Below are 114,640 nucleotides of genomic sequence, written 5' to 3'. Positions count from 1 at the left end.
GTCGCTGATGAACCTCAACGCGTGCGCCCTGCCGGACTCCGACATCCTGGCGATGTTCCCCGGTGTGGACGCCACCAGACCGGAGCACCAGTTCGGCGGCTGGGAATGCCGCTGGCACAGCACGACCTCCCGCAACAGCACCCTGACGATCCGGTTCGACCAGCACAAGCCGCTCACGGCGGCGGAAGGCGCGCTGCGGCCGTTCGCCGGTCACCCCGGCGCGGTGAGGGAGAACGCCACCGGCCCGAACACGTGCATGGCCAACGTCCAGTACCGCGAGTACACCGACAACAACGACCAGACAGCCACCGAGGCGCTGCACGTGATCGTGGGCAGCGACCAGTTCCCCAACACGCGGATGTGCCAGCTCGCCTCGGCCATCGCCGAGCCGCTCGCGGCCAAACTGCCTGGCTGACGAGCGGCCACCGGTGGGGAGGGCTCCCAGGGAAGGCGGCTAGCTTTCGGCGAGTCGGAAGGAACGAAACCATGACCGAGACGCTCTCGCCTGGGCACAGCAGCCTCGCCCTGGGTGTGCCGCCCGCCCAGCCCGGCACGATCTACGCACTGGCGATCGCGGGCGGCATCGTGTTCGGGCCGCGTGAGGGCCGCACGATCCTGTTCGGCCGCAACCGCCCCGAGGTGCACGTCTGCATCGGCGAGGACGACCGGCGGGTGAGCAGGCAGCACGGTCAGCTGACCCACCAGGCCAACCAGTGGTGGGTGAGCAACACCGGCAGGCTGCCGATCCGGCTGCCGAACTCGCGGCTGCTGTTCACCGACGAGGAGCCGATTCCGCTGGTCGCGGGCTACACGCCGTTGTTCGTACGCGGATCGAGCGGCCGTGAGCACCTGCTGGAGCTGTACGTGACCGGCTCCGACGCGCAGGCCCCGACGTCCCGGCACCTCGACCCGACGCACCCGCCGAAGAACTGGCGGCTGGACCCCAACGAACGGCTCGCTCTCGTCGTGCTCGGGCAGCGCTACCTGCTGCACGAGGCCCGGCCGCAGCCGCTGTCGTGGACGCAGGTGGCGAGGGAGCTCGACCAGCTGCAGCCGGACGCCGGGTGGACGGCCAAGAAGGTCGAGCACCTCGTGGTGAAGGTGCGGACCCGGCTGTCCAAGGACGGGGTCGCCGGGCTGACCCGCGAGGAGATCGCCGAGCCGGTCGGCAACTCGTTGAACCACAACCTGATCCAGGAGCTGCTGACCAGCACCACGCTGGTGCCGCCGGACCTGCGGCTGCTCAACCACCCCGACGACTGATCGCCTCCACCACGGCGGCCATGTCGGCCTTGCCGTGGCCGAGCGCGGAGGTCTCGGCGAACAGCTGCTCGCAGACGTCCATCAGCGGCGCCGGGATGCCCGCTGCCTTGGCCGCGTCGGTGATCAGGCGGGTGTTCATCCACACGTCGTCGATGGCCGCCTGCACCGAGTAGTCGCCCGCCAGCAGCTTCGGGGCCTTGACCCGCATGATCGGGCTGGACATCTGCCCGCCCGCGAGCACGTCGACGAACGTGCCGAGGTCGAGGCCGAGACCCCTGGCGAACTGGAAGGACTCGGCCAGCCCGGTCACCGTCGTGATCAGGAAGACGTTGACCGCCAGCTTCATCCGCAGCCCGTTGGGCACGGCGCCGCACACGACCGTGTCACGGCACATCGGCGCGATCACCTGGCGGACGACGTCGACCGCGTCGGCGTCACCGGCGAGCATCGCGACGAGCTCGCCGTTCTCCGCCGGGACACGGGAGCCGGACACCGGCGCTTCCACGTACCGCCCGCCTGCCGCGGTGATGTCGGCCTCGAGGCCTTGGGAGTACCCGGCTTCGGTCGTTCCCATGTGGACGATGACGCGCCCGGCGACCTTGCCCGCGAACTCCGGCGTGCCCCTGGTCAGCACGGCGTCGATCGCGGATCCGTTGGCCAGCATGAGGATGACCACGTCCGACCGGGCGAACACGGCCGCGGCGTCCGGCGCCACCTCGGCGCCGGGCAGCGCTACTGCCTTGTCCGGCGTGCGGTTCCAGACCAGCAGGCGGGTTCCGGCCTTCAGGAGGTTGCGCGCCATGGGGGTGCCCATGACGCCGACTCCGATGAATCCCACGGATGGTTGTGCCACCCGGCCAGTCTGGCACCGCGGCGATCCCGTTTTGGCCCCAGAACGAGGGGCCAATCTCAGTCCGCGATCGCCAGTTCGGGCGTCCGGGCAGGCTGCCTGTCCCGCTTGGACGCACGATTGGCCAGCAGCAGGCACAGCAACGCCGGTGCGGCCACGATCGCGGCGATCGGCGGCAGCGCACCGAGCCCGGCCGTGTTGATCACCACGCCGCCGAAGATGCCCGAAAGGCCGACGCCGAGGTAGATCCCGGACGCGTTGAGCGACAACAACAGCCCGCTGTTGGCCGGGGAGAGCTCGATCAGCCAGTTCTGGATCGGCGGGTTGAACGACCACGTGAACACGCCCCAGACGAACAGCACGATCCCGGCGGACACGGCTGACACCGCCGTGAGCGGCAGCGTCGCGAGGATCACGACGAACACGCTCATGATCACCAGCAGTGGTCGCCTGCTGCCGAACTTGTCCGTGAGGCGACCGCCCACGGTGTTGCCGATGGCGGCGCCGACGCCGTAGGTCACCAGCAGCACGCTGATCGTGGTGCCGTGCACGTCCGCGATCTCACCCAGCAGCGGCGCGATGTACGTGAACACGCTCATGGCGGCGAGGCAGCCGAGCACGGTGATGGCGAGTACGTACTGCACGCGCCTGTCCGCCGCGATGGTGAACCGGTCGCGGAACTTGACCGTCGGCGGTGCCGCGACGGTCGGGATGCCCACTCGTACGGCGACCGCACCCAGCAGCGACACGGCTGCCACCAACACGAAGACGCCCTGGTAGCCGAGGCTGCCGCCGAGGAGGTTGCCCGCGGGCACGCCGAGAACGAGGGAGAACGTGAGTCCGCCGAAGACGATCGCGACCGCTCGTCCCCGATGATCCGGCGGGTTGAGCGTGGTGGCGACGACAGTGGCGGACGGTGTGTAGATCGCGGCTCCGAGCGCGCTGATCACCCTGGCCACGAGCAGGAGTTCGTAGGTCGGCGCGATCGCGGCGAGGCCGTTGCCGACCGCGCTGACCAGCAGTGCGATGACCAGGAGGCGGCGGCGTTCCCAGCGTCCGGTGACGGCTGCCAGCAGTGGCGACGCGATCGCGTACGCGAGGGCGAACGCGGTGACGAGTTGCCCGGCCGTTGCGGGCGAGACGTCCAGATCCCGGCTGATCGCCGGGAGCACTCCCGTGACGATGTACCCGCTCGTGCCGACGGCGAACGCACCGGCGGCGAGCAGGTAGGTGCGTGGAGACAAGGGTCACTCCCCAGATGGACACTGATTCGATATCGATCGTACTACGAACATCATCGAACTACGATGGTTATCGAAATTCAACTACTATGGAGGTCATGACCGATTTGCCCCACCCAACGCGCGATGAAATCCGCATCGAAGTGGTGCTGCACGCACTCGCCGACCCGGTGCGGCTGCAGTTGGTCAGGGCACTCGCCGAGCTTCCCGACGGCGCGGAGGGCATCGCGTGCGGTGCGGTCGAGCTGCCGATCAGCAAGTCGACGCGGACCCACCACATCCGCACTCTGCGCGAGGCGGGCGTGGTGCGTGTGCGCCCCAAAGGCACCGTCCGGTTCACGACACTGCGGCGTGACGACCTCGACGCGCTGTACCCGGGCATGCTCGACGGGATCCTCGCCGCCAAGCACTAACGTGCACGTTCGTGATCGAACGTGTCTTCGCCGAGGAGTACGGGCGTGCGGTCGCCGTGCTCACGCGGGTCTTCGGTGACATCGACATCGCCGAGGAGGCCGTGCAGGACGCGTTCACCGAGGCGGTGAAGCGCTGGCCGGAAACGGGTGTGCCGCCGAGCCCGGCTGGGTGGATCATCACCACTGCCCGCAACCGGGCGATCGACCGGCTCCGCCGTGAGGACAAACGCGCGGACAAGCACGCACAGGCCGCGCTGCTGCACGCCGAAGACGAACCGCTGGACAACGGCCCGGTCCACGACGACCAGCTGCGGCTGATCTTCACGTGCTGTCACCCGGCGTTGGGCACGGCCGCGCAGGTGGCGTTGACGCTGCGCCTGCTCGGTGGCCTCACCACGGCGGAGATCGCGCGTGCGTTCCTGGTCGGCGAGCCGACGATGGCACAGCGGCTGGTGCGCGCGAAGGGCAAGATCCGTGCCGCGCGCATCCCCTACCGGGTGCCCTCCGGCGCTGACCTGCCCGAGCGGCTCAAACCTGTGCTCGCAGTGGTGTACCTGATCTTCAACGAGGGCTACGCGGCCAGCACGGGCGACCAGCTCGTCCGGGAAGACCTGTGCGCCAACGCGATCCGGCTCGGCCGACTGCTGGCCGAGCTGCTGCCCGGTGAACCGGAGGTGCTCGGGCTGCTCGGCCTGATGCTGCTGATCGAGGCTCGCAGGCCCGCCCGGACGGCACCGGACGGCGCGCTCGTCCGGCTGGCCGAGCAGGACCACGCCCGGTGGGACGCCCGGCTGCTGGCCGAAGGCCGCGAGATCGTCCGGGAGTGCCTGCGGCGCGGGCAACCCGGGCCGTACCAGATCCAGGCCGCGATCAACGCCGTGCACAGCGAGGACACCACCGACTGGCACCAGGTCGTCCACCTCTACGACCACCTGCTGCTGTTCACGCCGACGCCGGTCGTCGCGCTCAACCGGGCGGTCGCGGTGGCCGAAGTGGACGGTCCGGCCGCCGCGCTCGCCATCGTCGACGAACTCGACCTGTCCCGGCTGCACCTGTTCCACGCGATCAGGGCGGACCTGCTCGGCAGGCTCGGCCGCGCCGAGGAGGCGGCCGACGCCTACGACGCCGCCATCGACCGCACCGGCAACACAGCAGAACGAGATCATCTGCGACAGGCCAAGGCACACGTGTCGAAAAGGAATACCCTCGAATTCCCCTAGGCAGTTGACCGCTACTCAGGTGGACGCTTGTAGCGCGCACTCGGGTGCGGTTTACTGAGCCAATGGCCACGCTGGTGCGGGAAACAAGTTCCGCGCCGAATCGCGTGGGCACTGACGTTGGCGCCTTTTCTCTTGCGCGAGATCGGCGGTGTGCCGCATGTGCTGACACACCCTGATTTGGTCGAGCTTGTGCCGCCCGGGGGTCGGCAATTGTTGGGGCACAGTCATCGCGTCCGGGTTCAGGGGCGGACCATGACCACTTTTCGCGGGCAGTGATATGGCTTTCGGCTTGGAACTCGGATGCGAGGACGGACGACGTCGGACTCGGTCGCCGAAGCAGGGCGGCGACTCGGTGGGCTTCGGATCGTCCGGGCGGTCGCCGGTGCGAGGCCCGGCGAGGCATCCGCGTGCGCGGCGGCTCTTGCGGGTCGTCGCGCGCGTCCGCTTTGGTGCTGGTTTTATGGCTCTGCGGTCGGCCCTCGATGAACTGGTCGGGCGGCGTGTGGTCGAATAATCGTTTTCGGGGACCCGCACCTGGTTGGTACTCTTCCTGCCGAGCGCAGTCAGCCAGACTTTCAACGACTACCCACCGCCGGTTCGGTCGCCGCCAGGGCAGCGCGCCACGGCCTCTACTCTTGTTGGCCTACAACGCCTTGATCCCTCGATGCGACCTCGGTCAGTTCAGCGCCGCACGCCTCCTCCATGGCACGGCATCGTGTCATTCCTAGGTATGGAGATATTCCTAAGGAAACTCCGTCATACGGCTGAGTCATGGGCGTCCGTAGTGTCCTGATCATGGTGGCCTACGACGTGGTCGTGATCGGCGGCGGCTACTACGGCTGCTTCGTCGCCTATCAGGTTGCCGCGTGGTTCCCCACGTCTTCCGTGGCCGTTCTCGAACGCGCGGACGCGTTGTTCACCAGGGCGTCCGGTGCCAACCGAGGTCAACTGCACCAGGGCTACGCGTACAGCGCCGACCTCGAGTTGGCTGCCCAGTGTGCCCGGGGCAGCGCGGTGTTCGCCGAACAGTTTCCCGGTGCCGTCGGTGCCGGGACGTCGACCGTCTTCGGGGTGCACCGCGATTCCGAGATCTCCCCGGATGGCTACCGCGAGTTCTGCCGTGACCTCGGCCTGCCGCTGGCGCCGTGGCCGTCACGGGACTTCGGGCCGGACGTGGTCGCGTCGTTCCAGTCGGTCGAGCGGACCTTCGACAACGCGCGCCTGGCGGCGATCATGGTCGAGCGGTTGGCCGGTGTCGACGTCCGGCTCGGGCACGGGGTCAACCGTGTCGTGCCGCGGGACGACGGTTCGCATGACCTGGTCATGGCGGACGGAACCGTGATCACGGCCGGTGTCGTGTACAACGCGACGTTCGCGGACATCAACCCGCTGCACGACCGGTCGTGCTTTCCGCGTGTGCCGCTCCGGACCGAGGTTTTCCTGCACTTCCTGGTCGGTGTGCCGGACTCCTGCCACGACGCCGGGCTGGTGGTGATCCGCGGCCCGTTCGCCTCGCTGATGCCGTCCAACGCCGGGCATGTGCTGGCCGCGACCGGGCTGCGGACGATGGCGACGAGCGACACGGAGTCGTTGTCCGAGTACGTCGATCCGGGCCAGATCGACAAGACATATGCTGAAGCGGTCCGCGAGTGCTCCGGGTACCTCCCCGCGCTGCTCGATTCCGTCTATCAAGGACATTCGATCGGCACGCGGGTGGTGTTCACCGACACGCGCACCGGCGGGACCACCAGCCGGGCCATGCCGCTGACCGACTTCGCCGGGATCACCAACTACCACGTCGTGGTCGGCGGCAAGGTGCCGTGCCTGGTCGAGGTGCTGGAACCGGTGCTGGCCGTCGTCCGCCGATGAGGGTCGTGGTGCTGGGCGGCACCGGTTGGATCGGCCGCCACGCGTGCGCGGCCTTCCCCGACGCGGTGGCCGTGGCCCGCACCACCCGGCGGAGCCTCGACCTCCAGTCCGCGTCCGTCGCCGACATCGCCAAGGTGCTGCGCTGCGAGCAGGCCTCGGTCGTGGTCAACGCGACCGACTCACCCAGTTGGGACCGTGCGATCGCCGAGCACCGGACGATCAACGTCACCGCCGTCGGCCGGATCGTCGACGCGGTCGCGACGCTGCCGTGGCCCGTGCGGATCGTGCACATGGGCACGATCCACGAGTACGGGCCCGTCCCTCTGGGCACGGCCGTCGCCGAGACGCACCCGGCCGAGCCGGTCAGCGCCTACGCCCAGTCCAAGCTCCGCGGGTCGACGATGGTCATCGAGTCCGGCGGCGTGGTGCTCAGGCTGGTCAACGTCTGCGGCCCGCACCCGTCGCCGAACTCGTTGCCGGGCAAGCTGCTGCGTGGCGGCCCGCTGACCGTGACCGACGCCCGCCGCGACTTCGTCGACGTCCGGGACGTGGCCCGTGCGATCGTGGCCGCAGCCGGACTCGCCCCGGACGGCGCTGTCTTCAACATCGGCAGCGGCACGGCTGTGCCGGTCGCCGACGTGGTCCGGGTGTTCGCCGAGGTGTCGGGGCAGCGCATGGAGATCCACCGCGCATCAGCTGACAGCGCGGTCGACTCGTGGGCCTTGGCGGACATCGGCACCGCCCGGCGCGTGCTCGGCTGGCGGCCGGTGATCGGGTTGCGGGAATCGTTGTCCGACATGTGGTCGGCTAACCGAGCAACCTAGGTACCACGTCCAACGGTGTCGGCTGGCGTTCGATGTCCTCACGCAGTCGGACCGCGGCCTCCTGGTAACCGGGATCGGACAGCAGCTTCTCGACCGCGGCGGCGGTGTCGCGGCTGTCGGTGAGGTGGATCGCGGCACCCGTGCGGGCCAGCCGCCCGCCGAACTGGTCGTCGAGCGGCTCACGCGTGATCACCAGTTGGGGCACGCCCATCGCCGCGGCCGTCATCCCGGTCCCCTCACCACCGTGGTGCACGACGGCATCGCAGTACGGCAGCACAAGGTGCAGCGGGACCTGGTCGGCGGCAGTCAGCGTCAGCACGTCAGCTCCGGCCGTGGCAGCCGCCTCGACCGCCCGTCGATACGGATTGCCCGCCGCAGCCCAGGTCACGCACACGCGCGGGCGTTTGGCCGACAGGGGCGGCGCGGTGCCGGGACCGTTGTGCACGATCCACCGCATGTCGACGCATGGCCGTTCCGCGCCGATGAACATGCTGGGCGGCATGGTGTCCACACAGCTGGGTGGCGTGGTCGGTGTCCGCAGGCCGAACCGGTGGAACAGGGCGGCGTGTTCCGCGGGCGCGTAGTCCTCCACCCGGAAGACGTCCTGGGTGCCGTGCGTGTAGCGGACACACGGCACGCCGGTCAGCGTCGCGGCGATTCTCGCGCCGAGCGCCAGTGTGTCGTGCACGATCAGATCGGGCCGCCAGTGTTTGGTGAACGCGACCAGATCGCTGGCCATCGCGTCGGCCACCGCGACCGAGTAGCGGCCGAACCCGGCAAGGTAGCGGTTCTGGCCGGAGGTGAGCCGCTGCGGGTGCACCGGCCAGGCAGGCGGCCACGGCGGCTGGCCGTACGCGGTGCTCAGCAACTCCTCCCGTTCGGCCCGGGTCATCTTCAGTCCACTTCCGACGGTCACAGTGGACAGCCCGGTGTGCGCCATCGCCTCGGCCGACCGCATCGTCCCCGCCAGCCGCACATCGTGCCCGCTCACCCGGAACGCCCAGGCCAGCGGCACGAGCGGGAACAGGTGTGACTGGCCACCAGCGACCGCGACGAGCACCCGCATCCCCGGTCACCCGTTCGCCAGGTCGGCCGCGACCGCCGAGGCGACCACCGCGGGCACCGGCTGGCTCTCGATCTCCGCCCGGAGCCTGACCGCCTCCTCGCGGTACGCCACGTCCGACAACAGCCTGCGCACGGCGTCGGCGACCGTGGCCGCCGTGTCGTAGCGGACCGCGATCCCGACGCCGGTCGCGACAATCCGGCCACCGACCATGTCCGCCTCCGGGCTGGCGGGGATCACCAGCTGCGGCACGGCTGCCGCGGCCGCGGTCAGCGCGGTCCCGTCACCGCCCTGGTGGACGATCCCGTCGCAGTACGGCAGCACAAGGTGCAGCGGCGCGGCCGAGAGCGCCCGTACCGACTCCGGCAGCGCGCCCAGCTTGTCCACCTCGGCGGTCGGCGCCGCGATCAGGCAGTCCATGCCCTGTGCCGCGATGGCGTCGATCGCCACCCGGAACGGCCAGGTGCCAGCGATTGCGGCCAAGGCGTTCGTGTGACCCCATGTGACGCAGACGCGCGGCCGTTTGCGGCGCGTCGTCAGGCCCTGCGGAGTGCACCCTGGCCCGTTGTAAGGGATGTAGCGCATCTGCCGCAGCCGTTCCGGCACGACCAGTCGCATGCTCGGCGGCGTCGGGTCGACCGCCGCGTGCGCGTCGAGCATGACGGGAACGCCGAACCTCTCGAACAGCGCGCGGTACTCGGCCAGCGGATGCGGTCCTGGCTGGGCCAGTTCGAGCCGCTGAGCGGAATCAGGACCGGACAGGTGCCGGACGGCGGGAACACCGAGCACTTCGGCGACGACCCGGCCCGCGTAGCTGAACGAGTCGTACACGACCAGATCAGGCCGCCACCGCCGGGCGAACGCGACGAGTTCGTCGACCATCGCGGCGGCGGCCGCGACCAGGTAGCGACCGACGGACTCCAGGTACGCCCACTGCCGCGCGGTGAGCGAGCCGACGTGGGCGGTCCAGTCGGCGGGCCACGGCTGCTGGGTGAACATCGCTCCGGCCACTTCGTCGCGCACCATCGGCGTCACCGCCGGGCAGCCGCCGACCTGGGCGAACGGCAGGCCGGTGCAGGCCATCTCGGTCGCCCACAGCGGGGGGCCCGCCAGCCGCACGTCGTGCCCGGCCGTGCGGAACGCCCACGCGAGCGGCACCAGCGGATAAATGTGCGGCCGCGACCCGAAGACCGTGAACAGAATGCGCACACCGAAAACGCTACTCCCCGGTGCGGCATTTCATGAATTACCGAACTTACCTAGTTACTCAGGTGCCGCAATGACGGAATACCCTTGAAATTGCCCGCCGCTGTTCCAGCGCACCGGAAACCGGTGGCGAATTCGGGTGTCGCCGGGAAACAGCTTGCCCGGCGAGAGCACCGCTGTTGGGATGAGCGGATGGAACTGTCGATCCTGCTGGCGTTCGCGGTCGCGTCGACCTTGATCTGCCTCGCCCCCGGGCCGGACATGATGTTCGTCATCGCCAACGGGATCGCCCGCGGCCGCAAGGCCGGGGTGATCGCCGCGCTCGGGATGTCCACCGGCCTCGCGATCTTCATCAGTGATCACGGCATGCTGCCGTGGGCGCAGTTCCTGGTGCTAGGCGCGATCCTGATCCTCGTGGGACTGGTCGTCGACGCGACCGTCGGCTTCGTCTCCGGGGCCCTGTCGCAGTTCCTCCAGCGCCGCCCGGCGATCCGCCGCTGGATGGACCGGGTGTCCGCGGCGATCTTCGGCGCGCTGGCGGTTCGCCTGGTCGCCGATCCCCACTAGCCGCTCGCTGGCCCGCCACAGCCGCGCCGCGAGCTCCGGATTGGTCCCTTTGGGCGCGCGGCGCTTCATGCGGCTGTAGTACACGCCGTTGACCGATTGGGCGTCGTCGATGGTCGCGAGGTGCACCAACGGACGCGCGCCCTGCTCGGGCGTCAACGCGAGCCTGCCGAGCGGAGTCCGGAGCACCCACCGGGCGAACCCACTTTCGCGGAAGAAGTCCGAGGCCACCGGGCCGGGGTGGAACACGCTCGCGGTCACGTTCGTGCCGTCGACGCGACGCGCGAGTTCCTGCGTGAACAGGACATTGGCCAGCTTGCTCATTCCGTACGCGCGCTGGGCGCCGAACTTCCTGGTGTCGAAGCGGAGATCGTCCAGCGCGATCTCGCCGAAGGCGTGCGCCGCGCTGGCAGTGGTGATCACGCGTGCGTCCGGCGCGGCCTTCAACCGGTCCATCAGCAGGTGGGTGAGCAGGAACGGCGCCAGGTGGTTGACCTGGAAGGTGCTCTCGTTGCCGTCCTCGGTGAGCACCCTTGACGTGTTCATCAGGCCCGCGTTGTTGGCGAGGACGTCGATCCTGTCGATGTCGAGGTCGTCGGCGAACCTGCGGACGTCGTCCAGCCTGGCGAAGTCCACGAGGTACGGCGTGCCGCCGATCCGCCTGGCCACCTCCGTCGTCTTGTCCTTGGACCGGCCGGTCACGGCCACGTCCGCGCCGAGGTCGGCCAACTGCTTGGCCGCCGCCGCGCCGATCCCGGTACTGGCACCGGTCACCACCACTGTCCTGCCGTCGAGACGCCGCATGAGAGCTCCTTAACCGGATGACGTATCCGGAACTCTACCAGAAAGCGGATGACCTATCCGGCTACTTCGGTCGCAGCCCCGCCAGCAGCACGGACAGGTACAGCTCCCGCCGCTCGGGGTCGCGCCGGACGGCCTCCTCCAGGCCGAGCATCAGGTTGAGGACGTCCTCCGGGGTGACCTCTCGGCGGACGACCCCGGCCTCGTACGCGCGGATCAGCAACTCCTCGGTGCCCTTGCGCATCTGCTCCTTGGCCCGCGTGGTCTGTTCCAGCGCGTCCTCGATCGCCGTGACGATCACGGTGAGCCCGCCATCGGTGCGCAGCTGGAGGTCCATAATGGAGCCGATGAGGTACGTGAACGCCTCGGCCGCGTCCTCGATCGCCAGCGAGTGCTCGGTGATCCGGACCAACTCGGCCAACTCCCCGCCGACGACCGCCTCCAGCAGGGCATGGGGCGTGGGGAAGTGCCGGTAGACGGTGCCGACACCAACCCCCGCCTTGCGCGCGATGTCGTTGAGCTGCAACCGGCAGCCGTTGGCCAACTCCTGCCTGGCCACGTCGATCAGCCGCTCCCGGTTGCGCTGCGCGTCGGCTCGCAAGTTCGCTGCCACGCACTCAGCCTAACCGCGCACTGAGTTCCCCCGGCGTGAGCGGGCTGCGGTACGCGGCCGTCAGGACGTCGGTGATGACCTCGGTGTCGTTGGTCTCCGCGAGCGTGACGAACCAGTCCACTCCGGCCGGATAGGCCCACTGGTAGGACCGCAGCAACGGGTCGACACCGCGGTCGGCGAGGAGTCGCCCGATCACCTCGTCACCCCAGAACGGAACACGCGCCCGGGCAAGCGCGAGACAGTCCGTCACACTGACACCGTCATTGATCGCGATGTGCAACTCCCCACGCACAAGCTGCAAGTAGTGATCGAGTTTGACGTGCGCGACCAACGCCTTGTCCTCCGGCGCGACGAACAGCGGCCACGCCTGCGCCAGTCCCTCCAACAACACCTGATGGTCGGCGTGTACGGACAAAACACGCACCCACGGCACATCCTCGTTGACGCACCGCGCCGAATAACTGGCGCACTGCAACGCGTGACCAAGGATCTCGTGCAACGCGAACTGCCGCGCCTGCACATCGGTGAACCGTGCGTTGCGCATGTTCAACCGCAGCCGCGCGTCCTTCCCGGCACCGTCGAGCCAGTAGGACCAGTAGGCGTCGACGTCGTCCGTCTCGATGGTGAGGTTGTAGTCGGCTGTCGTCCCGGTCGCCTTCCGGACCAACGGCTCGAACTCGTCCGCCGCCGTCCGCAGAGCTGCCGGGATCTCGTCGACAGTGAGGTTGTGTTCGCTGTCAAGGAGATCACCGCGTGTGGTCGAGCCCCACGCGATTCCCAGGTCCGCCATGGCCGCGCGGGCTTGATCGCCGCGCCACGTCACGTATTCCTCGCTCCAGCCCATGACATCACAGCCCTGGGTACGCCGGACATACTCGCGCAGCGGCAGCCGTTCCCCCAGCAGCGCACCGAGATACGCGAGGTGGCAGTCGACCCGGCTCGCCAGGAGATCGTCCGCCCCCTGCCTCAACCTTGCCAACTCCTGATACGCCTCAACACGACCGATGGCCTCGGCGCCGTCCAGGCTGGGCCGGCAGTCGAAGTCGACGACAGGAGGCGCCCCCACCGAGATCTCGTGAGCGTCCCACGCGACCAGCACTCGTTCGATCTCGTCCCGCAGATTCGTTGACACACACCGAACCCTAGCGACCACGTGAGCACATGACTCCCCGCCACAAGTCGGGCCCGCCGCGAATCAGCCCAGCAGCAACCGCCGGTCCCGCCACGCCAGCCGCAGCAGGGTGAGCGCGCTCGCCGACAGCCGTGGGTTCAACCGCTCAATCGCCTCACCGGTGAACGGGATGTCGACTCGGCCGTTGGCACCGACCACGTGACCTTCGTCGTTGGCTGTGACCATGTTCGCGAAGAGCCGGTCGAACGCGCTGTCCTCGACCACGGCGACCGTCAACTGGATCGCGCCGAGTTCGAGAGGTTCCAGCACCAGGCCGTAGTGCCAGAGCCGGAACTCGCCGTTCGCGCGCGCTTCCCCGAACGAACGGAACGGTTCGTCGTCGGTGTAGTCGATCGACGTCGACGCCGCGCCGTCGTGTTCGGGATTTCCGAGGAACTCCTCGGAGAACTCCCGCATGATGTTCCGCCACAACGAGAAGTCGTCCCGAATGTCCACAGGGTGCACGGACGACGGTTGGAACTCACCCGCGGGCATGACGTGGCAGAGGCCGCCGCCGTCCGCCACCTTGCCGCCGTCGCGTTCGTGCAACACGAAACGGTGGTCACCGGTGCGCGACCGCCTGATGGTCAACGTGCTGATGCCGGGCGACATGAGCAGATTCCGCGGATCGAAAGGGTCTCCGATCGCGGCCCGCAACGGAAGATCAGCCCAGTCGGGCACAGACCGGCCGGAACGCGCCCAGGCCGCCTTGAACTCGTGCGCGACGGCTTGCTTCACGTCGAAGACTTCGAAGAACGTGGTCGTCGCGAAGGTCAACGACAACCCGTCATCACGGGAGACGTCCAGCAGCCGGTAGCTCAGGCGATTCTCCAGCAGCCTCGGGCGGACCAGATCACGCACGGCCCGGCTGTAGCCGAAGTACCTGTCGCCCCTGTCGGTCAACGGGAGCACGTGGTCTCGCGGTCCGTGTTCAGGCGCTGGCTCACGGGAACCGGACCACACGAGGCGGACCTGGTCCAGCTCGACCGGCTCTCCTGACAACCAGCCCGGACCGGCCAGGACGTGACCGCCCGGAGCACGGTCGGCGTCGTCGTACAGCCACGCGGCGAGCTCGCTCAGTTCGCGTCCACGCACACCGGACGCCCGCCGGATCTCGAGCCAGTCTTTCTGGCTCTGCTGAACCGGCCCGCTGCCCGATTCCACACGATCAGCGTACGCGTGCCGTGCAGGCGACCTCACCGGCGTCAGACGCCCCGGGGTTCCCCATCCACGACAGGCGGCCGTTGATCAGGTCGTTGGTGACGGCCAGTCTGGAGTCCACCCCCAGCTTGCGCAGGATGCGGGACACGTGCATCTGCACTGTGCTGCGCGACAGCGACAGCTGGGTGGCGATGTCGGCGTTCGGCCAGCCCGCCGCGACCAGCCTGGCGATCCGGATCTCCACTTTGGACAGCGGCCCGGCCGGCACGACGACCGTGCTCAGGCCGAACGGCGCCAGCCGCGACTCGGCCCGGCGGACGTCCCACGCCGCGCCGAGTTCGGTGAACACGATCACCGCGTCGTGCAGCGCCGCACGAGCCTCGTCGAGCCTGCGGTCGGCGGCCAGCAGGATCGCCGCGTCCTCGGAGGCCATGCCGTGTTCGACTTTCCTGCCGACCACGGCGAAGTGCTTGGCCACGGTCAGCAGCGCGCCCGGATCCTGCTCGATCAGCCCGCGGCACCACTGCACCGCGGCGGTCGCGCGGGCGGGCCGGACCTCCATCGCGGCCTCGGCCTCGCAGAGCTTCAGCGCACGGGCGGCCAGGTCGCGGTCGCCGAGGTCCAGCGCGAGCCGGACCAGCTTGGGCAGCCACTGGTGGCGCAGCATCATCTGGGAGAAGTCATGGTCGAACACGGGCGCGAGCAGTTCGAGCGCCTCCGCCGGACGGCCGCGCTGCTCGGCCGCGAGCGCTTGCGCCATCAGCAGGAAGTCGATGTTGTCCCTGGCCTCCGGTGTCGGGTCCGGTAGGTCGGTGACCAGTTTGAGGTGGCGTTCCAGGCTGACCGAGTCGTCCCGGTGCACCGCGATGAGTGCGGCGGTGCCGTGCAGCAGCCGGATCACGCCGTGCTGGCGCAGGCCGTAGAACGTGATCTCCGGGCCGTCGCGCATCACCGAGTCCAGGTCGCCCAGTGCCTCGTCCCACCGGCCGAGCCAGAAGTGGTGCACGGCCGCGGCGATGTACGGACCGCTCGGCAGGTTCGACCTGGTGACCAGGTGGCGTGCCGCGTCGAGGGTCTGGCCCGCGTCGTCGAGCCGGTCGAGGTTCTGCAGCGTGAACATCTTGTTGTCCAGGAAGCTCAGCAGCAGATCCGCCAGCTCCGGGCGGCTGGAGATCGCCGCGATCGCGGTGTTGATGTGGTCGAGCGCCTCGGCGTGCCTGCGCGTCATGGACGCGGTCAGCCAGAGCGACTGCGACCACTGCGCGATGCCGAAGAAGTCCTTCGCGGCGACGGCCTTGCTCAGTTCCGTCAGCGCGTCCGGCTCCGACGCGGCCAGGTCCTCCATTCCGCTGCGGCGCACCATCACCCGCAGCGCCTGGTGGCGTGCGCGCCAGTGTTCGGGGACTTCCGGGTCGCTGATCACCTGGTCGAGAGCTTCGATCGCGCGGGCGTTGTCGTGCCCGAGGTAGTCGAGGTAGGCCAGGACCAGCCGCATCTCCGCGGACCGGTCCGGGTCAATGGTCATCGCGAGCACCGCACGCGCCTGCACGCCCGGGTCACGCCCCAGCCAGAACAGCACGCGAACCAGCCGGGCGGTGAGGGTTTCGCGCGCCTCGTCGCGCAGGCCGGGGCTGGCGATCGCGCGTTCCAGCAGGTCCGCGGCGCTGGTCGGGGATCGGCGGGCGACCGCGTTCGTGTTGGCCAGCAGCCAGCGCGTGACCCACGCGTCCACCGGCACACCCGCGCCTTGCAACTGGGCCGCCACCAGGGAAACCGGGGCGCCTGCCTCGTCGAGCGTCTCGGCTGCCTGGCGGTGCAACGCGATCCGCACGGCCACCGGCATCGCCTCGTACAGGGCGCGGCGCACCAGCGGGTGCCGGAACGCGAACCGCTGCCCGGCCTCACGCAGCACTCCCGCCGCCGTCGCCTCCTCGATCGCCCTGATCAGCTCGGACGCCGGACGGGCCATCACCGTCGCGAGGTCGCCGAGGTCGAACTCGACGCCGAGCAGCGCGGCCCAGCGCAGCGCGTCCTTGGTCAGGTTGGCCAGGTGCCCGGTCCGCCGCGTGACGACCGACGCCAGCGCCGGCTGTGCCGCGGTCAGGCCCTCGGTGTCGATGTCGTCGACGTCCGCGATGCCGTCGTCGATCGTGATCGCCTCGTCGCGGACCAGCGCGTCGACGATCTCGCGGATGAACGCCGGGTTGCCCGCGGCGCTGTCGGTCAGGCCGAGCAGGGTCGCGCCGGGTTCCGCGCCGAGCAGCCGTCCGGCGAGCTCGGCCGTGCCCGCTTCGTCGAGCGGTTCGAGCGTGTGCAGGTCCCCGCCCCAGGTGGACACGACCGACCGCAGCTGGTCCAGCTCCGCCCGGCGCGGCAGGAGCCTCGCCGAGCCGACGAGCAGCAGCGGCAGTTGCCGGGTGAGCCGGACCATCCGGTGCCAGACGAGCAGGCTCGCGTCGTCGGACCACTGCATGTCGTCGAGCACCAGTACGACCGGGCCGTCGGCGCAGAGCTGTTCGATCAGGTCGATCAGCAGGTCGACCGCGGCGACCAGCGGGTCGTCACCGGACTCGCCCGTGCGCAGCGCCTCGGCGACGGCCAAGCGCCGCGGGTCGGTCGACCGTGCCTCCACGCCGAGGCACGACGTGATCAGGCCGAGGGGGAAGCGCCTGCCGACCTCGTCGCCCGCCGACCACAGCAGCTGGCCACCGCGGTCGGCCGCGTCCCCGAGCGCGGCGGCCAGCAGCGCGGACTTGCCGATCCCCGACTCGCCTTCGACCCAGACCGCCGCGCCGCTGCCGTGCAGCACGTCCACCAACCGGTTGCGCAACGCGGAAAGCATGCCGGACCTGCCGACGAACACGTCCGGCATGGCCAGGGTGGCCAGCGACGGCGTGCGGGTCGCGGCGACGGTCGCGCCGCGGCGCGAGACGATCTCGTCGTGGATCCGGCGCAGGTTCGCGCCCGGCTCGATGCCGAGCTGTTCGATCAGGATCCGCTTGGTCTCGTCGTAGACCTCGAGCGCCTCGGGGTCGCGGCCGACCCGGTGCAACGCGGTCATCAGCAGGCCGCGCAGGCTTTCCCGCAACGGGTGCGCCCCGGCCAGCCGGTACAGCTCGGTCACCGCGCCGGTGGTGTCACCGGCGGCGAGCATGATCTCGGCACGGCGTTCCAGCGCGGCCAGCCTCAGCTCGGCCAGCCGCTTGCGGTGCAGCGCCGCGGCCGGGCCTTCGATGCCCGCGAGGGCCTCGCCGTGCCAGAGCGCGAGCGCCGCGTCCATGGCCGCTCTCGCCGCTGTCAGGTCCCGGCGGTTCCACAGGTCGTTGGCCGATTCCCTGAGCCGGTCGAACTCGGTGACGTCCAGCAGGCCGTCGCCGAGTTGCAGGGAGTAGCCGGAACCGGCCGAGACCAGAGTGTGGCCGCCGGACCACCGGGAACGGTCCGGTTCGAGCACTCGCCGCAGCCTGGAGACATATGTGTAGAGGCTGCCGCTCGCGCCGGTCGGCGGGTTGTCACCCCATACCGAGGTGACCAGATCCTCACGGGAGACGACCCGGTTCGCACGCATCGCCAACGCGGCGAACACCGCGCACTGCCGCCCCGATCCCAGGTCCAAACGCTGTTCGCCCCGCCACGCGCTGACCGTGCCCAGCACTTGGACGCGCAGGGGCTCAACCGGCTCCGCCGCCATCACTCACCCCCGAATCCCTCGCGAGGATACCGCGCTGACAGCCTTTCCAGCACGGGCCGGAGCGGCTATGCGGGAGTCTTTATGAGCACACTATGAAATTCCCCAGTGTGATGCCGTTCACACATATATATCACTCTCCGTGACCGAGCGGCGATGTGGTCAACAGGGCAACCGCAGGTGTCAAAAAGTCGCCGAACAGCAGAAACTCCTTCTCCTCCGGCCGCCGGTGAGCTTCAATACGACTACGTGGCGCGCCGCGGACCCCGCCGCAAACGGACAATCCGCCACCCGGGTGACTCCTGTCACGCCCGCCGTCAAGGTTACTTGCGGGTTCGTTCAAATCCCGGCAAGAGTTTATGAAGACCATTGGCGAAGACTTAATCCCATTCCACAGGCGAGCTAGTCGGGGAAGGCGCGATCGCGATGGAACGGGTAAAGGTCGTCATACAAGCCACCGACCCCATCACGTACGTGGGGTTGTCCAGCTACCTCCAGCAGAGACCCGAAGTGGCCGTGGTCGACAAGCGCGACGAGGCGACGGTCCAGGTGCTGTCCACCGAACGGGTCGGGCCGGAAGCGTTGGCACGGCTGCGGAACTCGGTCGCCGAAGGTGGGTTGCCGACCGTGCTGATGACCGGGGAGCTGGGCGAGGGGCCCCTGCTCACCCTGGTCGAGTGCCACGTCGTGGCAATCCTGCCGAAGAACTCGGTGACGGGTGACCAGCTGGTCGACTGCATCGTCGCGGCGTCGTCGGGCAACGGCGTGATGCCGCGTGACGTGCTCGGCACACTGCTGCGCCGGATCAAGGTCCTACAGCGGGAAGTACTCGCACCCAACGGGTTGAGCGCGTCCGGTCTCGAACCGCGCGAGGTCGACGTGCTGCGGTTGATCGCGGAGGGGTGGGGCACCGAGGAGATCGCCAAGGAACTGGCGTACTCCGAGCGCACGGTCAAGAACGTCATCTTCAACATGACGAGCAGGTTGCACCTGCGAAACCGGGCGCACGCGGTCGCGTACGCCCTGCGCGCGGGCGTTATCTAGTGGTCACGAACCACTAGCGTCAACCGCGTTGTCCGGAGTCACCCGGCCCTGAGGCCCAGCTGCGCGAGATCCCATCCGGCCCCGACCCCGGTGAAGATCTCCGCGGCCTCGGCCGAGGCGGCGCGGGCGTCGGCCGGTCGGCCGCGCTCGGCGAACAGGTCGGCGATGTCGCCGAGCGCCGCAGCCAGTTCCACCGGTCTGCCGACCCTGCGGTAGTGGTCGGCGGCGACCATGGCCGGTTCGGGATCACGCGTGAGCAGTGCGCGGCAGCGTTGCAGCGCGGCGAAAGCCCGAGCGGGCACGGGTTCGCGGGCCGCCTCGAACTCCACCGCCTCGACGGCCTGCTCCACCTTCGCCCAGTCGCCCATCCTGGCCGCGACCCGCACGAGCGCGGGCAACCACTGGTGGCGCAGCATCATCCCGGCGTAGCGCGGCTGCAGGATCGGCGCCAGTTCGGCGTAGCCCCGCACCAGATCGCCCTCCTGGACCGCGACCAGCGCTCGGGCGGCGAGCAGGAAATCCAGGCTCTCCACCTCGGCCTTGGTGACCACCAGGCAGTGCTCGGCCGCGTCGAGGTGCGCCGCCGCCTCGACGTGGTTGCCCCTGCGGGCGCAGATCAACGCCGACAGGCCGTAGAGCAGCAGTCTGGCCGGGCCCGCGTCGATCAGGCCCGCGTACGTGATCGACGGGCCGTCGCCGACGACCGCGCCGAGCGACCGCAGCGACTCGTCCCACCGGCCCCGCCAGTAGTTGTGCACCGCGGCGGTCACGTGCATGCCGATCGGAACACCTTCGGCCGGGCTGAGTCCGGCCGCCACGCCGAGCACCGCGTCCGCGTCGTCGAGCCGGTCGAGGTTCTGCAGCGAGTAGATCTTGTTGTCCAGCAGGTCGAAGTGCATGCCGGTGTAGTCGGGCTTGCCCTCGATGAGGGTGATCGCCTCGTCGATGTGCCGCAGCGCCTCGACGTGGTCGCGGCGCATGGAGTCCACCAGCCACCTGGTCTGCAACGCGTGTGCGGCCAGGAAGTCGTCGCCCGCGACGGCCGCGTCCTCGTACGCGTCCTTGGCGGCGACCTCGGCCGTGTCGACGTTGCTCATGTCACGCCGCAGGTACGCCAGCAACGCCTTGTGCCGCAACCGCCACACCTCCGGCAGCGCCGGGTCGAGCGGGGTCTCGGTGAGCGTCGCGACGGCTTCCGCCCGGCGCCCTTGCCGGTAGACGATCGCCGCGAGCAGCTGCCGCATCTCCGCGCACCGCGCGGGATCCGTGCACAACGCCAGCGCGTGCCGCGCTTCCGCCTCCGGGTCACGGGACAGCTGGAACAGCACCCGCACCTCGGCCACGAGCAGTGTCTCGCGGCGCGGGTCGCCGAGTTCGACGGTGTCGATCACCTGGGCGAGCAGTTCGGCCGCGACCAGCGGTGCCCGGACGGCGAGCTCGGCGGCGTGCTCGGCCAGCCAGCCCGCCACCCACGGGCCGGTGTCCCCGCCCGCCGCCACCAACTGCTCCGACACCCGGTGCGGCGGGGCGCCCGCCTCGGCGAGCACCTTGGCGGCCTGCCGGTGCAGCACGCCACGGGTCGGGCCCGCGATGCCGCCGTACACCGTGTCCCGCATCAGCTGGTGCCGGAAGACCAGCTTCGGGCCGTCTTCGACGAGCACGTTCGCTTCCACCGCGTCGGTCACGGCGCGCACGAGGTGCCACACCGGCCGCTCGGAAGCCGCGGCGATGGTGCCGATGGCCGCGTCGGCGCCGAGCACGGCGACCCAGACGAGCATCTCCTTCGTGCTGTCGGACAACGACTTCGACGACCGCTCGACCGCGGCGGCCAGTGTCCGCGGCGCGTCGTCGACTTCGCCCTCGTCGACGTCGGCGACGCCGTCGACCGTGTCGATCGCGTCGTCCGCCCGCAAGGCGGCGACGACTTCCGTGATGTACAGGGGATTGCCGTCCGCCCGTGCGGCGATCCGGCGCAGCGCCCGGCCGGGGCGGGCGCGCACGAGGCCGGTCAGCAGCGCTTCACTTTCCACATAGGAGAGCGGGCCGAGTTCGATCGACGAGCCCCCGCTTTCGACGTACCCACGCAGCTCGCGCAGGTCCGCCCGGCCGTGCCCGGTGTTGACCGCGCAGATCAGCAGCAGCGGCAGGCGTTTGGCCGCATCGCACAGCCTGCGCCAGGCCAGCACGCTGTCGGCGTCCGCCCATTGCATGTCGTCGAGCACGAGCACGAGCGGCCCGCGATCGCACAACCGCTCCACAACAGTCACCACGGACTCGCCCGCGGGCAGCTTGCGGTCCAGCCCGAGGCACTCCAGCATGATCTGCAGCGGGAACCGGCCGGACAGCTCGTCCGCCACCGCCCAGCCGATCTGGCCCCCGACCCCGTCGAGGGCGGCGCCGATCAGCTCGGACTTGCCGATCCCCGGTTCGCCCTCGACCCAGACGGCGCCGCCGTCGCCCGCACGCATCCGTGTCAGCAGTTGCCGGAGCAGGCCGAGTTCCCGCTGCCGGCCGACGAACGGGTGGTCCGGCCGCGCCTTGACCGAGTACGGCATCACGTGCAGGCTCGGCATTCGCGGCTGGGCGGCCAGATCCTTGCCCGCGAGCACGTCGGCGTGCACCTGTCGCAGTGTGGGGCCCGGTTGGGCGCCCAGTTCCCGCGCCAGGGTCGCCCGCGCGTCCTCGAAGACCTCCAGCGCCTCGGCGTGCCTGCCGCTGCGGGCCAGCGCGACCATCAGCAGCTCCCGCAAGGGCTCCCGCAACGGGTGGGACCGCACGAGCACTTCCAGGTCGGCGGCGACCTCGACGTGGTCGCCGAGTTCCAGTCGCGCCTTGGCGTACGTCTGCACCGCGCGCAGCCACGACTGTTCGAGCCTGATCCGCTCCTGCTCGGCGAACGGCCCCGGCACGCCCGCGAACGCCTCGCCACGCCACAGCACCAGGGCGTCGCCGAGTTTCTCGGTCACCGCCCGGTGGTCCTCGCGGGCGGCCAACGCATTCGCCTGCTCGCATAGTTCGTCGAAGAGCGTGACGTCGACCTGGTGTGCGTCCACTCGCAACGAATAACCGTTTCCAGCGGACACAATGACATCGCGGCCCAGCTCGCGCAGCGCCCTGCGCAAGCCGGAAACATAGGTGTAGACGCTGCCGTCGGCGCTGGCAGGTGCCGCGTGGCCCCACACGGCTTCGACCAGCTCGGCCCGCGAAACCGACTGCCCGGGCCGCATCGCGAGAACCACGAAGACAGCCCGTTGCCTGCCGGGTCCCAGCCCGACTTCCACGCCGTCGTGCATCACCCTGACCGGGCCCAGCAACTCGACCCTCGACGATGCCCGCCGACCCTGCTCCCCCAGTGCACTCTTGTCCATCCCGAGAGGCACATCGCAACAGTACAGGAGGTCAAAGGCACAACTAAGGACCTTTGGCGGCCACAATCTGTCCATAATGGACAAGATCGTTGATTCGCGCACGGCTCGAGAGCCTTTCGGGCAAAGAGCGGGTCGGCGGCAACCACGGGAAAACCCGTTCCGGTAATGCTGGCGGGACCACCCCACGTCCCCACCGAGGAGAGTCCCCGTGTCGCTCACCCTCCCCGAAGCGCCCGGCGCGGACCGGGCGCCCGCGCTCGGGCTGTGGTCGACAACCGACCGCGGCCGCACGTTGGCCGTGCTCATCCCGCACAAGCGGAGCGAGCGGATCACGGATGTGTCAGTCAGCGAGAACTCCCGCGCGGTCCAGGTCAGGATCACCCGGGCCGCACTCCCGTCGGCGGACGCCCGATTGGTCCGATCGATCCGGAACGTCCCGCTGGACAGCCCGCTCGGCAACCGCAGGCTGACGGTGACGTGGGGCGGCGAACACATCCCGCTGCTGCGCGCGGTCCCGGCAGGCAACGACGAGACGCACGAGTCACCGTCGGAAAAGGCGAAGAAGGAGCTCGTCAACCTGATCGAGAAGCTCGAACCGGGCTCGGCGCTGCCGTCGGAAAGGGCACTCTCCGAACAACTCGAAATAGCCCGGATGACGCTCAGGAACGCGGTGGACGAACTGACACTGGCCGGCAAGGTGTCGCGCCGGAGGGGCAGCGGAACCTACGTCGCGGATTCGAAGCTGCTCTGCCGGATAACCCCGGACGGGGTGGACCTCGACCCGGTGGCACCGGGAGCGGGTTTCGGACACGTGCACGTGGTGCGGGACGTGGTGCCCGCCGACGATCGGGTCGCGGCGGACCTGGACCTGACGCCGGGAGACCTCGTCCTGCACGTCGGCAGGCTGCTGCTGGCCGACCACCGGCCCTTCGGCCTGATCTCCCGGCACATTCCGATAGCGCGACTGGCGGAGACCCCCGGCGCCCCGAGCACGATGCGCTGGTTCACCGGGCGAACCGCGCGGGCGGAAACACGGATGGAGCTCTCGACCGCGACGCCCCCGGAAGCGAGGATGCTCGACCTCAGCCAGGTCCAGCCGATGCTGTCCTGGCACAGGACCGCGCTCGACGGCAACGACGTGCCGCTGGAACGGACGCGGGTGCTCGTCCGGGGAGACCGCGCGATCCTCGACCTGTCCGGCGACTGACCCCGTCCGCGGTCCCGCGGTCAGGGCCTGCGGCCCCACGCCGCGACGGCGAGCCACATGTAGTCCACAATGGATCTGTCGCGGTACGCGGCGTGTGCTTCCGCCAGCTCGTGCCACCGGGCCATGCGGACACGGTGGCTACCCGGGGCGCTCGACGGTCGGGTCGTACATGTCGACCCAGTGGTACAGGTCGAGTATCCAGTCGATGCCACTGGTCACCGCGCCGGGCATGGTGGCGGGGTCCGCGGCTGTGGCGTCGGTCAGCCAGTCCCAGTCGATCAGGGACATGGCGAGGTGGTCGCGGTCGGCGAGCACCTCCTTGGCCTGCCGTTGGATTTCCTCGTTGTACCGGGGATCGGGTGTCGGCACACGTCTGGCCCACGGCGAGTTGTCGATGTAGGGGATCAGCCGGTGGTCGGCGTACGGCAGGCGGACCCGCAGACCCGCCGCCGTCGCGATCCGGTCGACGCGCTCGATCGTCGTCCGGGCGAACCCCGGCGCACCCGGATCGGCACCGGCGAGATGACCGCGCAGGTGCGGGCACATCAACGCCAGCCGGTCACCCGGCGGGCAGTGTGCCGCGCCGAACACCTCGTCGGCCAGCAGGACAGGCAGGACCACAGTGGAGCGAGCCGGGAGCGACCCGAGCAGCAGGCACAGCGAGAGGTCCGGCGCGCCGAAGCCCATCGGCATGTCGTACGCGGCAACAACCTTGCGGCGCAAAGCCGGGTCGGCCAGTGCGGCCGTGTCGGCGGAGAACCCGCTGCGGCCCGCCGGCAGCTCGACCTCGTTGTGCGGTCCCGGTTCCGCACGCCAGTAGGTGTCCGCCCTGGCCCCTGCGCGTGACAGGGTCACGATCTGGCCCGGCCCCAGCGAACGCATTCCCCGCCACGGCGGCCGAGTCGACGTGACCAGCCCGCGCAGGCCGTCCACGTCGACGACCCGCGGCACCGACGGGTCGTCGAGGATCGCCGTCGGCGAGGTTCCGAACAGGACACCGTCGCGCGTCGGGTAGTAGTACAACGGCTTGACACCGAGCCGGTCGCGGACCATGACCAGCTCACGGGCGCGCGAGTCCCAGATGGCGAACGCGTACACCCCGTCGAGCCGGGAAACCAGATCCGGCCCCCATTCGACGTAGGCCTGGCGCACGACCTCGACATCGTCACCGGTCGCGAACGTGTGCCCGAGGCGCGTCAGCGAGTCCCGCAGTTCGGCGCGGTTGTGCAGTTCGCCGCTGTAGGACACGGAACTCCGGCTGCCCGCCGTGAAGTCGACGCCACCCGCGATCCCGGGCATCTCCCTGGTCATGTCCCTGGTCATGTCACCGCGGCCCTGCTGTGCGTTCCAACTGCTCGGCGACCGTGCGCCAGACCCGGGCGCATTCCATCGCCGCCTGCGCGATCGAGCCCCTGGCGTGCGGCGGCACGTTGCGCACCAGCAACGCCCACTTGTCGTTGCTCATCGCGTGCACGTCCAGCAGTCGCAGCAATGTCCGGCCGGTCTCGGAGAACCGGAGCGTCGGATCGGTCCGCAGGTAGCGCATGATCGTCACGCGGTCAGGCAGTTGCAACGGCTGCGGGATGCGGGTCTGCGACTGCCGTTTCTCGTCGGTCTTCCTGGTGTTGCTCGGTTTGCGGACCGTCGGGTCCTCGCCGCGCTGCAACCGGGACCGGACCGCGCGCGCGGTTTCCGGGGAGATGCCCGCCGCCTTGGCGACCTGGCGCAACGACAGATCCGGGTTCTGGCGCATCAGGTTCATCGCCAGCCTGCGCTTCTCCAGGCTGTTGATCGGCCGGACCCGGCCGTCCTGGCCGACCCGGCTCTCCGGCTGCGGCACGCCGCCGTTTCGCCGGACCTCGCCGATGGTCTTGGCCGACAGGCCGGTCACGCTCGCGATCAACCGGTCCGACCAGTGGGGGTGGCTGGTCACGATGCTCTTCGCCGCGGCCTTGCGTTCGGCCAGTGACAACGGCAGCCCGTGTGCGACGTTCGCGCGCACGGCGAGCACGAACGCGTCGGCCTCGTCACCGTCGAAGAAACGGACCGCGATGTCGGGCTGGTTGCGCAGCCTGGCTGCCCGCAGCCGGTGCACGCCGTCGATCACGCGCATCGTCGCGCGGTGCACGATGATCGGCGGCAACTCGTCCGGGGTGTCGGCGAGCGCCCTGACGTGTTCGAGGTTCTCCCCCGCGGTCCTCGGCGACCCGGCGACGCGCAACGCCCTGATCGGGATGCGGACGACCGGGCCCGCGCTCGTGTTCGTCTCGAGGCAGTCGAATTCTTCCCGGGGAAGGCTGACAGCGGCGAAGTTGGTCACCTCGACCTCCAGTCCTCACAGCGAACCTGGTGACCCGCAAGATGTGACCCAGGTTGGCAGTCCCGCCGTCACGCACACCAGTGACAGCGCCACGAGGCCGAAATGACGAACTGTGTGCCCTTATATGATTTTCTCACCCCTATGGGTGTCAGCGCTTCGATTTCCCCACCCGAACACCGAGGAAAACACCCGCACCTGCGAGGACAATAGCGGCGACAATCCATACCCAAACGGGGATTCCGCCGCTTTCATCGGTTTTCTGGGCGTTCGGGGTTGCCGTCGCGGTCGTGGCGGCGGACGCGCTCGCCGCCGGTGCGCCCGACGACGTCCCCGGCGATGTCGCCGGTGTGGAAGCAGGGGTACTCGGGGCCGTTGGCGCGGGCACGGCGGCGGTGAGCGTGAACGGCACCTTTCCGCTCACCGGATCGCCGTCGGCCGAAATGACCCGGTAGCTGATGGTGTACTGCCCGGCGGGGCCGACCGGCGTCACCGGGGCGGTGACGACCTGCGCGGCGACCGTGACCTGGCCGACGGTCCACTGCTCCCCGCCAGGACCCGCGACCGAGACCGCACCGGGCTCGACCTGCACAGCCTCGCTGAACGTGAGCTGGATCTGCGCGGGCGCGGCGGGCAGTGCCGCCCCTTTCGCCGGGTTGCTGCCCTTCAGTTCGGTGTGCGCGAACGCGGGCACAGCGGTGGACAGCAGCACTGTCACACCCAGCAACAACGCGGCGGAGATACGCCTGGCGAACATGAGGTGGCCCTTCACGGTCACGTAGTCGGTCAGCACAGGACTCTAGTTCCCGGAGAGCCTCGACCCGCATGGTCACCTACGGTTCGAGTGCGCCCGCCTTCGCTTCGAGGTAACGCTGTTCCGGGATGCTGCTGGTCCGTTTGGCCGCGCGCAGATACGCCGCACGCGCGGCGGCCGGGTCGCCCGCCAGTTCGAGCAGGTGTGCGCGGACCGCGTCCAGCCTGTGGTGCCCGGCGACGCGGCTGTCGTCGTCCAATGTGGCCAGCATGGCCAGCCCGGCCGCCGGTCCATCCACCATGGACAGTGCGATGGCGTGGTTGAGCGTGACCATCGGGTTGGGCTGGATGCGCGCCAGTATCCCGTAGAGCACCAGGATCTGCGGCCAGTCGGTGTCCCCGGGGACCGCGGCCGCGTCGTGCAGCGCGGCGATGGCGGCCTGCAACTGGTAGGGGCCGATCGGGAACCGGGCCATGGCGTCGTCGATCAGCGCGGTGCCCTCGGCGATCTCGGCCGAGTTCCACAGCGAGCGGTCCTGGTCGGCCAACGGGACCAACCCGCCGTCCTTCGTCGTCCGCGCGGACCTGCGGGCGTCGGTGAGCAGCATCAACGCCAGCAGCCCGGCGACCTCGCCGTCGTCGGGCAGCAGCGCGTGCACGGTCCTGGTCAGCCGGATGGCCTCCCCGGTGAGCTCGACGCTGTGCAGGTCGGGCCCGGTCGACGTGGTGTAGCCCTCGTTGAAGATCAGGTAGAGCACGTGCAGGACGACCGGCAGGCGCCGCGCCCACTCCGGCTCGGGCAGGCCGGTCGCCTTGATCTTCTGCTTGGCGCGGCTGATCCGCTGCCCCATCGTGGCCTCGGGAACCATGAACGCGCGCGCGATCTGCCCCGTGGTCAGCCCGCCGACGGCCCGCAGGGTCAGCGCCACCTGCGAGGACGGCGACAGGTCCGGGTGACAGCACAGGAACAGCAGTTCGAGCGTGTCGTCCCGGTCGCCCGCTTCGGCCGCGGTCGCCGGCTCCTGCGCGGCGGCCAGCGTCTCCCGCCTGCGCCTGGCCTCCTCGCTGCGCCACTGATCGGTGAGCCTGCGGGACGCGACCGTGATCAGCCACGACTTGGGGCTGTCGGGCAGCCCGTCCGCGCGCCACTGGACGCTCGCCGCCAGCAGCGCCTCCTGCACGGCGTCCTCACACGCGTCGAACTGGCCGTAGCGGCGCACGAGAACGCCGAGGACCTGCGGCGCCAGCTGACGCAGCAGGTCCCCGAGCCCGGTGGTCACATCTCCAGGCCGGCGGAGAACATCACCGGCCGCACTTCGACACCGAAACCCTCGTACCCGGTGTCCGGGATCAGCTTCGCCAACTCGACGGCCCGCTCCTGGTTCTCGCACTCGACCAGGTAGAAGCCGCCCATGAACTCCTTGGCCTCGATGTAGGGGCCGTCGGTGACCACCTGCGCGCCGCCCTCGGACTTGACGACCTTGGTGGTGGACGGGTCGGCCAGCGCCTGGGTGACGATCAGCTCGCCGGTGTCGGTGATGGTGTCGATGAACGCCTGGTGGCCGTTGCCGATCCGCTCGCGCTCCTCCTCGGTCAGCGCGGCCATGGTCGCCGGGTTCACGTTCATGATCAGCAGGTATTTCACGTCGCCACTCCTGTTCCGCGCCCCGGTCCGGGCGCGCTCACGAGTGAGTCGGTGCACGCCGTCCGTCTTCGACATGGTGTCACTGACGTGTTCGCAGTTCCCATTCACCCGGCACCGCCGCGTAGACGTCCTCCAGCGCGGCCGGGGTACGGGCGATCACCCACAGCCACTCCTCGGCGTCACACCGCAGCAGGCAGTCGTCACCGCTGTACCAGCGAACCGGTGGCCCGTTCGGGACGGCCCACATCGGGTACTCCGGGAACGGCACCCGGCTGAAGGCCCGGTCCACCGCGTCCATCGCGGCCCGGTCGACCCACCGGTTGTCGGCGTGGTCGTCCCAGCCGAGCAGGGTCTCGCTGAGGACCATCTCCACACAGGCCAGTGAGGTGCTGGCGAGGTACGGCCGCCATTCGAGCCCGACCTGGAACTCCACCGGCGGGTCGGGGTGCTCGACGTCCGCGACCGCCCAGGCGGTGCAGCCCTGGTTCTCGCGCCGGAAGACCAGCCTGCCGTCGGCTTCGGGCGTGAGCTTCGCGGGCGCGACGAGCTGGTCCTGGTTGCTGGTCAGGTCGGCACGCCTGCCGAACAGGCGGTAGGCCTGGCGCAGGGCGTCCGGCATCCGGATTCCTTCGAGCTCGGACTCCTGGTACCCGTCGTCCGGGGTCAGCGGCCCCATCCACCCGGCGGCGAGATCACGGATGAACCGCCACGCGTGACCGGGGCTCACTCGAACCGGGACAGATCGCCAGCACCTTCGCGGATGATCTCCGGCTCGCCCTGCGAGAAGTCGATGACCGTAGTCGGCACGGTGCCGCACTCGCCGGAGTCGATCACCGCGTCGATCACGGTGTCCAGGTGCTCCTTGATCTCCCAGCCCTGGGTCATCGGCTCCTGCTGGTCGGGCAGCAGCAACGTGCTCGACAGCAGCGGCTCGCCGAGTTCGGCCAGCAGGGCCTGGGCGACCGTGTGGTCGGGGATGCGCACGCCGACCGTCTTCTTCTTCGGGTGCTGCATGCGGCGCGGGACTTCCTTCGTCGCGGGCAGGATGAAGGTGTAGCTGCCCGGGGTCACCGCCTTGATCGCCCTGAACACGTCGTTGTCGACGTACACGAACTGGCCGAGCTGGGCGAAGTCCTGGCACACCAGCGTGAAGTGGTGCCGGTCGTCGAGCTGCCGGATCTGCCGGATCCGGTCGATCCCGTCCCGGTTGCCCAGCTGGCAGCCCAGCGCGAAGCACGAGTCGGTCGGGTAGGCGATCAGGCCGTCCTGCCGCAGCAGCTCCACGACCTGGTTGATCGACCGCTTCTGCGGGTTGTCGGGGTGCACGTCGAAATACCTCGCCATGCGCCCCGACAGTAGTCCATGGTGGATCTGGTCACGCGACGATCCGCATCTGCGCCATCATCGCCACCGACGAGTGGTCGACGAAATGGCAGTGGAACGGGAAAACACCCGTGTACGGCGTGTCGAACTTGATCAACAGCCGGACCGTCTCGCCGGACGCGATCGACACCGTGTCCTTCGGGTACGCCTCCCACGGCTCGACCGACCTGCCGTCCCGGTCGAGCACCCGGAACTGGACGACGTGCACGTGCAGCGAGTGCGGGATCGGGTCCGGGTCGGCGTTGGTGACCTCCCAGATCTCGGTACTGCCCCGCTTGATCGTGAAGTCCATCCGGTGCGGGTCGTACGGTTTGCCGTTGATCAGGAAAACCAGGTTCTTGAAGTCGAAGCTCAGGACGACCTTCCTGGTCGTCATCACCGGCGCGCCGACGGCGGGGAGCATGCTGAGCTTCTGCGGCACGGAGCTGTCGTCGGTGTCCGGCATGTCCTTGCGGATGCCGTCGGCCACCTCGAACCGCATGATCTCGGTGTTCTCCAATGCGGTGCCCTCCGCGTTGAGCAGCGTGACCTGGCTGCCGCCCCGCGCCTTGCCGAAGTCGACGACGACCTCGACCCGCTCGGCGGGCCACAACGAGACCTCGGTGCGGCGCACGGGCCGTGCCAACAGGCCGCCGTCCGTGCCGATCTGGACGAACTCGGCACCGTTGCTGAGCCGGAACGAGAACATGCGCTCGTTGGACGTGTTCACCAGGCGCAGGCGGTACTTGCGGCGGCGCACCCGCAGAACCGGCTGCGGCACACCGTTGACCAGGACCGTGCCGCGGCGCTGGGCGTCGAACATCGCCCACAGCAGCTGCCCGTGGTCGTCGAGCGCGACGTCACGGAACATCAACGGGATGTCGAACTGGCCACGCGGCAACGTCGGCGCCTCGGCCGGGTCGTCGATCAGGTAGAGCCCGCACAGTCCCTTGTAGATCTGCTCGGCCTCCAGGTGGTGCGCGTGGTCGTGGTACCACAGGGTGGAGGCCCGCTGGTCGTTCGGGTAGTGGTAGATCCGCGAGTGGCCCGGCTGGATCACGTCGAGCGGATGCCCGTCGCTGTCCTGCGGGACGATCCCGCCGTGCAGGTGCACAGCGGACGGCGTGCCCAGCCGGTTGGTCACCGCGACCTTCACCGAACGGCCCCGGCGCGCCCTGATGGTGGGCCCGGGGAAGCTGCCGTTGTACGTGATCACCTCGGTCGACACGCCCGGCAGGATCTCGGCGACACCCGGTTTGACCGAGATCTCGTAGTAGTCCGTCGAACGGTCCGAGTACACCGGCGACAGGACACGCGGGATCGGCAGGGCGCGGGTGAACGGCTCGACCGACGGCGGCCTGCCGACCACCACCGACACCAGACGCTCCGCCGGCAGGGCCAGCGCCACGCCACCGGCGGCGCCCAGTTTCAACGTGCCTCTACGGTTGAGCATCGGTTTACCTCTTTTCTTCTACGGAACGCCGAACAGCGCTGTTCCGACGACGACGAGCACGAACGTGTACTGCAGCACCGTCATCGCGGCCGCCACCGTGCCGGTGAACAAGATCGCGTTCCCGAGCGTGATCGCGGCGACCGGAACTGTCACCGCGGCCGAAGCCACGGACCCCATGACAGCGAAGGAAAAACGTGCGGAGAACAGGCCGGGTGACCGGAAGTACCGCCGCACGACCCACGCGGCGCCGAGAATCGCGACGGCCGTGAGGTGGATCGCGAGGATTACCAGCCCCGGGTAGTTGACCACTGCCGACCCGGTGACCGGCGGCGGTGGCAGGTAGTCGTTCTGATGGTGGCCGGTGGTGGCCAGCGCGTGCCGTGGCACGAACGCGCCCGTGGGCAGGAAACGCGCGTGGTCTCGCAGTGCCCAGGCGATGACAGCGGCGGCGGTCAGGGCGAACAGCACGACGGGCACAGTCCGTGGGGCGGCTGGTGTTCCTCTGGTCGCCGTCTGGTCGCCCGAAACTGTCAGACCCCTGCGGTAACGTGAAATCAAGGGGGTCCCCTGGGCCATTTCCTGTTGCGATGACGCATGGTCACCGGTGGCAGTGGTTGCGGTGGCAGTGGTTGCCAGCGCTGAGGTCCTGGGCATGGCTGTCACCGTCCGCTGGCGGCCAGGTCGGCGGCGACCGAGTCGCGGAGGCCGACCGGGCGGGGTGTCGGCGGCTTGGGTGGGCGCGGGGTCGTCGTGCGCCGCCGGACCCACGCCATTCCGGCTGCCGCCACCATCACCATCCGAGCCATGGCCGGTCACCCCTTCGCTGTCGCCAGTGGACTGGAAACGCGGCGCACCAACTGGTCGCGGATCCTGGTCGGGATCCCGGGTGCGAACCGCTCGAGGTAGCTCTCGGCGTGCGCGTCCGTGTCGATCACGAAAGGCAGGTCGAACACCACGAGCTTGCGGATCGCCAGCAACGGCAGCGGCGCGCGCAACGCCTTGAAGTGCGCGTTCCACAGGCCCGGTTCGTCGCACTCCGGGTGGAACTGGCCGATCATCAACCCGTTCGCCACGAACTCGTCCTTCGCCTCGCATTGCAGGGCGTCGAGCTCGGCCGAGTCCGCGTAGTCCAGGTGGGGCAATGCCAACAGGATCGTCAGCAGCTCCTGGTCGTTGGGGGACAACGTCTGCGACAGCGCCTCGTACTGGGCGCGCAGTCCCTCGATCGCCGCGTGGACGTCCGAGGTGGTCGCCGCGGCCAGGTAGTACAGGCCCTTGCGCAGCGAAGGCTGTGTGTACGGGCACACCGGGCCGCTTCGGCCGAGGTCGGGGTGCGCGGTCACGAGGTAGTCCCGTGACCACGCCAGGATCTCCCGTACGTGCGGCAGGTGTTCCGGCGGCACGTCGCCGTCGTCGACCTGTGCCGCCGTCCAGATCAGGACCGCGGAGTTCATCGCGGCTCCCGCCACATCGGCTGCAGGGTCGGTCCGTTCGGGATCTCGATCGCTGTGCCCACCGGGAGGAAGCCGTAGTGCTTCGCCACCGCTGTTCCGCCTGCCGAGCTCGTTTCCAGGTAGGCGGCGACGCGCTCGGAGTCGATCCGAGCGATGAGGGTGTCGAACAGCGCCGACATCGTGCCCTGCCGTTGGTTCGACGGGCTCACTCCCGCGAACGACAAGTAGTAGTGCGGTCGGCCGGTCGGGTGGTGGATCGTCTGCAGCCCGGAGATCGTGGCCATCGCTTCCGCGTCCGGTCCGAGGATGTCGGTGAAGCGGCGCGCCAGTTCCTCCGCGCGGGTCTCGGTCTCCTCCCACGCTCCCGGTGGCAGGAACAGCAGCGCCGCGTCACGGTCGGCGTTGGTGTAGACGCCGAGGTAGCGCAACGAGATGTCCAGGTGCTCGTGGAAGAACGCGGGCAGGATCGTAGCCCTGCGGTCGCCGTCGGCGGTGATCCAGCGGGTCAACGGGTCGTCGTGGAACGCCTCGGCGAGCATCTTGGCCAGTATCTCGGCGTCGGCACTGGAAGCCAGGATCGCATTCAACGGACTGTCCCTTCAGACTTCGGCGGCGAGTTTCTCGATGCGGGCGTGCAGCGTCCCCAGGTAGCCTTCGGCCTCCGGCTTGATCAGGGCGCTGCGCAGGACACGGGCGGAATCGGTGTCACGCGTGACAAGCGGGTGACGGCGCAGGAACGCCTCGGCGTCGGTGCGCAACAGGCTGAGGTAGACCGGATCGTCCTCGGCCGCCATCCCCGCGCGCAGCAACGCGTCGGATCTTGCATCCACAGTGGACAGATGGGTCCCGGTCGGGAAGTAGGTCACGATGTCCAGCTCGGGCTCCTGGTACAGCGCCAGCTCGCCCGAAGCCTTGATCCGGTCCGCGAACGCGACCGCCGCCCGGCGGGTGGCGGCCAGTATCCGGCCGAACCCGTCCGGTGTCAGCGGGAGCAGTCGCAGGGTCAGCCACAGCGCTGCCGCGGCGGCACCGGCTCGTGAGCACTCCAGGCTGATCTCGCCCAGGTGCAGTGCCGAGTCGGTGAAGTAGGTGTACGGCGAATCGTGCGAGAGGTGCTTTCCGGCTCGCGGGTCCGCGTGAAGCACCGCGCCGCAACCGTACGGCTGCAGGCCGTGCTTGTGCGGGTCGACGGCAATCGAGTCGCAGTCCGCGATCGCCAGCCAGGGCCGGGGGTCGAGGCCGACGGTGTCCTCGGCACGGGCGAGCACGCTGTAGAACCCGCCGTAGGCGGCGTCCACGTGTATCCGGGCGCCGTGCTTCCTCGCCAACGCCACGACTTCGTGGATCGGGTCGACGGCGCCGAGACCCGTGGTCCCCGCGGTGACCACCACGGTTCCGACCTGACCGCTGTGCAGCACGTGGTCCAGCGCGTCGAGATCGACCCGTCCAAGTGCGTCCACCGGCAGCCGGTGTCCTTGTACGCCAAGCACGTCACACATACGCTCGTGCGTGTAATGGCATTCCGAGCTGTACGCGATTCCTTTGCCAGGGTGCAATTGCCGCGCCACGTACAACGCTTCCAGGTTGGCCATCGTTCCACTGGTGGTGAGATGACCGATGTGCGGGCCGAAACCGACCATGTCCGCGAGCGCCGCGACGCATTCGCGTTCCATTTCGGTGGTGGCCGGGCCGCCTTCCCTGGCGTGGTTGTTCGGGTTGAACCGCATGGCCGTGAAGTAGCCGATGATCGCTGCCGGGTGCGGCGGTTTCACCATTTGCCCGGCGTAGCGCGGGTGGAAGAACGGGTAGTTGTCGGAGAGGCGTTTGGTGAACTCGTCGAACGCCACACCGAACTGTTCGTCGGATACCTGGTTGGACGCGTGTGGCTGCACCGGGCCGAACTGTTCGGTCCAGTCGTCGGCGAAGTCAGCCGCGCGGGATAGCCAGTGCCGCAGATCCATGGCTCTGTTGTACCGAGCCACCCGCAAGAGCCCCGCAATACACGGCAACAGCCCGAGAGGAACCCCTCTCGGGCTGTGCGGGAAATCTCCGGGTTACGCGGAGAAGTGGGCGATCAGCGCCCAGATCGCGGCGCCGAAGCCGAGCGTGGCGAACCACGCCCTGATGCCGTTGAGCCGGACCCACGGCTCCTCGAACTCCTTGCGCACGGCGGCGATGTCCGCGATCCTGTCCGGCGGGCCGTACTTGTCCAGCCGGACGTTCATCGGCACGTTGCGGGTCACCGTCACACCGAAGCAGCCGACGTAGAACACCAGCGCGAGCAGAACAGGGAGGAACACCGCGAACGGCTGGCCGATGTACAGGATCACTGTCAGGATGCCGAACAACAGCGATCCGATGAACGTCATGAAGAACCTGGGGTTCTGCACGTCCCGATTGATTTTCTGCATCATGTCGACGAACGTGCGGTCGTCCGTGCCGCGCAGACTGACCATCACCGAAATCGAGTAGGTGTAGAAAAATCCGGAGACAAGTCCTAACAACAGCGTCGTGACGATCAGCGATGCGGCTCTGACCACATCCATTGCTGTTCCTCCTGCCAGAAGCCCGAGTGATCCCTTCTCGGAGCGAACAGTATCAGGAAATGCCCGTTTTGAGAGCCTTGTTCGCGCGTCCATGTAGCGCGATCGCGGGCACGAGGGCGAGCAGCGACAACATGCACGCAATCGTGCGCGCAGCGTTGAGGAAGTTCCACGTGCCTTCGTCGAACGCCGCGCGCGCGGCGGCGAAGTCGGCGATGACGGCCGGATCTCCCGCTGCGGCGAGTTTGTTGTTCAGCGGGATGTTCCCGCTGAAAGTCAGTGCCAGCGCGACAACGTAGAGCAGCGTCGCCGCGAGGATCCAGCGTGCCGCCGTGCGATAGCCCGCGCGGTGGTGCACGATCGCGGCGGCACCGGTGAAGACGAACGCGCCGAGGAACGCGAACATGAACGCGCCGTTCTGCACGCCTTCGTTGATCTTCTGCATGGAGACGACGAAAGCCCGGTCGTCGACCTTGGCCAGCGAGGGCATGACCAGGATGGCGAAGGAGAAGAAGAACCCCGCCATCAGACCGACGGTGAGGGTGGCGAGGTACAACAACGGAGTGGCGGCCTTGCTTCGGGGCCAGGCCTGCTGCCCCGCTCCTTGGTGAGCAAGCATCGGACTCGTCCTTCTCTCTGGTGTGGGCTCAATTGGTAGCAGGCGACCGGTCCCCGGTTCACCGTCATCCCTCGTTCGTGGCGCCCGGTTCACCTAAACGCCGTATCGGCGCGAGCAGCCGTTCGTAACGCCACGTCAACACGGTGTTACCGATCAGGCGCACGGGCGGCGGGATCGACACGGCCGCGGCCGCGTCGGCGGTGCGTTTGTCGACGCCGTCGAACAGCCAGGGGAACAGGAAAGCCCGCATCCCGGGGCCGGCACTGCGCATCACCTGGTTCTCGATGTCGAGGTACTGCTGCCGGGTCAGGTCGTCGACGAACACCGGGAAGACTATCGGCTCCTCGACCGCGAGGTGGTCCAGCAGGATCGTCTCGAACTTCCGCGCGGCTTCCGGCACGGCGCCCAGATCCCCGCGCAAGGCGGTGGACACGTCGGCCATCGACTGGTCGAGCTCGGTGTGGTCGTGGGCGAGTTCCTTCTCCTTCGCCGCGAAATCCGCGACGCGGTCGCGCAGCGCGGGAAACAGCACATCGTCCTCGGTGCGGTGGTGCCATTCGATCACGTCACGCAATTGGTCGAACCACGTGCGGACCGGGCCGGCATTGGCCCGGGTGACATTGGGCGCGGCAGTGGCGATCCGGCGCGCGTCGCGGCGCATCGCCACGTGCATCAACGCGAACCCGTGGATGTGCACGGGCAGGCCGCCCACACCGTTCTCAGTGGACATCGTCATCAGGACCAGACTCCCGTTTCCGCGGTCTTGCGCGCGTAGTCGGCGAAATCCCTCGGTTCACGGCCGAGCGCGCGCTGCACGCCGTCGCCGAGGTACGAGTTGCGTCCATCGAGGACTTTACGGAACATTTCCACGTAGGCCAGTGGCAGGCCGTGTTCCCTGAGCATCTTCCCGTATTCCACGAACGTCACCGGCACGTAGCCGACCTCCTTGCCACGGGCCGCGCCGATCTCGGCGGCGGCGTCGCCGAAAGTCAACAACCGGGGACCGGACAGGTCGTACGTCTGACCCAGGTGGTTGTCGGTGGTCAGCGCGGCGACGGCGGTGTCGGCGATGTCCTCGACGTCGACGAACGGCTCGGCCACGTCGCCCGCGGGCAGTTCGATCACGCCGTGCACGACCGGTTCGTACATGAAGCTCTCGCTGAAGTTCTGGTTGAACCACGCGGCCCGCAGGATCGTCCATTCGGCGCCGCTGTCGCGCACCGCCTTTTCGCTGGCGCCCGCGTGCACCTCGTCGCCACGGCCGGACAGCAGCACCAGCCGCCGCACGCCCGCGGTCACGGCGGCGTTCGCGAACTCGCCGATCGTGTCGGCCGCACCGGGGAAAGCGATCTCCGGCGAGTAGACGATGTAGGCCTTGTCCACGCCGTCGAACACCGGTCCCCAAGTGGTCCGGTCATCCCATTCGAACCGCGGCTCGGCGGCCGTCCGCGACCCGATCCGCACTTGGACGCCGAGCGCCGTCAGCCTCGCGGCCACTCTGCTGCCCGTCTTGCCGGTCCCGCCAAGCACCAAAGTCCTGTCGCCCATCAACACTCCTCTGGCCCGGGAGACGGTGTCGTCCCGGGCCGCTGGTCATTCACGTCCACACAAGAATCACGGCACGCGCATGTTCCGTAGGTCGTCCAGCTCGGTCAGCCAGCCGGTCAGGCTGGTGGTGCGCAGCAGCCCGGTCCCGATCAGCAGGCCGCGGTAGCCCTCGGCGAGCAGCCGGTCGGCGTCCTGGGGCTTGGTGATCCCGCTCGCGCTGACCGGGCAGCGGGTCCCGGTCGCGGCCAGCGCGGGCAGCAACCGGGCACTGCGACCGAGGTCTCCCGTGCCACGCTCCCGATTCTTGATGTCCTTGTTGTTGACGGCAACAACGCAGTGCTCCGCAGTTGGGCCGCCTTCCGCGACCGACCCGAACGCCGACTCGACCTCCGCCTCGCCGGTCACTTCGACGAACGGCGTCAGACCCAGTTCCAGGCTGCCCTCGATCAGCGACGGCATGCTGGAGCGCGGCAACAGGCCCGCTGTCAACAAGACCGCGGACGCGCCGAGGTCCCGCGCCTTCAGCAGTTGGTCGCGCCGGGTGATGAAGTCCTTCTGCAGCACCGGGCGGTCGGTGAGCGACGCGACCTCGCTGAGCATCGAGTCCGTGCCGCCGAACCACCGCCCGGTGACCACGGAGATGCAGGGCGCGCCCGCGGCCTCGTACTCGGCCACGATCTCCGGGATCGTCCGATCGCCGAACAGGTCGTCGCCGTGCGGGTCGCGCCGCTTGACCTCCATGATCACCGGACGGTCGGCGCCGAGCAACGCGTCTGTGAACCTCATGCGACCTCCACGTACCTGGCGGTGCGCCAACCGCGGCTGATGTCGGTGATGTTCTTGCGCTCGAAGCCGCCCGTGTGGTTCCGGGCGCCCGTGTCCACGTCGATCCCGTGGAACTGCGGGTGTTGCACGACGGTCTCGTAGTCCGCGCTGTTGTGCGCCGAGATCCCGCCCGCGAGCAGGAACGGCTTGCTGAACGTCGGCACGACGTCGGCGACGTCACTGGCCTGCAACCGTTGACCTGTGCTGCCGATCTGACCGCTCGCGGTCACCACGTCGAGCAGGAACACGTCGACGCCCGCGCGCTCGTACGCCTTGATCAGCGGGCGTTCCAGGCATTTGCCGTTCTTCAGGTGCAGCACCTTCACGATCGTCAGGTCCGTCGAGACGGACTGGCGCAGCGCGGCGATCATCCCCGGCATCTGGTAGGCGTGCAGCTGGATCCACGAGATGCCGGTCCGGTCGATGATCTGCCGCAACGTCTCCACATCGGACAGGAAGGTGACGAGCGTCGGTTCCAGGCGACCAGTGGCCCTGGCCGCCTCGGCTAATGTGGTGACTTCGTCGACGGAGACCTCCGCGGGCCCGTCGGCGACCCCGTGCCACAGCCCGACCAGGTCGGCGCCCGCGCCCGCGAGCAACTCGACGTCCGCCTTCGTCGTGGCGCCGCACACCTTCAGCAGTCTGCGATCGTCCTTGTGCCGCTTGAACCCGGATCTCATGTCAGCCCCAGCATGGATGCGATGCGGTTGTACTGGATCTCGTTGGTGCCCGAGTAGATCGTGCCCGCGACGGCGTTGCGCACGTCCTTCTCCAGGCCGTACTCGGCCATGTAGCCGTTGCCGCCGAAGATCTGCACCGCGGCGAGACTCGTGTCCACATTGGCCTGACTGGTCAGCAGCTTCGCGATGGCCATGTCGGTGGTCACGTTCTCACCTCGGACGAGCTTCTGCGCCGTGTCGTAGAGCCATTTGCGCGAGGTCTCCAGCTTGATCTTCATGTCGACGATCTTGTTGGCGATCGACTGGTAGCTCGCTATCGGCTTGCCGAACTGCTGGCGTTCACGCGCGTATTCCACACAACGATCCAGCCTGTGCTGCATCTCGCCGACGTTGGTGACGAACGAGTACAGGATCTCGCGCTTCATCACGTGGTCGAGCACCATGAACCCGCCGCCGACCCGGCCGCAGACCTGGGTGGCGGGGACCCGGCAGTCGTCGAAGTACAGTTCGGACAGCGGTGACGTGCGCAGGCCCATCTTCTTGATCGGGTTGCCGACCTCGAAGCCGGGTGTGTCCCTCTCGACGAGGAACGCCGTGACGCCCAGCGGCCCGCCCTCCGGGCGGGTCTTGGCGTACACCATGAACACGTCGGCGATCGGTCCGTTACTCACGAACGTCTTGCTGCCGTTGAGGACGAACTCGTCGCCGTCGCGTTCGGCCCTGGTGCGCATCCGCAGCGCGTCCGACCCGCCCGCGGGTTCGGTGATCGCGTGCGCGCCGATCCTGTCGCCCGAGATGATCCCCGGCAGGTACTTGTCCTTCAGCGCGGGCGAACCGAACTTCTCGACGGGAACGCCGACGCTGCAGATGGTCGTGGTGATGGAGAAGATCAGCCCGCCGTCACGGCACCCCTCGCCGAGCCCCTCCATGACGTACATAGTGGTCGGCAGGTCCAGCCCGAGCCCGCCCCACCGCTCGTCGAACGGCAGGCTGAGGATGCCCGACTCGCCGACCAGTTTCCACTTCTGCCACGAGAACGCGGCGGCGTCGTCGTTCTCGACGTGGTCGGCGGAGAAGGCCTCGTGCCACGCGGCCAGTCCCTCTCGCAGCTCGACCTGGTCCTCGGTCCAGTCGATCATCACTGCCTCCTCCTCGTGAGTGGTCAGTCCGGTCAGAACCGAAGCCGGACTGACCACTCACGAGGCTCTCAGTACTCGGAGAACTCGTCGGTGTCGAGGTTGTGGGCTTCTTCGCCCCGCAGCGCCGGGGTGAACATGCAGACCAGGCGCAGGTCCTCGTGCGGGCTGGCGACCAGCCAGTGCGGGTCGTGCTTGTCCAGCGCGTACATCACACCGGGCGTAATCGGGTGGGAGTTGCCCTCGGTGTCGATCACTTCGCCGGAACCCGCGATGCAGTAGCAGGCTTCGAGGTGGTTGCGGTACTCCAGGTGCGACTTCGTGCCCGCGCGGACGAGGGTGTCGGTCAGCGTGTAGCCCATCCCGTCGGCCTCGAGCAGGAACCGGCGTGAGAGCCCGTTGCCCCATTCGACGGTCTTCACGTCGTCGATGCTGCGAATGATCATGGTCAACTCCCTTGTGCTAGGCGAGGGTGTGGGCGGGGTGGACCGACCGGACGAAGTCGGCGAACTCCTTGACGACGTCCCGGTTGTACGCGAGGGCTTCTTCGACCCGCGCCACTCCCGCGGAGCCGACGATCACCGCGTCCGCCCCGAGGGCGTGCACGGTCGACACGTCTGCCCGCGTCTTGACTCCGAACCCGACGGCGATCGGTACACCGGCGGTTGCGACCGGGGGATCGTCGGCGGTATTCGGCGGATGCAGGTTTTCGCTTGGTGTGCGGGAGAAAGACCCTCGTACCGGGTGTACTTGGGTCTTTCTCCCGTGCGCCCAGCGGGAAGCTGGGCCGTCGAGACCGCTGGCGACCCCCCGGTCGTGACCGCTCATGTCCAACCGCAACTCCGCGATCGTTCCCGCCAGGTCGGCGTACCCTTCGGCCGGAGCGGTGCCGCTTCGGCCGTACTGGGCGACCAGGTACAGGTAGGCCGAGGCGTTGTCGACCGCCTCGGTCATCACCTGCTGGGTGGAGACCTTGTGGTAGCACGTGGCGACGACCGGCAGGCCCGCGTCCCTGGTTGCCTGGTAGTAGCCCGGTCGCACCCGCGGCGGGACGGCGTGCAGCAGCAGGCCGTCCGCGCCCGCTTCGGCGATGTCGCCGACGACCTCGGCCATCGGCCTGCGCTTGATCGAGTAGCTCCAGTCGGCGAGCAACGCGATCCGCAGCCGGTGCAGCTTCGGCCGGACGTGTGAGATGAAGGTGAGTACTTCGTCCAGGCCGACGCCGAGCGCCAGCGCCCGCTCGTGCGACCGCCGGATCACCGGGCCGTCGGTGACCGAGCCGGGGAACGGCACGGCCAGCTCCAGACAGTCCACTCCGGCGTCGTCGAGCATGAAGACCAGGTCCGCCAGTACGTCCAGCGGCGGGTCGCCCGCGTTGAGGAACAACGCCAGTCCCGGCTCGCCGTCGGCTGTCTGGTCGAAGAACTCAGCCATTGGATACCGCCTTGCGTACGAGGGTGAGCTTGCGCTCGTGCGGCGTCCGCATCGCGTCCACAAGGGAGCGTGCGGCACCGGTGACGACCGCGTCCCGCGCGGCCTCGAAAGCAACCGTCCAGTCCTCGATGTGGCCCGTCGCGACCGCGAGCGCCGCGGCGTTGAGGCTGATCGTCTCGGTGACGACTTCGCCTGCCGCACCGGAGACCACCTCGAGGAAGTGGTCGGCGACCTGGTCGAGGTCCCGTGCGGGAGCCAGGTCCTCGAACGTGCCCTTGTCCGAGGTGAACCGGCCGGCCCACAGCCTGATCATGCTGGTTTCGTCGTTGGTGTAGATCACGTTGTCGGCGAAGCCGAGCAGCTCGTCCGCGCCGGAGTCGTTCATGCACAGCCAGACCTTGCGGTCCTTGATGCCCGCGGCCAGCCTGCGCAGTTCCGGCTGCGGCGCGTGCACCGACACTCCCGTGACCTGCGCGGTGACCGGCAACGCCGCCAGGAACGGGCCGAGGGCGTTGACGAACCGGCCGAACGGCTTGAGGCTCATCGGCATGATCAGCCGTGCCATCCGCAACAGCTCGGTCGGGTACACGAACGGCCCGGCGAACGCGATGCCGTACTTGTCCAGTGTGTCCTCGGTGTGCCGGTACGAACGGGTCAGGCCGACGCCGAGCCGCTCGAGCAGGTCGATCGAGCCGACGCTGCTGGTGTAGGCGCGCGAACCGGTCTTGACGACCTTCACACCCAACGCGGCCGCGACGAACGCCGACGCGGTGGAGATGTTGAACGTCCTCGGGCCGCCGCCCGTTCCGACGATGTTGACCGTTCCCGGCCAGTTCGCGGTGACCGGTTCGCGCCGCTCGTTGAGCGACGCCAGCAGGTTGCGCAGCGAGTCGTGGTCGGGCAGCCGGGTGGCCAGCGAGGCCAGCAGGGCGACGGACTCACCTCGGTCGAGGTCGCCCGCGCCCAGCTGGTCCCACAGCGACCGCCAGGTGTCCCGGTCGATGCCGGTGCGGTGGTCGAGAAGGGAGATGATCGCGGGATGCACCGGAGTTCAGCTCCCCGCGACCTGGCTGCGCGCGGCGTCGATGAACTCGTCGATCGCCTGCACGCTGCGGAAGTTGTTCGGGTCGAGGTCGGTGTCGTGCACCGACAGCGCGAAGTGGTCCTCCACCCACGCGATCAGCTTGAGCAGGCCGAGGCTGTCGATCACGCCGTCGGCCAGCAGGTCGTACTCGACCGCGAGGTCCTCAGGTGCCACGTCGGGCAGGAACTCGTCGATGACGAACTTCTTGATGGCGTCCGCGTTGCTCATGGCGTCCTTCCTTTGCTCCCGAATGCGTTTCGGTCGACCTTGCCGGTCGGTGTCTTCGGCAACGGCGTGTCGACGATGTGCATGGTCGACGGGATCGCTGCTTGGGGAAGTCGTCGTGCGCAGTGCTGGCGCAGTACGAGGCTGTTGAGCTTGCTGCCGTCGGCCCGGTGCACGGCCGACACCAGCCTGCGGCCCGCGATCGGGTCGGGCACGGCGACGACCGCCGCCTCCAGCACCGCGGGGTGTTCGAGCAGGACGTGCTCGACCTCGGCGGTGTTGATCGCGACACCCCGCACCTTGACCTGGAAGTCGCTGCGGCCGATCAGGAAGACTCGGCCGTCCTCGGCGCGCCTGACCAGGTCGCCCGAGCGGAACCACGGCCGCTCGTCGGCTCCCGTCGGGTGCGGCACGAACTTGTCCGTGTGCCGGGCGCGGTCGAGGTACCCGGCCGCCTGGAACGGTGTGCTCACGTAGAGTTCGCCTGTTCCCGGTCCTTCGAGGACGGCCCCTTCGGCGGTCATGACCAGCGAGTGCACACCGGGCAGCGGACTGCCGATCGACACCGGCGGGGTCGCGGCTGTGTCGCCGCTGCCGAGGTGGTGGACGAAGCTGTCGTTGGTCTCCGTGCAGCCGTAGATGTTGTGCAGTGCGGCGTTCGGGAACAGTTTCGGCAGCTCGGCGAGCGTGCGGTCCGGGATGGCGTCACCGGTGAACATCACGCGGTCCACGTGCTCCAACCGGTCCACCGCGGGCTGCACGACGTCCAGCAACAGGCCGAAGAACATCGGCACAGCCTGGATGACGTTGACCTCGTGCCGCACCAGCGCGTCCAGCAGATGACGGCCGTTGGCCGCGTAGTCGGGATCGACGAGCACGACCTGGCCGCCGTGCGCCAGCGTGGTCCAGACATCCAGCAGGCACAGGTCGAAGTTCAGCGGCGCGTAGTTCAGCACGGTCCGGCCCGGCCGGATGTCGAACTCGGCACCGGCCCACTCGACGAACCGGTCGATGCCCCGCTGCGGCAACGGCACGATCTTCGGCAGGCCGGTCGAGCCGGACGTGGTCAGCATGAACCGCACATCGTCCAGATCGGACGCTTCGACGGGCTCCGGTGCGATCGACGGGTCCGGCGTGAACTCCGGCTCGCCTTCCGGCGCGAAGACGGCTTGGCAGCTTGCCTGCGCGAACAGACTGGTCAGCGCCGAGTTGGCGAGGGCGGGCGACGGCAGCAAGAAGCGGCGTCCGCTCAGCAAGGCACCGAGCACGAGCGCGACCGCCTGCGGGGACTTCTTGACCAGCAGGCCGATCGGGTCGCCCGGCTGGAGGTTCGACCACTCCAGCCGGGTGCGTGCCTTGTCGGCGAGTTCGTAGAGGTCGCCGTACGTGGTGACCTCGCCGTGCCAGACCAGCGCGGGCGCACCGGGCCTGCGGCTGACCTGGTCGAGGAACCGCTGTCGGAAGGTACTCATCACTCCCCCAACTCGACCCAGCCGCTTTTGAGAGCGGGACCGGTCGGCGTCTTGCACGAGAACCGCACGAAGTTCTGGTCTTCCTGCAACACGATCTCCAGCGGGGTGTCGGGTGAGACGGCCGAGGAGAACCGTGCGCCGATGCTCTTGACCCGGTCGGCGTCGCCGCCCGCGTAGCGGTCGATGACCTCCTCGGTCACGACCGCGAGCACGCTCATCCCATGTGCGATCACGCCGTTCTCGAAACCCGCTTGGACAGCCGCGGTGTCGTCCAAGTGAATCGGGTTGAGATCGCCGGACGCGTGGGCGTACTTGGTCACGGTCCCGCGCGCGATCGCCCGTGTGACAACGGTCGGCTCGGCGGTGCTGCCCTTGCCCGGGTGCGGCGGGAGCTGGCCGAACGTGTCCGGGGTGACCGCGCCGACGAGCATCGCGCCGGTGATCAGCTCCGCGAACTGCTCGCCGTCCTCGCCCAGCAGCGCCACCTTCATCGCCACCTGGACGCCTTTGAGGCTCTTGCGGGTGCCGACGACGTCGAGCGCCACGGTGACCGGCTCGTCCGCCCTGATCGCGCGCCGCACGTGGATCTCCTGCGACAGGTGCACGCGGCCGAGCGGGGACCCGTCCGCCGTGGCCGCGCCGATCATGCCGACCGACTCGTCGATCACGGGCGAGGCGAGCACGAACGCGTGCAGCGGGGACGCCTTGCCGTCGCCGCCGTCGAGTCCACTCCGGACGACTTCGCGGTAGGTCGCGAGCTCGTCCGCGGTCACCTTGCGGACCGTGCGCGCCGACAGTGTGGGGGTCATACCGGCTTCACCACCAGACAGGCGTTGTGGCCCCCGAACCCGAACGAGTTCGACAGCGCCGGGCCGCTCGCCACCTTGCGAGGACTGCCGTGCACGACGTCGATCCGCATTCCCGGTTCGAGGTGCTCATGGTTTGCGGTTGGGGGCACCACGGACTCGCGCATGGCCATCACCGTGGCGATCAGCTCGACCGAGCCAGCGGCTCCGATCAGGTGCCCGATGACGCCCTTCGACGAGGTCACCGGCGGGCCGTCCGGCCCGAAAACCTTGTGCAGCGCGACCGCTTCGGCGCGGTCGTTGTGCGGTGTGGACGTTCCGTGCGCGTTGACGTGCACGATGTTCCCCGGTTCCAGCCGGGCGTCGGCGATCGCCCTGGTCATCGCGGCGACCGCGCCCGCGCCGTCCGATGCGGGCATCGACAGGTGGAACGCGTCGCTGGTCGCCGCGTATCCCGCGATCTCAGCGTACAGCCGGGCTCCCCGGGCACGGGCGTCGTCGGCGCGTTCCAACACGACGAACCCCGCACCCTCACCCATGACGAACCCGTCGCGGTCCTTGTCGAACGGCCGGGACGCGATCGCCGGTGTGTCGTTGCGGCTCGTGGTGACGGCGTTGAGGTTGCCGAACGCGGCCAAGGTGACCTCGGTCATGATCGACTCGCAGCCGCCTGCCAGCACGACGTCCGCCTGGCGCGTCTGCAGCAGCATCCGGGCGTAGCCGATCGAGTCCGCGCCACTGGCGCATGTGGACGCGATGGTCAACGCCGGGCCGCGCCACCCCAGTTTCATGCTCAGCGCGGCGGCCGCGGCGTTCGGCATGTTGATCAACGGCATCAACGGGTTCACCCTCGCCGGGCCGCCCGTGTGGAAGTTGCGGGTCTCGTCGTCGCTGGTACGCCTGCCGCCGACGGCGTTGCCGATCACGATCGCCGCCCGGTCCTTGTCCAGGCTCGGCAGTCCCGCGTCGGCGTGCGCCTGCAACGCCGCGGCGACGCCGTAGCGCGCGAACGGGTCCAGCCGCCGCGCCTCCTTGGCGCCGAGCACGCCGAGGTCCTCGAATCCCGTGACACGACAGCCGATCCGGACCTTGTGGTCGTCCAGTCGCATCCCGGTCAGTTCGGCGGCCGTCGAACGGCCCGCGCGCAGCACCGCCCAGAACTCGTCGAGCCGGCATCCCGCCGGCGTGACCACGCCCATCCCGGTGATCACCACGCTGGCCGTCATCTCGGGCTCCCTCCTGCTCGCAGGGCAAGTTGTACGTGGGTCGCCGCAAGCAGGGCGCAACAGGGAATCCGGTGACCACGTCACGTGACCGGGCGTGAGAAGTTCATGGTGTAGGGGTAGACGGTCACATATCGCTCGGCAATCCTTTGGACACGCGTCTGAGGGGACGTGTTCGCAGCCCAACCCGACTGTGTCGATCCTTCTGGGGTGGTCGGAAATGCTCATCAGGTTGACGGGTCTCATCACGATCGAACGCGATGACGCCCCGCCTCGGCACCTGTCCAGCGCGCAGGCGCAAGTGGCGTTCGCACGGCTGACGCTGGAACGGTCCGGTGGCACGAGCCGCGACCTGCTCGCCGACACCGTGTGGCCGGAAGGTTTGCCCGACACGTGGGCGTCCGCGCTGCGCAGCGTGGTCAGCCGGGTCCGTGGATTCGTTGTGGGCGGCGACATCGCGGCGAGTCCGCCGATCATCGCGCACGGCGGGCGGTACCTGCTCAAGCTCCCCGCCGGGGCGACTGTCGACCTGGAACTGGCCGAAACCGAGGTGACACAGGCGGGAGAGGCCTACGGCAAGGGTGAGTTCGCCGACGCCGAGCGCCTCGCCGCGGCCGCGGTGGCCACGCTGGAAAGGCCGTTCCTGCCCGACCACGAGGGTGAATGGGTCACCGGTGTCCGGGAACGGACCGCCGAACTGCTCGTGTCAGCACTGGAAACCGCGAGCCTGGCGGCGTCGGCACGGCACGACGAACGCAACGCTCTCAGGTTCGCCGACGAAGCGGTCCGCCGCGCCCCGCTCAGGGAAAGCGCGCACCGCTGCCGGATGACGGCACACGTCGCCGCGGGCAACCGCGCCGAGGCGTTGAGGTGCTACCACGAACTGCGCCGGATGCTGGCCGAGGAGCTCGGGATCGACCCGGCACCGGAAACCCAGGCGGCATACGCGGAACTGCTCGGCAGCCCGGTCATGACTCCGGCACGCACCCGGGCCCCGAGAGCGCGGAGCTCTGCTCCATTCGTGGGACGCAGGCAGGAACTCGCGCGATTATCGGCGGCGTGGGCACAGGCCGAGGACGGCGCCAGCCACATGGTTCTCGTCACCGGCGAACCAGGCGTCGGCAAGACCCGGCTGGTCACCGAGTTGGCCAAACGCATCAGCGTCGCGGGTGGCGTGGTGATGTACGGACGTTGTGACGACAAGGCCTCCGTGCCGTGCCAGGCTTTCGTCGAGGCGGCCGGCGGGTTCGTCGCGGCCACACCGCAGGACGCGCTGCCGCCGCTGGGCAGGGCCACACTGAGCGCGATAGCGGACCCAATGGTGTCCACACGCACCGACCTGCTGCTCGCGTTGACCGACCTGCTGATCAAAACAGCGTCAGAACAACCGGTTTACCTCGTGCTCGACGACCTCGACATGGCCGACGACGACACCTTCGTGCTGCTGCGCCGGTTGGCGCGGCGGTGCCAGGGAACGTCGTTGCTGGTCGCGGCCACCGCGGCGACACCTGGACACCGTCCAACCGCGTCCGATGACTTCGCGTCAGCGATCCACGACGTCGACCGGGACGGCTGGCTGCGCAGGATCGCACTGGCCGGGATGGACGAGGCGGACGTGGGCGCGCTGATCCGCCGGGTCGCGCCGGACACCCCGGACCTCCCGAAACCGCACGAGCTGGTCGCCGACACCGCGGGAAACACGTTCCTGCTGCTGGAACTGCTGCGCTGGCACAGCGATCCGTACCGCAGCGACCCGAACAGCGGCGACCCGAACAGCACCAAGCCGTCGCTGCCGTCCGGGGCGGCCGACTACGCCAACGCCCGGATGGCCGCGATCGACCACACCGCAAGGCAATTGCTGCGGACCGCGGCCGCGGCGGGTGCGGGCTTCGAGCTCGACCTGGTCGCCGAGGCGGCGGACCTGGCCGAGCACGAGGCGTTCGAAGCGTTGGACACCGCCGTGCACGCCCAACTCGTCACGGAAACCCCCACGACGTACGAATACCGGTTCGTGCACGACGTCGTCCGCCGGGCCATCTACGAACAGGCGAGCGCCGCGCGCCGACGCTGGCTGCACACCCGTCTCGCCGATGCGATCGAACACCGCCGCGCGGGCGAACTGCGCCGGTACAGCCGGACGATGGCGCACCACCGCGCCGCCGGTGCGATCCCGCACGGGGATCAGCGCGCGGTCCGTTGGGGCTGGCGCGCCGCGGCACGGGCGAGCCAGGACGGTTCACCCCATGAGGCCGTTCACTTGCACCGGCAGGCGTTGCGGCACGTCCCGTCGGCGGACCACGAACTGCGGGCCGAGGCGTTGACCAACCTCGGGCTGGCGCAGCTCGCGGCCGGACAGCGGGAATGCGAGCAGACCCTGCTGGACGGCGCGATCCAGGCGTTGCACAACGGACGGCTGACGATGGCGGCACAGGCCGCGCTCGGACTGGCCGACGTCGTGCAGGACCAGCCCAGACTGCGCAGCGAGGCCGCGGCGTTGATCGAGATGCTCGTCGGCACAACGCCTCCGCGCGCGGTGAGCGCGATCGACGACGTCACGGTCGGCCGGTTGCTCGCTCGTCTCGCCCGCCTCGGCCGTCCCGTCCCGATCGGCACGAAACCCGCGCTCACGGCGATGTCCCGTGAGCTGCAACTGCTCGAAGGACCGGCGAACGTGCGGCGGCGGGCGCAACTGGCCGGGGAGATGCTCGCGGTCGCAGAGGCTGTTGAGGACACCTACGAGGCGGTGATCGCGGCGCACCACCGTGCGATGGCCGCCGAACTGTCCGGCGACGGCACGCAGGCACTGGCCGAACTGGTGGACGTGGTTGACCGTGCCGGGGAACAACTCGGCCACGCGTTGCTGCTGGACCGTTCGGTCGCGATCGCGGTGACTCAAGGCCAGTTCGCCAAAGCGGTCGCGATGACCAGCCAGGTGCACCGGGTCCCCGACGACACCGACCACCGGATCCAGCCCGTACCGGGCACTCTGGCCGCCCGGCAGCTGCTCGTCGCGGGCTGGCTGCGGGGACGTGCCGACGACGGCTGGTTCACCGGGACGAACGAAGCCGCGGAGCAGTCGCTGATCGCGTTGATCGGCGGGGAACGTGGTCTTCCTCACCTGACGGTACGGGCGCTGGCCACCGGGGTCGAGCCGTTGCCGTCGGGCGACGAATGGCCGCATGTCGTTGGCCTGCTTGCCCTTGGCGCTCACGAACTGGGCGATCCGGCCACCGCGGAGGCGCTGCGCAAGCTGCTGGAACCCTATGCCGAGCTCAACTGCGGCATCGGCTACCGCACTTTCGCCGGATCGGCGTCATTCCATCTTGGCCGGTTGGCGGTTATCGTTGGAGACTGGGACGACGCGGAGCAGCACCTGACCGCGGCGCTCACCGGGTTCGGCGAACGCCAAGCCCGGCCGTGGACGGCCTTGACACAACTGGCGCTGGCACAAGCGATGGAGGCACGAGGACGCGCAGGGGACCGAAGGCGAGCGGAAACCCTGCGTGCGGAGGCGAACTGGACCCTCGCCAGCCTCGACCTGCGTCCGCGGTCAGCGTAACCAACGGCCCCCTCGTGAGTGGTTCGGTCACACAACTACCTCACGAGGGGGCTGTTCCTTGCTTCCACGTCTCAACGCCGGTACAGCGTCTGGTCGGCGGACGAGCACCGGCGGGACGACACCGACCACGAGCACGAGGCCGGGGAGAGCTGGAGAATGGGCCGCACGACCCGCACACGGGCCTGGCCTGGCATTGCGCGGCGCGTTGACGCCCTGAGCTCGTACATTTCGCAAACCTCCGTACCAGCGGGGAGAGTGTCGTGAGCGGAAATCGGGGCCAGAACCCCGACAACCACTCACGAGCACCACTCACGTGATGGAGACACCGCCGTCGACGCTGATGACCTGTCCGGTGGTGAAATCGCACTCCAGGAACAGAGCCATGCTGCGGGCGACCTCCTCCGGCGTGCCGAAGCGCGGGATCGGCGACTTCTCCCTGATGTTGTCCATGACCGAGTCCGACAGGTCCTTGGTCATGGTCGTCACCATGAAGCCGGGTGACAGCGCGTTCACCGTGACACCTCGGCGGCCGCACTCGGCGGCCAGCGTGCGGGTGAACCCGATGACCCCGGCCTTGGAGGCCGAGTACGCCGTCTGACCGGCCGACGCGATCAGGCCGGACGGTGAGACGACGTTGACGATCCGGCCCCACCGCTTGCGCAGCATGTGTCCAACCGCGACGCGGGAGGTGTGGAACGTCCCGATCAGGTTGGTCTCGATCACCTGGCGCCAGTCGTCGGGCGACTGCATGGCCATCAGGGCGTCCTTGCGGATACCGCCGTTGTTGACCAGGATGTCGATCGGCCCCAGCGCCTCCGAGACCTCCTTGTACATCTGGTTGACCGCCTCCCACGAGGCGACGTCACCGGTCACCACGCAGGAGTCGTTCTCCAGCTTGTCCGCCACGGCCTGCGCCCGGTCGCGCGACGAGTTGTAGTGCACGGCGACCCGGCACCCCAACGCGTCGAGTTCGATGGCCAACGCCTGCCCCAGCCCGCCGGACGCCCCGGTCACGAGTGCGACCGGCGAGTCCGGGCGTGCCACGTCAACGAAAGATTTCCGGCTGCTCATGCCGAAACACCGCCCCACTTCAGAAGTGCCGACCCCCACGTCATGCCGGCGCCGAAACCCGCGAGCAGCACCAGGTCACCGTCTTTGAAGCGGCCATCGTCCAGCGCCTCGCTCATCGCGATGGGCATCGACGCCGACGCGGTGTTGCCGTACTTCCACAGGTTGGTGACCAGCTTCTCCGGCTTGAGCCCGGTGTGGTCGAGGATCGAGTTGATGATCCTGATGTTCGCCTGGTGGGGAACGAAGTGATCGACGTCGTCGACCGTCAGCCCGGCCTGTTCGAGCGTGGCACGCACCGAACGGACGGTGAAACGGACCGCGTTGAGGTAGATCTCGTTTCCCTTGATCTCGGAGAAGTGCAGGCCGTCCGCGAACGTGGTCGCGGAGGTGGGCATCCGGCTGCCGCCGGCCTGTACGCGCAGGCTGTCCTGGCGCGAACCGTCCGCGCCGAGGTTCCACGCCAGCACCCAGTCGGTCTCGGTCGGCGTCAGCACGATGGCTCCCGCGCCGTCGCCGACCAGGATGGACAGATCGCGGTCGACCGGGTTGATCTGCGTCGAGTGGGTGTCCGAGCCGATCAGCAGGATCGGTCTCGGATCCACCTTCATCAACGCCGCACCCGTGACCAGGCCGTAGATGAAACCGGAGCACTCCGCGTTCACGTCGTGCGCGGACCCGGCGATGCCGAGGCCGTGGTGCACGAACGCGGACGTGGCCGGGGAGAGCTGTTCCGGTGTCGCACTCGCCACGATGAGGTGGGCGATGTCCTTGCCGGTCAGCCCTGCCCGCTCCAGCGCCACACGGCCCGCGTCGATCGCCAGCGAGGCGGTCGACTGGCCGGGGTCGATCGCCCGGCGCTCGTGGATCCCGCAGCGACTGATGATCCATTCCTCATCGATGTCGAAGCGGGCCGCGAGCTCGGTGGTGGTGACTCGGCGCTCGGGTACGGCCATGCCCCACCCGGCGATGTCGAAGCCGTCCACGACGGGCCTACGCTTTGGCCAGGCTGATGAGCTTGGCGTGCACGTCACGCATGGTCGTCGCGTCGTCGATGTCGCTGAACAACGACTCGTCCGCCCCGACGTGCGGGTACTTGTTCTGGAACCCGTACAGCCACTCCATCAGGTCCAGCGAGTCGATGTCGGAGTTGCGCTGGATCGCGTCGTCGGGACCCAGTTCGGCAGCGCCAGAGACGGCTGCCAGCTGGCCGGCCAGCTCTTCAACGGTCGGCAGTTCCATAACCTTCGCTCCTCTCGTCACCCTGCCTGCCACTCGTTCGCGGCGTCAGGGCTGCCGTTCTGCCACGAACTAAACCCGGCGTCCCGCAACGAACGCGCAATCCAGGTGTGTCTTGCGTATCTCTTGCGCCGGACGGGTGTGCTGGGCCCCGAACTGTTTCGTTGCCCTCGCGCGCCAAATGCCTGAGGAGGCAGAACCGTGACGAGCACCATCAACCAGAGCGTCAGCACAGGCAAGGGCGGACGACCGACGCCACACGTGCGAGTCGCCATCATCGGCACCGGTTTCTCCGGCCTCGGCGTGGCGATCCGCTTGCTGCAGAACAAGGTCAAGGACTTCGTGCTGCTCGAACGAGCCGACGAGGTCGGTGGCACGTGGCGGGACAACACGTACCCGGGCTGCGCCTGCGACGTGGCGTCCGTGTTGTACTCGTACTCCTTCGCCCAGAAGTCCGACTGGAACAGCACCTACGGCACACGCCAGGAACTGTTCGACTACCTCAGGGACGTCGCCGACCGCTTCGGGGTGCGCCCGTACGTCAAGTTCAACCACGAGGTGCTGGACGCCCGGTGGGACGAGAACCTGCGCCGCTGGCACATCAAGACCTCGCAGGGCGAGTACACCGCGCAGGTCCTGGTCGCGGGCACCGGTTACCTCTCCGACGCGGTGATCCCGGACATCCCCGGTATCGAGGACTTCCAGGGCAAGATCATGCACTCGTCCCAGTGGGACCACTCCTACGAGCTCGACGGCAAGAACGTCGCCGTGATCGGCACCGGCGCGTCGGCGATCCAGTTCGTGCCCGCGATCCAGCCGACAGTCGGGCACATCGACCTGTACCAGCGCAGCGCGCCGTGGGTCGGGCCGAAGGCGGACAACCCGATCAAGGGTGTCCACGGCTGGGCTTTGAAGCGTGTTCCCGGTTACCGCGCGTTCCGTCGTGGCTGGAACAAGAACGGCCGCGAGATCCTGGCTTTCCTGTTCAAGCGGCCGCCGCTGGCGGAGAAGACGATCCAGGGCATGGCCGCGCGGCACCTGGCCAAGAGCGTGCCGGACCCCGAGCTGCGCGCCAAGCTGACGCCGAACTTCGCGGTGGCGTGCAAGCGGCTGCTGTTCTCCAACAAGTGGTACCCGGCGATCCAGCAGGACAACGTGGAGATCATCAACGGCGCGATCGGCAAGGTCACCGAGAACGGCGTCGTCGGCTCGGACGGCCGGGAGCGCACCGTCGACGCGATCATCCTCGGCACCGGGTTCCTGGCGACCAAGCGTCCAATCGCCGAGAAGCTCTCCGGGCGCGGCGGCGTTAAGCTCGCAGACGCCTGGGAGGCAGGCGGGATGAAGGCCTACCGGGGCACGACCGTGGCCGGGTTCCCCAACCTCTTCCTGATGCTCGGACCGAACACCTCACTCGGCCACTCCTCACAGACGGTGATGATCGAGGCGCAGATCGCCTACGTCGTCGACGCGGTCAAGACCCTCGCCAAGCGCGGGCTGTCCAGCGTCGAGGTCAACGCCGACGCGCAGGAGGCGTACAACGAGGAGATCGAGTCCTTGCTGGACGGTTCGGTGTGGGACGCCAAGACCTGCACGAGCTGGTACACCGACTCGACCGGCCGCAACCCGTCGATCTGGCCGGCGAACACACGCAAGTTCACCCGCGGCACCAAGAAGTTCGACCTGGACGCCTACCAGGTCGCGACGCTCGCCGGTGCCGAGACGCACGCCGACGTCAAGGCGTAGCGGGACATTCCTGACTGGAGGGGTTCGATGGGCAGCAGCGCACACTCCCGGCGCGATCTTCTGAAGGGCATCGGCGCCGGTGCGGTTGTGGTCGGCTGGAACGCGGTGACCGGCACGTGGGCCACGGCCGAGGCGGCAGCCTCGCCGTCCGTGGTCCCGTTGCCGCCCTTGGACGGCACGCTCGAGACGTCTTCGGCGGTGCTGGACGAGTTCTCGAAGGACTGGGGCGGTTTCGTCACCGCCAGGCCGAAGGCGGTGCTGCGGCCCGGTTCGGTGCAGGACGTGGTGAAGATCGTCAACTACGCCAGGGCGAACTGCCTGAAGGTCTCGGTCAACGGCCAGAGCGGCACCGCCGACGACCAGGAATCGCACTCGTTCTGGGGCAACGCCTCGGTGCCGGGCGGGATCTCGATCGACGCCAAGGGGTTCTCGAAGATCCACAGCATCACCTCGACCCACGCCGTCGTCGGCGCGGGCGTGTCGCTGCACCAGTTGTCCGCGGCCACGCTGGACCGCGGCTTGATCGTCCCCTCCCAGACGGACTACCTGCGGCTGTCGGTCGGCGGTGTCGCCTCGGTCGGCGGCTTCGGCGGCACGGTGCCGAAGTTCGGCCTGTTCTCGGACATGATCGAGGAGGTCGAGGTCGTCACCGGCGCGGGCCAGGTGCTCACCGCGTCGCCTTCGGTGCGGCCGGAGCTGTTCAACGCCGTGATCAACGGCGCCGGGCAGGTCGCGATCATCACCAAGGCCAAGGTGCGGCTGATGAAGGCGCCGCAGCGGGTGCGGATATTCACCCTGTCCTACACCGACCTGGCCAAGTGGCAGCGCGACCAGGAGTTCCTGATGCGCGACGGCCGGTTCACCCACCAGGGCGGCGGTTTCTCGCGCAAGCCGGACAACTCCGGCTGGTGGTACCAGATCGAGGTCGGCTACTACTACACGCCGCCTACCGCACCGAACGAGGCCGCGCTGCTGGCCGGGCTCAGCGACGAGCGTTCGGCGTTGCAGGTGCACGACCACCTGTTCCGCGACTGGACGTTCCGGGTGGATCCGGGCGAGCAGGCGTGGAAGGACGGCGGGTTCTGGGACGGGCCGCACCCGTGGCTGCACCTGCTCGTGCCCGCGTCGAAGATCCAGACGTTCGTGCCGTTCGTGCTGTCGGAACTGCGGGCGGAACAACTGGGCGCGGGGTTCACCATCCTGTCGCCGTTCCAGACGGCCAAGGTGACCCGGCCGTTGTTCGCCAAGCCGAACGAGCCGGTCGCGTACCTGTGCGACCTGTTGCGGATGCCGCCCCCCGGTGACCCGAACATCCAGGCGTACCTCGCACAGAACCGCAGGTTCTACGAGAAGCTGGTGTCGTTGGGCGGCAAGCGTTACATCATCGGCGCCGTTCCCGGGATGACACCGTCGCAGTGGCAACGGCACTTCGGGGCGGCGTGGCCGTTCCTGCTGGCGTCCAAGCGCCGCTACGACCCGAACGGCGTACTCACACCCGGTCAGGGTTTCTTCGCCTGACCTGTCTGGTCCCAGGCCGTGCATCGGCCATTCGCCGTGGGACAAAGGGCGGGGGCAGGGCGCCGCAACGGGCCCCTGTCCTCGCTCCAGCCAAAGGAGCTAGGGAGGTTGGGCCGTGCGCGGCTACGACATCATCGACGAGGCGTTCATCGGGACATCACCCGACCTCGTCTGGCAGGCGCTGGTCGCCGAACTGGGCGGGGCAGCGGGATTCTGGGTGCCGTTCAACACGTTCTCCGCGACCGGGCCCGCCGACCAGGTGGGTACCGAGGTGAAGTGGACCGTGCACCCGAAGGGCGTCGACAAGGGCGGCCCCAAGTTGCGGTTCACGTCCCGGACCACGTTCGTGGACCCGGGCAGGAAACTGGCCGCGGAGTACTTCGAGGGGGTCTTCCGCGGCACGGTCACGTTCACGGTCGAACCGGTGAACGGCGGCCTGGCCACGCGGATCTCGATGCACTTCAAGGCCACGCCCCAAGGTGCCGCGAAAATCCTCGGCAAGGTCGCCGACGTCGGCGGCAAGCACTCACAGGCGGCCCAACTGGCCTTCGCCAACCTGGGTGCGAAGCTCGGTGGGCGGCACACAGCGAACGGGGTCGCGCGATGAACGTGTCCACCAGCGATGGCGCTTCGATCGCCATCTCCGTCCACGGTCCTTCCGACGGGACGACAGTTGTGCTCTCGCACGGCTGGGCCGCCGGTCGTCCGGTGTGGGATTCCCTTGTTCCTCAGCTCGCTTCCGCTGGTCTGCGCGTCGTCACCTACGACCAGCGCGGTCACGGCGAGTCCACTGTGGGCGTCTCGCCCATCGGGGTGGCTCGGTTCGCCATGGATCTCGGTGATGTGCTGGATGCTGTCGGGGCTGAGGATGCCGTCGTGGTCGGGCATTCGGGTGGCGGGTTCGCCGCTCTGTGCCACGCGATCACCGACCAGTCCCGGATAGGTGGCCTGGTGCTGCTCGCCACCGCCGCGCACGAGCAGAACACGCCCAAGGGCGAGGTTCGGTTGATGGGCAACCCGGTGTTCTCGTTCGCTCTTCGGCGTGGACCCGTGGGGCGCAGGATGATCAGCAGCACTGTGGGTCCGGACATCCCGGGTGCGGCTTTGGAGGCTCACCGGGCTCTGTTCGCCGGGACAGACCGCAAGGTCCGGGCCGCTTGCTTCGGGTGCACGTCCGGGATGGATCTACGGCCCGGGCTGACTTCCGTGTCGGTTCCCGCTGTTGTCCTGCACGGCGACGCGGACACCGTCATCAAACCGGAGCTGGGGCGGGTTGTCGCGGATACGTTGCCCAAGGCTGATTTCGAGGAGATTTCCGGGGTTGGGCATATGGTTCCGCTGGAGGCTCCGGAGCGGGTTGTTCGTGCTGTGCTTGAGCTCGTTGCTCGGTGACGTTCTGTTTCGCGCCGCTCTCTGGTCACCACGGTTCGATTTGGTGTGGGGCCCCTACGCCGCCATGCCAGAGCAGGAACGCGGTCAGGGCTGGCGCCCTGACCGCTGGAAAGCTTAATGGCGGCGTCCCCCCACACAAAATCGAACCTTCGCTGTGGGTTGGGGCGGCGCTTCCTCGCCCTTCACTGCGGTTGGGCGGCGCTGCTTCGGCTGCTCTTGTTCTGCGCTTCTTGTTCTGCGCTTGGGATCCCTCGTGGGTACTCGGCCGCAGCTCGGTTTTAGACCGAGTACCCACGAGGAAGCTTGTTACTTCATTTCATCAGTAGCGGTAGTGGTCTGGCTTGAATGGGCCTTCAGCGTCCACTCCGATGTACTCCGCTTGTTCCTTCGTCAACTTGGTCAGCCGCACGCCCAACGCGTCCAGGTGCAGCCGGGCGACCTTCTCGTCGAGGTGCTTCGGCAGCCGGTAGACATCTTTTTCATACTCGCCCGGCTTCGTGTACAGCTCGATTTGGGCTATAGCCTGGTTGGTGAAGCTGTTCGACATCACGAACGACGGGTGGCCCGTCGCGTTGCCGAGGTTGAGCAGCCGCCCCTCGGACAGCACGATGATCGCGTGCCCGTCGGGGAAGGTCCAGGTGTGGACCTGGGGCTTGATCTCGAGCTTCTTGATCCCCTCGATCTTCGCCAGGCCCGCCATGTCGATCTCGTTGTCGAAGTGACCGACGTTGCCGACGATCGCGTTGTGCTTCATCTTCGACATCTGGGCCGCCGAGATGATCCCGAAGTTGCCCGTCGTGGTGATGAACAGGTCACCCTTGTGCACGACGTCGTCGAGCTCGACGACCTCGAGGCCTTCCATGGCCGCCTGCAGCGCGCAGATCGGGTCGATCTCCGTCACGACCACGCGGGCGCCCTGGCCGCGCAGCGATTCCGCCGCGCCCTTGCCGACGTCGCCGTACCCGCAGATGACCGCGAGCTTGCCACCCAGCATCACGTCGGTGGCCCGGTTGATGCCGTCGGCCAGCGAGTGCCGGATGCCGTACTTGTTGTCGAACTTCGACTTGGTCACCGAGTCGTTGACGTTGATCGCCGGGAACAGCAGTTCGCCGTCCTGCGCCAGCTTGTACAGCCGCTTGACGCCGTTGGTCGTTTCCTCGGTCACGCCACGGACCTCGGCTGCGACCTTCGTGAAGCGCTTCGGGTCGCGGGCGACGCTGTCGGCGATGGTCTTGAGGATCAGCTGGTATTCCTCGTTGTCGTCGGCCGTCGGCTGCGGGACCGCGCCCGCTGCCTCGAACTCCGCGCCCTTGTGGACCAGCAGGGTCGCGTCGCCGCCGTCGTCGACGATCATGTTCGGCGCGTGGCCACCGGGGAACTGGAACAGCTGGTCGGTGCACCACCAGTATTCCTCGAGGGTTTCACCCTTCCAGGCGAACACCGAGGTGCCTGCGGGGGCCTCCACGGTCCCGTCGCGGCCGACGACGACCGCGGCGGCGGCGTGGTCCTGCGTGGAGAAGATGTTGCAGGACACCCAGCGCACTTCCGCGCCGAGGTCGACCAGGGTCTCGATCAGCACGGCGGTCTGGATCGTCATGTGCAGCGAGCCGGCGACCCGGGCACCGGACAGCGGTTTGCTGTCCGCGTACTCGCGCCGGATGGCCATCAGACCAGGCATTTCGTGCTCGGCCAGCTCGATCTCCTTGCGACCGAACTCCGCGAGTGAAAGGTCTTTGACAGCGAATTCGAGACCGTTGACGGTCCTGTGCACAGAGAACACCTCCTAGTCACTAGGAGGCGCCCTTGCAGTCGGTGGAGCAGGTCGAGCGTGGCGGACACACGCGGTGTCCGTTGCAGCGCCTCTCGACCTGAATCCAGGTTGGCAGACGTTCCGCTGGGCTGTCAACCGACGAAGAAGTCCGCCATCATCGCCATGTCCTCGTGCTCCAGGTTGTGGCAGTGCATCATGTAGCGGCCCCGGTGACCGTCGAACCGGGCGAGTACCTCGACGGTTTCGTACGGCCGAATGTCCACTGTGTCCTTCCAGCCGGCGTCCCGCGGCAGCGGTCCCCCACCGCCGCGGGAGATCACCTGAAAGTGTGCCAGGTGCAGGTGCACCGGGTGGTGGAAGTCGCTCGTCAGCCGCCACCGCTCCACGGTCCCCAGCCGTGGCGTGGCAATGATCTCCCCAGGTGCGTACATCTGCCCGTTGATCGTCCACATGCGCGCGCCGTGGTGCTCCATCGTGGTGCGGAAGTCGAACGATCGCGTGACGACCGAGGTGTCCAGCTTGTCGAACGCCGCCAGCCGCTCCGGCACGGGCGCGCTCGCCGGGCCCGGCCGGGCGACCTTGAACCGCATGACCTGTCCGCCGAGCCGGTCGGCCACTGCGACCTCCGTGCCGACCGGGTACGCGGCGAAGTCCACGAGCACGTCGAAACGTTCGCCCGGCGCGACCACCAGGCTCTGGTGCACCTGCGGTGCGCCGAGCAGCCCTGCGTCGCTGCCGATCTGTACGAGGTCGCCGCCTGGGTCGAGCGCGAGCTCGTAGCGGCGGGCGTTGGAGCCGTTGACGATCCGCAGCCGATACCGGGTCGCGTCCACATCGAGCACGGGCCACGGCGCGCCGTTGACGAGGACCACGTCACCGAGAACTCCGTTGGCGTAGTCCTTTTCCACCCCCATACCGGAATGCGATGCCGGGTACAGAAAGGCCCCGTCCTCGTCGAAGGCGCGATCGGTCAGCAACAGCGGAACGTCGTACTTGTCCCGCGGCAGGTCCAGGGCGTCCTCCTCGGCGTCACCGACGAGACAGAGACCGGCCAGCCCACGCCACACCTGCGGTGCGGTGTAGTCCATCCGGTGGTCGTGATACCACAGCGTGGCCGCGCGTTGGCTCACCGGATACGTGTACGTCTTGGCAGCGAACGGTTTCACCAGATCGGTCGGATAACCGTCGGACTCCGGTGGTGTCACGCCACCGTGCAGGTGCGTCGACGTCGGCACGTCGAGTTCGTTGCGGACCTCGACAACGGCTTTGCGCCCTTGTCGCAAGTGGAACGTGGGCCCAGGGAATGTCCCGTCGTACCCCCAGATCTTGGTCCGCGCGCCGGGCAGGATCTCCACGTCGGCTGCTCGCTGCACCACCGTGTAGTACTCGACGCCACCGTCCACCCTGGTCGGTCGTTTCACCTGGGGGATCGGCAGCGGCACAGTGAACGGCTCCGGCAGTGGCCTGCGACTGCGGAGCAAGCCGTTGTTGCCTGCCTGTCCCCCGACCACGAAACCGGCCGTCCCCAGCCCCGCGGCACCCGCCAGCAACCCGAGAAATCCCCTCCGCGTCGTCACGTCAGCTCCGCACGATAGGCGAAGGACATCGTGGTCAGCGCGACAGCCGCACCGAACAACAACACTCCCAACGGTATGTGCAGCTGCAGACCGCGAGCGTGACCGAGGCCGATCTGCGCACCGGTCGCCAGGAACGCCCCGAGCCCCACGAGGACCATCCGGCGTGGCGCCCGCAGCACCAAAGCGGCGGCCACCCACACCATCGCCGCGAGCCCGACGATCGAGCCGTTGACCTCGTGCATGGCCAGGAATCCGATGTCCCCGGTGACGAACAGGCCCGCCAGCAGCGCCTGGCCGAGCACAGTGAGCAGGAACAGCACCCCAGCCCCGCGTAACACCCATATCCACGGTTGTTTCTTCACGAACACAGATCCTGGAGCTTCCGGGCGGCCACGCCATCTGGCGGCGGGCGTCTTCCGGAGGTACTCCCGTGGAGGTACGTGGCCGTGCCCGTACGACTGCCGAAGTACAGTCAACGAGCCGCCTGACGGATAGTCTGCGCAGGTGAGCAGCTATCGGCAATGGGCAGTGGACGTGGGTGTGGCCCTTGCCGTCACGGCGTTGCTGGTCGCCTTGATCGAGACGGCGCCAACGTATGTAAGCGTCACCACATACACGCTCGTGCTGAGCAGTTCGGTGGCCGTCGCGTTGCGCCGCCGTTTCCCCGTGGCCGTTCTGCTGTTCTGCCTGACGTGCACAGTGAACGTGTACATCGTCGACCGGCCCGGCATCCCCGTCGAGCTGCCGTTGCTGTGCGCCTTGTTCTCCGCGATGCGCTACGGCCACCGCCTGATCGGCGTCACTTGTGGTGTCACGTACCTGCTGTCGATGGTGGTGATGAACGTCTTCATCCTGCCGGGGCACCCCGCGCGTGAGGAGATCCAGGACCGGATCATGCTGCTGGGCTGGTTCGTCGCGGCCATGATCCTCGGCGAGGCGGCGCGGCTGCGGGAGAAGCGCGCCGCCGACCAAGCGCGGAATCACGAGGAAGTGCTGCGCCGCCAGGCGGGCGAGGAGCGTCTGCGGATCGCCCGTGAGTTGCATGATTCCCTGACGCACAGCATTTCCGTGATCAAGCTGCACGCCGGGGTGGCGGTGCACCTAGCACAGAAACGAGGCGAGGAGGTGCCGGAGTCGTTGCTCGCGATCCAGGAGGCAAGCGGGGACGCGGTGCGTGAACTCAGGGCGACGCTCGGTGCGTTGCGCGGTGCGCCGGAGGACAACGGCCTCGATCGGCTCACCGACCTGATCGAGCGCGCGCGGGGCACCGGGCTGCCGGTCCGGCTGACCATCACGGGCAAGCAACGGCGGCTACCCGCGGAGATCGACCGCGCGGCCTACCGGATCGTGCAGGAGGCGCTGACCAACGTGACCCGGCACGCCGAGGCGGGGTCCGTCGACGTCCACCTGGGCTTCGACCCGCGACTGCTCACCGTGCGGATCGAGGACGACGGCAAGGCGACCCCGGCCGCGCAGCCGGTTCCCGGGGTCGGCCTGATCGGGATGCGCGAGCGGATCACCGCGCTGGGCGGCTCGATGTCCGCGCGGCCGCGGGAGAACGGCGGGTTCCTGGTACGAGCGGAGTTGCCGGTCCGATGATCCGTGTCCTGCTTGTCGACGACCAGGCCTTGATCCGGGCGGGTTTCCGGGCCCTGCTCAGCGCGGAGGACGACATCACCGTCGTCGCCGACGCGTCCGACGGCGCGCAAGGTGTCTCGCTGGCGCGACAACACCGGCCCGACGTTGTGCTGCTTGACGTGCAGATGCCCGTGATGGACGGGATCGAGGCGACCAGGCAGATCGCGTCGGATCCGGCGCTCGCCGACGTGCACGTGGTCATGGTGACCAACTACGGCTTCGACGAATACGTCTTCAACGCGTTGCGGGCGGGCGCGAGCGGGTTCCTGGTCAAGGACACCGAGCCCGCGGACCTGATCGCCGCCGTGCGTGTGGCGGCCCGCGGTGAGGCGTTGCTGTCCCCTGGCATCACCCGGCGGCTGATCAGCGAGTTCGTGGCCCGCGCGCCGCTGCCCGGCCCGGTTGTCGGCCTCGACCAGCTGACCAACCGGGAGAAGGAGGTGATGACGCTGGTGGCCAAGGGGCTGACCAATGAGGAGATCGCGGGCCAGATGGTGATCAGCCCGGCGACCGCCAAGACCCACGTCAGCCGGGCGATGGTGAAACTGCGGGCGCGGGACCGGGCCCAACTGGTCGTCTTCGCCTACGAGTCAGGCCTGGTCAGGGTGACCTGACGCAGGCCGTTGACCAGGTCGCCGAGCGCGCCGGCCAGCTCTGCGCGCTGGTGCCGCGTCAGCACGGCCACCAGGGTTTCCTCGTGTTCGAGCAGTTCACGCACGGTCGACTCGATCAGCTCGTGACCGGCTGGGGTGAGGGTGACGGCGACAGCGCGGCGTGACGCGGACGACTTCGAACGGGTCACCAGGCCCGCGTCCTCGGCGCGGGCGACTCGCTGTGACACCGCACCGGCCGTGACGAACGTGCGCTCGGCGATCTGCCGGGTGGTCAGCGTGTAGGGCTGGCCCGCGCGGCGCAGTGTGCTGAGCAGGTCCAGCGTGGCGGGTTCCACGCGCAGGCGGCGCAATGTCCGCATGCGCTCGTCCGCGAGCAGCTTCGCCACCTGCCACAACGGTGTGATGATCTCGATCGACCCGGCCGAGACGCCGGGCAGTTCCCTGCGCCAGGCCTCGGCCACGGCGGCGGCGCTGGCCTCGGGGGGCATGTCGAACGGATAGCCGTCCCTGACACCGGTCACCGCGATCTCCTGTACATTTAGACCTAAACGTTTAGCGCTAAATATACAGGAGGGAACCCGTGACCCGAATCGTGGTCGTGACCGGCGGCAGCAAGGGCATCGGCCGAGTGGTCGCCGAACGCTTCACCAAGGCCGGGGACGACGTGGTGATCACCGGCCGGGACGAGAACGCGCTGGCCGACGCCGCCCGTGAGCTCGGCGTCCGGGCGGTGCGCAGCGACGTCACCTCGCCCGACGACATCCGTGCACTGGCCGAACAGGTCGGCGACCGAGTCGACGTGCTGGTCAACATGGCAGGCGGGAACACCGACTTCCGCCGTCCCGCCGCCGGAGCGGCACTGGAGGACATCGCCGCCGCCTGGCAGGCCAATCTCGACGCCAACCTGCTCGGCACCGTCCTGACCACCACCGCGCTGCTGCCCGCGATCCCCGGCGGCGGCGCGATCGTCAACGTCGGCTCGATCGCCGCCGAGTACGCCGGACACGCCTACGGCGCCGCGAAAGCCGCCGTCCAGGCATGGACGGCCGGGCTCTCGGCAGAAATCGGCCCGCGGGGCGTCACCGCCAACGCGGTGTCGCCCGGCTACATCGCCGAAACGGAGTTCTTCAACGGGCAACTCAGCGACAACCGCATCACTCAGCTGATCGACGCGACGCACGACAAGCGCGCCGGCGTGCCCGACGATGTGGCCGCGACCGTGGAGTTCCTGGCGTCACCAGGAGCACGGCACATCACCGGGCAGACCATTCACGTCAACGGCGGCGCGTACACCACGCGCTAGTGCTGTGACGGGACACGTCCACCGGGGCGCATCCCATGCACCTGCATGAAACGCAACCAATGCCGCCTTGGTTGCGTCTGGCGCACCGAAGGCCACATTGGTTGCACCCAACATCAGGGAGGTGTGACGACGAGGCACGCGTTGTGCCCGCCGAAGCCGAACGAGTTCGACAGGGCCGGACCGGGCGTGATCGGGCGTGGGTGGGCGTGCACCACGTCGATCTCCATGCCCGGTTCAAGCTCTTCGTGGTTCGCGGTCGGCGGCACAGTGGCGTTGCGCAACGTCAGCACGGTGGCGATCGCCTCGACGGCCCCCGCCGCGCCGATCAGGTGCCCGATCACGCCCTTGGTCGACGTGACCGGCGGGCCGCCGGGGCCGAAGACCTTCTGCAGCGCATTGGCCTCGGCACGGTCGTTCAACGGTGTCGACGTGCCGTGGGCGTTGACGTGCACGATGTCCGACGCCTGCAGACCCGCGTCGGTGATGGCCTGTGTCATCGCCGCCACCGCGGACGCGCCGTCGGGCAACGGCATGGACAGGTGGTACGCGTCCGCCGTGCACCCGTAGCCCGCCACGATGCCGTGAATCCGGGCGCCGCGGGCTTGGGCGTCTTCCAGACGTTCCAGGACGACGAAACCCGCGCCCTCGCCCATCACGAAGCCGTCGCGGTCCTTGTCGAACGGCCGCGACGCCTTGTCCGGCGCGTCATGCCGGTTGGACACGGCGTTCAACTTGCCGAACGCGGCCAGCGTCAGCGGGCTGACGGTGGATTCCGCGCCACCGGCCAACACCACGTCGGCGCGGTTGGTGCGCAGCATCAGCACCGCCTGGCCGATCGCGTCCACGCCCGCCGCGCAGGTCGTGGCGATGGTCATCGCGGGCCCACGCCAGCCGAGCTTCATCGCCAGCGTGGCCGCCGCCGCGTTGGGCATGCTCACCAACGGCAGCAACGGGTTCACCTGCTGCGGCCCGAACAGGTAGTAGTTGCGGGCGTCCTTGTCCGTCGTCCGGCGGCCACCGACCGCGTTGCCGACCACTACGGCGGTACGACCCGGGTCCGGCGTCGGCGATCCCGCGTCGGCGAAGGCGGTCAGGCCCGCCGACACGCCGTACCACGCGAACGGGTCCATCCGGCGGGCTTCCTTGGCGGTGACCAGGTTCAGGTCCTCGATCCCGCGCACCGCGCAGCCGAAGCGCGGCAGGTCGTTGTCGGCCGTGTCCTGCACGTCCAACGGCGCCGCCACCGACTTCCCGGCGAGCACGGTCGTCCAGAACTCGTCCACTGTGGACCCAGCGGGGCTGACGACGCCCAGTCCGGTGATCGCGATCATGACAGCAGGCCCGTCTGCCGCGCGGCGCTGACGAACGCGTCGACGGCGAAGTCGATGTCCGCCCGGCTGTGCGCGGCGGTGATCGCGATCCGCAGCCTGGCCAGGCCCGGCGGCACGGCCGGGCTGATCACCGGCAGGCCGATCACACCGGCCTTGCGCAGCGCGCTGGCGTAGTCCCACGCGTTCTGGTCCGAGCCGACGATCAACGGCACGACCGCGGTCTCGCTGTCGGCGGTGTCGAACCCGGCCTGTTTGACGATGTCACGGAAACGCGCCGACTCGCGCTGGGCGTAGGTCACGCGCTCCGGCTCGCGGTCCAGGATCCGCAGCGACTCCAGCGCCGCGCCGACCTGGGCGGGCGCGAGCGCCGCGGAGAACAGGAACGGCCGGGCGAACCGCTTGACGTAGTCCATGAACGGCTTGGAGCCGACGATCCAGCCGCCGTTGGCCGGGACCGCCTTGGACAGCGTGCCGACCTTGATGTCGGCCCGCACCTTGTACTCGAAGTGCTCCTCGATGCCCCGGCCGGTGGCGCCGATCACGCCGAGCGCGTGCGCCTCGTCGACCATCAGCAACGCGCCGTGCCGGTCGCACACCTCACGCAGTTCGGGCAGCGGCGCGATGTCGCCGTCCATCGAGTAGACGCTGTCGACGATGACCAGTCGCGTCCCGCCCGGCTCGGCCGCGGCCAGCCTGCGGTCGAGGTGGCCGGGGTCGTTGTGCCGGAACCGGGTCAAGGTGGCACCGGTCAGCTGTGCGCCATCCACAATGGACGCGTGATCGAGCTTGTCGAGGAAGATCGTGTCACCGGGCCCGCACAGCGCGCCGATCGTGCCGACGTTGCCCGCGTAGCCCGAGCTGAACACGAGCGCGCTCTCCCTGCCGAGGAAGTGCGCGACCTCCTCTTCGAGCTCCTCGTGCAGCGGGATGGTGCCCGCCAGCGCACGGACACCCGGCGTACCGGTTCCGTACTCGTCGATCGCGGCCTTCGCGGCGGCCACGACCCGCGTGTCGCCGTTGAGGCCGATGTAGCCGTAGCCGGACATCATCAGCAGGCGTTCACCGTCCAGCATCACGTACGGGGTGTTGCCATCCGCTGTGTACGGCACGAAGTTGTTGCGGCGGCTGGAGTCCCACTCGAGCTGCCTGATCCGCTGGCCGACAGCTTCGATCTTCGGCTCGAGGTGCCGCCAGGCTTCCGGTGCGTTCACGGTGCGTCTCCTCACCCCACTGGACATCGCTCTGGGGGCATTTCTACGCAGGCACCCGCAAGCCCGGCGCAACACGCGCGGCGAGGCGTCTAGGATCGCCGGGTGGCTTCGCTCGAGACCGCGAGCCCGGCGTTGGAGGTCCTGCGCCGGGTGTTCGGGTACGACTCCTTCCGCGGCGAGCAAGAGGCGATCGTCGAGCACGTCGCAGCAGGTGGCGACGCGCTCGTGCTGATGCCGACCGGTGGCGGCAAGTCGCTCTGCTACCAGATCCCGGCGTTGGTCCGGCCCGGCGTCGGCATCGTCATCTCGCCGTTGATCGCGTTGATGCAGGACCAGGTGGACGCGCTGAACGCGCTCGGGGTGCGCGCGGGGTTCCTGAACTCCTCGCAGGACTTCGAGGAACGCAGGCTGACCGAGGCGATGTACCAAGCAGGCGAGCTCGACCTGCTGTACCTCGCGCCGGAACGGCTGCGCGTGCCCGCGACGCTCGAACTGCTCGACCGCGGCAAGATCGCGTTGTTCGCGATCGACGAGGCGCACTGCGTGGCGCAGTGGGGGCACGATTTCCGCCCCGACTACCTCGGCCTGTCCGACCTGCACGAGCGCTGGCCAAACGTGCCCAGGATCGCGCTGACCGCGACGGCGACCAAGGCGACGCACGCCGAAATCGCCGCCCGGCTCAAGCTGGACGAGGCACGGCACTTCGTGGCGAGCTTCGACCGGCCCAACATCCAGTACCGGATCGCGCCGAAGGCCGACCCGAAGCGCCAACTGCTCGACCTGCTGCGCACCGAGCACCAGGGTGACGCCGGGATCGTGTACTGCCTGTCGCGCGCGTCGGTGGAGAAGACCGCCGAGTTCCTGTCGGCCAACGGCGTCGCCGCGGTGCCGTACCACGCCGGGCTCGAATCGCGGGTGCGCGCCGAGAACCAGTCGCGGTTCCTGCGCGAGGACGGCCTGGTCGTGGTCGCGACCATCGCGTTCGGAATGGGCATCGACAAGCCGGATGTCCGCTTCGTCGTGCACCTCGACCTGCCGAAGTCGGTCGAGGGGTACTACCAGGAGACGGGCCGGGCGGGCCGTGACGGCCTGCCGTCGACCGCGTGGCTGGCCTACGGCCTCCAGGACGTCGTACAGCAGCGCAAGATGATCGACCAGTCCGACGGCGACGACGCGCACCGGCGTCGGCAAAGCCAGCACCTGGACGCGATGCTCGCGCTGTGCGAGACCGTCGAGTGCCGCCGGGTGCAGCTGCTGGCCTACTTCGGCCAGGAGTCGACGGCGTGCGGCAACTGCGACACGTGCCTGACGCCGCCGGAGTCGTGGGACGGCACGATCGCGGCCCAGAAGCTGCTGTCGACGGTGTACCGGCTGCAGAAGGAACGGCGGCAGAAGTTCGGCGCGGGGCAGGTGATCGACATCCTGCTGGGCCGCAAGACCGCGAAGGTCATCCAGCACGACCACGACACGCTGACAGTGTTCGGAATCGGCGAGGAGCTGACCGAGAGCGGCTGGCGCGGCGTCGTCCGGCAACTGCTCGCGCAGGGCCTGATCGCGGTCGAGGGCGACTACGGCACGCTCGTGATGACCGATGCGAGTGCCCAGGTCCTGCGCAAGGAACGCACCGTGATGCTCCGCCGTGAGCAGGTGACGAAGGCCACGTCCAAGCCCGCGAAGAAGGCCGCGGCCGCCGCGGTGGACATGCCTGCCGAGGCGCTCCCGGTGTTCGAGAAGCTCAGGGCGTGGCGCGGTGCCGCGGCCAAGGAGCAGGGCGTCCCCGCGTACGTGATCTTCCACGACGCAACACTTCGGCAGATCGCGACGTCGAAGCCACAGACGCTCGACGAACTCGGCAAGGTCAACGGAGTCGGCGAGAACAAGCTCGCCAAGTACGGCCAGCAGGTTCTCGACACGTTGGCCGAGTGAGAACAAGGACTCGACGGGGTACCCGGGCGCCAGACGGACGACGCCCGGGAGCCGCAGCATGTTCACACCGTACGAGCGCAGACAACTCCGGTTGATCGAAGAGTGGTTCGAGCAGGACGACCCGCAGCTTGCCCGCACGCTGCGAACAGGCCCGGTGAAATCGAAGTCGACGACGCCGCAGGTGCTCGTGCTGGTCGCCGCGGGCTCGTTGGGCCTGCTCGGCCTCGTCACCGGCGCGTTCATGCTCATCTTCAGCGCGATGCTCGCCGCCGTCGCAGGCGGCTGCATGATCGCGGCCCGGCACAAGGACGCCGCCTGACCAACTCTGAACGGCCCTGACCGGCCCTGACCGGCCCTGACAGCTGTCGGTGCGGGTCTGGTCAGCGCGCCGGACGACCTTGTGCGTCATGCACATTCTGATCTCCGGCGCGGGTGTCGCGGGCCCGGCCGTCGCGTTCTGGCTGCAGCGGTACGGCATCGAGACGACAATCGTGGAGCGCGCCCCGAAACTGCGCGTCGACGGCTTCGCGGTCGACTTCCGCGGCTCGGCGCATTTGGCTGTCCTGTCCCGGATGGGCATCCTCGACGAGGTTCGCGCGATCCAGACCAACATGGGAACCCAGACCGTCGTGTCCGCGTCGGGGGAACCGCTCGCGTCGCTGCCGCCCGAGTTCATGAGCGGTGAGGTCGAGGTGCTGCGCGGCGAACTGAGCGCATTGCTCCACGAGCACACCAAGGACCACACCGAGTACATCTTCGGCGACCACGTCACCGGGTTGCACGAAACAACGTCAGGGGTGGACGTCGAGTTCGCCAGTGGCTCGTCGGGCCGGTACGACCTGGTGATCGGCGCCGACGGACTGCACTCGGGCGTGCGGGCGCTGACGTTCGGCCCGGAGTCGCGGTTCCGGCGGTACCACGGCTACTACCTCGCCGGTTTCCCGATGGACGAGTTCCCCGGTCTGGTCAACGCCGGGTTGATGTACAACGAGCCGGGCCGGGGCGTCGCGGTGTCGTCGAACGCCCGGATGACCGACGCGCTGTTTGTGTTCCACTCGCCGGACCTCGGGCGGGTGGCCGACCCCAAGCGCGTGGTGGCCGACGCGTACGCGAACGTCGGTTGGGAGACACCGCGGTTGCTCGACGAGATGTGGCGCACCGAGGACCTCTACTTCGACTCGATCAGCACTGTCCACCTCGATCGGTTCAGCACCGGCCGGGTGGTGCTGCTCGGTGACGCCGGGTACGGCGGGACCTGCGGTGGGATGGGGACGGGCGCTGCGATCGTCTGCGCCTACGTGCTCGCCGGGGAGTTGGCGCGTGCCGACTACCGGACCGCGTTCGCCCGTTACGAATCACTGGTGCGCTCGTACGTCACCGGCTGCCAGAAGGGTGCCGGGCGGGCCGGTGGGTTCCTCGCACCCCGCACGAGTGCCCAGATCCGGCGCCGTGACAGGACGTACAAGCTGTTGTCCAAGCCGCTGCTGACGGGCTTCTTCAACAAGCTGACGACCAGGACCGCCAGCGCGATCTCGTTGCCGGACTACCGCTTGCCCGCCGACGTACGATGAGGCCGGGGTATGCGAGCATGATCGGGTGTGGTTCGGGATTCTGGGCCCGGTGCAAGCCCGGGACGACCAGGGGCAGGCGGTGGAGCTGGGTGGGCCGAAGGTCCGCGCGCTGCTCGCGCTGCTGCTGACCGAACCCGGCCGGGTCGTGCCCACCGAGCGCCTGATCGACGGCCTCTACGGCGAACAACCGCCGGACGGCGCGGCGAACGCGTTGCAGTCGCAGGTCTCCCGACTGCGCCGTGCCCTCGGCGGCGACCGCGTCGAACTGCACCCGGGTGGCTACCGGCTGGCCGTCGATCCCTCCGATGTGGACGCGGTCCGCTTCGGCGCACTGGTCGCCGAAGCACACGACGCCGCGCCGGACCAAGCCGAACGGATCCTCGGCGACGCGCTGGCGTTGTGGCGCGGCCCCGCACCGGACGAACTCGGGCCGTACAAGCACAAACTCGACGAGGCCAGGCTCGCCGCCGTCGAGGACCACGTCGACGCGCAGCTGGCGCTCGACAGACAGGACCTGGTGCCACGGCTGCGGGAACTGGTCGCCGAGCACCCGTTGCGGGAACGCCTGCGGGCGCAGTTGATGCGTGCGCTGGCCGTCGCCGGGCGCAACGCGGAGGCGTTGACGGCCTATGAGGACGCCAGGCGCACGTTGGCCGACGAACTCGGCACGGACCCGTCTGCCGAGCTCGCCGCGACGCACCTGGAGATCCTCAACGCCGGCCAGCCGGAAACCCGGCGGGCACCCGCGCAGGTGAGCACCTTCCTCGGCCGTGCGGACGAGCTGGCGCGGCTGGGCGACCTGCTGGACACGAAGCGCTTGGTCACGTTGACCGGCCCCGGCGGGACGGGCAAGACCCGGCTGGCCATCGAGGCGGTCCGGACCCGCGGTGACGTCTGTTTCGTCGAACTCGCCGAGGTGGTCGACGACCTCCCGCAAGTGGTGCTCGCCGCGCTGGGGATGCGGGCCAACCGCCCACCGGCGACACCGGAGCACAGGCTGCTGGCGGCGTTGCGCACCAGGCAGGTCCTGCTCGTGTTCGACAACTGCGAGCACGTCATCGAAGCCGCCGCCACGCTCGCGACCCGTCTGCTCACCGCGCTCCCCCAACTGAAGATTCTCGCCACCAGCCGGGAGCCGTTGGGTATCACGGGAGAGACCATCCTCGCTGTGCCCACATTGGACATGTCGACGGCGGTGCGGCTGTTCGTCGACCGGGCGGCGGACAGCACTGCCGAGGCCGACGAGGTCACCCGCATCTGCCAGGCGCTCGACGGGCTGCCGCTGGCGATCGAACTGGCCGCGGCCCGAGCCCGGTCGCTGCCGATCAGCCAGCTCGCGGCCCGCCTGGACGACCGTTTCACGTTGCTGTCCAAGGGAAGCCGCACCGCCGACGCCCGGCACCGGACGCTGCGCGCGGTCGTCGGCTGGAGCTGGGACCTGCTCGACGAGCAGGAACGGGCGTTGGCCGCGAAGCTGACCGTGTTCAGCGGCGGTGCCACCCTGAGCGACGCCGAGGCCGTCTGCGAACAGCCGGACACCATGAACCTGTTGACCGGCTTGGTGGACAAGTCGTTGGTCGAGCTGTCCGCGGACCGCTACCGGATGCTGGAGACGATCCGCGCCTTCTGCGCCGAACAACTCGGCGACGCCGCCGAACCGGCCAAACGCAGGCACGCCGAGCACTTCCTCGAGTTCGCCAAGCGGGCCAACAGCCACCTGCTGACCGCGACCCAGCTGGACTGGCTGGCACGACTGGACGCCGAGCACGACAACCTGCACGCCGCGCTCCGCTGGGCGGTGCGGTCCGATCCGGTGCTAGCGCTGAAGCTGGTGGGCGAACTGTCGACGTACTGGTGGATGCGGGGCAGGCGGTTCGACGCCGCCAAGCTGTGCCAGGAGCTGATCACCCGGGTCGGTTCCGTGACTCCGGCGGAGATGACCGAGGAATTCCTGCTGTGCGTGGTGAACACGTTCACCGACGGCGGTACCCGGCAGGTGCACATGGATGCCTTGCAGCAGTGGTCTTCGCAGCGTGACCGCCCGCCGAAGCACCCGTTCACCACCGTGCTGCTGGCGCCGGTTGTCGGTCCACCGTCGGAGGCGGTCGCGGTCAAGCTGATCGGTGACGACCCGTGGAGCCATGCGCTCGAACCGCTCGGTCGCGGCTACCAGGACTCCTTCGCGGGCGACGTGGACAACGCCGAGCAGAACTGGCGCCAAGCGCTTGCGCGGTTCCGCGCGATCGGCGAGCGCTGGGGGATCATGCAGGCGCTGAGCGAACTCGGCACGGTCACCAGCTGGCGCGGCAAGCACGCCGAGGCCGTCGGGATGCTGGACGAGGCGATCGACCTGGTCGGCGCGCTCGGCGCGACCGAGGACCTCGTCGACATGCTGACCCGGCGCGGTGACTGCCACTTCGCCGCCGGAGACCACACGCGTGCGTCGCAGGACTACGACCGGGTGGTCACGCTGGCCCAGCGGCTGGCCGCGCCGTCGCTGGTGGCAGGCGCCCGGATCGGCCAGGCCGCCATCGCCCGGCTGTCCGGTGCGACCGCCGAGGCGCGGCGGCTCGCCGACCTCGCACTCGACGAGGTCGACGGCGGGTGGTTCGGGCCGGACTGGATCAGGTCGCAGATCCTCGTCGAGGCGGGCCGGGTCGCCTGTGCCGAAGGCAACGCGGCCGAGGCGCGGGCACTGCTGTCCGAGGCGATCGGCGACGCCGTGCGGTGGAACCACTTGCCTTTGGCAGGCGCGACGGCGGAAGCACTGGCCGACGTCGCGCAGTCCACAGGCGACTCTCATCGCGCGGCGCGGCTGCTCGGCGCGGGGGCGGCGTTGCGCGGTGTCGCCATCGCCTCGGCCGTGGATGTCGAGCGGGTGCGTGCCGCTGCCGTGGCCGCGATCGGGCGACATGCGTTCGGTGCCGAGTACGACGCGGGCCTGGCAATGCCCCCCGCCCAGGCGATGGAGTTCATCCAGCTGAGGAATTGATGCCCCGGCGAGCGGGATCGGGCATTGACAGCACGCTTCGCACATGCCTGAATTTAGGCCTTAAACAAAGTCGTAACAGATAGCCGCCGCCGTACCTCCCACCCCTGCACTGGAGACCTCCGTGGCACCTCGTTCGTCCATCGGGTAATCCGGGGAAGACCGCTCGGGTGGCCGGGACAACTGGCGGCGCTCCGGCCACCCGGGCATCCGACGAACCTCTGGCTACCGCAGCACGCGGTACCAGAGGTTCGTCGCGTGCTCCGCGTGTGACACCGAGAACCGCTCGAGCCGGACGTGCGCACCGCCGGGGTGGTCGAAAACCCGGACTCCGTCGCCGAGCATCACCGGCGCGATCATCGTGAGCACTTCGTCGAGCTCACCGATCTCCAGCAGTCCCCGTGCGACGTTGGCGCCGAGGACGTTCACGTACTTCTCCCCCGCCGCCGCCTTGGACACCTCGACCGCCGTGCGGATGTCGTGCACGAAGGTCACACCGGGGACCGGCTCTGGTGGTGGGTGGTGCGCGAGCACGAACTGCGGGCCGGACCAGCCGCCGCCGAACGCCTCTCCTTCGCTCTCGGTCCCCTTGTTGGGGTCGTCACCGCCGAAGGTGCGGTTGCCGACCAGGAGTGCTCCCACTTGTTCGACCAGGTCGTCGACCGCGGGGTTCGGGCCGAGGTAGTCCTTGAGCCAGCTCATGTCCCCGCCGGGACCGGCGATGAAGCCGTCCGCCGACATCGACACCGAGTAGAGCGTCTTCGCCATCGTTCACCTCCGTCGTCACCGGGTAGACCACTCGTCGCGCGGAAACTCATCGCAGGCCCGCCTGGACCGGTCCATTACGCGGCTTCGATGAGCCACGCCGCCGAGTCGTACTCCACGCCGCGTTCCGTCATGTGTACTGCCATGTCGGCTTCGAGTTCGGTGCGGACCGAGTCGCGGTCGGCCGGTTCGATCATCTTCTCGAACTGGCTGCTGATGAACTCCGCGGCGTCGTGCGGGTCTTGCCCGAAGTACATCGTCTCGTTCAGGCCGGTCAGCCTGACTTCGGCGAATCCCGCCTCGGTGAGCAGCGCCTTCACCCTGTCCGGGTCGCTGAGGGAGAACGCGTGCACCCCGCCCGGCTGGGGTTCCGGCAAGTCTCGGCCCGCCGCCATGATTGTCCGGAACGTACTGATCCACGCGTTGTCGTCCAACGGCTGCCAGGCGAGCAGGACCAGCCTGCCACCCGGTTTGAGTGCTCGCCGGATGTTGCCGAAGGCCGCCACCGGGTCTTCGAAGAACATCGAGCCGTTGCGGCTGATGGCGACGTCGTACGCCGCTTCGGCGAACTCGTGGGTCTGGGCGTCGGCCTGCTCGTACCTCAGTCCCGCGACTCCCTCCGAGCGCTGTCTCGCCAGCTCGATCATCTGCGCGGAGAGGTCCACCCCGAGCACTTCGCCACCGCGCTCGGCCGCCTGCCTCGTCGTCGTCCCCGTTCCGCATCCGATGTCGAGCACTGTGTCGGACGGCTGGATCGCGGCCGCGGCCAGGAACGGTTCCATGTAGTTCGCGATGCCCGCGTCCAGCCGGTCGGCGCGTCGCACCCAGAAGTCCCCGTCGGCGCCGTTCCACGCCTTCCACTGTTCGACATTGGTTTCAGCCATACGGCTATCGTGGCACGCCGATATCCAGCAGGTCCGCTATGTAGCGGCGCAGCCGCTCGGGGTCGCCGATCTCGACCGTGCCCGGCGTGGTGATCAGCGAGAGGATCAGGCGGCAGCACCACTCGACGATCACCCTCGGGTCGACGTCGGGGAACTGGCCGTCCGCAATGGACTGTTTGACGTGCGGGCTGAAGAGTTCGATGCCCAGTTCGATCACCGGTTCGGCGTTCACGGTGAACCACGGCAGCACCGAGCCGGGCTCTTCCCGCAACGCCTTCCGCAGCAGGGCGTGGTCGCGGGCGTAGCCGACCACGAACACAGTCATGTCGATGAACCGGTCGCGCAGCGATGTGGTCTTCGTGATCTCCGCTTCGGCCACGGCGTACATCCGGGCCATGTCCCGCTTCAGCAGGGCCATCACGATGGCGTCCTGGTCGCCGACGTGTTTGTAGACCGTCGGGCGGGACACACCCGCCCGTTCGGCGATCGCGGCGTGGATCCGGGCGCCGGGTGCACTCTCCAGCAGGCACGCCTCGGCGGCTGCCAGGATCCGGTCCCTCAGGTCGTCCGCCATCATCCCAGTTTATCTCCGCGTGGTTGACCATGGACACCCATTGGGTTTACGTTTACCCGGAAGACGTAAAGGGGTGCGCGATGAAGGACACCGAGCAGAACGCACAGCGGTTGCTCAACGGATCGGTCCGGCGCTCGTACGACTCCGCTGTGGACATCGACTGGGACGCGCCGCTGGAGGAAGGCAAGTACTTCCTGCCACCACACCTCTCCACGCTCTACGAGACTCCACTGTGGCACGAGCTGACGCCCGAGCAGCGGATCGAACTGTCCCGGCACGAGCTGGCGAACCTGCTCAGCGTCGGCCACTGGTTCGAGAACGTGCTCAACCAGGCGCTGCTGCGGATGATCTTCGAGGCGGACCCGACGGCGCGGCACACGCACTACGCGCTGACCGAGATCGGCGACGAGTGCAGGCACATGCTGATGTTCGGCAGGCTGATGGAGAAGATCGACGCGCCGTACTTCCGCCAGCCGAAAGCGCAGCTGGCGATCACCAGGAAGCTGCCCGGCCGCCTGCGTGGTCTGAACCTGTGGGTCGGTGCGCTGATCGGCGAGGAGATCTTCGACGTCTGGCAGCGCAGGATCATGGACGACCCGGGCATGCAGCCCGCCGTCCGCCGGATGATGCGCATCCACGTCGTCGAAGAGGCCAGGCACATCCAGTGGGCGCGCGAAGGCGTCGCACGGCGGATGCGGTACGCGTCGTGGTGGGAGAAGGAATCACTCGGCCGGATGATCGGCTTCGGCGGACAGTTCTTCAACGATCAGCTGATGCACCGCAGGCTGTACGCCCGCGCCGGGCTGAACCCCGACGAGGCCTACCGCCAGGCCGCGGCGAACCCGCACTTCCGCAAGGCCAAGCAGGAGGGCTTCGACAAGCTGCGCCGCTTCTTCGAGGAGCAGGGCATCTTCCGCGGCAAGGCACGGGAACGCTGGCGCCAGGCGGGGTTCATCGCGTGAAGGTCGCACTGATCGGCCTGCCCGACCGGCTGGCAGGCAAGCTGCCCGGTTTCGACGTGGTGCTGCTCGACGGGGAGTCCAGCTACGAGTTCGACACGCGGACCGACATGTGGACGGTCACCGCGCCCAACGGCCGGACCACCGCGGCGCGGATCATCGTGACCCCGCGGCCGGTCCGCGGCCCGAACGCGTTCCGCTTCGAGGACAACAACTTCCGGTACATCGCCCGCTGCCTGCGGATGATGGGCATGCAGGACGCGCGGCGCATCGAGGTCCAGCCGTTCGCGCGGATCTCCTACCGGCGCAAACCGGACCCGCACGACTACGTCTTCACGCCGTTCGAAAGCGACGTCGACGAAACCCACCGCGGCCCCGCCGTGCTGACCGTCGACGGCAAGGAGATCGGTGTCGAGGTGCACCTGATGGGTCACCTCCAGCCCATCGACGGCAGCTACCGCTGGTACGGCCGGGTCACCGCGCATCCCGAGGTGGCCGCGCTGTACCGGAACGGCCACACCGACGTGCGGGTGCGGATTCCCGGTGGCCGCGACCGCACGGGCAAGCTCACCGAACTCGACCCGTGGGGCAACGTCCGGATCACCGGATCCGGACGTCCGCCGTTCCCCTATCCCTGAACCAACGCGCGGACGAGCTTCTCGGCGACCTTCGGGTCGGTGTCGCCGATCATCAGGTCGAGCCTGCTGTCGTCACGCAATCGAACGGCCACAGTGGACTCGTCGACGTGCGCGGGCCGCCCGAGGACCTTCGCGGTGTAGCTCGCGTTGTTGGCCAGGCCGTCCACCACAGCGAGCACGAGCGTCCGGCCGCTGGGCTGCCGGACCGTGCACGTGCCGGTCTCGGTGGCCCTGACCGGCACGAACCCGAGGCTGTCCTTGGCGGCCGTGCACAGCTGCAACGCCTGCGTCGGCTTCGGCAGATCGACGAACTCGGCGACGTCCACCGACGTCACCGCGAAGTCGACCTCGCCGCGGCTGTCCACATCGGGCAGGGTGTCGGTCTGCTTGGCCAGCACCGGGACCAGGTCGGCCACCAGCTTGCGGACGGTCTCCCGCAGACCCGGCTTGGCTTCGGCGTGCAGGACCGGCGTGCGCTTGCTGCCCGCGCGGTATCCGGTGGTCTCGGCGATCCCGACGTCCACGACGGCCTTGCCGGTCGTGTCGTACTGGGCGGGACGGCCGCCGAGCTGTTCGGTCGGGGTGAAGTCGCCCGGCACCGGCTTGAGGCTGAGGTCGACGACGACGGAGTGCCTGCTGTCGGCGATCCGGCAAACACCCTTGACACCACCGGCATCCCGTTCGCGCACGACGCTGTCCACGCCGAGCAGCACACGCAGCCGGTCCTCCGGCAGCGCGTTGCACAGCACCTGCGACGCGGTCTCGGTGTGCACGTAGCTGAGTGCCTCACCACCGGACATCCGTACCACCCGCTCGGGATTGCGTCGCGGCGGCGGCGGCGCCGTCTCGGACGACGCGGTGCTGCACCCGGCGAGAAGGAGCGCGCTTGCGATCAGAACGCGATACATCGTCCCCTGTTTCTGGGCGAGAGCTTTCATGAGTCGTTCCCACTGCACTGTGTGGCGTCAGTGGATTGTGGCACACCAGCTTTCGATGGCTTCGACCGTGTTCCGCCTGACGTCCTCCGGCGCCGCGGACACCTTGATGGAGTGTGTCGCGATGGCCGCGAGTTGCTTGTCGGACAACCCGATGACCTCGCGCGCGATCACGTACTGGGCCACGACCCCCGCACCGAACAGCAGCGGGTCGTCGGACGCCAGCGCGACCGGGACTCCGGCATTGAGCAGATCGCCGATGGGCAGGGATTCGTAAGACGCTACGCCGAGTGGCGGATAGGACGTCGGACAAACCTCAAGCGCCACTTGCCTGTCCGCCAGGTGTCGTACTGTGCGCTCGTCACGCATCGCGGTGAGGCCGTGGCCGATCCGCCGTGCTCCCAGCTGGTCGACGCATGCCCTGACGTGCCACGATTCCGTGTAGAAACCGCCGTGCGGCACCGAGATCAGTCCCGCGTCGGTGGCGATCCGGAACGCTTCGACGAAATCGGGTACGCTGCCACGGCGTTCGTCATTGGACAGACCGAACCCGACCACTTTGGTATACCGAGTCGCCAGCCGTGCCAGCTCGGTGGCGTGCTCGCCCGACCTGGCCCAGCTGGACGCCACGATCAGGCCGCACGGTTTGCCGTCCATCGCGTCCAGCGCCGTCTCGATCACCGGCTCGAACCCGCCGAGCAGCGGCGCGTACGAGGTGGGGTCGAGCTGGATCTCCAGCCAGGTGCAGCCGTCGGCGAGGTTGTCATCGATGGCCTCGGTGACCACGCGGTGCAGGTCGTCCGTACTGCGGATCGCCGCCCGCGCCGTGTCGTACCGCGTCTGGAACGCCTCCCACGGGTGTGCCTCCCCCATCGGGAACGGGGGAGGCAGAGACAGCCCGTGCACGGCGGCCAGTTCGACCAGGGTCTCCGGCCGCATCGAGCCGGTCAGGTGCAGGTGCAGATTCGCTTTCGGCAACTGGCGGAGATCGTCCACACCCGCACCCTAGTCATTCCTCCCGCACATCGTGTACGGCGCCACCGCGACGGAGCCGGAGGCCGGCCTCGGGTGAGCAGATTTGTCCATAATGGCCAGAGTGCAGGAGTGGACCGAAAAATAGGGACATGGGATGTTTCACCTAGGGTTCGCACCACACCTAGGTAGAGCAAAGACGTTCTTGTCCCAGCAAGCGAACAGGCGCACACTGTGCGAAACTCAACTGCGCCAGACATTTCCGGGTCACGGATCGATCGTGGCCGTCGTCGACAACTTCATACCCCGCGTGTACGTGACAGGGTGAGCACGTGCCGCGCGTTACCACTCCCGTTCCCCTGCAACTGGAGGAGAGCACCTTGACGCGCGCACATGTCACACAGATGTCGTCATCCGGCCCCGTGCCACCGCACGTACTCGTCGATCTCCGCCCGAGCTGGATGAAACCGGTTCACCTCGGCGGACTCGTCCGGGTAGCCGACGGCGAGACCGCAGACGACCACCCGGTCGTCTGCCAGGCCGAGTACCGAGGAGATCACGTCGGGGTACCCGGCGACGCTGAACTGCGGGCAGCTGCCCAGTCCACACGCGACCAACCCGAGCATGACGTTCTGCAGGAACAGCCCCGTCTCGAGAAACACGCCGGGCGGGGACGCGCCGGGCAGGTGGAACACCATCTCCACCGGTGCGCCGTAGAACGCGAGGTTGTCCCGCAGGTGGGCGCGTCGCGCAGGCTCGTCGAACCGGTGGATCCCCTTGGCCGCCAGGACCCCTTGCGCAGCATCACGAGCACGGCGTTCGGTCACGTCGTCGGTGACCGGCAGCCTGTTGGCGTAGCCGGGGTGCGGCGGGACACCCCGGTCGAACTCGGCGCACAACGCGTCCGCAAGCGCCTGCTTGACGCCCCCGGTCACGACGGACACCCGCCATGGCTGGCTGTTGCGCGACGACGGCGCGCCCGCTGCCGCGACGAGCACCCGCTCGATCACGTCCACGGGCACCAGCATGTCCACAAAGGATCTCTTGCAGTGCCTCCGCGCCAGCACGTCGGCGAAGGCCTCCCAGTTCTCCGGCAGCATGGTTTGGATTGTGGTCGCGATGCCCGACGTGTCCAGGCCTGAACCGATCCGGCCTTGCCGGACGTGCGTACCGGTCGCCTCGCTGACCGGTCCGCTGTCCCGGTCGGCCGAGGAACTGCGGCTGCTCAACAAGGTGGGCGGTGGTCTCGAGGTCAGGGCGGACGTCATCGGTGACGTCGACCCGATGACGCTGCGCGACCACGTGTCCGGCGAACTGACCTACAGCCTGCGCGGCATGGGCGCTGGCGGTGTGTACGCGGGCAGCTGCGAGCAGCGCGAACAGCGGATGATCGCCGCGGCACAGCACTACGACCTGATCGAACTGGAGGTCGGCAGGGACACCACCCCGCGGCTGCTGTCCGCGATCCCACCGCACCAGCGCGTTCTCGCGTGGTACGGCCTGAGCTCGGCAGGCGGCGCGAGTGGTATGGACCTCGCCGGGCTGCACGGCAAGTTCAACCAGATGGCCGAAGTAGCGGCACGGCGGTACTTGCTGGTGACCCACGCCGCCACCGCGGAGCACGCCCTGGCTCCGCTGCGGCTGCTGCGTTCGGTCAACCGGACCGACGTCACCGCGTTCAGCGTGGGCGAGACCGGCTCATGTGGACGGTTGCTGGCGCCGTTGCTCGGCGCACCGGTGGTGTACGGCCAGATCGGCGGCCGTCCCGAGGAAGCGCCGTCGATCGAACGGCTGATCAGGGACTACCCGTTCCCCGATGTGCCGCTGGTCCGGCGGCTGTACGGCATCGTCGGCCGTTCGGTGCACACCTCCTTGTCACCGAGGATGCACAACAGCGCGTACCGGGCGATCGGTTACCCGGGGTTGTACCTGCCCATCGCGACGAGGGACTTCCTGACCACCTGGCGTGTCCTGACAAGCGGTCTCGCGGAGCTCGGTTTCCCCCTCGACGGCGCGACCATTGTGGCGCCGTACAAGGAGGCCGCACTGCGGCTGGGCGAGGTGACCAGCGCCGCCGCGGCCGGGTCGGGCGCGGCGAACGTGCTGGTACGAACCGAATCCGGCTGGCGGGCGCACACCACTGACCCGATCGGCGTCGTCGGCGCGCTCGGCCGGGCCGGGATCCGGCTCACCGGGCGGAAGGCGGCGGTCGTCGGCTGCGGTGGCGCCGGGCGTGGGGCCGCGGCGGGCCTGCTGCGGTTCGGCGTGACACCCACGCTGGTCAACCGCGGGCCGGACCGGGGCATGCGGGCGGCGCGGCTGCTCGGTCTCGACTACGTGCCGCTCAACCGCTTCGTACCCGGCGACTACTCGTTGATCGTGCACGCCACCCCGGTCCGTGACGAGTTGCTGTTCCCGCTGGGGCAGCTGGCGCGTGACACCATCCTGGTCGACCTGACCTACGGCCGCAGGCCGACCGCGCTCGTCGCCGCGGCGCGCAGGCGGCGACTGCGGGTGATCGACGGCTGGGAGGTGCTGCGGATCGAGGTGGCGCGGCAGTTCCGGCTGATGACCGGCCGATCCATGCCGAACCCCCACTCGCTGGAGCACGTGCGATGACCGATCCGCGTACCGAGATCAACCCGCTGGCCGAGTCGTTCGCCCGCCGTGCGGAGAAGTACGACAGGACAGCGTCCTTCCCCGGCGAGAACTTCGACGACCTGTTCGCGGCCGGACTGCACGCGCCGACCGTGCCTGCCTCCTACGGCGGGCTCGGGCTCGGTCCGTACCAGGGTGACGCGCACGGCCTGTGGATGATCACGACCAAGTTCGCGGCGGCCGACCTGTCCTTCGCGCGGTGCTGGGAAGGCCACGCCAACTCGTTGCTGATGATCGACGTGCTCGGCACGCGGGAGCAGAAGGACTCGTGGTTCGAAGGTGTGGTCCGGCACGGGGAACGCTGGGTGGCGTGGAGCGGCGAACCGCAGACAGGCGAACCGGGTGATCGACGGCGGTTCGGCACGTCCGTCGAGCAGACCGCCGACGGGTGGATCGTCAACGGCAGCAAGGCGTTCGCGACCAGTGCGACCGGTGCCGACTGGGCCGTCCTGCTGGTGAACGTCGACGGGCCCGGTGGCGCACGCGGCTCGCAGACCGGCGTGCTGATGCTGGCGTGCGACCTGGCCGACCCGTCGGTGTCGACCGACCCCTCGTGGTGGGACCCGATCGGCATGCGGGCGACGGTGAGCCACGTCGTACGCTTCGACCAGACATACATCCCTGACAGTCACCGGATCGGACTACCCGGCGACTACCTGCGCCTGGGTCTGCAGTCGGCGTTCGTACCGCACTACGCCGCGAGTTTCCTCGGTGCGGCCGAGGCGGCGTACGCCTACGCGATCGAGTACGTCCACCAGCAGAACAAGGCAACCGATCCCTATGTGCAGCACCGCATCGGATCGATGGCTGTCGCGGTCGAGACGGGCCACTTGCTGCTGCGGCACGTCGCGGACCTGTGGGACCGCGGCGTGAGCACAGCGGCCAAGCTGGCGGCCACCCGGGCTCGGCACATGATGGAGCACCTCGCACTGGACACAGTGGATCACTGCGTCCGCTCGTGCGGCGCGCGGTGCCTGGTGCGACCGAGCCCGGTCGAGCGGATCCTGCGCGATCTCACGTTCTACGTCCGGCACGACAACGACGACCACATCCTGGCGACGATCGGCCGAGCGGCGTTGGACCAGCCGTACGACAGCTCGTTCCACAAGCCGTGACCACCTGGTAGGTCTCGGCCAGTCCTAAGAGATTCTTGTCATTTCGACCTTCGACGGCCGGTGACATATTCGGATTGCATACAAAAGCGCGGAACCACCAGGCGGCGGGTGGGCCACCCGCGGTCGCTGTCCCGGAGTCCTCCCAGGCCGGCACATTGCTGGTCGGTGTGCCGGCGTGGCTCACCCCAGGACCCCGGAGCAGCACACGGACCCACCCGCCCGTGCGATGTCCACGGACGTCGCACGGCCCCTGACCGCTCGCCTGGGCACGAGGGCGTCCCGGAACGCCCTCTCCACGCGGGCATCGATTCCCCGGCGACATACCGCGCTCGAGCAGGACGAGACGACGCTGGGGAGGTGGGTCCCGGCCCGAACACCGGGACCCACCGCACAGCACAGCACCGAACGGGGATTCGCGCATCCACAGTGGTCACATCGAACTCGGCGCGTTGGTCACCAACGTTGATCACCACCTGGTTCGCGCTGGTTCGCGCCGGTCGCGGCCAGCACGGCGAGCCATACCGACATAGCGAGGAAATGAACGACGTCGAGCGCCAATGCGAATGCGACTCAGTCACCCGCGACGGCGTGGCCACGAATAGCACCAGCAAAACCAATGTCGTGAGTGGTTGTCGGGGTTCTAACCCCGAAAAACGCTCACGACACTCTTCCCCGCCACGAACCGATCCGCCGAGCCACCTAGAACAGCACGACGAGGAGAAGCCCTCGCATACGCGCTCACTCCTCCAACAAGCCGAGTTCATGCGCGACCACCAGCGCCGCTGCTTTGCGGTGCACCCGTAGCTTGCGGAACAGGTTGCCCTGCAGGTTCTCCACCGTACGCACGGAGATTCCCAGCAACCTCGCCGTTTGTTTGGTTGTGTGCCCCTGCGCGATCGCCGACAGGATCTCCTGTTCCCGTGGTGTGAGCGCGAGTTGCCAGCGGCGCCACTCGCCGCCGGGTGGGCCGAGCACCGCCCGCGCGTACGCCGCGCTCATCAGCACATATCCGGTGTTCGCCGCCTCGACCGCAGGCGCCAGCAGATCGTCGACGACGGCCGCGGGCAGGATGGTGACACCACCGGCCACCGCCTGCGCCAACAGGTGCTGTTTGGGTTCCTGGCTGGCGATGACCACGATTCCCCGGCCGGTCTGCGCCCGCCAGTTCGTCGGCGGCGGGTCGATCAACACGGTCACCACGGATTCCCGCTTGCCCTCGCCATCGCCGTCACCACCCTTGTCAGCGCGTTGGGCAGGCGCGGTTTCGCGGTCCAGGACGATGATGTGGTGCTTGTCGAGCACTTCCCGCGCGCGGTCGGCAATCGGGCCCTCGGCTTTGGGCAGTACGACGCGCAGACCTGGCCTCCGTTCCTGCGCCGCGCTGTCCACGCGGGGGACCTGCGCCTGGGTCAGCAGACCGAGCCGGACCGCGCTCGCGGCGGCGTGCGCCTGGTTGTGCACGCCGAGCTTGTTGAAGATGCGCTGCTTGTGGTTTTCGACCGTGTGCGGGCTGATTCCCAGTTCCAGCCCGATCTGCCGAGGCGGGTACCCCGCGCAGACCAGGTACAGGACTTCCAGTTCGCGCTGGGTGAGCGCGTCCCCGCCACCGCGCTTCGCCCGCGCTGTCTCGATTGCCGACGACGGCGCCCTGATCGCGGCGAGCAACGGCTCCAGCCCACCGGAGTACGGCACGAGTGCGCTCACCCCGGCCTCGTAGGCGCGGATCACGTGCGCGGTCGTCAAAGACTGGTGCAGACCGATCATTCGCATCAACCGGCCTGGCGGGAGGAGCAACGAAACCAACCGCTCGTTGCTCCATCTGGGCGCGTCCGCTTCGAACAACGCGACGGTTGGCCTGCGCAGATCGCACAACTGGATCAGCTCCGGCCCCGACGCGGCCGTACCCAACATCGCGATATCGGGCTCGCGTGCCAGGTGCGCGGCCAGCATTTCACGGAACAACCGGTTGTGGTGCTGCAGTACAACACTGAGAACGGTATCCACCATGGCCCGACCCCCGTCTGTTCCCCCCTCTCGTGTCCGCATCATGACACAGGACGGAGTTTCCGAACAGATCGGAAGTTTCCCAATTACTGGCGGCGTGGAATGCCGGACAACTATCCTGTTTGATCTTTGTTCGTATATCACTTGGTTGAAGCGGTAAACACAACAAAAGGCCGCCTCCCCCGGTGGGGGAAGGCGGCCCTTCGCCGGTCGTGCTCAGTGCCCGCGGACCCGCTTGATCGTGTCGCGGTACCAGAGCGCACTCTGTTTCGGTGTGCGGACCTGGGTGTCGTAGTCCACCCGGACAATCCCGAATCGCTTCTCGTAGCCGTACGACCACTCGAAGTTGTCCATCAACGACCACGCGAAGTACCCGCGCACGTCGGCCCCCGCCTGACGTGCACGCGCGACCGCGCCGATGTGGGTGTTGAAGTAGTCGACCCGGTCGAAGTCGCGCACGAACCCGTCCGCGTCCGCCTCGTCCTCGAAAGCGGCCCCGTTCTCCGTGATCACCATCGGCAGCCCGGGGTAGTCCGCGGACAACCTCGTCAGCAGCCTGGTGAACGCGTCCGGCACGATCTCCCATCCCATCGCGGTCACCGGGTGGCCCTGCGGGACGGAACGCTCGACGGGGTTGCCGTCGGCGTCGCGGTCGTTGCCGTCCTCGTCGGTGCCGGAGAAGACGTGTCCACTGTAGAAGTTGACACCCAGCACGTCGATCGGTGCCGAGATCACGCTCAGGTCGCCGGGCCGGACCGGGATCCGGATCCCGCGTGCGGCGAGGTCCTCGACCACGTCCGCGGGATAGCGACCGTGCACGAGCGGATCCATGTAGATCCGCACACCGAGCCCGTCGGCGCGGCGTGCCGCGGCGACGTCCGGTTCCGAATCCGTCGCCGGATCCGACGTGCCCATGTTCAGCGTGATGCCCAGCTCGACCGGCCGCGGGGCCTCGGCCCGCATCCGTTGCGCGGCAAGGCCGTGACCGAGCAGGAGGTGGTGCACGGCCGAGATCGCGGCGGGCAGGTCCCTGCGGCCGGGCGCCTGCGTGCCGTAGGCGTAGCCGAGCATGGCCGAGCACCACGGCTCGTTCAGCGTCGTCCACGTCTGCACGCGGTCCTTCAACTGGTCGAAAACCAGCATCGCGTAGTCGGCGAACCGGTACGCGGTGTCCCGCACCGGCCAGCCGCCTTCGTCCTCGAGCTCCTGCGGCAGGTCCCAGTGGTACAGCGTGACCCACGGGTCGACGCCCTTGTCGAGCAACTCGTCGACGAGCCGGTCGTAGAACGCCAAACCGGTGTGGTTGACCGGTCCACGACCGCCTGGCTGCACGCGCGGCCACGCCACGGAGAACCGGTACGTGTCCACCCCCAGCGAACGGATCAGCTCGACGTCCTCCGGCATCCGGTGGTAGTGGTCGCAGGCGACGTCACCGTTGTCACCCTCGAACACCATTCCCGGTGTGCGGCAGTACGTGTCCCAGATCGAAGGGGTTCGCCCGTCCTCGTCGTGCGCTCCTTCGATCTGGTACGCCGAAGTCGCCACACCCCACCGGAACGACGATGGCAGCGTGTCGATCGGATCTTCGCTTTCCCTTGCCTCGGATCGGGTTCCGACGGTTGGCGCAGTTGTATCCATAGGTCTCCTAGTCAGAACCGGTCAGCGGATGGGGTGCAGCCAGCAGGCCACCGTGCGCGGCTGTCCGTTGGTCGTGGCATCGGCATGGCTTTCGGGAATGCCAAGCAACGGCAGGTCCGCCGCACACGGGTCGAAGGCCTTCGGGCAGCGTGGATGGAACGCGCAGCCGGTCGGCATCGCGCGCAGATCCGGCGGAGAGCCGGGGATACCGGTCAGTTCCCTGCGTGGCCCGCGCAACGCGGGGAACGAGTGGAGCAGACCGTCGCTGTAAGGGTGCAGCGAGTCCTGGTAGATCTCGTCGGCCGGGGCCTCTTCGACGATCCGGCCGCCGTACATGATCGCGATCCGGTCGGAGAACTCGACCAGCAGGGAGAGGTCGTGGGTGATGAACAGCACCGAGAACCCCAGCCGCTCACGCAGTTCGATGAGCTGGCCGAGGATCTGGCGCTGGATCACCACGTCCAGCGCGGTGGTCGGCTCGTCCATGATCACGATCCGCGGGTCGAGCGCGAGCGCCATCCCGATCATGACGCGCTGGCGCATGCCGCCGGACAACTGGTGTGGGTACGCCTCCAGCCGGTCGGCCGAGATCCCCACCAGTGCGAGCATCTCCCTGGCGCGGTCGAGTCGGGAGCGGGGGGTCGAGCGGGGGTCGTGCGCCTTGATGACGTCGGTCATCTGGGTGGAGATCTTGTGCACGGGGTTGAGCGAGTTCATCGCGCCCTGGAACACGATCGCGGTCTCCGCCCAGCGGAACGCGCGCAACTGGTCGTCGGTCATCCGCATGATGTCGGCGGTCTCGCCGTTCTCCCCGTGGTAAACGACTTCACCACCAGCGATCACGCCAGGCGGCGGCAGCAGCCGGGTCAGGCCGTACGCCAGAGTCGACTTGCCGCTGCCGCTCTCACCGGCGAGGCCGAGCACCTCGCCGCGGTGCAGCGTCAGGTTCACGTCGCGCACGGCGTGCACCGCGTCGTCGCCGAGTCCGTAGTCGACGTCGAGGTTCTTGACCTCGAGCACGGCATCGCTCATCGCTGTTCCGCCTCCCCGGAATTTCGCGCTTGGTCACCTTGGCTCGCACCGTCCAGTTCAGTGCGCACCGATGGCTGGCTTGCGTCACGTTCCCCTGAGGCGCGGTTGGGTGCCACTCGGCCTGCGTTCGATCCTGGCGTTGACACAAGAGGTGTCATGGCGTGTCCTTCGGGCCGAGCACCGGGGTGAAACCGACGCGCATCTTCACGGTGCGCCCGTCGGCCGTCTTGACCTTGGACTTGCCGCTGCCGCGCAGGCGCGGGCTGACGAACTCGTCGATCCCGAAGTTCAGCAACGCCAACGCGGTGCCGAGCAGCGCGATGGCGAGACCGGCTGGCACGAACCACCACCACGCGCCCTGGGCGAGCGCTTGCTGGCCCTGGGCCCAGAACAGGATCGTGCCCCAGTTCCAGTTGTCGCCGCTGGTGTTCACGCCGATGAAGGCCAGCGTGATCTCGGATGTGACCGCGAAGATGACCGTACCGATGAAGTTCGACGCGATCACCGCGGTCAGGTTCGGCATGATCTCGAAGATGATGATGCGCCAGGTCTTCTCCCCCGTCGCGCGGGCGGCTTCGATGTAGTCCCTGCCCCGCAACGACAACGTCTGAGCTCTGAGCACACGAGCGCCCCACGCCCACGACGTCAGCCCGATCACGAGCGCGATCGTGACGTCGGTGGTCTCCGGCAGGATCGACGTGATGATGATGATCAGCGGCAGCGCCGGGATCACCAGGAACACGTTGGACAGCGCGGACAGGCTCTCCGAACCGGCGCCGGACAGGTATCCGGACGTCACGCCGACCAGCAGCGACAGGATCGTCGCGACGACACCGGCGAGCAACCCGACCAGGATCACGCTGCGCGTCCCGGAGACGACCTGGCTGAAGACGTCCTGGCCGAGGTGCGTCGTGCCGAGCCAGTGCGCGGCGGACGGCCCCTCGATCAGCGCGTTGGACCGCGCCGACGGGTCGTAAGGTGCGATGATCGGACCGATGATCGCCAGCAGGACGAAGAAACCCATCATGCCGAGTCCGACCGCGGCCTTCGGGTTGGCGACGAACCGCAGCCTGCGTCGCTTGGCCGGGACTGACGCCGCGGCGACCGGTGTCGCCTCGACGACGGACGGTGTGGCCATCGCTCAGCCCTCCCTTCGGGTGCGCGGGTCGAGCAGCATGTACGCCAGGTCCGCCACGAAGTTCGCCAGCAGCACGGACAGCGTGATGATCAGGAAGATGCCCTGCAGCAACGGGTAGTCCTTGGTGCCGACACCCTGGAAGAGCAGGAAGCCGAGACCGGGGTAGGAGAACACGATCTCGACGAGCAGCGTGCCGCCGACGATGAACCCGAGCGACAGCGCGAACCCGGACACGTTGGGCAGCAACGCGTTGCGCGCGGCGTAACCGACCATCACCCGGCGCTCGGACAGGCCTTTGGCGTGCGCGACCGTCACGTAGTCCTCGGACGCGACCGTGACCATCATGTTGCGCATGCTCAGGATCCAACCCGCCATCGACGAGATCAGGATCGTGATCGCGGGCAGCAGGCTGTGCTGGATCGCGCTGCCGATGAACTCCCAGTCCCATCCCGGTGTCAGGCCGGTGTCGTACCCGTTGCCCGCGGGGAAGAAGCTGTCCGGTCCGGTCAGCAGCGCGATGGCGATCAGACCGAGCCAGAAGTACGGGATGGACGACAGGAACGTCGTCACCGGGATCAGCGCGTCGATCCACGACCCGCGCCGCCACCCGGCCAGCGTGCCGAGCCCGGTCCCGATCAGGAAGCCGATCACCGTCGTGATGCCGACGAGGCCGAGCGTCCACGGCAGCGCCTGGCCGATCACGTCGCTGACCTGGCTGGGGAAGAACGTGAACGACAGCCCGAGATCGCCGCGGAACAACTGGCCCCAGTACTTGAAGTACTGCGAGATCAGGCTCTCGTTCTTGTCCAGTCCGAACAGGACGTACAGCGACTGGATCCCCTCCGTGGTCAGTTGCCCGCGGGCCTTGGTGATCAGCGACTGCACCGGGTCGCCCGGCATCACGCGTGGGATGAAGAAGTTCAGCGTGATCGCGGCCCACGCGGTGAACAGGTAGAAGAAGACGCGCTTGGCCAGGTACGCCATCAGCCCTCCTCCCGCGCGAACAGCCAGCACGCGGCGAAGTGCCCGTCGCCGTCACCGATGTCGAACCGCGGCGGCAGTTCGGTCTCACACCGGTCCATCACGTGCGGGCAGCGCGGGTGGAACCGGCAGCCGGACGGCGGTTTGATCAGGCTGGGTGGCTCCCCGGTCCCCCGGTCCCCGGCCTTGGCCTTGTGGGCGGCGATCTGGTCGGGGTCGGGGGCCGAATCGATCAGCAGCCGCGTGTACGGGTGCGCGGGCCGCTGCGTGACGGTCTCGCTGTCGCCGCCTTCCACGACACGCCCGGCGTACATCACGATCGTCTCGTCGGCGAAGTACCGCGCGGACGCGATGTCGTGCGTGATGTACAGGATCGCCAGGTTCAGGCGTTGCTTCAGGTCGCGCAGCAGGTTCAGCACGCCGAGCCGGATCGAGACGTCCAACATGGACACCGGCTCGTCGGCGAGCAGGGCCTCGGGGTCCGCGCCGAGCGCACGGGCGATCGCCACGCGCTGGCGCTGCCCGCCGGACAGCTCGTGCGGGAACTTGTCGACGTAGCGCTCCGGCGGCGTCAGCTGCACCCGGGTGAGCAGGTCAGCCAGCGCTTTCTCCAGGTCCTGCTTGGACTTGCCCGCCCGGTCGTGGATCTTGAGCGCCCTGGTCAGGTGGTAGCGCACGGTGTGCACCGGGTTCAGCGACGCGAAGGGGTCCTGGAAAATCATCTGGACGCGCCGGGAGTACGCCCGGAACTTCCGGCCGGACTTCACCGAGACCGACTCGCCGTGCAGCTTGATGTCCCCGGCGGTCCGCTCGTGGAGCTGGGCGAGCAGTCTCGCCACAGTGGACTTCCCCGACCCTGACTCGCCGACGAGCGCGGTCACCCGGCCGCGCCGCAGCGACAGGCTGACGTCGTCGACCGCCCTGACCACCTTGGTCACCTTGGACAGCACCTCCCGGCCGCGCTTGCGGACCGGGAAGTGCTTGGTCAGACCATCGGCCTCCAGTACCACCTCGGTGGTCTCGGAGGCCGAAGCCGTCGTGCCGCTCGCGGTCATGAGCCCGCGGGCTTGAGCCGCATGATGATGTCCAGCGCGTTCTCCAACGTCGGCTGCAGAGGAGCGTACGAGTTCTGCTCGTCCGGCCAGCCGACCCAGTTCTTCGTCGAGTACTGGCCGCCGACGCTGGCCGCCGAGGTGATGACCGCGGGCATCTCGTCGACGAAGATCTTCTGCAGCTCGGTCATGGCCGCCGTACGCGAGGCCTCGTCGGGCGCGTTGGCGAACGAGTTCAGCGCCGCCGTGGCGGCCGGGTTCTCGTAACGGCCGTAGTTGCCGTTGGTTCCGGCCTGGCCGATCGGCTTGAACAACGCGCCGTCCATGATGGTCTGGTAGATGTCGTACGGCGTGATGCCGTTGTTCGTCCACCGCATCGAGCCCTGGAAGTCACCGGTGTCGATGGCCTTGCTCCAGGCGTCCTGGTTGATCTTGTCCACGGTGGACTCGATGCCGATGCCCTTGAGGTTGTCCTTGATGATCTCCAGGTTCGTCACGTAGTCCGACCAGCCCGACGGCACGATGGTCTTGAGCGTGACCGGCTGGCCGGTCGGGTCCATCAGCTTGTCACCCTGGTAGGTGAAGCCGTTGTCGGTCAGCAGCTTCTTGGCACCGGCGACGTCGACGGTCGCCTTCTTGTCCTTGAACTCCGCCGAGATGAACGGATCACCGGTCGGCGTCGGGATACCCGTGATGTTGTCGACCTTCGGGTAGAAGTAGCCCGCCTCACCCTGGGTGAAGATGTCGTCCCGGTTGACCACCATGTTGACCGCGCGGCGCAGGAACTTGTTGTCCCACGGCTTGACCTTGGTGTTGAACATCAGGCCGTGGATGCCGAGCACACCGGGGAACCACAGCTTGTAGTTCTTCGGGTCCTTGCTGGTGTAGACCGCCTGCGGGTTCGGGATGAACACGAAGCTCCACTCGGCCTGGCCGGTCGCCAGCGCCGTGGTCTGCGCCTGGTTGTCGTTGTAGGAGGTGTAGCGGATCTCCTTGACCGCGGGCGCTTCCTGCCAGTAGTCCGCACGACCGACCAGGGTGACGGTCTGCGGGGTGAAGGTCTTGAGCGTGTACGGGCCGCTGCCGATCGGGTTCTTCACCGTCTCGGTGGCCGGCGTGGCGAACGTCGACCACTGGTGCTTGGGGACGACGAACTGCTCGAGGATCTTCTTCTGGTAGACGAACTGGGAGCCGTCGAAGCCCAGCGTGACCTGGTTGCCGGACGCGCTGATGTCCTTGTACTTGACGCTGTCGATGTTCAGGCCGGGGTTGTCCCGCAGCAGCTGGAACGTGTACGCCACGTCGTCGGCGGTCAGCGGCTGCCCGTCGGACCACTTCACGTTGTCCCGGATCGTGAAGACGATCTTGCGGTAGTTGTCCGACCACTCCCACTTGGTCGCCAGCCACGGCTTGGTGTTGTCGCTGGTCTTGACCTCGTTGTACATCACGAGCGGCTCGTAGATCGCCCGCATGTAACCCGACTGCTTGGCAGCCGAGGTGTTGACGAACGGGTTGTTGTTCTCGGTCTGCGGGCCGTTGGGCATACCGACGTTCAGCACTGACGTCGAGCTCTTCGAGCCGTTGGCCCCGCTGTTGCTGCTGCTGCAGGCGGCGAGGCTGGCCATCGACAGGATGCCAGCGAGGGCTAAGGCGACAGTGCGCTTGGCTCGCATGGATCCTCCTTCGTGGTCTTGGTTCGGTCGTGGGACTACACGGGCACAACAAGACAACTCGCGACGCTCAACCCGGCATTCGGCGGTGCCGGGGCCATTCGGTCCCTGGGCCGTCCTCGGGGGCGTGGCCTCCATGGACACGCTCTCACGGTGGCCGGTCGCGCTCCGGCCAATGGATGGGAGTCAACCGCGTGGCGCGGGTCACGTCAATAACGAACAGATTACGAAATCACCCTAAATTTAAGGCGTAAAGTAATCGCTGTCCCACCGCCTCGCTCACTGGGTCGATCCGCCCGTACCGCTGGATGGCCAGGAACAAGACGATCACCGGCAACACGCGCAGCAATGTACCCGTGATGACGAACGGGTAGGGCGACGCCTCCGCCGCAACCAGCTGTCGGCCTGCATGACTTCGCCGACCGCCATCGAACGGCGTCCACGGAGGACTTCCCGTCGACCAGAGCTGTCGCGGAGTGGACAACCGGCTTGCTACGCCCGGCCACCGGTGGCCAGCAGCCGCAGTACGGGCAACGTGGCCGCGCCGAGCGCGACCTCCTCGTTGCCCAGTCTCCCCAGCTCGATCTCGGTCTGCGCGAACAAGTACGGCAGTGCGTGCCGCTTGACGGTGTCCCGCACGGCTGGGAGCACCACCGGCCCCAGCACCGCCGACACCCAGCCGGACAGCACGACCTTGTCCGGATTGAGCATGTTGACCAGGTTGGCGATGCCGATCCCGAGGTACTCCGCGGTTTCCTCGACCACTCGCCTGGCGTCGCGGTCCGGCAGGCGGGCGAGCTCGGCCATCCGCGACTCGGTGTCCGAAGCGGACAGCGGCCTGCCGTACCGGCTCAGGATCGCCTCCGCGCCGATGTAGGCCTCCAGGCACCCGTGCGAACCGCAGCGGCAGGCTGCGCCGCCGACCCGCACGACCGTGTGCCCCCATTCCGCGGTCGTGGACGTGGCGGAGCGGCAGGAATCCGACCCGGTCGCCACCGCCGCGCCGACACCGACGCCGAGCAACGCGATGACCGCGCGGGAGGCGTCCCGGCCCGCGCCGCGCCACATCTCGGCCTGTCCCAGCGTCCTTGCGCAGTTGTCCACGTACACCGGCGCCGCCACCGACGACCGGAGCATCGACACCAGCGGCACGCCTGCCCAGTTCAGCGTGGGCGCGTGGACCAGACCGTCCGGCATGACCGCGCCCGGCACGCCGACACCCACTCCGAGCAGCGACACGGGCCCGAGCGACGCGGTGACCGCCGTGATGCCGCGCGTCACCAGCTCAACCACCCGATCGGGGTCGAGTTCGGTGCCTCCCAGCGGGTACGTCGCGGTGTCGAGCGTGTTCAGCGTGCAGTCGAAAAGGCCTACTTGGACGTGCGTCTCGCCGATGTCGACACCCACCACGCTGCCGTACTCCGAGCGGACCCGCAGCAGGGTCCTCGGCCTGCCGCCGTCCGAGTCGACGGAGCCCGCCTCCGCTACCATCCCGTCGTTGATCAGGTCGGAGATCACGTTGCTGACGGTCGCCGAGCTCAGGCCGGACGCCTGCATCAGCTCGAGCCTGCTCCCCGGTCCGTTGAGGTAGAGCCGTGACAGCAGTGCCGATCTGTTGTGTCGGCGCAGGTCACGCGTTGTCTGCTGGGTGGGCCGGAGCACGTGTGGATTGTGCCACGGCAGGGCATCAGCAGAGACTTGGTTTAATTGAAAATTTAATTTATGGCAGGCGTTTGGCCTGGTGGGGCATGCTGTTGCCGACAGTGACCACCGGGCGGCCACTCGACAACCGCTGGATCCGGAAAGGAGCCGGTCATGGCACCGAAGCGCACCACGGTCCGGGACCTGCGCCGTCACAACCGCTCCACGCTGCTGTCCAAGCTGTTCTTCGACGGCCCCCTGAGCAGACACGAACTCAGCCAGCTCACCGGGTTGAGCGCGGCGACGGTCAGCAACGTCACCGGCGAGCTGGTCGACGACCGGCTGATCATCGAGGCCGGGCTGGTCGAGTCCGACGGCGGGCGCCCCAGGGTGCTGCTGCGCGTCGACCCGGCGTACGGCCATGTGATCGGGATCGACGTCGGTGAGACCGGCGTGAAGGTGGAACTGTTCGACCTGGCGATGAACCGGCTCGCCGCGGCCGAGCACCCGATGGCCTCGACCCGGCCCGACCCGGCCGAGGTGGCCGCCCAGATCGTCTCCGGTGTCGGCGAGGTGCTGCGCGCGTCCGGCGTCGAGCAGCGCACCGTCCTCGGCATCGGTGTCGGCGTGCCGGGCACGGTCGAGAAAAGCGACCCCGTCGTGGTGCACGCGCAGACGATCGGCTGGGAAGGCGTCGCGCTCGAACAACTGCTGCGCGCAGGGGGGATCACCCTGCCGCTGTTCTTCGACAACGGCGCCAAGACCCTCGGCCAGGCGGAGATGTGGTTCGGCGCCGGGCGCGGCGCGCGGCACGCCGTGATCGCGTTGATCGGCTCCGGCGTCGGCGCCGCGGTGATCGCGGACGGCACCACGTACCGCGGTTCCACCAGCAGCGCGGGCGAATGGGGCCACACCACGCTCGTCTACGACGGCAGGCTGTGCCGTTGCGGCTCACACGGGTGCCTTGAGGCGTACGTCGGCGCCGAGGGCATTCTCGACCGGTACCGCAAAGCCCGTGGCGGGCGCGACATCCCCGGCTCCGACGAACAGTCCCAGTTGGACGCGCTGGTCGCGGCGGCCGTCCGGTCCAAGACGGCGGCGAAGGTGCTCGACGAGACCGCCGGGTACCTCGGCGCGGGGATCGCGAACCTGATCAACCTGTTCAACCCCGAGCGGATCGTGCTGGGCGGGTGGGCCGGTCTGTCCATCGGCGGCCGTCTACTCCCGACAGTCCGCCAGGTGGCCAAGGCGCACGCGTTGCGGCATCCGTATGGTGTGGCGTCGATCGAGCTGTGCCAGCTCGGTCCGGACGCGGTCGCCGTCGGCGCGGCCACGCTGCCGGTCGCGGCCTTGCTCGACGAGGGCGCCGATCCGCGCGTGAGCACCGAGGCCGCGTAGCCGCAACCGGAGGTCTCTCGCCCAGCCTGTTCATCCATTGTGGACATACAGACTGGACCATTCGCGCTCCTCCGTGAATTGGGTCGTGGCACGGGCACACGCAGGAAAACACCGACGACTCGACGTGCGTCAAGGCCCACAGCGCGGCGTTTCGCTGAAATCGAGCGGCCCTTACGCTGGCCAGAGCCTTGTTCACGTCTTTATTTGAGGTTAAAATAATCTGGGCCGACGACACGTCCCACGGGGGCACACCCGCCGGGTGTTGCCGCCTTGGTCTAGACCATGCATATACTGCTGACGTCTCCCGTCGCACCCCATTCGTTCATCCACTGGAACAACTGAATCGGGTCTCGCACACCCCGGATGAGAACGCTCTCGCAACCCTGCACGAGAGGTGACAATGATGTCCATCCGCCTGTCCCCACGGCGAAACCGGGCGGCAGCTGTGGTCTCCGCGGCTGCCCTGTTCGGTTCCCTTCTGGTGGGCGCTGCGCTTGGCACGCAGGCGGCCGCCGCCCCAGCACCCGACATGAGCATCGCCGCGACCACGTTCGCCGACGAGTTCAACGGCCCGGCCGGAACCGCGGTGGACGGCAGCAAGTGGAACATGGAAGTCGGCGACAACGTCAACAACCACGAGCGGCAGTACTACACCAACCGCACCAGCAACGCGGCCCTCGACGGCCAGGGCAACCTCGTCATCACAGCGCGCCGGGAGAACCCGGGCAACTACAACTGCTGGTACGGCCGCTGCGAGTACACCTCGGCCCGGCTGAACACGGTCGGCAAGTTCAGCCAGACCTACGGCCGCTTCGAGACGCGGCTGAAGATGTCCCACGGCCAGGGTATGTGGCCCGCGTTCTGGATGATGGGCACCACCGGCGGCACGTGGCCCGACAACGGCGAGATCGACGTCATGGAGAACGTCGGTTTCGAGCCCAACACCGTGCACGGCACGATCCACGGCCCCGGCTACTCCGGCGCGGACGGCATCGGTGCCGCGTACAACGGTCCGCGCTTCGCCGACGGCTTCCACACGTTCACCCTCGACTGGTCACCGAACCTGCTGGTCTGGTCGGTCGACGGTCAGGAGTACCAGCGCCGCACCCCCGCCGATCTCGGCGGACGGACGTGGGTGTTCAACAACCGGCCGTTCTTCCTCCTGCTGAACCTGGCCGTCGGCGGGTACTGGCCCGGCGACCCGAACGCGAGCACACCGATGCCCAACACCCTCGTGGTCGACTACGTCCGCGTCACCGACGCTCCTGGAGGTGGCGGCGGAGGTCAGATCACCGGTCTGGCAGGCAAATGCGTGGATGTGGCTGGCGCCAACAACGCCAACGGAACCGCCGTCCAGCTCTACGACTGCAACGGAACGGCCGCACAGCGCTGGACTCGCAACGGCAACCAGCTACAAGCACTCGGCAAGTGCCTTGACGCCGCCAGTGGTGGCACCGCCAACGGCACCCTGGTGCAACTGTGGGACTGCAACGGTTCCGGCGCACAACAGTGGGCCATCAGCGGCGCCAACGACATCGTGAACATCCAGGCCAACAAGTGCCTCGACGTCACCGGCAACAACTCGGCCAACGGTACGAGGCTCCAACTCTGGGAATGCACCGGCAGTGCCAACCAGAAGTGGAACGCCGCCGTGTGACGAGCCGGGCGCTGTGCCGGATCCCCTGCACCGGGCACAGCGCCCACTCTCATCGGCGTCCTGCCCAGAACGACATGGAACGGCACTCACCGGGCGTGCGAGTGCCGTTCCGGCATATGATCCCCGGGCGCGAACCGAAGCACTGGGGGTAGTGGATGAAACCCGTGGCCGTCCTGGACGCACCGTCCAACCTCGGACTCAGGATGCCCGCACCGGGCGTGGTCCCCGGCTGCTACAAGATGGCGGGCGCGCTCCGGGACCAGGGACTGCTCAACCGGATAGGCGCACGCGACGCCGGGTACGTGGTGCCACCGCGCTACGACATCGCCGAGTGGTCCAGCGGTCAAGGCCTGTTCAACGCAGCGGGGATCGCCGAGTACACAGCGCGACTGGCCGACCGCGTGGCCGGGCTGCTGGACAACGGGGAATTCCCGGTGTTGCTGGGCGGGGATTGCAGCATCATGCTCGCTCCGGTGCTCGCCCTTCGCCAGCGTGGCCGTTATGGACTGGCGTACTTCGACGGCAGTGCGGACTTCCTGCGGGCGAGTCAAGCCGGCCGGATTGGTGCCGCCGCAGCGGAAACGCTGGCGCTGGCCACTGGACGCGGCCAGGCGGACGTGACCGACATCGACGGGCACGGACCGTACGTCCAGGACAGTGACATCGTGGTCCTCGGCCACCGCGACGACGACGAGGACGTCCCCAACCTCGCCGAAGCGGGGATCACGGCGTGGACGTCCTCGCAGATCCAGGCGCAGGGGGCAGGCTCGGTCGCGGCCAGTGCGTTGGCGGATCTCACCGCGCTGGACGGGTTCTGGCTGCACCTGGACGTGGATGTCCTGGACATCGAGGTGATGCCAGCCGCCGACGCCCCGGACCCGGGTGGACTGCGGTACAGCGAACTGGTCGACTTGCTGCGGCCGATGCTGGCGCACGAGAAGTGCGTGGGGGCGAACCTGGCGATCTACGACCCGGACCTGGACCCCGACGGCCGGTACGCGGCCGAACTGACCGACGCCCTCGTCACCGTCTTGGCTCGGTGAGCGGCAGCAGCTTCATCCACAATGGCCTGAACATCGCGTCGCCGACAGTGTCCTTCTCCAGCGACTCGGCGATCACCAGCTTCGGGCCGACCGCTGCCACGCGCGGGGTGACGCTGCGCGGGTCGGCTTCGCCGCGGTCCGCGGCGACGGGTTTGCTGGAGCTCCGGCGGTGAACTGGCCGACCCAGTGACGGGTACGGTCCAGGTAGGCGGTTTCCGCGGCGGCACCTGTCCGGCCGTACGCGCCCTGGTAGGTCAGATACCCGTGCCCGGACGGCGGATTCGACCTGGCCGGTTCGATGATCGACCCTTCGTGCCATTCGTTGAAGGATGTCACCGAAACCCACGACGGACTGACGCCGAGCGCGTTGCCCCACTGCCTGTCGTACATCGCGCCGTTGTCACGGCCCACCGTCGGGGTGGTGTTGCCCGGCACGGCGCGGTCGTCGATGTAGCCGGGTGCCACGGACGGCGCCCACACCAAACCGTTGGCCTTGCAGAAGTCCGATGCGTTCTTCCACCCGGGAGCGGTCGCCCCGGCGATGCCGTCGTAGGTGTACATACCGCCGAAGTGGGCCACGCGGGACGCGTCGGTCGTCTGAGCGAGCACGATACTGCTCGCCCTGACCTGCTCCAGCGCGGTCCAGTCGGTGATCCGCAGGCTTTCGAAGACGTAGAACGCGCCGCGGTTCCCCCAGGCGGCCGCGCGGTAGAACGCCGGGCTGCCCCCGTATTTCGAGTTGATGTAGCCGATGTCCGCGACGGTGGACTCGGCGGTACGGCCGGAGTACGGCTCAAGGTGCCATGCGACCTTGATGCCGTACCGTGTCGCCGAGGACAGCAGCGCGGGTACCGCACTGTCCTCATAGGAGCCTCGTCCCCACCAGCTCGTCACGATCGTGCCCGCGCCGGACTGCTGGATCATCCGCATGTGCTGGTCGATCACCGCGGTGTCGCCGGAGTCGTACGCGCCGAGCGTGGGGTAGAAGTCCGCACCGACGTCGTCGGGCGGGGTGTGGCCGCCTTGCGGCCAGTGCCGGTAGGCGCCGTGTACCGCCGGGCTGCCGTACCACGGGTAGTAGAAGAGGTGAACGTCAGCCGCGACCGCTCGGACCACCGCGTCCGCGGACGCCGTAGGCGCCTGCGCAAGGACGGCGGTGAGCAGTAGGACCAGGCCGACAGTGCTTCGCAGGGTTCGCATGTCTGTCCACCCTCACTCCAGCTGGCGCCAGTGCCAGATGCGGCGATAATAAGTTCAACGCCCTAACTAAAGCAAGTTGTCAACGACATCGCGCAAATTCACGGCCGGTTCGGAGAGCCTCGCCGAATGCACCAATGGCACAACGAATCGGCGTTACGCACCCCTGCCAGCCAGGCAAATCGCCGGTTGATTATTTGCCTGATTACTCCGTTCGTATGAGCCAAGTTCCGACCCAACGGTGCGCCGGTAACGGCCATATGCCCAGCCCGTATCTACGGATCGCGTGGGGAGCTCGCCAGGAGCTCAGGAGAGGGAGGACGAATGACGGCAGAGCCGCAAGTCAGCCCAGTGACAACCGATTGCCCGGCCGACGTGCCGGGTGTCATCCGAGTGCTGCTCGTCGTCGACATGGACTTGTTACGGGACGCACTCGCGACACTGTTATCAGACCAGCACGACATGGAGGTGGTCGCCGACCTGAAATGCGATGACAACGTGGTCCCGATCGCCAGCAGGATGCGGCCGGACGTCGTGGTGATCGACGTCGACCAGCCCTGCACGCGAGGTCTGACGATGGTTCCGGAGCTGCGTTCCCGAATGCCGCACACCCAGGTCGTCGCCCTGGCCGCGGCCAGGCCGCCCGGTCTGGTCCAGCGCGCGCTGACCGCCGAGGTGCTCGGCCTGGTCGACAAGAACGCCTCAGCGCAACGGCTGCTCGCGGCGATCCGGGGTGCCGCACGGGGTTCCCAGGTCGTCGACGTCAACCTGGCGGTCGCCGCACTGGCCGCGGGGCCCAACCCGTTCACCCCCCGTGAACTGCAGGTGCTCCGGCTAGCCGCCGACGGCGCCTCCGGACCGGAGATCGCGTCCCGGCTCTCGTTGTCCAAGGGAACTGTGCGGAACTACTTGTCCAAGGTGATGAGCAAAACCTGTGCCCGCACCCGGATCGACGCGATCCGGATCGTGCGCGAGGCGGGTTGGTTGTGAATCCCAACTGCCCCACAGGTCCCGGTACAGCGGTGATCGCCGGACCAAAGAGGTGTGGTCGCCGACGGCGGCACTGACCCCGTCGAGGACCAGGATCCGCTCGGAACGGCGCGCCGAGCTGATCCGGTGTGCGACCACGACCAGCGTTCCGCCCCGCCGCGCGAACGCCTCCTCGGCACGGCGTTCGGCCACCGGGTCCAGATGGCACGTGGCCTCGTCGAGCACCACCAACCTGGCTGGGCTCAGGTACGCCCGGACCAGCGCGATCAACTGCCGCTCCCCCGCCGACAACGTCGCCGGATCCAGCTGTTCGCCGACCCTCTCGACCAGATCACGTGCGCCGACGGCGTCAACCGCGTTGTCGATCATGCTGTCGGTCGCGTCGCTGCGCAGATAGGTCAGGTTGTCCCGCAACGAGCCCGTGAACACGTAGGCCTCCTGCGGGATCAGCACCCGGTCGGCCGCGCCCAGTTCGGTGGCGAGCACACCTCCGTACCGAACCGTCCCCGAGTCCGGGGAACGCAGCCCGCAGATCAGGCTCGCCAGCGTGGACTTCCCGATACCGCTCGGACCGACGACCGCGAGGTGGTCGCCCGCCAGCACGGTCAGATCCAGGTCACGCAGGACCGGCTCGGCGTGCGGCCCGTACGCGAACGTCACGTCCCGCAGGATCAGGTCGTCGCCGCGCCGGTCGGCCTGGGGCTGGAACTCGACCGGCGGCGCCGTCGTCTCGTCGAGGATCCGGCCGAGCGTGACCACGAACCGCAGACCGCTGCCGCCGACCCCCGCGATCACCGACTGCAGCGCGGGTTGCAGGCCTGACACGACATAGGTCAGTCCACCCATGATCAGACCGGCGGTCAGGCCGTGCTGTCCGGCGAGCCACGGCCCGGCGACCAGCAGCACGATCAACGGCAGCCAGCCGCCGACGGCGAAGCACACCGTGCGCAGCGCGGCGACCCTGGCCATCGCCCGCTCGGCGTCGGCCTGGGCCTGGATCGGACCGGACACCATGGCGGCGGCGTGCGTCTCCGCACCGCACGCCACCACGTCACGCGTCCCGGCCAGCACTGATCCCGCTGTGGCGGCGAGCCGCTCGTCGGCCAGCACGGACGCGCGCTGCTTGGCCGCGGCGAACCCGAGTGTGGCCAGGAACGCGGCGAAGCCGATCAGGAACGGCGGCAGGATCAGCACGACGATCACCGGGGCGAGCGACACCAGGCCGATGACCACGCCGACCAGGGTCACCAGGAAACTCCGGATGACCACGATCAACCCGGCGAAGGTGTCCCTGACGATCTCGACCTGCCGCGTCAGCCGGGCCAGCGCGCCCTCGTCGGGCTGCCCGGAAACGCTCTTGTACAAGGCGCTGCCGACGACCCTGCCGACCAGGTCGTCGCGGAAGGGTTCGACCAGCTCGCCGAGCCGCTGGAAGACCCGGCGCGACCCGATCGAGCCGATCACCGCGGCCACCATCAGCCCGGCCAGCCAGGCGAACCCGACAACCGGCCGCCCGGCCAGGAACCCGTCGTCGACGGCGTGGGCCACCGCGAGGCCGGACACGGCCGCGGGGATCGCCTCCGGGATCGACCAGCCGATCAACGCGAAGACGGGACCGGCGCGCAGCGCCGCGGTGCCGAACCGGATCTCTCGCTTCACTCCGCCGCCCCGAACACTGCCCGGTACTCCGGGTCCTGCCAGAGGCTCGCGTGGGGGCCGAGCGCGCGGACACGGCCGGAGTCCAGCCAGACCACCATGTCGGCGTTCGCCGCGGTGGCGACCCGATGGGTGACGATCAGCCTGGTGCGGTGGCCGTCGTCGGCGGTCAGCGTCCGGCCGATCCGCATCTCGGTCACCATGTCCAAACTGGACGTCGCGTCGTCCAGCACCAGCAGGCGTTCGGCGTTCCACGCCCGCGCGAGACCGAGCCGCTGCGCCTCTCCACCGGACATCGGCGCTTCGGCGAGCGGCGTGTTGTACCCGTGTGGCAGGCGGCTGACGAACTCGTGCGCGTGGGTCGCCTTGGCTGCCGACCGGACAAGCTCCAGGTCGCGCCCCATGCCAACGGCGTCGGCGACTGTTCCGCCGACCAGCACCGGGCGTTCGAAAGCACACCCGACCGCGGTACGCAAGTCTTTGTGTGTCAGGTACTTCATGGGGACGTCGTCGAGCAGGACCTGACCGTCGTCCGGGTCCACGAGCCGCGCCGCCACCGCTGCGAGGGTCGACTTCCCCGCGCCGGACCGGCCGACCACGGCGATGGCGTTGCCACCCGGCAACGTCATGGTGACGCCGTCGAGGACCTTCGTCTCACCTTTGTGGACGGTGACGTTCCTGAACTCGAGCCGCCCTTTGCCTTCGCTGAGCCACAGCTCGCCGTGGCCGGGCGGCTGGACGTCGAACACCTCGGCGGCCCGGCCGGCACCGGCTTTGGCTCTGGCAAGGCGGCTGAAGACGCTCGTCATGCCGCCGAGACCGGCGCCGAGTGCCGCGTACTGCAGCGCGGCGAAGAGCTCACCGGGGGTGATGCGGCCGTTCAGCAACGAGACGCCACCGGCGGCCAGCACCGAGACCGTCACGAGTGGACCGACCACGCCCGCCTGCCCGACCGAACGCGAGAGCACCTGCCAGCTTGCCATTCCCTGGTCGTGCAGCGCGGGCAACTCGCGCAACACGCGGCGCTTCTCATCGTGCAGCGTTCCGGCCGCCGCGATCGTGCGCGCACCAGCCAGCGCTTCGGTCAGCCGCGCCGCGATCCGGCCCTGCACCTGCTGGTACGAGGTGATCACGCGGGCTGTCCGGCGGGTGAACGCCCGCAGCACCAACGCGACCAGCCCGACGCCGCCGAGGAAGGCGACCGCGAGCCACGGGTCGATCACCACGAGCAGGACGAGGCTGCCGACAGGAGGCAGCACCGCCATCCACACGGTGACCACCGCGGGGCCCGCCTGAGCGGCGTCCACGGCGTTCCCGGACACACGGGTGACCAGGTCACCGGTGTCGAAGCCGCGATCGGGGCCGGCCGCGAGCAGGTGGCGGACCAGGCGTTCGCGCAACCACGCTGTGGTGTTCGCGACGCACGCCACGCCAGCGAAGGAATCGACGAGGTCGGTGATGACCCCGACCGCGATCAGCACCGCGGCGGCGACCAGCCAAGTGGTGACCGCGCTGCCGGTAACAATCGCGTCAACGGCTTTGCCGAGTACGGTCGGCAAAGCGAGCATGCCCACGGTGCCGACCAGGGCGGATGCGCCGATCAACGGAAGCCAGCGGCCTCCGTGCCTGGCGATGGCGCCGAAAGTCGTCACCCGGGTGCTCCTATAGTTGGTGCGCGACCCCGGGGCGAGCGACAGTCGTCCCGGAGTCGCGCGTGCTCAGCTACCTACCGCTGGTGGAAATCAGTGGCAGATCAGCAGCGACAGGCCGGAGCCGCCGTTGCACAGGGTGAGGCTCAGGTTGCTCGGGCAGCTGTGGCCGCTGTTGGAGCTGCCACCACCGTGGCCACCGGTCTGCGGCGCGGCTTCCATGCCCTGCAGGTCAAGAACAGACATCTCGTCTACTCCTTGTGTCGGGGGACTACTGCGAACCCGTGCCGGTCGGCGCGGGGGTCTGTGGAGCCGTGCGGCGCCTCGGTGCCAGCAACGGCAGGTGGGCGGGCTCGTTGTGCAGAGCCATTCCCACCGCGAGCAGCACACCGGCGGTGCCGGTGGCCAGGTCCATCGAGAGGCGCAGCAGCGCCGTGCCGGGGAAGGCCATCCCGTTCGCGTACGGCAGCGCGTGCCACGCCAGGTTGCGGATCTGCTTGCCGACCAACGGATCCGTGCCGGGCAACCGGCCGGCCAGGTAGGCGAGGATCCCGGCGCGCCCGGTGAACAGTCCGGGCAGGATGTACATTGTGGACGTGGCGGCCGCTTCGATGCCGCGGTTGGCCTCGGCGAACTGGTCGTCGTGCCTGCGGGCCAGGAACTCGTCGATGACCATACCAAGGCCGACGCTGCCGCCGTCAAGGTACGGCATCGTCCGCCAGCCCTCGTTGATCTCCAGGACACCGTTGTCCCGCAGGAAACAGCGCTTCAGGTCCTGACGCAACGCGTTGGCGGCGCGGTCAAGGAAGTTCGTGTCGCCCGTGTCGTCGTAGGCGCGTATCAACAGCAGGGCCTGCCCCGCGCGGCCACGCAACAGCCCGGCATGCGGGTGCACACCACCGCTGATCCCGGAGTCGTCCTCGTCGTCCGGCCGGTCCGCGACCAGCTCGGCCGCCCGGAGCGCGGCCCGGCGCAGCGCCGGTTCTCCCGTGCGGTCGGCGAAGTGCAGCAGGTTGATGCCGACCCCGGACAGCCCGGTGAGCAGGTCGGGGCCGAACGACTCCCACTTCTCCCGCAGGCAGATGTCCAGAGTGTCCAGTGCTTCCTGCCGGTAGCCCAGGTGTTCCATGGTGAACGCGGCGCCGTGCAGCCCGTCGAACAGACCGACCCGCGAACCGCCTGCCGGGTTCTTCGCCCGGCTGACGAGCCACTGCTCGAACCGCTCCTCGCGATACCCACCGGTGACCGACAGGGCGTACAGGACTCCCGCGGCGCCGTGCGCCAGGCCGAGACCGCCGACGCCGAACTGCCTGGGGTCACCGGGGAACAGCCGATCGTCCCGGTCAGGCGTCGCGCTCGCGACGATCGAGCGGACCATGTCGTCGCGCACTCCCGGCCAGTCGGCGGTGTCCGTCGGGAGGACCGGGCTGGGTGTCGCGGGGGTGTCCGGCGGGACGATCACGTCGACGCCCTTGGCCAGGAACTCCTGGGACACCGGGAAGTGCTCGGTGATGATCTCGGCGAACTGCCGCGCCTTGACCCGGTGCAGGCTGAACAGGTTCGTCATCGGCAGGAACATCGCCAGCCGCAGGCACGCGAGCGCGTAGTCGTCCATGCCGAAACCGGTGACCGAGCGCGGTGAGGTGAACCCCGGGTTGCCGAGTCCCGGTCGGATCGCCTCGTCCTCGGCGGCCGCGACTTCGTAGTCCAGCAAGGCGATCGTGTCGTCCTCGCGGACGATGATGTTGAACAGGTGCAGGTCCCCGTAGACGATCCCGCGCTCGTGCACGGCCGTGATCGCCTGCTCGACCTGGCGGTGGATCTTCACCGCCCAGTCGGTGAACCGCGCGTAGTCGGCGTCCGTCGCGGCCGGGTCGATCAGCGGGTACCGCATGGTGATCGCCTTGGACAGCACGTCGCCCTCGACGTACTCCATCACCATGAACCGGTGCTCGCCCAACCAGAACAGGTCGTAGACCTCAGGGATACCGGGAATTCCCGCGAGCTTGCGGAGGACGGCGTGCTCCCGCTCCAGCCTGCGCACGGCGTCGTGTCCCCAGGAGTCCAGCCCGGCGTGCGGGCGGCCTTCCTTGAGCACGACCTTGCTGCCGGTCCTGGTGTCCGTGCCGACGTAGATCCCGCCACCGTTGGAGAAGTGCACGACGCTGTCGAACGTGTACGGCAGCCCTTGGACAGTCACCGCATTGCGGGCGTCCATGTGCGGCTGGAGGAAACCGGGCAGCGCGACCCACGGTGGGGTGTAGAACACCGGCCCGCGCCGGTCGGCGACTAGCGTCCCGTCCGGCTGGGCGATCGCGTCGACCACCTCACCGGTTTCGTCCACTGTGTACCGGTTGGCGAAGGCGCCGTAGCGGACGTACAGCGGGCCCTTGCCCCAGCGGAGATCGCTGAGGATGTACGGGCTCGGCTCACCGTCGAGCAGTTCGCCCAGCTCGGTCAGAATCCGTTCGCACTCGGTGTCGTCGAGCGGGTAGATCGTGACCAGCTTGCCGCTGAACCCTCGCGGAGCGTATTTGGAGACCCGGGAGATCAGTGCGGAGCGTGACCTGAGGAACTTGAACTGGATGCCGCGCGGGACGCAGTAGTCGAAAATCTCGTCGATCACCCGTTCGGCGTTGTCGACGGTGGCCGACGCGTGGATCTTCCAGCCTTGCAGCGGGGTGTCCCGCGGACCGGGATTGAGTACGAACCAGTCGTCCTGCTCGTGCAGCGTCCACCCGTCCGGCAATGGGCGGTCGGCGCTTGCGAACGACTCACCGGCTGTCTGCTCGGAGTGCATCGCGTCGTAGAACGACGGATCCGCCATGCAGTAGGCCTCGTACTCCTCGTTCATGGCTGCAATCGTTGTTACCAGCAGCCAGGCGGCATAGTGAGTTCCGTCATTAGTCCCCGACGCACCTGTCACGGCCTACCGGTGCGTTTTTCACATCTGCTCATACCGACGCGTAACACTCCGATCATCCAGCGCGATGCCCCATTTGACGAACGGGCTGGTCACCAAAGCCCCCCGTGGTGACCATCCCGTTTGTCAGTGACACCAGCCCATGGCGCATCCAGCTGCTGTGGGTGAAAGTCTCGCGGCACGCGCGGCCGGGGATATCCCGGCCAGCGTGTCGGCGAATTGGTCCTTCACACAGCCTGCCTGCAATGTCGCGCATGGCGCAACGGCGTCCCGATACTCGGTCGCCGATCGGGATAACAGTGCGATAACACGTGACCACCCCGAGTGCGTACGCGTGATCGGCAATTCACACGACAGTGCGGCCCGCTGCTGGCAGCATCCGGCCCATGGCTCACAAGATCCACGAACACCCGTTGGCGTACGTCATCGGCTTGGAGGGCATCGCGCTGCTGCAGGGTTTCATCGGCGAACACGACCGGGAGTTCATCGAGGCCAGACTCGCCGAGGTGCGCGACCTGCTCGCCGACGAACGGCTGACGCGACCGGTCGACGTGACCACTGTGGACACAGTGGACGGTTATCGCACCTGGTCGGCGACCTACGACGACCCGGCGAACGCGGCCTTCGCGATCGACTTGCCGATCGTGCGGCGGATCGTCGACCGGCTCCCGGTCGGCACGGCACTGGACGCGGCGTGCGGCACCGGCAGGTACGCGGAGTTCCTCGCCGAACGGGGACACCGCGTGATCGGCGTGGACAGCTCGCCCGAGATGCTCGACCTGGCCCGCAAGCGCTTGCCCGGCAGCGAGTTCCGGCACGGCGAACTGCACGACCTGCCCGTCGAGGACGTCGACCTGATCGTGTGCGGGCTCGCGTTGACCCACAACCCCGACCTGCGGCCGATATTCGCCGAGTTCGCCCGCGCACTGCGGCCGGGCGGGCACCTCGTCGTCGCCGACATTCACCCGGACGGGATCTTGCGCGGCTCGATCCCCACCGTCCGCGGCCCCGGCAACGAACCGCACAGGCTGGTGACCTACCGCCATTCGATGGGCGACTACCTGCGCGCGGCGCTGGCCGCTGGTCTCACGCTGCGCGGCTGCGAGGAGCCGAAGGCGGACTCGGCGCCAGGTCCGAAGGCCGACCAGATCGGTCCGTGGGATGTGTGGCCGTGGTCGCTCGCCGCACTGGTCCCGGAGGCGGCGCACGCCGCGACGGGGCCGCAGCTGGTCGTCTGGCACTTCCAACGAGACACCTTGCGCACGATGTAATCGCGAGCTATGTTTTTGGCATGACCGAACCTGACCCACGCGACCTGCTGCTCGACAGGCAGGCGTGCTTCGCGCTGTACGCGGCGTCCAGGGCGGTCACCGACGTGTACCGGCCGCTGCTGGCCGAACTGGACCTCACATATCCCCAGTACCTCGTGTTACTGGTGCTGTGGGAGCGCGACAACCTGCCGATCAAGCAGATCGGCAGCGCACTGCACCTTGACTACGGCACCGTCTCCCCGCTGCTCAAGCGCCTGGAGACGCGCGGCCTGGTGCGACGCGAACGGCAGGCGGGCGACGAGCGGAGCGTCGTCGTGAGCCTGACAGCGGACGGGATCGCACTGCGCGAACGCGCGTTGCGGATCCCGCCTGCGATCGCGTGCGCGATGGGTCTGGACGAACAGTCCCTGAGCACCCTGATGCGACTGCTGCGTGGCATCACCGAATCCGCCCGAGGCGCCGAACCGCCACAAGCCGAACCCCCACAAGAAGGAGAACACTGACATGCCGAGCCGCGACGCGACCACCCACTGGGAAGGCGGACTGCAGCAGGGCAAGGGCACCGTCACCCTGGACTCGTCCAACGCCGGGCAGTTCCCGGTGTCCTTCCCGACCCGCGCGGGCAACCCGGATGGCCAGACCAGCCCGGAAGAGCTGATCGCCGCCGCGCACTCGTCCTGCCTGGCGATGAACCTCTCCGGCACGTTGGAGGCCGCGGGCTTCACGGCAACCAGCCTCGACGTCAGCGCCGAGGTCACGCTCGGCCCGGACCCGGCAGGCGGCTTCCAGATCAGCGGAATCGCGATCACGCTGACCGCCAAGGTCGACGGGCTCGACAACGACAAGTTCGCCGAGCTCGCTGCCACCGCCGAGCGCACCTGCCCGGTGACCAAGGCCTTGTCCGGCACCACGATCACGCTGGACGCATCGCTCGCGGAGTAAGAGAACCGTAGTTACCGTCGAGAATCATGACAGTGAGCCGACGTGGAATCCTTTTCGGACTCGGTGCGGCCGTGACCGGTTTCGGCACGGCCGCACCACCGGACTGGCAGCGGCTGCGCACCCGGTTGACCGGAGCGCTGCACCTGCCGCGGGATCCGGGTTACCCCAACGCCAGCCAGGGCTACTTCACACTCCACGATGGACAACGCCCGGCCGCGGTCGCCCGATGCGCCCGGGCCGAGGACGTGCAGGCGTGCGTCGAGTTCGCGGCGGCGACGGGGGCACCGATCGCGGCACGCAGCGGCGGGCACAGCTACGCCGGATACTCCACACGGGACGGTAGCCTCGTCGTCGACCTCCGTGACCTGTCCACCGTCGACGTCAACCGGGACGGCACCGCCACGATCGGCGCGGGCGCCCGGCTGATCGACGTCTACTCGGCGCTGGCCCGCTCCGGCAGGGCCCTGCCCGGTGGCACGTGCCCGTCCGTGGGCATCGCCGGTCTCACCCTCGGCGGCGGAATCGGTGTCACGGCACGCAAGTACGGCCTCACGTGCGACCGGCTCGGCTCAGCCCGGATCGTCACCGCCGACGGCGTGCTGCGAACCGTCTCAGCCACGAACGAACCAGACCTGTTCTGGGCGTTGCGAGGCGGGGGTGGCGGCAACTTCGGCATCGTCACCTCGTTCACGTTCCGCACCGCGCCTGCCACCGACCTCACGGTGTTCGAGCTGGAGTTCCCGGCCGCAGCGCTGTCGGTGCTGCTCGGTGCCTGGCAGTCCTGGCCGATCCCGGACGAGGTGTGGTGCAACCTGGATGTTCCGGGCGACCCTCATGCGACCGCGTGGGTCACGGGGTGTTTCGTCGGCCAGGAACCGCGGGTTCAGCCGTACATCGACAACCTGGCCAAACTGGCTGGTACTCAGCCGATCACCCGGCGCACCAAGCAATACGACTACTTCGACGCCATGCGGCATTTCGCGGGACAGCCCGATCGAGGGTCCTATGTGTCCACATCACGGATGATCGGCGCACCGATCCGCGACACGTCGGCTATGGCAACGCTGCTGCGCAGCGCCCCGGGCCTGTACACGCAGTTCGACCGCTTCGGTGGAGCCATCGCGCGCGTCGGCGAGTCCGACACCGCGTTCCCGTATCGCAAGAGCGTCGCCAGCATGCAGATCGTCCACCAGGTCGACGGCAACGAACCCGCCGCACGCCAAGCCATCGAGCACGTCCGCGACGAGGTGGGCAGGCAGTACGGCCAGACCGGGTACGTCAACTACATCGACCCGCACATGCCCAACTGGGCACAGGCGTACTACGGGACCAACCTGCCACGGCTGCTCACCGTGGCCGGGAACTACGACCCGCAGCGGGTCTTCGCGTTCCCCCAGGGCCTGGGTTGACTGTGCAAACAATGTGGCTTTTGTTGCGCCGAACGCACCGAAAGCCACATTGGTTGCGGACGTCTGTGATTAGAGGTCGAAGAACACCGTCTCGTTCTCGCCCTGCAACCGGATGTCGAACCGGTAGCCATCCTCGGTCGGCTGGGCGATCAGCGTGTGCCGCCGTGCCGGATCGACGCTGGCCAGCACCGGATCCGCGGGATCGTCGGCGAGGTAGATCCGGGTGACGACCCGGTTGAGCAGGCCACGGGCGAACACCGACACGTCGATGTGCGGTGCCTGCCCGGGAATCGCGCCGGGCGGGAGGGTCAGGATCCAGTAGCTGCCGTCCGGCTCGGTCGGGCACCGGCCGAAGGCCCGGAAGTCCTTGCGCAGCGGGCCAGACGGATCGTCGGGGTGGTCGAAGTGCCCGTCCGGGTCGGCCTGCCACGTCTCGATCAACGCGTCCGGGACGGGTTGCCCGGCGCCGTCGTACACCGTGCCGACGATCCTGATGGCGCCTGGCGTGCCTTCGGGCACCACAGTCGGCCCGTCCGGCCAGGGAAGACCGATCGACAGGAACGGCCCCACGGTCTGGGAAGGCGTGGTCATTCGTCGTCCACCTCTTCCTCGAACGGCGTGGCGTCCCTGCCGCGCAGCACGATGTCGAACGAGTACGCCAACGCCCAGTTCGCCACGGTCCGCGACATGTCGAAGGACGAGATCATCCTCGCGCGGGCGGCCGGGTCGGGTACCGAGTTGAAGATCGGGTCCTGGCCGAACAGCGGGTCGTCCGGGAAGTACATCTGCGTCACCAGTCGCTGGGTGAACGACCGGCCGAACACCGAGAAGTGGATGTGTGCCGGACGCCAGGCGTTGTCGTGGTTCTGCCACGGGTAGGCGCCCGGTTTGATCGTGGTGAACGTGTACCGTCCCTCGGCGTCGGTCAACGTCCGGCCCACGCCGTCGAAGTAGGGGTCGACCGGGCTGGGCCAGCGGTCGCGCACGTGCTTGTAGCGCCCGCCCGCGTTGGCCTGCCAGATCTCCACCAGCGAGTTCGACACCGGGATGCCGTTGTCGTCCAGCAACCTGCCGTGCACGATGATCCGCTGTCCCTGCGGCTCACCGGCGTGGTGTGCGGTCAGGTCGTTGTCGTTGGGGCCGAGGCGGCCTTCGCCCAACAGCGGGCCGGTGATCTCGGTCAGCTTCTGCGGCAGCAGAACCGGTCGCTGCGACGGGTGCCGCAGCGCGGTCGACTTGTACGCCGGGCTGTCCAGCGGCGGGTGTGTGCCAGGTGCATCGCGTAGATACAACGGGAACCTCCTACGAGAACGGCAGGCCGACGTAGTTCTCGGCGAGACTGGTGGCGGCGGCGGTCGACGACGCGGTGTACCGCAGTTGGGACAGTTGCAGCCGCTGCTGGAACGGGTCGGCGTCGTGCGCCCGGTGCAGCATGCTGGTCATGAAGTACGAGAAGTGCTCGGCACGCCACACCCTGCGCAGGCAGGTGTCTGAATAGGACTCCACGAGGTTCGTCCGGTTGTCGCGCAGCAGCGCCTTGAGCGCGCGGGACAGCACCAGGACGTCGGCCATCGCCAGGTTCATGCCCTTGGCACCGGTCGGCGGGACGATGTGCGCCGAGTCCCCCGCCAGGAAGAGGCGTCCGTACCGCATCGGTTCGACGACGAAGCTGCGCATCGGCGACAGCAGCCGCTCCAGGATCGGGCCTTCGTGCAACGCGAACCCGCCGGAGACGGCCAGACGGGCGTGCAGTTCCTGCCAGATCCGCTCGTCCGGCCAGTCGCCCAGCGAGTCCGACGGGTCGACCTGGAGGTACAGCCTGGTGACCTCGGGGGTGCGCATGCTGTGCAGCGCGAAGCCCCGCTTGTGGTTGGCGTAGATCAGTTCGTCGTGCGCAGGCGGCGCCTTGACCAGGACACCGAGCCACGCGAACGGGTAGACGTGGTCGTACACGGTCAACGCGCTGTCCGGAATGGACGGGCGGCTGACGCCGTGGAACCCGTCGCAGCCCGCGATCACGTCGGCTTGGATCTCGCGCACGACACCGTCCGCGTCCTTGTAGGTGACGCTCGGCGAGTCGCCGGTCAGGTCGTGCGGCTCGACGTCGGACACCTCGAAGTGGATCTCCGCGCCCGCCTTGAGCCGGGCGGCGATCAGGTCCTTGACGATCTCCTGCTGCCCGTAGACCACAATGGACCGGCCGGTCAGGTCGGTCAGCGCGATCCGGTGGTCCTCGCCGTCGAACCGCAGGGTGATGCCGTGGTGCGGCAGGCCCTCGGCGTCCAGCCGGTCGGCGAGCCCGACCTGGCGCAACAACTCGACGGTCGGGTGTTCGCAGACGCCCGCGCGGACTCGCTTCTCCACGTACTCGCGACTGCGGGTCTCCAGGATCACCGAGTCGATGCCGTCCAGCCAGAGCAGATGGGACAGCAGCAGCCCGGCCGGTCCGGCCCCGACGATGGCCACCTGAGTGCGCATGACTGAAGGGTTACCGAAAATCACCACGTCAGGGACTCTGGTTTCCGTTCACCGGAAGGCACACTCATCTTCATGACAGGCGAGTCGGTGTCCAGCCGGGTGTTCCGGCTGCTGGACGCGTTCTCCGAGACCAGGCCGGCACTGACGCTCTCCGAGCTCAGCTCACTGGCGGGGCTGCCGTTGAGCACGACGCACCGGCTGGTGAACGAACTCACCGACTGGGGCGGCCTGACCAGGGGCGGTGACGGGCGCTACCGCATCGGTCTGCGGCTGCTGGCGATCGGGTCGCTGTCACCGGGCAGCCTGAGCCTGCGTGAGCGGGCGATGCCGTTTCTCGAGGACCTCTACGAGGCCACACGGCAGAACGTGCAGCTGGCTGTCCGGGACGATCTGGAAGCCGTCTACGTGGAACGGATCTCCGCACGCGGCGCGGTCAGCATCCTGACCAGGGTGGGCAGCAGGATGCCGCTGCACGCGACCGGTGTCGGCCTGATCCTGCTCGCGCACGCCGACGACGACGTGCGGGACCGTGTTTTCGCTGTGCCGCTGGAGCGCTTCACTGAACGGACGATCAGCACGACCCGCAGGCTGCGGGAGGTTCTCGCCGCGGCCAGGCGCGACGGGTACGTGGTCAGCGACCGGCAGATCGAGATGATCACCCAGTCGATCGCGGCACCGATCCGGGACGCGAACAACACCGTCATCGCGGCGTTGTCCATCGTGGTGCCTGTCGAAACAGACGCACACACGCTCGTGCCCGCGGTTCGAGCCGCGGGTCACGGCATTTCACGTGCGATGGGCTGGCGCCCCAGAACGAGCCCGACCTGAACCAACCTGGGCCGAACTCAGCTCTCGGCCTGGGCAGCGCCCTCTTCGGCGTGGCCGATCAGCTCCTCGATCTCGAGTTGCCCGAACAGTTCGCGCAGCTCGTCGAAGATGGGCGTCCCCGCCACCGTTGCGTTTGCCATGGTCCCCTCTCCCTCCTCACACAGCGTATACACGCGTACCCCCACGCGATGTACACCTGTCACCCGTATGACGTAAGGAGTACCCATTTCATTCCGGCCTATTCCAGTGACCTACGTCTCATTTGGCACTCAGGGTTCATCCTGCGACAATGTTCGAGATGCGAATTTAAGTTCGTATAGCGCACAACGGGAGGTGGAATGGCGTCGGTGAGCTCGTTGGCCGAGGCGATCGCGGACCTGGTGCACGACGGCGACCAGGTCGCGCTGGAAGGCTTCACGCACCTGATCCCGTTCGCGGCCGGGCACGAGATCATCCGGCAGGGCCGCAAGGACCTGACCCTGGTGCGGATGACGCCCGACCTGATCTACGACCAGCTGATCGGCGCGGGCTGCGCCCGCAAGCTGGTCTTCTCATGGGGCGGCAACCCCGGAGTCGGGTCGTTGCACCGCTTCCGCGACGCCGTGCAGCACGCGTGGCCGGTACCGCTGGAGATCGAGGAACACAGCCACGCGGGCATGGCCAACCGCTACGCCGCGGGCGCGTCCGGCCTGCCGTTCGCCGTCATGCGCGGCTACACCGGCACGGACCTGCCGAAACAGACTGACACGATCAAGCCGATCACGTGCCCGTTCACCGGCCAGACCCTCACCGCGGTGCCCGCGCTGAACCCGGACGTGGCGATCGTGCACGCCCAGCGCGCCGACCGGAAGGGAAACGTGCAGCTCTGGGGCATCACCGGGGTGCAGAAGGAAGCCGTGCTCGCGGCGAAGCGCTCGCTGGTGACCGTCGAGGAGATCGTCGACGAACTGGAGCCCAGGCCGAACGCGATCACGCTGCCGAGCTGGGTGCTCACGCGGGTGGCGGAGGTGCCGAACGGCGCGCATCCTTCGTACGCGCACGACTACTACGTGCGCGACAACGACTACTACAAGGCGTGGGACGGCATCAGCCGTGACCGGGACGCCTTCCAGCGCTGGCTCGCCGAAGAGGTCGCCCGATGAACTACACCACTGACGAGATGATGACCGTCGCCGCCGCGCGCGTGCTGCGGGACGGCACGTCGTGCTTCGTCGGCATCGGGCTGCCGAGCACCGCGGCGAACCTCGCGCGCGCGACCCACGCACCGGACCTGGTGCTGATCTACGAGTCCGGCTGCGTCGGCGCGAAACCGGACCGGCTGCCGCTCTCGATCGGCGACGGGATCCTCGCCGAGACGGCGGACGCGCTGGTCAGCGTGCCGGAGATCTTCAACTACTGGCTCCAGCCCGGCCGGATCGACGTCGGCTTCCTCGGCGCGGCCCAGCTCGACAAGCACGGCAACATCAACACGACCGTGATCGGCGACTACGCGGACCCGAAGGTCCGGCTGCCCGGCGCCGGTGGTGCCCCGGAGATCGCCGCGTCCTGCAAGGAAGTCGTGATCGTCGTCCGGCAGAGCCGCCGGACGTTCATCGACAAGCTCGACTTCATCACCTCGGTCGGCCTGGGTGACCGGTCGGCCTTCACCGGGGCCGGGCCGAGGATGATCATCACGGACCTCGGCGTGCTCCAGCCGGTCGACGGCGAGTTCACGCTGACCCAGCTGCACCCGGGCGTGGACGTCGCGCAGGTGGTCGAGGCCACCGGCTGGCAGTTGCGGATCTCGCCGGACCTGACCGAGACGCCACCGCCGACCGACGCCGAGTTGACCGCGTTGCGGAAACTGGCAGGCTGAGTCGCATGTTCGAAGCGCTGTTCGGCACGACCTCCGCCCAGGCCTGGCTGACGGCGCTGGTGGACGCCGAAAAAGCGCTCGCCACGGCGT

105 protein-coding genes, 2 pseudogenes and 1 riboswitch (2 of these 108 only partly in view) are annotated in these 114,640 nt (G+C 68.5%); of the genes and pseudogenes, 37 read left to right on the top strand and 70 right to left on the bottom strand.

Annotation, left to right across the window (positions count from 1 at the left end):
* Positions 1–415, top strand: partial view of a serine/threonine-protein kinase gene (locus ALI144C_RS50670; protein WP_168211545.1) — the 3' portion only. The gene continues 1,370 nt to the left of window position 1, outside the view; the window shows 415 of its 1,785 coding nt (coding positions 1,371–1,785); its start codon lies beyond the left edge, outside the window; its stop codon occupies positions 413–415.
* A gap of 71 nt (positions 416–486) precedes the next feature.
* Entirely contained in the window at positions 487–1,263 is a 777-nt protein-coding gene (locus ALI144C_RS50665) for an FHA domain-containing protein (RefSeq protein ID WP_076994432.1), read from the top strand.
* On the opposite strand, the gene ALI144C_RS50660 is transcribed toward ALI144C_RS50665, so the two are convergent.
* Together ALI144C_RS50660 and ALI144C_RS50655 are read right to left on the bottom strand one after the other, a co-directional pair.
* Entirely contained in the window at positions 1,244–2,251 is a 1,008-nt protein-coding gene (locus tag ALI144C_RS50660; protein WP_330359661.1) for an NAD(P)-dependent oxidoreductase, read from the bottom strand. The two genes, ALI144C_RS50665 and ALI144C_RS50660, sit on opposite strands and share 20 nt — an antisense overlap.
* Positions 2,173–3,357: an MFS transporter gene (locus ALI144C_RS50655; RefSeq protein WP_076994430.1), complete on the bottom strand. Its 1,185-nt coding sequence runs from the start codon at positions 3,355–3,357 to the stop codon at positions 2,173–2,175. Before ALI144C_RS50655 ends, ALI144C_RS50660 begins: the two co-directional genes overlap by 79 nt.
* Before the next feature lie 86 nt (positions 3,358–3,443).
* On the opposite strand from ALI144C_RS50655, the gene ALI144C_RS50650 reads away from it, so the two are divergent.
* The 4 genes from ALI144C_RS50650 (at position 3,444) to ALI144C_RS50635 (ending at position 7,680) form a co-directional block, all read left to right on the top strand.
* On the top strand, positions 3,444–3,767 hold the full coding sequence (locus tag ALI144C_RS50650; RefSeq protein WP_076994429.1) for an ArsR/SmtB family transcription factor: 324 nt from the start codon (positions 3,444–3,446) through the stop codon (positions 3,765–3,767).
* Positions 3,768–3,778: 11 nt separating this feature from the next.
* Positions 3,779–4,987, top strand: coding sequence for an RNA polymerase sigma factor (locus tag ALI144C_RS50645; protein ID WP_076994428.1), 1,209 nt, complete (start codon positions 3,779–3,781; stop codon positions 4,985–4,987).
* 771 nt (positions 4,988–5,758) lie between these two features.
* The gene (locus ALI144C_RS50640) at positions 5,759–6,856 is read left to right on the top strand and encodes an FAD-dependent oxidoreductase (protein WP_076994427.1); all 1,098 of its coding nucleotides are present in this window, start codon (positions 5,759–5,761) and stop codon (positions 6,854–6,856) included.
* Entirely contained in the window at positions 6,853–7,680 is an 828-nt protein-coding gene (locus ALI144C_RS50635; RefSeq protein ID WP_076994426.1) for an NAD-dependent epimerase/dehydratase family protein, read from the top strand. The genes ALI144C_RS50640 and ALI144C_RS50635 overlap by 4 nt, the downstream gene beginning before the upstream one ends.
* Here ALI144C_RS50635 and ALI144C_RS50630 read toward each other — a convergent pair.
* From ALI144C_RS50630 to ALI144C_RS58225, 3 genes are read right to left on the bottom strand one after another with little or no spacing between them, the layout of a single operon-like run.
* Entirely contained in the window at positions 7,664–8,746 is a 1,083-nt protein-coding gene (locus tag ALI144C_RS50630) for a nucleotide disphospho-sugar-binding domain-containing protein (RefSeq protein ID WP_076994425.1), read from the bottom strand. The two genes, ALI144C_RS50635 and ALI144C_RS50630, sit on opposite strands and share 17 nt — an antisense overlap.
* A 6-nt stretch (positions 8,747–8,752) precedes the next feature.
* Entirely contained in the window at positions 8,753–9,952 is a 1,200-nt protein-coding gene (locus tag ALI144C_RS50625; protein ID WP_076994424.1) for a nucleotide disphospho-sugar-binding domain-containing protein, read from the bottom strand.
* 54 nt (positions 9,953–10,006) lie between these two features.
* Positions 10,007–10,312, bottom strand: coding sequence for a hypothetical protein (locus tag ALI144C_RS58225; protein WP_237774762.1), 306 nt, complete (start codon positions 10,310–10,312; stop codon positions 10,007–10,009).
* On the opposite strand from ALI144C_RS58225, the gene ALI144C_RS59290 reads away from it, so the two are divergent.
* Positions 10,211–10,516: a LysE family transporter gene (locus ALI144C_RS59290; RefSeq protein WP_441297626.1), complete on the top strand. Its 306-nt coding sequence runs from the start codon at positions 10,211–10,213 to the stop codon at positions 10,514–10,516. The two genes, ALI144C_RS58225 and ALI144C_RS59290, sit on opposite strands and share 102 nt — an antisense overlap.
* Before the next feature lie 96 nt (positions 10,517–10,612).
* On the opposite strand, the pseudogene ALI144C_RS58215 reads toward ALI144C_RS59290, so the two are convergent.
* From ALI144C_RS58215 to ALI144C_RS50595, 5 genes and pseudogenes are all read right to left on the bottom strand, one after another.
* Positions 10,613–11,317 (bottom strand): annotated as a pseudogene (locus ALI144C_RS58215) (SDR family NAD(P)-dependent oxidoreductase); the annotation flags it as partial.
* 61 nt (positions 11,318–11,378) lie between these two features.
* A complete protein-coding gene (locus tag ALI144C_RS50610) occupies positions 11,379–11,927 on the bottom strand; it encodes a TetR/AcrR family transcriptional regulator (RefSeq protein WP_076994421.1) in 549 nt (182 codons plus the stop codon).
* Between the two features lie 4 nt (positions 11,928–11,931).
* Positions 11,932–13,059: a hypothetical protein gene (locus ALI144C_RS50605; protein ID WP_202819234.1), complete on the bottom strand. Its 1,128-nt coding sequence runs from the start codon at positions 13,057–13,059 to the stop codon at positions 11,932–11,934.
* Between the two features lie 63 nt (positions 13,060–13,122).
* Positions 13,123–14,262, bottom strand: coding sequence for an XRE family transcriptional regulator (locus ALI144C_RS50600; protein WP_237774696.1), 1,140 nt, complete (start codon positions 14,260–14,262; stop codon positions 13,123–13,125).
* Between the two features lie 4 nt (positions 14,263–14,266).
* Positions 14,267–17,950 (bottom strand): BTAD domain-containing putative transcriptional regulator, encoded by a 3,684-nt coding sequence (locus ALI144C_RS50595; protein WP_076994420.1) that lies wholly within the window; start codon positions 17,948–17,950, stop codon positions 14,267–14,269.
* A gap of 423 nt (positions 17,951–18,373) precedes the next feature.
* Here ALI144C_RS50595 and ALI144C_RS50590 point away from each other — a divergent pair, with 423 nt between their 5' ends.
* On the top strand, positions 18,374–18,991 hold the full coding sequence (locus ALI144C_RS50590) for a response regulator transcription factor (protein ID WP_076994419.1): 618 nt from the start codon (positions 18,374–18,376) through the stop codon (positions 18,989–18,991).
* 38 nt (positions 18,992–19,029) lie between these two features.
* On the opposite strand, the gene ALI144C_RS50585 is transcribed toward ALI144C_RS50590, so the two are convergent.
* Entirely contained in the window at positions 19,030–22,371 is a 3,342-nt protein-coding gene (locus ALI144C_RS50585) for an AfsR/SARP family transcriptional regulator (RefSeq protein ID WP_168211544.1), read from the bottom strand.
* 196 nt (positions 22,372–22,567) lie between these two features.
* Here ALI144C_RS50585 and ALI144C_RS55080 point away from each other — a divergent pair, with 196 nt between their 5' ends.
* Positions 22,568–23,566, top strand: a complete 999-nt coding sequence (locus tag ALI144C_RS55080; protein ID WP_076994417.1) for a GntR family transcriptional regulator — start codon at positions 22,568–22,570, stop codon at positions 23,564–23,566.
* Positions 23,567–23,704: 138 nt separating this feature from the next.
* Here ALI144C_RS55080 and ALI144C_RS50575 read toward each other — a convergent pair whose 3' ends face one another.
* The 27 genes from ALI144C_RS50575 to ALI144C_RS50450 form a co-directional block, all read right to left on the bottom strand.
* Positions 23,705–24,889, bottom strand: coding sequence for an asparagine synthase-related protein (locus ALI144C_RS50575; RefSeq protein WP_076994416.1), 1,185 nt, complete (start codon positions 24,887–24,889; stop codon positions 23,705–23,707).
* Position 24,890: 1 nt separating this feature from the next.
* Positions 24,891–25,886 carry a ParB/RepB/Spo0J family partition protein gene (locus tag ALI144C_RS50570; protein WP_083754090.1) on the bottom strand — a complete coding sequence of 332 codons (996 nt, stop codon included), beginning with the start codon at positions 25,884–25,886 and terminating at the stop codon, positions 24,891–24,893.
* Positions 25,887–26,034: 148 nt separating this feature from the next.
* Positions 26,035–26,676, bottom strand: coding sequence for a copper resistance CopC family protein (locus tag ALI144C_RS50565; protein ID WP_237774695.1), 642 nt, complete (start codon positions 26,674–26,676; stop codon positions 26,035–26,037).
* A 40-nt stretch (positions 26,677–26,716) separates the two neighbouring features.
* Positions 26,717–27,916, bottom strand: a complete 1,200-nt coding sequence (locus ALI144C_RS50560; RefSeq protein ID WP_076994415.1) for an RNA polymerase sigma factor — start codon at positions 27,914–27,916, stop codon at positions 26,717–26,719.
* Entirely contained in the window at positions 27,913–28,281 is a 369-nt protein-coding gene (locus ALI144C_RS50555) for a YciI family protein (RefSeq protein WP_076994879.1), read from the bottom strand. The genes ALI144C_RS50560 and ALI144C_RS50555 overlap by 4 nt, the downstream gene beginning before the upstream one ends.
* A gap of 79 nt (positions 28,282–28,360) precedes the next feature.
* Positions 28,361–29,008, bottom strand: a complete 648-nt coding sequence (locus ALI144C_RS50550) for a hypothetical protein (protein ID WP_076994414.1) — start codon at positions 29,006–29,008, stop codon at positions 28,361–28,363.
* Positions 29,005–29,625, bottom strand: a complete 621-nt coding sequence (locus ALI144C_RS50545) for an L-threonylcarbamoyladenylate synthase (protein ID WP_076994413.1) — start codon at positions 29,623–29,625, stop codon at positions 29,005–29,007. Before ALI144C_RS50545 ends, ALI144C_RS50550 begins: the two co-directional genes overlap by 4 nt.
* A gap of 31 nt (positions 29,626–29,656) precedes the next feature.
* Entirely contained in the window at positions 29,657–31,096 is a 1,440-nt protein-coding gene (locus ALI144C_RS50540) for a multicopper oxidase family protein (protein WP_076994412.1), read from the bottom strand.
* A gap of 18 nt (positions 31,097–31,114) precedes the next feature.
* Positions 31,115–31,564: a hypothetical protein gene (locus tag ALI144C_RS55075; RefSeq protein ID WP_143231400.1), complete on the bottom strand. Its 450-nt coding sequence runs from the start codon at positions 31,562–31,564 to the stop codon at positions 31,115–31,117.
* A 191-nt stretch (positions 31,565–31,755) separates the two neighbouring features.
* Positions 31,756–31,902: a hypothetical protein gene (locus ALI144C_RS56135; RefSeq protein WP_168211542.1), complete on the bottom strand. Its 147-nt coding sequence runs from the start codon at positions 31,900–31,902 to the stop codon at positions 31,756–31,758.
* 6 nt (positions 31,903–31,908) lie between these two features.
* On the bottom strand, positions 31,909–32,550 hold the full coding sequence (locus ALI144C_RS50530; RefSeq protein ID WP_076994878.1) for a DUF6875 domain-containing protein: 642 nt from the start codon (positions 32,548–32,550) through the stop codon (positions 31,909–31,911).
* Positions 32,547–33,137, bottom strand: a complete 591-nt coding sequence (locus ALI144C_RS50525) for a hypothetical protein (protein ID WP_083754088.1) — start codon at positions 33,135–33,137, stop codon at positions 32,547–32,549. Before ALI144C_RS50525 ends, ALI144C_RS50530 begins: the two co-directional genes overlap by 4 nt.
* Before the next feature lie 12 nt (positions 33,138–33,149).
* On the bottom strand, positions 33,150–34,511 hold the full coding sequence (locus ALI144C_RS50520) for a pyridoxal phosphate-dependent decarboxylase family protein (RefSeq protein WP_076994410.1): 1,362 nt from the start codon (positions 34,509–34,511) through the stop codon (positions 33,150–33,152).
* 93 nt (positions 34,512–34,604) lie between these two features.
* Entirely contained in the window at positions 34,605–35,096 is a 492-nt protein-coding gene (locus tag ALI144C_RS50515; protein WP_076994409.1) for an anthrone oxygenase family protein, read from the bottom strand.
* 52 nt (positions 35,097–35,148) lie between these two features.
* The gene (locus ALI144C_RS50510) at positions 35,149–35,712 is read right to left on the bottom strand and encodes an anthrone oxygenase family protein (RefSeq protein ID WP_076994408.1); all 564 of its coding nucleotides are present in this window, start codon (positions 35,710–35,712) and stop codon (positions 35,149–35,151) included.
* A 64-nt stretch (positions 35,713–35,776) separates the two neighbouring features.
* Positions 35,777–36,448, bottom strand: a complete 672-nt coding sequence (locus ALI144C_RS50505; RefSeq protein WP_076994407.1) for a hemerythrin domain-containing protein — start codon at positions 36,446–36,448, stop codon at positions 35,777–35,779.
* Positions 36,448–37,260, bottom strand: coding sequence for an NAD(P)H-binding protein (locus ALI144C_RS50500; RefSeq protein ID WP_193441294.1), 813 nt, complete (start codon positions 37,258–37,260; stop codon positions 36,448–36,450). The genes ALI144C_RS50505 and ALI144C_RS50500 overlap by 1 nt, the downstream gene beginning before the upstream one ends.
* A 66-nt stretch (positions 37,261–37,326) precedes the next feature.
* Entirely contained in the window at positions 37,327–38,046 is a 720-nt protein-coding gene (locus ALI144C_RS50495) for an indole-3-glycerol phosphate synthase (protein ID WP_076994406.1), read from the bottom strand.
* Entirely contained in the window at positions 38,043–38,765 is a 723-nt protein-coding gene (locus tag ALI144C_RS50490; RefSeq protein WP_076994405.1) for a phosphoribosylanthranilate isomerase, read from the bottom strand. Before ALI144C_RS50490 ends, ALI144C_RS50495 begins: the two co-directional genes overlap by 4 nt.
* Positions 38,762–39,904: an acyl-CoA dehydrogenase family protein gene (locus ALI144C_RS50485; RefSeq protein WP_076994875.1), complete on the bottom strand. Its 1,143-nt coding sequence runs from the start codon at positions 39,902–39,904 to the stop codon at positions 38,762–38,764. The genes ALI144C_RS50490 and ALI144C_RS50485 overlap by 4 nt, the downstream gene beginning before the upstream one ends.
* 68 nt (positions 39,905–39,972) lie before the next feature.
* A complete protein-coding gene (locus ALI144C_RS50480) occupies positions 39,973–40,347 on the bottom strand; it encodes an ectoine synthase (protein ID WP_076994404.1) in 375 nt (124 codons plus the stop codon).
* 16 nt (positions 40,348–40,363) lie between these two features.
* Positions 40,364–41,335, bottom strand: a complete 972-nt coding sequence (locus ALI144C_RS57005; protein WP_076994403.1) for a tryptophan synthase subunit alpha — start codon at positions 41,333–41,335, stop codon at positions 40,364–40,366.
* Positions 41,328–42,380, bottom strand: a complete 1,053-nt coding sequence (locus tag ALI144C_RS50470) for an anthranilate phosphoribosyltransferase (protein ID WP_076994402.1) — start codon at positions 42,378–42,380, stop codon at positions 41,328–41,330. The genes ALI144C_RS57005 and ALI144C_RS50470 overlap by 8 nt, the downstream gene beginning before the upstream one ends.
* 6 nt (positions 42,381–42,386) lie before the next feature.
* The gene (locus ALI144C_RS50465; protein WP_076994401.1) at positions 42,387–42,647 is read right to left on the bottom strand and encodes an acyl carrier protein; all 261 of its coding nucleotides are present in this window, start codon (positions 42,645–42,647) and stop codon (positions 42,387–42,389) included.
* Positions 42,644–44,116: an AMP-binding protein gene (locus tag ALI144C_RS50460; RefSeq protein WP_076994400.1), complete on the bottom strand. Its 1,473-nt coding sequence runs from the start codon at positions 44,114–44,116 to the stop codon at positions 42,644–42,646. Before ALI144C_RS50460 ends, ALI144C_RS50465 begins: the two co-directional genes overlap by 4 nt.
* A complete protein-coding gene (locus ALI144C_RS58210) occupies positions 44,116–44,925 on the bottom strand; it encodes a MaoC/PaaZ C-terminal domain-containing protein (protein WP_076994399.1) in 810 nt (269 codons plus the stop codon). Before ALI144C_RS58210 ends, ALI144C_RS50460 begins: the two co-directional genes overlap by 1 nt.
* Positions 44,922–46,148: a beta-ketoacyl-[acyl-carrier-protein] synthase family protein gene (locus ALI144C_RS50450; RefSeq protein WP_076994398.1), complete on the bottom strand. Its 1,227-nt coding sequence runs from the start codon at positions 46,146–46,148 to the stop codon at positions 44,922–44,924. Before ALI144C_RS50450 ends, ALI144C_RS58210 begins: the two co-directional genes overlap by 4 nt.
* 217 nt (positions 46,149–46,365) lie before the next feature.
* On the opposite strand from ALI144C_RS50450, the gene ALI144C_RS50445 reads away from it, so the two are divergent.
* Positions 46,366–49,704 carry an ATP-binding protein gene (locus ALI144C_RS50445; RefSeq protein ID WP_076994397.1) on the top strand — a complete coding sequence of 1,113 codons (3,339 nt, stop codon included), beginning with the start codon at positions 46,366–46,368 and terminating at the stop codon, positions 49,702–49,704.
* Between the two features lie 309 nt (positions 49,705–50,013).
* Here ALI144C_RS50445 and ALI144C_RS50440 read toward each other — a convergent pair whose 3' ends face one another.
* The 3 genes from ALI144C_RS50440 to ALI144C_RS50430 are packed head-to-tail and all read right to left on the bottom strand — an operon-like array spanning position 50,014 to position 52,014.
* Positions 50,014–50,775 carry a 3-oxoacyl-ACP reductase family protein gene (locus tag ALI144C_RS50440; protein WP_076994396.1) on the bottom strand — a complete coding sequence of 254 codons (762 nt, stop codon included), beginning with the start codon at positions 50,773–50,775 and terminating at the stop codon, positions 50,014–50,016.
* Entirely contained in the window at positions 50,772–51,758 is a 987-nt protein-coding gene (locus ALI144C_RS50435; RefSeq protein WP_076994395.1) for a 3-oxoacyl-ACP synthase III family protein, read from the bottom strand. The genes ALI144C_RS50440 and ALI144C_RS50435 overlap by 4 nt, the downstream gene beginning before the upstream one ends.
* A gap of 7 nt (positions 51,759–51,765) precedes the next feature.
* Positions 51,766–52,014, bottom strand: coding sequence for a hypothetical protein (locus ALI144C_RS50430; RefSeq protein WP_076994394.1), 249 nt, complete (start codon positions 52,012–52,014; stop codon positions 51,766–51,768).
* A 198-nt stretch (positions 52,015–52,212) separates the two neighbouring features.
* On the opposite strand from ALI144C_RS50430, the gene ALI144C_RS50425 reads away from it, so the two are divergent.
* The 4 genes from ALI144C_RS50425 to ALI144C_RS50410 all read left to right on the top strand — a co-directional run bounded on the left by ALI144C_RS50425 (position 52,213) and on the right by ALI144C_RS50410 (position 56,667).
* Complete coding sequence (locus ALI144C_RS50425) at positions 52,213–53,757, top strand: flavin-containing monooxygenase (protein ID WP_076994393.1); 1,545 nt, start codon at positions 52,213–52,215, stop codon at positions 53,755–53,757.
* A 27-nt stretch (positions 53,758–53,784) separates the two neighbouring features.
* Entirely contained in the window at positions 53,785–55,275 is a 1,491-nt protein-coding gene (locus ALI144C_RS50420) for an FAD-binding protein (protein WP_076994392.1), read from the top strand.
* Positions 55,276–55,390: 115 nt separating this feature from the next.
* Complete coding sequence (locus ALI144C_RS50415) at positions 55,391–55,882, top strand: SRPBCC family protein (RefSeq protein WP_076994391.1); 492 nt, start codon at positions 55,391–55,393, stop codon at positions 55,880–55,882.
* Positions 55,879–56,667, top strand: a complete 789-nt coding sequence (locus tag ALI144C_RS50410; RefSeq protein WP_076994390.1) for an alpha/beta fold hydrolase — start codon at positions 55,879–55,881, stop codon at positions 56,665–56,667. The genes ALI144C_RS50415 and ALI144C_RS50410 overlap by 4 nt, the downstream gene beginning before the upstream one ends.
* Positions 56,668–56,986: 319 nt before the next feature.
* Here ALI144C_RS50410 and ahcY read toward each other — a convergent pair whose 3' ends face one another.
* The 3 genes from ahcY to ALI144C_RS58205 all read right to left on the bottom strand — a co-directional run bounded on the left by ahcY (position 56,987) and on the right by ALI144C_RS58205 (position 60,377).
* On the bottom strand, positions 56,987–58,438 hold the full coding sequence (gene ahcY, locus ALI144C_RS50405; protein WP_441297617.1) for an adenosylhomocysteinase: 1,452 nt from the start codon (positions 58,436–58,438) through the stop codon (positions 56,987–56,989).
* 17 nt (positions 58,439–58,455) lie between these two features.
* Positions 58,456–58,538, bottom strand: a riboswitch (S-adenosyl-L-homocysteine riboswitch).
* Between the two features lie 31 nt (positions 58,539–58,569).
* The gene (locus ALI144C_RS50400) at positions 58,570–60,015 is read right to left on the bottom strand and encodes a multicopper oxidase family protein (RefSeq protein WP_076994388.1); all 1,446 of its coding nucleotides are present in this window, start codon (positions 60,013–60,015) and stop codon (positions 58,570–58,572) included.
* Entirely contained in the window at positions 60,012–60,377 is a 366-nt protein-coding gene (locus tag ALI144C_RS58205) for a hypothetical protein (protein ID WP_237774694.1), read from the bottom strand. Before ALI144C_RS58205 ends, ALI144C_RS50400 begins: the two co-directional genes overlap by 4 nt.
* A 142-nt stretch (positions 60,378–60,519) precedes the next feature.
* On the opposite strand from ALI144C_RS58205, the gene ALI144C_RS50390 reads away from it, so the two are divergent.
* Positions 60,520–61,614 carry a sensor histidine kinase gene (locus ALI144C_RS50390; RefSeq protein WP_076994386.1) on the top strand — a complete coding sequence of 365 codons (1,095 nt, stop codon included), beginning with the start codon at positions 60,520–60,522 and terminating at the stop codon, positions 61,612–61,614.
* Positions 61,611–62,267 carry a response regulator gene (locus tag ALI144C_RS50385; protein ID WP_076994385.1) on the top strand — a complete coding sequence of 219 codons (657 nt, stop codon included), beginning with the start codon at positions 61,611–61,613 and terminating at the stop codon, positions 62,265–62,267. Before ALI144C_RS50390 ends, ALI144C_RS50385 begins: the two co-directional genes overlap by 4 nt.
* On the opposite strand, the gene ALI144C_RS50380 is transcribed toward ALI144C_RS50385, so the two are convergent.
* A complete protein-coding gene (locus ALI144C_RS50380; protein WP_237774693.1) occupies positions 62,237–62,788 on the bottom strand; it encodes a MarR family winged helix-turn-helix transcriptional regulator in 552 nt (183 codons plus the stop codon). The two genes, ALI144C_RS50385 and ALI144C_RS50380, sit on opposite strands and share 31 nt — an antisense overlap.
* 59 nt (positions 62,789–62,847) lie before the next feature.
* Here ALI144C_RS50380 and ALI144C_RS50375 point away from each other — a divergent pair, with 59 nt between their 5' ends.
* Complete coding sequence (locus ALI144C_RS50375) at positions 62,848–63,570, top strand: SDR family NAD(P)-dependent oxidoreductase (RefSeq protein WP_076994384.1); 723 nt, start codon at positions 62,848–62,850, stop codon at positions 63,568–63,570.
* 113 nt (positions 63,571–63,683) lie between these two features.
* Here ALI144C_RS50375 and ALI144C_RS50370 read toward each other — a convergent pair whose 3' ends face one another.
* Positions 63,684–64,901, bottom strand: coding sequence for a beta-ketoacyl-[acyl-carrier-protein] synthase family protein (locus ALI144C_RS50370; protein ID WP_076994383.1), 1,218 nt, complete (start codon positions 64,899–64,901; stop codon positions 63,684–63,686).
* Positions 64,898–66,112, bottom strand: a complete 1,215-nt coding sequence (locus tag ALI144C_RS50365; RefSeq protein WP_076994382.1) for an aminotransferase class I/II-fold pyridoxal phosphate-dependent enzyme — start codon at positions 66,110–66,112, stop codon at positions 64,898–64,900. The genes ALI144C_RS50370 and ALI144C_RS50365 overlap by 4 nt, the downstream gene beginning before the upstream one ends.
* A gap of 102 nt (positions 66,113–66,214) precedes the next feature.
* Between ALI144C_RS50365 and recQ the strand changes: the two genes are divergently transcribed.
* The 4 genes from recQ (at position 66,215) to ALI144C_RS50345 (ending at position 72,601) form a co-directional block, all read left to right on the top strand.
* The gene (recQ, locus tag ALI144C_RS50360; protein ID WP_076994381.1) at positions 66,215–68,038 is read left to right on the top strand and encodes a DNA helicase RecQ; all 1,824 of its coding nucleotides are present in this window, start codon (positions 66,215–66,217) and stop codon (positions 68,036–68,038) included.
* A gap of 58 nt (positions 68,039–68,096) precedes the next feature.
* Positions 68,097–68,357 carry a DUF3040 domain-containing protein gene (locus ALI144C_RS50355; protein ID WP_076994380.1) on the top strand — a complete coding sequence of 87 codons (261 nt, stop codon included), beginning with the start codon at positions 68,097–68,099 and terminating at the stop codon, positions 68,355–68,357.
* Positions 68,358–68,445: 88 nt separating this feature from the next.
* Positions 68,446–69,609 carry an FAD-dependent monooxygenase gene (locus ALI144C_RS50350; RefSeq protein WP_076994379.1) on the top strand — a complete coding sequence of 388 codons (1,164 nt, stop codon included), beginning with the start codon at positions 68,446–68,448 and terminating at the stop codon, positions 69,607–69,609.
* A 25-nt stretch (positions 69,610–69,634) separates the two neighbouring features.
* The gene (locus tag ALI144C_RS50345; RefSeq protein WP_076994378.1) at positions 69,635–72,601 is read left to right on the top strand and encodes a BTAD domain-containing putative transcriptional regulator; all 2,967 of its coding nucleotides are present in this window, start codon (positions 69,635–69,637) and stop codon (positions 72,599–72,601) included.
* Positions 72,602–72,823: 222 nt separating this feature from the next.
* Here ALI144C_RS50345 and ALI144C_RS50340 read toward each other — a convergent pair whose 3' ends face one another.
* From ALI144C_RS50340 to ALI144C_RS50330, 3 genes are all read right to left on the bottom strand, one after another.
* Positions 72,824–73,366, bottom strand: a complete 543-nt coding sequence (locus ALI144C_RS50340; RefSeq protein WP_076994377.1) for a dihydrofolate reductase family protein — start codon at positions 73,364–73,366, stop codon at positions 72,824–72,826.
* Between the two features lie 74 nt (positions 73,367–73,440).
* Positions 73,441–74,247 (bottom strand): class I SAM-dependent methyltransferase, encoded by an 807-nt coding sequence (locus ALI144C_RS50335; protein WP_076994376.1) that lies wholly within the window; start codon positions 74,245–74,247, stop codon positions 73,441–73,443.
* A gap of 4 nt (positions 74,248–74,251) precedes the next feature.
* The gene (locus ALI144C_RS50330) at positions 74,252–74,821 is read right to left on the bottom strand and encodes a TetR/AcrR family transcriptional regulator (protein ID WP_168211541.1); all 570 of its coding nucleotides are present in this window, start codon (positions 74,819–74,821) and stop codon (positions 74,252–74,254) included.
* An 80-nt stretch (positions 74,822–74,901) separates the two neighbouring features.
* Between ALI144C_RS50330 and ALI144C_RS50325 the strand changes: the two genes are divergently transcribed.
* Positions 74,902–75,783: an AurF N-oxygenase family protein gene (locus ALI144C_RS50325; RefSeq protein WP_076994374.1), complete on the top strand. Its 882-nt coding sequence runs from the start codon at positions 74,902–74,904 to the stop codon at positions 75,781–75,783.
* Positions 75,780–76,418 (top strand): DUF4873 domain-containing protein, encoded by a 639-nt coding sequence (locus ALI144C_RS58200; RefSeq protein ID WP_237774692.1) that lies wholly within the window; start codon positions 75,780–75,782, stop codon positions 76,416–76,418. Before ALI144C_RS50325 ends, ALI144C_RS58200 begins: the two co-directional genes overlap by 4 nt.
* On the opposite strand, the gene ALI144C_RS50315 is transcribed toward ALI144C_RS58200, so the two are convergent.
* The 3 genes from ALI144C_RS50315 to ALI144C_RS50305 all read right to left on the bottom strand — a co-directional run bounded on the left by ALI144C_RS50315 (position 76,409) and on the right by ALI144C_RS50305 (position 79,425).
* Positions 76,409–77,356: a hypothetical protein gene (locus ALI144C_RS50315; RefSeq protein ID WP_076994373.1), complete on the bottom strand. Its 948-nt coding sequence runs from the start codon at positions 77,354–77,356 to the stop codon at positions 76,409–76,411. The genes ALI144C_RS58200 and ALI144C_RS50315 overlap by 10 nt on opposite strands.
* A gap of 27 nt (positions 77,357–77,383) precedes the next feature.
* Positions 77,384–78,349, bottom strand: a complete 966-nt coding sequence (add, locus tag ALI144C_RS50310) for an adenosine deaminase (protein WP_076994372.1) — start codon at positions 78,347–78,349, stop codon at positions 77,384–77,386.
* A gap of 386 nt (positions 78,350–78,735) precedes the next feature.
* Positions 78,736–79,425 carry a nitroreductase gene (locus ALI144C_RS50305; RefSeq protein ID WP_076994371.1) on the bottom strand — a complete coding sequence of 230 codons (690 nt, stop codon included), beginning with the start codon at positions 79,423–79,425 and terminating at the stop codon, positions 78,736–78,738.
* 19 nt (positions 79,426–79,444) lie between these two features.
* On the opposite strand from ALI144C_RS50305, the gene ALI144C_RS50300 reads away from it, so the two are divergent.
* The gene (locus tag ALI144C_RS50300; RefSeq protein WP_168211540.1) at positions 79,445–80,944 is read left to right on the top strand and encodes a type I 3-dehydroquinate dehydratase; all 1,500 of its coding nucleotides are present in this window, start codon (positions 79,445–79,447) and stop codon (positions 80,942–80,944) included.
* Positions 80,941–82,098, top strand: a complete 1,158-nt coding sequence (locus ALI144C_RS50295; protein ID WP_076994369.1) for an acyl-CoA dehydrogenase family protein — start codon at positions 80,941–80,943, stop codon at positions 82,096–82,098. The genes ALI144C_RS50300 and ALI144C_RS50295 overlap by 4 nt, the downstream gene beginning before the upstream one ends.
* Before the next feature lie 738 nt (positions 82,099–82,836).
* Here ALI144C_RS50295 and ALI144C_RS50290 read toward each other — a convergent pair.
* The 8 genes from ALI144C_RS50290 to ALI144C_RS50255 form a co-directional block, all read right to left on the bottom strand.
* Complete coding sequence (locus ALI144C_RS50290) at positions 82,837–84,105, bottom strand: LuxR C-terminal-related transcriptional regulator (protein ID WP_076994368.1); 1,269 nt, start codon at positions 84,103–84,105, stop codon at positions 82,837–82,839.
* 213 nt (positions 84,106–84,318) lie between these two features.
* On the bottom strand, positions 84,319–85,740 hold the full coding sequence (locus ALI144C_RS50285; RefSeq protein ID WP_076994367.1) for a GH1 family beta-glucosidase: 1,422 nt from the start codon (positions 85,738–85,740) through the stop codon (positions 84,319–84,321).
* A gap of 21 nt (positions 85,741–85,761) precedes the next feature.
* Positions 85,762–86,772 (bottom strand): ABC transporter ATP-binding protein, encoded by a 1,011-nt coding sequence (locus ALI144C_RS50280; protein ID WP_076994366.1) that lies wholly within the window; start codon positions 86,770–86,772, stop codon positions 85,762–85,764.
* 154 nt (positions 86,773–86,926) lie between these two features.
* Positions 86,927–87,910 (bottom strand): ABC transporter permease, encoded by a 984-nt coding sequence (locus ALI144C_RS50275; protein ID WP_076994365.1) that lies wholly within the window; start codon positions 87,908–87,910, stop codon positions 86,927–86,929.
* 3 nt (positions 87,911–87,913) lie between these two features.
* Positions 87,914–88,894, bottom strand: a complete 981-nt coding sequence (locus ALI144C_RS50270) for an ABC transporter permease (RefSeq protein ID WP_076994364.1) — start codon at positions 88,892–88,894, stop codon at positions 87,914–87,916.
* Positions 88,894–89,946, bottom strand: a complete 1,053-nt coding sequence (locus ALI144C_RS50265; RefSeq protein ID WP_076994363.1) for an ABC transporter ATP-binding protein — start codon at positions 89,944–89,946, stop codon at positions 88,894–88,896. The genes ALI144C_RS50270 and ALI144C_RS50265 overlap by 1 nt, the downstream gene beginning before the upstream one ends.
* The gene (locus ALI144C_RS50260) at positions 89,943–91,616 is read right to left on the bottom strand and encodes an ABC transporter substrate-binding protein (protein WP_076994362.1); all 1,674 of its coding nucleotides are present in this window, start codon (positions 91,614–91,616) and stop codon (positions 89,943–89,945) included. Before ALI144C_RS50260 ends, ALI144C_RS50265 begins: the two co-directional genes overlap by 4 nt.
* A 489-nt stretch (positions 91,617–92,105) precedes the next feature.
* A complete protein-coding gene (locus ALI144C_RS50255; RefSeq protein WP_076994361.1) occupies positions 92,106–93,275 on the bottom strand; it encodes an ROK family transcriptional regulator in 1,170 nt (389 codons plus the stop codon).
* A 153-nt stretch (positions 93,276–93,428) separates the two neighbouring features.
* On the opposite strand from ALI144C_RS50255, the gene ALI144C_RS50250 reads away from it, so the two are divergent.
* The 3 genes from ALI144C_RS50250 (at position 93,429) to ALI144C_RS50240 (ending at position 97,352) form a co-directional block, all read left to right on the top strand.
* Positions 93,429–94,652 (top strand): ROK family transcriptional regulator, encoded by a 1,224-nt coding sequence (locus ALI144C_RS50250; protein ID WP_076994360.1) that lies wholly within the window; start codon positions 93,429–93,431, stop codon positions 94,650–94,652.
* 403 nt (positions 94,653–95,055) lie between these two features.
* Entirely contained in the window at positions 95,056–96,309 is a 1,254-nt protein-coding gene (locus ALI144C_RS50245; RefSeq protein WP_202819233.1) for a glycoside hydrolase family 16 protein, read from the top strand.
* A 155-nt stretch (positions 96,310–96,464) separates the two neighbouring features.
* Positions 96,465–97,352 (top strand): arginase family protein, encoded by an 888-nt coding sequence (locus ALI144C_RS50240; RefSeq protein WP_076994358.1) that lies wholly within the window; start codon positions 96,465–96,467, stop codon positions 97,350–97,352.
* 72 nt (positions 97,353–97,424) lie between these two features.
* On the opposite strand, the gene ALI144C_RS50235 is transcribed toward ALI144C_RS50240, so the two are convergent.
* Positions 97,425–98,552: a glycoside hydrolase family 99 protein gene (locus ALI144C_RS50235; protein WP_083754083.1), complete on the bottom strand. Its 1,128-nt coding sequence runs from the start codon at positions 98,550–98,552 to the stop codon at positions 97,425–97,427.
* 321 nt (positions 98,553–98,873) lie between these two features.
* Between ALI144C_RS50235 and ALI144C_RS50230 the strand changes: the two genes are divergently transcribed.
* Positions 98,874–99,539 carry a response regulator gene (locus tag ALI144C_RS50230; protein WP_076994357.1) on the top strand — a complete coding sequence of 222 codons (666 nt, stop codon included), beginning with the start codon at positions 98,874–98,876 and terminating at the stop codon, positions 99,537–99,539.
* A 219-nt stretch (positions 99,540–99,758) separates the two neighbouring features.
* Here the strand turns inward: ALI144C_RS50230 and ALI144C_RS59285 are convergent.
* The 4 genes and pseudogenes from ALI144C_RS59285 to lanKC all read right to left on the bottom strand — a co-directional run.
* Positions 99,759–100,385: pseudogene (locus tag ALI144C_RS59285) on the bottom strand (ATP-binding cassette domain-containing protein); the annotation flags it as partial.
* Positions 100,386–101,194: 809 nt separating this feature from the next.
* Complete coding sequence (locus ALI144C_RS50220) at positions 101,195–102,847, bottom strand: ABC transporter ATP-binding protein (protein ID WP_076994355.1); 1,653 nt, start codon at positions 102,845–102,847, stop codon at positions 101,195–101,197.
* 90 nt (positions 102,848–102,937) lie between these two features.
* Entirely contained in the window at positions 102,938–103,090 is a 153-nt protein-coding gene (locus ALI144C_RS55065) for a SapB/AmfS family lanthipeptide (protein WP_143231394.1), read from the bottom strand.
* Between the two features lie 25 nt (positions 103,091–103,115).
* Complete coding sequence (gene lanKC, locus ALI144C_RS50215; RefSeq protein ID WP_076994354.1) at positions 103,116–105,698, bottom strand: class III lanthionine synthetase LanKC; 2,583 nt, start codon at positions 105,696–105,698, stop codon at positions 103,116–103,118.
* Between the two features lie 455 nt (positions 105,699–106,153).
* Here lanKC and ALI144C_RS50210 point away from each other — a divergent pair, with 455 nt between their 5' ends.
* Genes ALI144C_RS50210 through ALI144C_RS50195 form a run of 4 tightly spaced genes read left to right on the top strand, consistent with a single transcriptional unit; the run spans position 106,154 to position 109,389 of the window.
* Positions 106,154–107,038, top strand: coding sequence for a class I SAM-dependent DNA methyltransferase (locus ALI144C_RS50210; RefSeq protein WP_076994353.1), 885 nt, complete (start codon positions 106,154–106,156; stop codon positions 107,036–107,038).
* Between the two features lie 20 nt (positions 107,039–107,058).
* A complete protein-coding gene (locus ALI144C_RS50205; RefSeq protein WP_076994352.1) occupies positions 107,059–107,541 on the top strand; it encodes a MarR family winged helix-turn-helix transcriptional regulator in 483 nt (160 codons plus the stop codon).
* Position 107,542: 1 nt separating this feature from the next.
* Entirely contained in the window at positions 107,543–107,980 is a 438-nt protein-coding gene (locus ALI144C_RS50200) for an OsmC family peroxiredoxin (RefSeq protein WP_076994351.1), read from the top strand.
* A gap of 26 nt (positions 107,981–108,006) precedes the next feature.
* Positions 108,007–109,389, top strand: a complete 1,383-nt coding sequence (locus ALI144C_RS50195) for an FAD-binding oxidoreductase (RefSeq protein ID WP_076994350.1) — start codon at positions 108,007–108,009, stop codon at positions 109,387–109,389.
* Between the two features lie 69 nt (positions 109,390–109,458).
* Here ALI144C_RS50195 and pcaG read toward each other — a convergent pair whose 3' ends face one another.
* The 3 genes from pcaG to ALI144C_RS50180 are packed head-to-tail and all read right to left on the bottom strand — an operon-like array spanning position 109,459 to position 111,867.
* Entirely contained in the window at positions 109,459–109,980 is a 522-nt protein-coding gene (pcaG, locus tag ALI144C_RS50190) for a protocatechuate 3,4-dioxygenase subunit alpha (RefSeq protein ID WP_076994349.1), read from the bottom strand.
* A complete protein-coding gene (pcaH, locus tag ALI144C_RS50185; protein WP_076994348.1) occupies positions 109,977–110,681 on the bottom strand; it encodes a protocatechuate 3,4-dioxygenase subunit beta in 705 nt (234 codons plus the stop codon). The genes pcaG and pcaH overlap by 4 nt, the downstream gene beginning before the upstream one ends.
* A 10-nt stretch (positions 110,682–110,691) precedes the next feature.
* Positions 110,692–111,867 carry a 4-hydroxybenzoate 3-monooxygenase gene (locus ALI144C_RS50180; RefSeq protein ID WP_076994347.1) on the bottom strand — a complete coding sequence of 392 codons (1,176 nt, stop codon included), beginning with the start codon at positions 111,865–111,867 and terminating at the stop codon, positions 110,692–110,694.
* A gap of 72 nt (positions 111,868–111,939) precedes the next feature.
* Between ALI144C_RS50180 and ALI144C_RS50175 the strand changes: the two genes are divergently transcribed.
* Entirely contained in the window at positions 111,940–112,695 is a 756-nt protein-coding gene (locus tag ALI144C_RS50175) for an IclR family transcriptional regulator (protein ID WP_076994346.1), read from the top strand.
* Positions 112,696–112,712: 17 nt separating this feature from the next.
* Here the strand turns inward: ALI144C_RS50175 and ALI144C_RS58595 are convergent, their stop codons facing one another.
* Positions 112,713–112,835 carry a hypothetical protein gene (locus ALI144C_RS58595; RefSeq protein ID WP_269086746.1) on the bottom strand — a complete coding sequence of 41 codons (123 nt, stop codon included), beginning with the start codon at positions 112,833–112,835 and terminating at the stop codon, positions 112,713–112,715.
* 198 nt (positions 112,836–113,033) lie between these two features.
* Here ALI144C_RS58595 and ALI144C_RS50170 point away from each other — a divergent pair, with 198 nt between their 5' ends.
* The 3 genes in view from ALI144C_RS50170 to pcaB are tightly spaced (at most 5 nt apart) and all read left to right on the top strand, a layout consistent with a single transcriptional unit that may run on beyond the window.
* Positions 113,034–113,837 carry a CoA transferase subunit A gene (locus tag ALI144C_RS50170; RefSeq protein ID WP_076994345.1) on the top strand — a complete coding sequence of 268 codons (804 nt, stop codon included), beginning with the start codon at positions 113,034–113,036 and terminating at the stop codon, positions 113,835–113,837.
* Complete coding sequence (locus ALI144C_RS50165) at positions 113,834–114,550, top strand: CoA-transferase subunit beta (protein ID WP_076994344.1); 717 nt, start codon at positions 113,834–113,836, stop codon at positions 114,548–114,550. The genes ALI144C_RS50170 and ALI144C_RS50165 overlap by 4 nt, the downstream gene beginning before the upstream one ends.
* A gap of 5 nt (positions 114,551–114,555) precedes the next feature.
* Positions 114,556–114,640, top strand: partial view of a 3-carboxy-cis,cis-muconate cycloisomerase gene (gene pcaB / locus ALI144C_RS50160; RefSeq protein ID WP_076994343.1) — the 5' portion only. The gene runs 1,163 nt beyond the window's last position; only the first 85 of its 1,248 coding nucleotides appear in the window; the start codon lies at positions 114,556–114,558; the stop codon falls past the right edge of the window.

The sequence above is a fragment of the Actinosynnema sp. ALI-1.44 genome, from assembly GCF_001984155.1.
In the GTDB taxonomy this organism is placed as follows: Bacteria; Actinomycetota; Actinomycetes; order Mycobacteriales; family Pseudonocardiaceae; genus Kibdelosporangium.
The sequence above is the reverse complement of the archived record's forward strand: the minus strand, read 5'-3'. Positions and strand labels throughout refer to the sequence as shown.

Excerpts from the sequence above, each read along its gene's own strand:
- ALI144C_RS50665 (WP_076994432.1), top strand. The coding sequence starts at position 487 with ATGACCGAGACGCTCTCGCCTGGGCACAGCAGCCTCGCCCTGGGTGTG.
- ALI144C_RS50650 (WP_076994429.1), top strand. The coding sequence starts at position 3,444 with ATGGAGGTCATGACCGATTTGCCCCACCCAACGCGCGATGAAATCCGC.
- ALI144C_RS50640 (WP_076994427.1), top strand. The coding sequence starts at position 5,759 with ATGGGCGTCCGTAGTGTCCTGATCATGGTGGCCTACGACGTGGTCGTG.
- ALI144C_RS50635 (WP_076994426.1), top strand. The coding sequence starts at position 6,853 with ATGAGGGTCGTGGTGCTGGGCGGCACCGGTTGGATCGGCCGCCACGCG.
- ALI144C_RS50630 (WP_076994425.1), bottom strand. The coding sequence starts at position 8,746 with ATGCGGGTGCTCGTCGCGGTCGCTGGTGGCCAGTCACACCTGTTCCCG.
- ALI144C_RS59290 (WP_441297626.1), top strand. The coding sequence starts at position 10,211 with ATGATGTTCGTCATCGCCAACGGGATCGCCCGCGGCCGCAAGGCCGGG.
- ALI144C_RS50595 (WP_076994420.1), bottom strand. The coding sequence starts at position 17,950 with ATGGCGGCGGAGCCGGTTGAGCCCCTGCGCGTCCAAGTGCTGGGCACG.
- ALI144C_RS50590 (WP_076994419.1), top strand. The coding sequence starts at position 18,374 with ATGGAACGGGTAAAGGTCGTCATACAAGCCACCGACCCCATCACGTAC.
- ALI144C_RS50575 (WP_076994416.1), bottom strand. The coding sequence starts at position 24,889 with ATGACCAGGGACATGACCAGGGAGATGCCCGGGATCGCGGGTGGCGTC.
- ALI144C_RS50545 (WP_076994413.1), bottom strand. The coding sequence starts at position 29,625 with ATGGCGAGGTATTTCGACGTGCACCCCGACAACCCGCAGAAGCGGTCG.
- ALI144C_RS50540 (WP_076994412.1), bottom strand. The coding sequence starts at position 31,096 with ATGCTCAACCGTAGAGGCACGTTGAAACTGGGCGCCGCCGGTGGCGTG.
- ALI144C_RS56135 (WP_168211542.1), bottom strand. The coding sequence starts at position 31,902 with ATGGCTCGGATGGTGATGGTGGCGGCAGCCGGAATGGCGTGGGTCCGG.
- ALI144C_RS50530 (WP_076994878.1), bottom strand. The coding sequence starts at position 32,550 with ATGAACTCCGCGGTCCTGATCTGGACGGCGGCACAGGTCGACGACGGC.
- ALI144C_RS50520 (WP_076994410.1), bottom strand. The coding sequence starts at position 34,511 with ATGGATCTGCGGCACTGGCTATCCCGCGCGGCTGACTTCGCCGACGAC.
- ALI144C_RS50515 (WP_076994409.1), bottom strand. The coding sequence starts at position 35,096 with ATGGATGTGGTCAGAGCCGCATCGCTGATCGTCACGACGCTGTTGTTA.
- ALI144C_RS50510 (WP_076994408.1), bottom strand. The coding sequence starts at position 35,712 with ATGCTTGCTCACCAAGGAGCGGGGCAGCAGGCCTGGCCCCGAAGCAAG.
- ALI144C_RS50505 (WP_076994407.1), bottom strand. The coding sequence starts at position 36,448 with ATGACGATGTCCACTGAGAACGGTGTGGGCGGCCTGCCCGTGCACATC.
- ALI144C_RS50500 (WP_193441294.1), bottom strand. The coding sequence starts at position 37,260 with ATGGGCGACAGGACTTTGGTGCTTGGCGGGACCGGCAAGACGGGCAGC.
- ALI144C_RS50495 (WP_076994406.1), bottom strand. The coding sequence starts at position 38,046 with ATGAGGTTCACAGACGCGTTGCTCGGCGCCGACCGTCCGGTGATCATG.
- ALI144C_RS50490 (WP_076994405.1), bottom strand. The coding sequence starts at position 38,765 with ATGAGATCCGGGTTCAAGCGGCACAAGGACGATCGCAGACTGCTGAAG.
- ALI144C_RS50485 (WP_076994875.1), bottom strand. The coding sequence starts at position 39,904 with ATGATCGACTGGACCGAGGACCAGGTCGAGCTGCGAGAGGGACTGGCC.
- ALI144C_RS50480 (WP_076994404.1), bottom strand. The coding sequence starts at position 40,347 with ATGATCATTCGCAGCATCGACGACGTGAAGACCGTCGAATGGGGCAAC.
- ALI144C_RS57005 (WP_076994403.1), bottom strand. The coding sequence starts at position 41,335 with ATGGCTGAGTTCTTCGACCAGACAGCCGACGGCGAGCCGGGACTGGCG.
- ALI144C_RS50465 (WP_076994401.1), bottom strand. The coding sequence starts at position 42,647 with ATGAGCAACGCGGACGCCATCAAGAAGTTCGTCATCGACGAGTTCCTG.
- ALI144C_RS50460 (WP_076994400.1), bottom strand. The coding sequence starts at position 44,116 with ATGAGTACCTTCCGACAGCGGTTCCTCGACCAGGTCAGCCGCAGGCCC.
- ALI144C_RS58210 (WP_076994399.1), bottom strand. The coding sequence starts at position 44,925 with ATGACCCCCACACTGTCGGCGCGCACGGTCCGCAAGGTGACCGCGGAC.
- ALI144C_RS50450 (WP_076994398.1), bottom strand. The coding sequence starts at position 46,148 with ATGACGGCCAGCGTGGTGATCACCGGGATGGGCGTGGTCACGCCGGCG.
- ALI144C_RS50445 (WP_076994397.1), top strand. The coding sequence starts at position 46,366 with ATGCTCATCAGGTTGACGGGTCTCATCACGATCGAACGCGATGACGCC.
- ALI144C_RS50440 (WP_076994396.1), bottom strand. The coding sequence starts at position 50,775 with ATGAGCAGCCGGAAATCTTTCGTTGACGTGGCACGCCCGGACTCGCCG.
- ALI144C_RS50430 (WP_076994394.1), bottom strand. The coding sequence starts at position 52,014 with ATGGAACTGCCGACCGTTGAAGAGCTGGCCGGCCAGCTGGCAGCCGTC.
- ALI144C_RS50420 (WP_076994392.1), top strand. The coding sequence starts at position 53,785 with ATGGGCAGCAGCGCACACTCCCGGCGCGATCTTCTGAAGGGCATCGGC.
- ALI144C_RS50410 (WP_076994390.1), top strand. The coding sequence starts at position 55,879 with ATGAACGTGTCCACCAGCGATGGCGCTTCGATCGCCATCTCCGTCCAC.
- ALI144C_RS50385 (WP_076994385.1), top strand. The coding sequence starts at position 61,611 with ATGATCCGTGTCCTGCTTGTCGACGACCAGGCCTTGATCCGGGCGGGT.
- ALI144C_RS50370 (WP_076994383.1), bottom strand. The coding sequence starts at position 64,901 with ATGATCGCGATCACCGGACTGGGCGTCGTCAGCCCCGCTGGGTCCACA.
- ALI144C_RS50355 (WP_076994380.1), top strand. The coding sequence starts at position 68,097 with ATGTTCACACCGTACGAGCGCAGACAACTCCGGTTGATCGAAGAGTGG.
- ALI144C_RS50350 (WP_076994379.1), top strand. The coding sequence starts at position 68,446 with ATGCACATTCTGATCTCCGGCGCGGGTGTCGCGGGCCCGGCCGTCGCG.
- ALI144C_RS50340 (WP_076994377.1), bottom strand. The coding sequence starts at position 73,366 with ATGGCGAAGACGCTCTACTCGGTGTCGATGTCGGCGGACGGCTTCATC.
- ALI144C_RS50335 (WP_076994376.1), bottom strand. The coding sequence starts at position 74,247 with ATGGCTGAAACCAATGTCGAACAGTGGAAGGCGTGGAACGGCGCCGAC.
- ALI144C_RS50330 (WP_168211541.1), bottom strand. The coding sequence starts at position 74,821 with ATGGCGGACGACCTGAGGGACCGGATCCTGGCAGCCGCCGAGGCGTGC.
- ALI144C_RS50325 (WP_076994374.1), top strand. The coding sequence starts at position 74,902 with ATGAAGGACACCGAGCAGAACGCACAGCGGTTGCTCAACGGATCGGTC.
- ALI144C_RS50315 (WP_076994373.1), bottom strand. The coding sequence starts at position 77,356 with ATGAAAGCTCTCGCCCAGAAACAGGGGACGATGTATCGCGTTCTGATC.
- ALI144C_RS50305 (WP_076994371.1), bottom strand. The coding sequence starts at position 79,425 with ATGCTGCCGGAGAACTGGGAGGCCTTCGCCGACGTGCTGGCGCGGAGG.
- ALI144C_RS50300 (WP_168211540.1), top strand. The coding sequence starts at position 79,445 with ATGCCCGACGTGTCCAGGCCTGAACCGATCCGGCCTTGCCGGACGTGC.
- ALI144C_RS50295 (WP_076994369.1), top strand. The coding sequence starts at position 80,941 with ATGACCGATCCGCGTACCGAGATCAACCCGCTGGCCGAGTCGTTCGCC.
- ALI144C_RS50290 (WP_076994368.1), bottom strand. The coding sequence starts at position 84,105 with ATGGTGGATACCGTTCTCAGTGTTGTACTGCAGCACCACAACCGGTTG.
- ALI144C_RS50285 (WP_076994367.1), bottom strand. The coding sequence starts at position 85,740 with ATGGATACAACTGCGCCAACCGTCGGAACCCGATCCGAGGCAAGGGAA.
- ALI144C_RS50280 (WP_076994366.1), bottom strand. The coding sequence starts at position 86,772 with ATGAGCGATGCCGTGCTCGAGGTCAAGAACCTCGACGTCGACTACGGA.
- ALI144C_RS50275 (WP_076994365.1), bottom strand. The coding sequence starts at position 87,910 with ATGGCCACACCGTCCGTCGTCGAGGCGACACCGGTCGCCGCGGCGTCA.
- ALI144C_RS50270 (WP_076994364.1), bottom strand. The coding sequence starts at position 88,894 with ATGGCGTACCTGGCCAAGCGCGTCTTCTTCTACCTGTTCACCGCGTGG.
- ALI144C_RS50265 (WP_076994363.1), bottom strand. The coding sequence starts at position 89,946 with ATGACCGCGAGCGGCACGACGGCTTCGGCCTCCGAGACCACCGAGGTG.
- ALI144C_RS50260 (WP_076994362.1), bottom strand. The coding sequence starts at position 91,616 with ATGCGAGCCAAGCGCACTGTCGCCTTAGCCCTCGCTGGCATCCTGTCG.
- ALI144C_RS50250 (WP_076994360.1), top strand. The coding sequence starts at position 93,429 with ATGGCACCGAAGCGCACCACGGTCCGGGACCTGCGCCGTCACAACCGC.
- ALI144C_RS50245 (WP_202819233.1), top strand. The coding sequence starts at position 95,056 with ATGTCCATCCGCCTGTCCCCACGGCGAAACCGGGCGGCAGCTGTGGTC.
- ALI144C_RS50240 (WP_076994358.1), top strand. The coding sequence starts at position 96,465 with ATGAAACCCGTGGCCGTCCTGGACGCACCGTCCAACCTCGGACTCAGG.
- ALI144C_RS50235 (WP_083754083.1), bottom strand. The coding sequence starts at position 98,552 with ATGCGAACCCTGCGAAGCACTGTCGGCCTGGTCCTACTGCTCACCGCC.
- ALI144C_RS50230 (WP_076994357.1), top strand. The coding sequence starts at position 98,874 with ATGACGGCAGAGCCGCAAGTCAGCCCAGTGACAACCGATTGCCCGGCC.
- ALI144C_RS55065 (WP_143231394.1), bottom strand. The coding sequence starts at position 103,090 with ATGTCTGTTCTTGACCTGCAGGGCATGGAAGCCGCGCCGCAGACCGGT.
- lanKC (WP_076994354.1), bottom strand. The coding sequence starts at position 105,698 with ATGAACGAGGAGTACGAGGCCTACTGCATGGCGGATCCGTCGTTCTAC.
- ALI144C_RS50210 (WP_076994353.1), top strand. The coding sequence starts at position 106,154 with ATGGCTCACAAGATCCACGAACACCCGTTGGCGTACGTCATCGGCTTG.
- ALI144C_RS50205 (WP_076994352.1), top strand. The coding sequence starts at position 107,059 with ATGACCGAACCTGACCCACGCGACCTGCTGCTCGACAGGCAGGCGTGC.
- ALI144C_RS50200 (WP_076994351.1), top strand. The coding sequence starts at position 107,543 with ATGCCGAGCCGCGACGCGACCACCCACTGGGAAGGCGGACTGCAGCAG.
- ALI144C_RS50195 (WP_076994350.1), top strand. The coding sequence starts at position 108,007 with ATGACAGTGAGCCGACGTGGAATCCTTTTCGGACTCGGTGCGGCCGTG.
- pcaG (WP_076994349.1), bottom strand. The coding sequence starts at position 109,980 with ATGACCACGCCTTCCCAGACCGTGGGGCCGTTCCTGTCGATCGGTCTT.
- ALI144C_RS50180 (WP_076994347.1), bottom strand. The coding sequence starts at position 111,867 with ATGCGCACTCAGGTGGCCATCGTCGGGGCCGGACCGGCCGGGCTGCTG.
- ALI144C_RS50175 (WP_076994346.1), top strand. The coding sequence starts at position 111,940 with ATGACAGGCGAGTCGGTGTCCAGCCGGGTGTTCCGGCTGCTGGACGCG.
- ALI144C_RS58595 (WP_269086746.1), bottom strand. The coding sequence starts at position 112,835 with ATGGCAAACGCAACGGTGGCGGGGACGCCCATCTTCGACGAGCTGCGC.
- ALI144C_RS50170 (WP_076994345.1), top strand. The coding sequence starts at position 113,034 with ATGGCGTCGGTGAGCTCGTTGGCCGAGGCGATCGCGGACCTGGTGCAC.
- ALI144C_RS50165 (WP_076994344.1), top strand. The coding sequence starts at position 113,834 with ATGAACTACACCACTGACGAGATGATGACCGTCGCCGCCGCGCGCGTG.